The following is a 115,343-nucleotide window of genomic DNA, read 5'->3' as shown; positions in this document are numbered from 1 at the left end:
GTACTGCAGCAGTTTTTTCTCCAGAGACTCGCGTTCGCGGGCGGCCCAGGCGACCAGGTCAACGCCGCTGACCGCCGGTTCGATCACCAGCGGCAGGGCGTGTTCGGGGCTGAGCAGGCGCTCGGTGACCAGTCGCTGTTCCGAGACGTTCATGGCTTTGCGACGCACGGCGCCTAGGGCGCGGGGCGATGGGGGCACGATAGACATAACGGCATCCGACTCGGTTAAAGGGGCATGGAACGACGTTTGGCTTGCAGCATCTGGCTGCGTCCGGTCTGCGCCTGGGCCTGCTGGCGCTCACGCTGGAACGCCTGGTCCCAGGCGTCGACGCGCGCAGCCAGCGCCGGCAGCGGCTCTTCCAGCTGCTGGCGGGTGTCTTCCAGCAGGCGCGTCCACAGGTGTTGCAGGCGCAAGGCACGGTCCTGGTCGAAGTATTCGCCGCGGTACTTGAGGGTCGCTTCCAGGCCATCGGTGCCGTGCACCAGGTCCAGCACCAGGTGAAAATCCCCCGGCGCCTGCGCCACTTCCAGCGTGTCCAACTGCGCACCGGCGATGCTGGCGGGTGTGACGCGGGACGGTTGATAGTTGAGCTTGACCTGGAACAGCGGCGAGTGGCCGGGCAGGCGTTGCGGCGCCAGGGCCGAAACCACCAGGTCGAACGGCAGGCCCTGGTGGGCATACGCCAGACGCGCTTCATCGCGGACCCGCTCAAGAAAACCGGCCAGCGTCGGCTCACCGTGCAGGTCGCAGCGCAGGGTCAGTTGGTTGACGAAGAAACCGATCACGTCTTGGTGCTCCGCCAGGGGGCGGCCGCTGACGTCGGTGCCGAGCAGGAACCGTTGCTGGCCGCCCAGTTGCTTGAGCACCAGTTGGTAGTGGGCCAGCAACAGCATGAACAGGGTCATGCCGCGCTCGCGGGCCAATGCCGAGAGTTGTTCGCAGGTGGCCTGGGGCACGTTGAAGTGCAGGCTGTGTTCACCCTGGGCCTGGCCGCTGCCGCCCAGTTCGAGGCTTTGCGGCAGGCCGGCCAGGTGGGCGCGCCAGAAGTCCTGCTCGGTGGCGATCCGCTGTTCGCTCCAGTGGGTCGCTTCCCACTGGGCGAAATCGAGGTATTGCACCGGTTGTTGGGCGTTTGCTACACCGGCCAACTCCGCCAGCAGCACTTGCGCCGAACGCCCGTCAAAGGCGATGTGGTGCAGGGTCAGCAGCAGGTCGTGTTGCTGCGCGTCACGGCTCAGCAGTTGGGCGCGCAGCAGCGGCCCCTCGGTGAGATTGACCGGGGTGGTGTGTTCGCGTGCCAGGGCGTCGCGCAGCGCTTGCCGTTGCTGCGCCTCACTCTGCCCTTGCAGGTCGTGCCAGTCCAATGCGACCGGCGTGGCGGGCTGCACCTGTTGCTGCGGGCCGTCGATGCCATCGCGGTAGACCGTGCGCAATACGCTGTGTCGGTTGACCAAGGCGCTCAAGCGCTCGGCCAGCACCTCGATTTCAAGTGGACCTCGCAGGCTCAGGTGCAGCACCAGGTTGTGCCGGGTGTCGTCCGGGTTGAGTTGGCGCAGGAACCACAAGCGGCGCTGGGCGAAGGATTGGCGATGTTCGCTGGCGTTGTCGCGCGCCGTCGAGGGTCGCTCGGCCGCTGGCGGCTCACTGAGGAAATCCAGCAGGGCCTTGGCCCATTGCGCCAGGGTCTGCTCGCCGAACAGGTCCTGGGTGTCGAGGTTCCAACCCAGGTCCCGGTGCAGGCGTGCGGCGAAATCGGCGACGCTGATGGAGTCCAGTCCCTGGCCTACCAGGCTCTGTTGGAAATCCACGGCCAGGTACGGATTGACCTCGTGCAAGGTCTGCGCGAGCCATTGGCGGCAGGCGCTTTGGGCCTCGTGTTTCGACGCCTGGACCAGGGCCTTGAGCTGGCCTGCATCAAGGGTTTCACGCGGGGAAGGCGCCGGCCCGCCGCTCTGGGCGATGATGCTCAACGTGCCCGCCGCCAGTTGCTTGCGTGCGCCCTGGCGGGCGATCTTGCCGCTGGTGGTCATCGGGATGGTGCCGGCTTCCACCAGCACGATCTGGTCGATGCCACAGTCGGCGGCTTCACGCACGGCGTTCTGCATCGACGCGAACAGCGCCGGATGCCGCGCCGGGTCGACGAACTTGCGCTGCGGCTCGGCGACGATCACCAGTTTCTCGCGGCCCAGGACCGGGTCCATTTCCGAGAACGCGGCGATGCGCCCGGTGCGGATGCCGGGCTCGGCATCGGTGATGGCGAACTCGATGTCGTGGGGGTAGAGGTTGCGCCCGTTGAGGATCAACAGGTCCTTGAGCCGTCCGCAGATCACCACCTGGCCTTTGTGCATGAAACCCAGGTCGCCGGAGCGCAGGTAGTGCTCGGAGGAACCGACGATCTGTGCTTCAAAGGCTTCGCGGGTGGCCTCGGGGTTTTTCCAATAGGACTCGGCGTTGCTCGGGCCCTTGAGCCAGACTTCGCCGATGCGATCAGCGGCGCAACGCTCGTGGGTCTGCGGGTCGACGATGGCGATGCTGTGCAAGGCCTGCGGGAAGCCACAGGCGACGAATTCGACGGCGGCGGCATCGGCGTTCGCCAGGGCCGCGCGGCCGGTTTCCAGCACAGCCTTGTCCAGGCGCAACACCACCGGCAGCACATCCGCCGGGGTGGCGCTGACACACAGCGTCGCTTCGGCCTGGCCATAACCGGGGCTGATCGCCAGCGGGTTCAGCCCGCAAGCGGCAAAGCGCTGGGCGAAGGCATCCAGAGTGCCGGGGTGGATCGGCTCGGCGCCGTTGATGGCGTGTTTCCAGGCGCTCAGGTCGAGTTGGGCGATCAGGTTGTCGCTGACCACCCGGTTGCACAGGGCGTAGGCGAAATTGGGGGCGAAACTCACGGTGCCACGGTAGCGACTCAAGGCCTGCAACCAGGTGGACGGTGCGTTGACGAAGGTCTGCGAAGCCATCAGGTAGCAGGGCATGCCACTGTAGAGCGGCGCCAGGAGGCCGCCGATCAGGCCCATGTCGTGGTACAGCGGCAGCCAGTTGACCATGGCGCCGTGCTCATCGAAACCGTAGGCCTGGCGCATCAGCTCGACGTTGGCGATCAGGTTGCGCTGACGCACCTCGACGCCTTTGGGCGAGCCGGTGGAGCCTGAGGTGTATTGCAGGAAGGCCACGGTCGAACCGTCGATGGCCGGGCGTTGCCACTGGCTGGCGGCTGGCGTGCCCAGGTGCTGGACCGTCAGCACGTCGACCCGGCCTTGCACCAGTTCTCGCAAGCCTTCGCAATGCTCCGCCGGGGCCAGGATCAGCGCCGGCTCGGCGTCCATCACCACGTTTCGCACGCGTTCGAGGTGACGCGGTTTACGTGACGGCGGCGGGAACAGCGGCACCGCGATCATGCCTGCGTACAGGCAGGCACAGAATGCGCGGGCGTAGTCGAGGCTGCTGGGCTGCATCAGCAACACCCGGTCACCCGGCGCGTAGCGTGCCTGCAACGCGGCGGCCAGGGACTGGGACTGCTCGTGCAATTGGGAAAAGGTCAGGGTTTCGCCGATCTCTACGCCGTCCGGCAAAAAGTGCAGGGCTGCACGCTCTGGAAAATGCCGGGCGTTGGTCTCCAGCACTTCGATCCACTGTTTGAATGAAAACATCTGCAATTCACGCCATGGCCACGATGACCTTGCGGTCACCGGTATAAGGATTGCGACCGTGTGCCACCAGTCGGTTATCGAGCATCAGAACGTCGCCGGGCTGCCAGGGGAAGCTGATGGCGGTCTGGCGATAGACTTCGCGCACGGTGTCGAGCATGGCGTCGGGGATGGCCGAGCCATCGCCGAAATAGACATGGCGCGGCAGGTTCTCTTCACCCACCGCCGCCAGCAGGCTGGCGCGCACGCTCGGCTCGATGGCCGACACATGGAACAGGTGCGCCTGGTTGAACCAGACCCATTCGCCGGTATCGGGGTGCTGTTGCACCGCCGCGCAGCGCTGGCGGGTGCGCAGGTCGCCGTCGGCTTTCCATTCCCACTCGATGTCGTTGTCCTGGCAGTAACGCTCGACCTGGGCCCGGTCCTGGGTGTTGAAGACCTTCTCCCAGGGCAGGTCCAGGGCGCCGCTGTAGTTGCGCACGTAAAGCAGCTCGCGGCGGGCGAACAGCTCACGGATTTCGTCGGGCATGCGCTGGTAGATCAGGCGGCTGTCGGCGATCGGCGTTTCGCCGCCGGTCTCGCTGGCCTTGATGCAGTGGAACCAGATGCGCGAAGGCCAGGGCCGGGTATAGGCCTGTTCGTTGTGCAGGGGGATGAACTGGTGGGCCGGGTATTCAGTGGAGCTGTAGACCCCGGCAAAGACTTTACTGCGGGGCGTGGAGCCGAATTCGTAGCTGGCCAGCGGTGCGCCGAAGCTGGCGGCGAAGCGCTTGAAATCGATCGGGGTGGGCACGCCGAATCCGCGAAACAGGACACCGCCAACGGTCGCCAGCAGGTGGGGCAGGCGTTCGCGAATCGAAGCTTCCAGGTCGTGGATCGACTGCCCTGGTGTGGCCTGTACCAGCACGGGTAACGCCGTTGCGCTGCCATCCGTGCAAGCCAATGGAACAGGCTCGGAACGCCCGTTCAGGTGTTCGATTGAGGTCATCCTTGCGCATCCTCTTATAGCTTTTTCGACCCGTCACGACCGGAACAGCAAGGCAGTGGTCGCAGATGTAGGACGGGTCTGTAAATGTATGCAAAACAATACAGGACGGCATATTAGGTACAAATGAGAGAGATTATCAATACTATTTATTTAAATAATTTTTTGGATTAGACTCCGCTCCGCTGGCACCGAACAGCCTTCAGCCAGCTCGAAGAAAACCAAAAATATCTGTCGCAGGGGAGCGGGGCGTGAATTTCAAAAAGACTACAATTGCGTTGGCTGTGGGGTCGGCGTTGGGCCTGAGCAGCGGTGCGTGGGCGGCTGAAGAGGCCGGCAAGATGGAGATCGCTCCGATCACCGTCACCGGTGAAAAGATTGACCGTACCCTGGACCAGACCCAGTCCAGCGTGGTGGTCATGACTGACAAGACCCTGCGTGAACACGGCGACAAAGACCTGGTGGATGTGTTTGCCCGCACGCCAGGCGTCTACAGCCAGGCTGGCAACGAAAACTGGGGCATTCGTGGCGTGCCGGTATCCGGTTTCGATGACCAGGGCCCGGCGGCCCTGAACGGTGCGGTGTCGGTGTATGTCGACGGTGCCGTACAGCCGAACCGCGCGCTGACCTTGAGCCCGGTTCCGCTGTGGGACGCCGAGCAGGTCGAAGTCTTCCTCGGCCCGCAATCCACCACCCAGGGCCGCAACTCCCTGGCCGGTGCGGTGGTGATCCGCACCAAGAATCCAACCTTCGAACCAAGCTTCTCGGCGCAAACCAACGTTGGTAACTACGGTGAGCATGGGGCCGCGGTTGCCGGTGGCGGCGCCATCGTCGACGACAAGATCGCCGGTCGTATCGCCGTGGACTATTCCGACGGTGACGGCTACATCCGCAACACCACGCTCGACAAGGATGCCAACCCGCACCGTACCAGCAACGCCCGCGGCAAATTGCTGATCCTGCCCAATGACGACACCGACGTCCTGCTGACCTACGCCCACAACGAACACCGCCAGGGTGATCGCTCGACCATGCGTGGTTCCGACGGCAAGCCCAGCTATTACGACATTTCATCCAACACCGAAGCCTTCGACAACCTCAAGCAGGACACCGTCAGCGCCAAGGTGGATCATCGTCTGAACGATGCCTGGTCGTTGACGAGCATGACCGCCAACACCAGCTCGGACTACAGCAACCGCCTGGACTTCGATCAGAATGCCGTGGACAACGAGGTCGTTCTGCGTAAACAGGACGGTAACCTGTTCAGCCAGGAGTTGCGTCTGAATTACGACTCGGACACGGTGAAGAGTTTCATCGGTGCCTATTACGGCCACAACACCAACAAGTTCCATGACCGGCTGTTGTTCGACAACGTGCTGGCTCGCACGGTCAAGGGTGATACCAAGATTGAAAACAAGGCGGTGTTCGGTGAAGTCAACTGGACGTTCGCGCCGCGCTGGACATTGATCACCGGCCTGCGTTACGACCACGAGACGAACGATACCGACATCGAGGCAGACGGCCGTTTCGTTCCCGAGAAAATCAAAAAGTCGTTTGATGCCGTGTTGCCGAAACTCGGTATCGACTACGAGCTGGCAACGGATCAGTACCTTGGCTTCATGGTGCAGAAGGGTTATCGCGGCGGCGGTGTCAACCTGCGCTCCGGTAGCGGTCACCAAGCCTACGACCCGGAATACACCACCAACTACGAGCTGTCCTATCGCGGTTCGTTCTTCGACAAGAGCCTGCGTGCCCGCGCCAACCTGTACTACACCGACTGGAAAGATCAGCAGGTCAGCGTTCGGCAGCCCGGCAGCACCGTCATTGATATCTACAACGCCGGTCGCAGTGACATCAAGGGGCTGGAAGTCTTCGTCGAGAAAGACATCACCGAGCAGTTGACCCTGAATTTCGGCGGCGCCGTTACCGATAGCAAATACAAGGACTTCGTTGCTGACAATGGCCAGGACAGGAGCGGCGAGTCGTTCCTCTATTCGCCGAAATACAAGGCGTCGGTGGGCGGTGTCTATCGCTTCGATGATCGCCTGATGTTCGGCACGGACATTGTCTATCAGAGCACTGCGCCCTCGGAGTACGAGTTCGACTCCAACGGCAAGGTCAGTGGGGAGCGTAAGAGCGACGCTTATGTGCTGGTCAACTTCAATACCGAGTACAAAGTCACCAAGAATGTCGCTGTGTCTGCCTACGTCAAGAATGCGTTCGACAAGGAATACATCACCAACAACCGCGACGACACCATCATCGACGTCGGCGCACCGCGCACGGTGGGGATGATCCTGCGCTACGACATGTAAAACCGAAGGCGCGGGGAGGCAATCTCCCCGCGCTCGAGGGTGCAGGTCAGCGATGTGTTTCCAGGCTGCAGTTCCCTTCCAAACCCAGCCTCCATGGAGGAAATCATGAGTGCTTTTTCGAATGTCACAGCGGGTGGCGCGCAACAGCTACGCCTGTTGCATACCGGTCTGTCGAGCCCTTACTGCCTCGATCCGACGCCGCTTCTGGAACGCCAGCAACAGCAGGAATCCAACGCCCGCAGTTATCCACGGCGCATTCCGCTGGTGCTCGAAAGGGCCCATGGCATTTATGTTCAGGACAGCCGCGGGCAAGTGTTCGTCGACTGCCTGGCAGGGGCTGGCACCCTGGCCCTGGGGCACAATCATCCGGTGATCATCGAAGCCATCACCCAGGTCATGGCCGCGGGCGTGCCGATGCACACCCTGGACCTCATGACGCCGGTCAAGGACGCGTTCGTCCAGGAAATTTTCGGTTGCTTGCCTGCCGAGTTCGCTCGCAACGCACGCATCCAGTTTTGCGGCCCAAGCGGGGCCGATGCGGTGGAGGCGGCCCTCAAGCTGACCCGCACCGCGACTGGCCGGCACTCGGTGCTGGCGTTCGAAGGGGCCTACCACGGGATGACCCTGGGCACGCTGGCCATCAGCGGCAACCTGTCGCCGAAGAATGCCCTCGGTGCGTTGATGCCGGGTGTACAGCGCCTGCCGTTCCCCCACGACTACCGTTGCCCGTTCGGTGTGGCCGGCGACCAGGCGGTCACCTTGAACGTGCGTTACCTCGAACACTTGCTCAACGACCCGGAGAGCGGCGTGACCGCGCCGGCGGCGATGATCCTGGAACCGATCCAGGGCGAGGGCGGGGTGATTGCCGCGCCGGATCGCTGGTTGCAGGAACTGCGCCGACTGACCCAGGCCCATGGCATCCCGTTGATCGTCGACGAGATCCAGTGCGGCATCGCCCGTAGCGGCCGGATGTTCGGTTTCGAGCAGTCGGGCATCACCCCGGATGTCATCACGTTGTCCAAGGCCATTGGCGGTGGCTTGCCGTTGTCGGTCATGGTCTACAACGATTCGCTGGACGTCTGGCAGCCGGGCGCTCACGCCGGCACCTTCCGCGGCAATCAGCTGGCGATGGCGGCGGGCACCGCGACCTTGCGCTTTATCCGCGATGAAGGCCTGGTCAAGCACGCCGAAACGGTGGGTGCGCAACTGCGCAAACAGCTTGAGGCGTTGCAGAGCGAATTCGCCTGGGTGGGCGATGTTCGCGGCCGTGGCCTGATGCTTGGCATGGAAATCGTCGATCCCCAGGGGGCGCCGGATGCCCAGGGCCATCCACCGGTGGACACGGCCAGGGCCAAGGCCTTCCAGCAGGCTTGCCTGCGACACGGCTTGATCGTCGAACTCGGTGGGCGGCACGGTGCGACAGTGCGCTTGCTGCCACCGTTGATCATCACCGAGCAGGAGGTCGACTTCGTGGCGAAGATCCTGTTCCAGGCAGCGAGCAGCCTCAACGAGCGTTCAGCGCGTTGATTGAGCGTTTTCGCTGCTTGCTCGCGAAAGCGTTGGGTCAGTTAGAAGTGATGTTGGATGGGATGACGCCTTCGCGAGCGAGCCCGCTCCCACAGGGGTTGGGTGGGGATTGCACGTGATGTGTTCGCCGACATTACCTGTGGGAGCGGGCTTGCCCGCGAAAGCGGTGGGTCAGCTTGAAGTGATGCTGGATGGGATGACGCTTTCGCGAGCGAGCCCATTCCCACGGGGTATTGGGGCCTGTCGATTGCAATCGGCGGGCCTTTTTTCATTGGGCAGGGAGTGACCATGCAGAAGATTTTCGCCGCGATGGCACCCGCCTGGGTGTTGCTGGGCTTGCTGGGTTTAAGCGCGTGCGGCGACCGGCAAGCACCGGCCAAACCGGCTGCGGCGGTGCCGCAAGTGAAGACGCTGACGGTGCAGCCTCGGGCGTTCGCCATGACCACGGACTTGCCCGGGCGCATCGAGCCGGTGCGCATCGCCGAGGTGCGCGCGCGGGTGGCCGGGGTGGTGCTGACCCGGCATTTCCAGGAAGGCAGCGACGTCAAGGCCGGCCAGTTGCTGTTCAGCATCGACCCGGCGCCGCTCAAGGCTGCGCTGATGCGCACCGAGGGTGCCTTGGCGCGGGCCGAGGCCGATGTCTATCGGGCCAACGCCCAGGTGCAGCGTTTCAAGCAACTGGTGGCGATCAACGCCGTCAGCCCGCAAGCCTTCGACGAAGCCATGTCCGACCTCAAGAGCGCCCAGGCCAATCGCCTGGCGGCCCAGGCCGACGTGGCCAGTGCGCGGCTCAACCTTGGTTACTGCCAGGTGCGTGCGCCGATCAGCGGGCGCATCGGTCGGGCTCTGGTCAGCGAAGGTTCGCTGGTAGGGCAGGACGAGGCGACGCAAATGGCGCGAATCCAGCAACTGGACCCGATCTACGCTGACTTCACCCAGTCCGCCGACCAGGTGGTGGCCTTGCAGCAGGCACTGGCCAGCGGGCGCCTGAGCCTCGATGGCAACGGTACGGCGCAGGTGACGGTGCAAGTGGGCAATCCTCCCCAGTTACGCCGTGGCACCTTGATGTTTTCCGACATCTCCGTGGACCGGAGCACCGGCCAGGTAACCTTGCGCGGTGAGTTTCCCAACCCGGACAACCTCCTGCTGCCCGGCATGTACGTGCGGGTGATCGCGCCGGCCGGTGTCGACCGGCAAGCGTTGTTCGTGCCGCAGCAGGCCGTGCAGCGCGGCGCCGACGGTCAGGCCCGGTTGATGCTGGTGGACGACAGTGGCGTGGTCCGTGAGCGGGTGGTCAGCACCGGCGCCATGCTCGGTTCCGACTGGCAGATCACCCAGGGCCTGGTGGCCGGCGAGCAGGTGGTGATCGAGCGGGCCGACAAGCTCAGCGCGGGGACGCAGGTCCACGTTGTCACTCTGGCCGGGCAGCAAGCTCGCCACTGACCGACCTTGGGAAGCACACCATGCCGGATTTTTTCATCAACCGTCCGAACTTCGCCTGGGTCATCGCACTGCTGATCGCCCTGGCGGGTGCGCTGACCCTGGGGCGTCTGCCGGTCAACCAGTACCCGGACGTGGCGCCGCCGCAAATCAACGTCAGTGTCGATTACCCAGGGGCGTCGGCACAGATCGTCAGCCAGAACGTCACCAGCCTGATCGAAGAAGAGCTCAACGGCCTCAAAGGCCTGCTTTACTACGAGTCCAACAGTGCCAACGGCGGTGCCGAAACCACCATTACCTTCAAGCCGGGCACCGACCCGGACATGGCCCAGGTCGACGTGCAGAATCGCCTGCAACGGGTGGTCGGTCGCTTGCCCCAGGCGGTGATCGAGCAAGGCCTGGAGGTGGAGCAGGCGCGCTCCAACTTCCTATTGGTGTATGCCTTGTCCTACACCGACGACCAGCAGGACTCCGTCGGGTTGGCGAACTATGCCGCTCGCGCGATCAACAATGAAATCCGTCGGGTGGCCGGGGTCGGGCGGGTGCAGATGTACACCGCCGAGCGGGCGATGCGGATCTGGGTCGATCCGGCGCGCCTGGTGGGTTATGACCTGTCGATGAGCGATGTGGGCAGGGCCATCGCCGGGCAGAACATCCAGGTGCCGGCCGGCAGCATGGGCGAGCGGCCGGGGCCGGCGGACCAGCACATTACCGCCACCGTCATGGTGCAAGGGCAGTTGGACTCGGTGGAGGCTTTCGGCAACATCGTGCTGCGGGCCAATGACGACGGCTCCAGCGTGCGGATTCGCGACGTGGCGCGGGTTGAACTGGGGCGCAAGGACTACCGCTTCGACGCGCGGCTGAACGGCAAGCCGGCGGCGGCCATGTCGGTGCAACTGGCACCGGGCGCCAACGCGCTGGAAACCGCGGAGGCGATCAAGCTGCGGCTGGATCAACTGTCGAGCACCTTGCCGGCGAACATGGCCCTGAGCGTGCCCTACGACACCTCGTATTTTGTCGAGGTGGCGATCAAGCAAGTCCTCTACACGCTGATCGAAGCCATGGTCCTGGTGTTCCTGGTGATGCTGCTGTTCCTGCAGAAACTGCGCTATATGCTGATCCCGGCGGTGGTGGTGCCGGTCTGTCTGCTGGGCACGATGGCGGTCATGGCGCCGCTGGGCTTCTCGATCAACATGATGACGCTGTTCGGCATGGTGCTGGCGATCGGGATCCTGGTGGACGACGCCATTGTCGTGGTGGAGAACGTCGAGCGGCTGATCAGCGAGGAACACCTGTCGCCCAAGGCGGCGACCCGCAAGGCCATGCAGCAGATCAGCGGGGCGATTGTCGGCATCACCCTGGTGCTGTCGGCGGTGTTCCTGCCCCTGGCATTCATGGGCGGTTCGGTGGGGGTGATCTACCAGCAGTTCGCGATGACCCTGTCGGTGTCGATCCTGTTCTCCGGTTTTCTCGCGCTGAGCCTGACGCCGGCCTTGTGCGCGACCCTGCTCAAGCCGGTTGATCCGACGCGCCCGGTGCGCGTGCCGCGTTGGGCCCAGGGCTTCAATCGCCACTTCCAGGCCCTGGCCCGGCGCTATGACCGGCTGGGCGAACGCTGGTTGCGCCGCCGTGCCCGCAGCCTGTGCCTGTACCTGGCGTTGCTGCTGGTGCTGGCCTTCGCCTATGCCCGGTTGCCGTCCTCGTTCCTGCCCGAGGAAGACCAGGGCTACATCGTGACCGATATCCAGCTGCCGCCCGCCGCCTCGGCCTCGCGCACGGACGTGACGGTCCAGGCGTGGGAAAAATATGCCCTGGCCCAACCGGCCACCGATCAGGTGCTGGCGATCATGGGCTTCAGCTTTTCCGGGGAAGGGGCCAACGCAGCGTTGTCCTACGTCACCCTCAAGGACTGGTCGTTGCGCGGCAGTGGCCAGACCAGCGAAGAGGTGGCCCGGCGGGCGAACGCCGCCTTCGAGGACGTGGCCGATGGCACGCTGTACAGCGTCGTGCCGCCGCCGGTGGACGGCCTCGGCACCTCCAGCGGCTTCGATTTGCGCTTGCAGGACCTCGCAGGGCAGGGGCACGAGGCTCTGCTGGCGGCGCGTAACCAATTGCTCGAGGCGGCCAAGGCCTCGCCCGTGATCGCACACTTGAGGGAGGATGGCCTGGCGGATGCGCCGCAAATCAAGGTCAGCATCGACCGCGAGAAGGCCGAGGCCCTGGGCGTGGGTTTCGAGGTGATCAGCGCGGCGTTGTCTTCGGCGCTGGGGTCGGAGCAGGTCAACGAATTCGTCAACCAGGGCCGCATGCAACGGGTGATCATCCAGGCCGACGGGGCCAGTCGGCAGACCCCGCAAGCGCTGCTGCGCCTGCAGGTGCCCAATCGCCAAGGCCGTCTGGTGCCGCTGGAAGCCTTCAGTCGGTTCGAGTGGCAGGTCGGGCCGTTGCAGATCGGTCGCTACAACGGCTCGGCATCGCTGCGTTTTTCCGGGGATGCCGCGCCGGGCTACAGCACCGGCCAGGCAATGGCCGCGTTGCAGGCGATTGCCCGGCAGTTGCCGGCCGGCTTCAGTCTTGAGTGGGCAGGGCTGTCGTTGCAAGAGCAGCAGGCCAGCGATCAGGTGCCGCTGTTGGTGGGCCTGTCGTTGACGATGGTGTTGCTGGTGTTGGTTGCACTCTATGAGAGCTGGGCGATCCCGTTCGCGGTGCTGCTGATCGTGCCGGTGGGTGTGCTCGGTGCGGTACTGGCGGTGACGGTGATGGGCTTGCCCAACGATGTCTACTTCAAGGTCGGCTTGATCACCATCATCGGCTTGTCCGCGAAGAACGCGATCCTCATCGTCGAGTTCGCCAGGGCGTTGCACGCCGAAGGGGCAAACCTGACGCAGGCCGCGGCACAGGCGGCGCGCTTGCGGTTCCGGCCGATTGTCATGACCTCGCTGGCGTTCATCCTGGGCGTGCTGCCCCTGGCGCTTGCCAGCGATGCCGGTGCGGCCAGCCAGCGCGCGATCGGCACCGGGGTGATCGGCGGAATGCTGGCCGCGACCGTGCTCGGGGTGCTGTGGGTGCCGGTGTTCTATGTCGCGGTGCTGTCCCTGGTGGAACGCATGAGGGGCCGGCGCGCGGTGGTGCCTGAATCCGCCTCCGGGGAGGGGGCTTGCACCCGGCACAAGACTCAGATGTGACGTACCGCCACTCATCAACTAAATGCCAGGTTATTGATCTTGATCAAGGCAAATTCAAATTCTGCACTTGGCGCTTAGATAAACGCTGTACGGTAGGATATTAGGGGTGATGGCTATTTGATATTGGGTTAATATCACCCCACGATCAGCGTGTACAAAATCCCTTCTTACAACAGCGCCGCGCGTCAACTAATCGAGTATGGAATGAGGCTTGAACGAATATGCTCAGGAATGCACCGCTACGTCTGAAACTTTTATTGATTCTTTTACTGCCGTTATTAGGATTCCTGACCCTGGCCGGTATTTTTGTCGGCGATAACTACCGGACGCTGCGCGACATGGACGCGACGGTGACCGCCAGCGCCACCGCCCAGAAACTGAGCCTGCTCATCACCACCCTCCAGCGCGAACGCGGCGCCAGCGGGGTTTTCCTCGGTAGCGGCGGTAAATCCATGGGTGACCGGCTGGCCCAGATGCGCCGGGATGCCGACACATCGGTCGCGGTGATTCGTGAATTGCCGGTGTCGAGGAACAATCAACTCACCAAAGTCATTAGTGCCTTGGATGAGTTGTCCAGTGTGCGTGCACAAGTCGACAAGTTAAATATCAGCAGCACCGAATCCGGTGTTCGCTACACCGACATTATTCAAGTATTGATCGGTTATACCCACTCCCTGGAAGCGACCATCAATAACGCGACCATTGTTCATGCGCTCGGCGCACTCAATCAATTCATCGAAATGAAAGAACGGGCCGGGCGCGAGCGCGTCGTGCTCGGCCTGGTGTTCGCCCAGGACCGCTTCGACGAAGGGCTGTTGTCACGGTTCAGCCGCAACTGGGGTGAATTTACCGCCTACCTGGACGCTTTCCGTCGCAAGGCCCCACCCGTCTTGTTGCAGCAGTTCGATGATCAGATGCGCGAGCCGGCGGCCGTCGATGTTGCCCGGTTGCAGCGCCTGGCATTCGAGGTGCCGCTGGGCCAGTCGCTGGGCATCAAGCCGCAAGACTGGTTTGAAACCGCGACCCAACGGATCGACCTGATGGGCCAGATGGAAGAAGCCCTCGGTCAGAGTGTCAGCCGCCTGGCCATGCACGAGCGCGATAGCGCCAGCCGTGCCCTGTGGCTGACGCTCGGTGCCGTGGTCGTTGCGTTGTTGGCGGTGGCGGTGCTGTCGTACCTGATCATCCGCATGATCGACCTGGCGGTGCGCGACGTGAATCAAGTCCTCAATGACCTGGCGGAGCGTGATCTCACTGCCAGGGCAAGTCACGAAGGCAAGGACGAGTTCGGCCAGATCTCCCGCAACCTCAACCGCATGGCCCAGGAGATCAGCGGGGTGGTGCAGGAAATCGGCAACGCCACGGCACAAGTGGCGACGGCGGCGGAAGAGTCTTCCACGGTGACGATCCAGACCAGCCAGAGTGTCGAGCAACAACGCCAGGGCACTGAACTGGTCGCCACGGCGATCAACCAGATGAGCGCAACGGTGCGAGAGGTGGCCCAAAGCACCAACGATGCGGCGCACATGTCACAGCAGGTGAACATCAGCACCGCTCAGGGCCGGGTCGAGATCGAAAGCACCATCGGGCTGATCCGCCAGTTGTCCGGCCAGGCCGAGGAGACTGCAGCGATCATCGGGGACCTCAAGGAGGAAAGCGATGCCATTTCCTCGGTGCTGGATGTGATTCGTGGCATTGCCGAGCAGACCAACCTGTTGGCCCTCAATGCGGCGATCGAGGCTGCGCGTGCCGGCGATCACGGTCGCGGGTTCGCGGTGGTGGCCTCGGAAGTGCGTACCCTGGCGCAAAAGACGCAAGAGTCCACGGGCAGCATCCAGCAGATGATCAGCAACTTGCAGGCCGGTTCGGACCGCGCGGCGCTGTCCATGCAGCAGACCCTGGGCAAGGCTCAGGATGGCGCGAGCAAGGTCGAGCGGGCGGGTGAGTTGCTGGTGGAAATTGCCGAGGGCGTGGCGACCATCAGCGACCGTAACATCCAGATCGCTTCGGCGGCGGAAGAACAGAGTGCGGTGTCCGAAGACATCAATCGCAATGTCAACGAGATCAATGACCTGGTGATCCAGGTCAGCGCCGGGGCCGAGCAGACGGCAATCACCAGCCAGGAACTGGCGCGCCTGGCGGAGTACCAGCAGCAGTTGGTCAGTCGTTTCAAGGTGGCCTGAAGGGGGGCGGCTGCGGATCGAACTTCGATCCGCAGCCGCTCGTTCGATTCAGACCTGATTGGTCGGCATCACGAACAACTCGGCAATGTTGACGTTGCGGGGGGCCGAGACCGCGAACAGGACCGTGTCGGCAATGTCTTCCGGCGACAGGAACTGCAACTGCCCCGAGAAGCCGGCAATCATCTGCACATACTCTTCGCTGGTCGTGTGCTGCGTCAGTTCCGTGGCCGTCGCACCGGGCTGGATGCTGGTCACGCGGATATTGTGCTTGTGCCCGACCTCCATGCGCAGGCCTTCGGTAAAGGCGCTCACGGCGAACTTGGTGGCTGAGTACACGGCGAAACCCTGGCCGAATACCTTGCGACCGGCGACCGATGACGTGTTGATGATGTGGCCGGAATGCTGCTCGATCATCTGTGGAAGTACCGCCGCCGACACGTTCAATACGCCCTTGATGTTGACGTCCACCATGCGATCCCACTCGTCGGTCTTGAATTCATCGACGCTCGACAACGGCATCAGCCCGGCGTTGTTGAAGGCCACGTCGATCCTGCCGTAGGTGTCGAGCAGTTTCCTCACGCCAGCGTCGACGGAGGCCTTGTCGGCGACGTCCATTTCCAGGACGACGGCCTGGCCACCTTGTTGTTCAATCTCAGCGTGCAACGCGTGAAGGCGATCGGCCCGGCGCGCCGCAAGACCCACCCTCGCGCCCGCGGCGGCGAGTTTCTTCGCGGTGGCTTCGCCAATGCCGCTCGATGCACCGGTAATCAGTACGACTTGTCCAGTCAGTGCGTTCATGACCCATCCTCTTGTGCTCATCGTGAGGATTCACGACGAGATTTACGGTTGAGTCGCCATGGTATACATCGGATACTAGGTTGCAATTACGCACCTTAAGGGTACTAGATATGCTCGACGATACTGCAAAGCCCGAATGCACCCCGCAACGGCTGGAGCAAACCCGCCTGGTCCTGGACCAGATCGCCAACAAATGGTCGATCATGATCATGACCCGGCTGGCCGACGGGCCCGTCCGTTTCAATGAACTGCGCAGACTGCTGGGGAACATCACCCACAAATCGCTGACCGAGGCCCTCAGGCGCCTCGAACGCCACAAGTTGATCCGCCGCGAGGTGATCTGCTCCTCGCCCGTGGCCGTTCAATACGAAGTGACCGACCTTGGCCGGACACTCGAAACCCCCGTGACGGCCCTGGTACGCTGGGCTGAAGACCACGCCGGGGAGATGCTGGATGTGCAGAGCAGTGAGGAGGTTGAGGGCTAGCTGTCCCGAGCGTTCGGTGGTTGGAGTTGTCTGATTCTGGCGCCTGGTTTTCGAAAAACTCCAATGATCTGGCGCAGCATGATCTCACTGCCATAATCGTCCGCAGCCAGGAGTACCGGCAGCCGTTAGGTCGGTCAGTTCAAGGTGGTTTGGTGGGGAAGCCGGTTTCGGAGAATCAGGAACCAGGCGACAGCATCCGATCCACGATGGTGTAGATCGCTTTTTCCAGCGCCTGGTTTTCAAGCATGGTTTCAGCCACTTTTTTCGATATGTTGCCGAATTCAGGGTGCTCCAGAATGCTCTCGCCAAACTCCCAGCGCAGGATTTCCTGCACCGTGATGACCGGCGCCGCTGCGTGAAAGCCTTCAGTGTCTTTAAGGTCCCTAAGGCGATTTTGCAGGTGAGTTCGCAGCACTTCGAGCTCTTTTGCGTCTTTCCTTGATGTGGCGGCAGGAGCGGAATTGGCTGCGTTCGATACCACTCGCTCCTTGGGCTTGGCCAGCGCGGCCAGGACCTGTGACAGCCGAGTCGAATCGATCTTACTCATCGGTAGTCTCGAAACTGTTGCGGTAGGCGCCAAGGAACGCGGCGGGTTCAGTCAGATTGGAGGTGGAGGGCGGAGTGCTTGAGAGGCTTGCCAGTACTCGTTCCATGTCAGCCTTCAGTGCCGGATTGGAGCAATCGATCAGGCCTTGAGCCAACCGCGTGGCGGCGTTCTGCGGGCGCTCATCCAGCAGCTCCAGATAGGCACTGGAAAATTCCCGCAGGCTCATATCTTGCGACGTGTCCTGGAGGGTGAGGAAAGTACTGCGGGCTTCGTCCAACTTCGCAAGCTGAAGGCCAAGTAAACCCAGTTGGAAGCGAGCGATGTCCATCCCAGGGTCGAGTTCGAGTGCTTCAATCATTTCCGCATATGCACGCTCCATCAGGCCCAGTTCGGCATGTTCGGCGGCGCGAAAATAATGCACGGCGGCATTATTTGGTTCCAGTTCAAGGGCGGTGTTCAGATAACTCAATGCCGCGTGGTGGTCACCGTTCTGGCTGGCGTTGATAGCCAAGTGCAAATATTCCGGCGCGTCCAGCATGTAGAGGCTCCCTGTGAGCGATGACTTAGTGTTGGTCTGGATGACGGTCTGGGATTTTGTTCTGGTGTGTTCTCAACCAGTTTTCCATCAAAACGCGACCGGTGATGTCGCTGTCAGGGCGGGTCCGGTCAAGTACCTGGCCGATCAGTTGAACTGCCTTTTCGGGTTGGCCTGCGTCCTGGAGCAAGAGCGCTTCGGCATACTGCACCGACAGACCCAGCGGATTGAGTTTGAGGGCTCGGCGTATGCTTTTCTGGGCGCGTTCTTTCATTCCATCCAGGATGTCGACGATGGCCAGTCCTCCATGGGTCTCGCCAAAATTGCGGTCCAGCACATAGGAGGCATCAAGCGCCTGGCGAGCTTGAACGCTGTCCCGACGCAGAATGTAGATCCAGGCCAGTAGATGCCAGGTGCCGATATGGTCCGGCATGAAGCGGACAGCCATTTTCAGGTGTTCTTCGGCCTGGTCGAACTCCAGTTCGTTGAACTCCAGTCGTGCCAGGCCGGACCATGCCCGGCCGCATTCCGGATGTTGCTTGATCGTATGAAGCCACGCGTTGCGTGATGCGACGATGTTGTTTTGCTCGAAGTGGACCGAGGCGCAGGCAATCAGTGCATCGAGTTGATCGGGATCTTCGGCCAGCGTTTCGTGCGCCGTGATCAATGCCGGCGAGTAGTTGTCGTTCTCATATTGCAACAGCGCGAGCAGGCCGCGCGTGTTGGTGTTCTCCGGTTCCAGTTGCCGGGCCCTGGTCACCAGACGCTCGGCTTCTTCCGTTTCTTCCAACTGGTGTAGTGCACGTGCATGCATCACCAGCAGATGGGCAGGGCTTTGGGGGTCCTTGCTCAGCCGGGAGAGCAGGGTGTGGGTCGCCCCGTAGTCGCCGCTGTGAAAGTGGCCAAGGGCAGTATTGAAAAGAACGGCCGCGTGATGGATGCCTCCTTCGATTGCCTTGTCGCCGAACGCCGCGGCCGCGGCATATCGTCCTGCCTGCAATGATGCATGCGCTGCCAGTGCGTAAGTATGGGGTTGCTCGATACCCTGCGCTTGCATGTGCGCGATCAGTTGCTGGCCAGCGGCAATGTCGCCCAAGTCAATGGCCAATGACAGCGCATCCGCCAAAAGCGACAAATTACCGGGATCCTGCACCAGGTAAGAGAGCAGGCGCGCCAAGCGATTCTGTTCAGCGGGCGTGTGGTCAGCGGTCATGAATGGGCACTTTGTCGGCGATTGGAAAAGGAGTGAAGCGGTTCCGTCGGCTGATTATTGCCTCGGGAGTTGCGGTCTGTCATGCGTTAACAGCCGATTTACGTCGCTCATAAAATATTTTTCGTTCGCCCTAAACTTTATTAAAAAAACGAGCATAAGCCCTGACAGTAGCGCTGCTTGGCGGTTGGGCCAGCAGCAATGTTTTTAGCCGCGCGGACGGCTCAGCTTCGTCGGGGAGTTCAGGAAATCATGGTCGCCATCGTCGCCGGTAATGGATTAGGGCTGTTCAATGCCTCGTTGAATTCACTCGGAGGCAGCGGTGTTGGTGGCCAGGGCACTCTGGGCCAGGCCGGGGGGCAGGCGCTGGTCAATGTCAGTAATGGCAACCTGGTGTTGCGCTTCACCGACGAGCAGTTGTCCGGCTTGGGTCAGGATTTGCTACATACCCGCACCTATAACACCCAGGGCGGTCTGAGCGACGGTGATGCCGACGGCTGGCGTTGGGATGGCGAGCGCAGACTGTCGTTGAGCGGTTCAGTGAACACCTCAGGCAGCCAAGTGACCCGCACGACAGGTGATGGCCATCAGACGGTTTATCAATGGAACGGCACTCGATACCAATCAACCGAAGGTGATGGCGCTCATGACACAGTCAGTTGGGATGCTGGTAACGGCCAGATGGTCTGGACGGATGGTTCGAGGCGTCTTGTCGAGCGCTACGACAGTAATGGCAAGCTGTTGTCGGTTACCGATGCCAACGGCACTCAGATCAGCTATGGCTATGACGCCAACGGGCGCCTGAACTCGGTCAAGGACAGCTCTGGCCAGGAATTGGTACTGACCTACAACGCGTCCGGCAAGCTCGATCGCCTGGATACCCTTAGCGCGTCTGGCGGTGCGCTGACTCGCCAGGTGTACTACGGTTATGACGCCCAGGGTCGGTTGATCAATGTCAGTACTGATCTGAGTCCTGAGGACAACAGCATCGTCGACGGTAACGTCTATCGAACCGACTATACCTATGACGCGGACAGTTTCCGCATTGCCAGTGTCGCGCAAAGCGATGGCACATCGACCAGCTTCACGTACCAGTTGCTCGATGGCGAGTATCGGGTCAAGACCGTATCCGATGGGTCCGGCATTACCACGTTCACCTATGACACCGCTAATAACCGCACTGATGTGGTCAATGGCACGGGCCAGCAGTGGAGCTACTTCTACGATGCCGATGATCGGTTGATCGAAGTGCAAACCCCCGCGGTGGATGGCCAACGGCTGTCCACGCGTTATGCCTATGACTTGGACGGCAATGTCATCAAGGTTACGGATGGGCGTGGCAACGCCATCACCTACCAGTACGACGCGAACGGTAATGCTCTGCTGGAGCGCGATGGGGCGGGTACTACCGTCGTTCGTACTTACAGTGCCGACAACCAGTTGCTCAACGAGATTCGCTACAGCGCCTCGGCAATCCTGAACAGTTCTACCGGGCTCTGGACCGAGCCGCCGGCCAGCACCGCGCAAGTTACTCGATTGGCCTACGACAGTAACAATCGGGTGCGCTTCATGGTCGATGGACGAGGCCAGGTCGTGGAATATCGCTACAACGCCCAGGGGTTGAGAAACCAGGAGATCAGCTACGGTGACGCGCTGTTCTCGTTGAGCGGGCTCTCGCCCCAGGCCGAATTGACAGAATCGCAACTGGTCACCTGGGTCGGGGCGCGTGACCGGACCCGCTCGACCTTGACCGAGCTGAGTTACGATTTGCGCGGTAACTTGAGCCGTCGAGTGACTTACAGTGTGGTCAATGCAGCAGGCGTTGGCACGCAGGAAAGCAGTACCAGCGTCACCGAGTACGTTTACAGCCAGTATGGCCAGCTGTTGCAGACGCTCGTGGCGCGCGGGGCGGACCGCAGTCAGAAAACCATCCTGAGCTCTGTCGTTTACGATGGCCTGGGTCGCGTGGTCAGTCAGACCGATTCGGCCGGAACACGAACAACCGTCTACAACGGCATTAATCGTACGGTGGCGGTCACCAACAGCGCGGGAATGACCGTTGCCCAGGCCTACGACAGCAAGGGGCGGCTGATCAGCCTGACGCAAACAGCAACTGGCCAGGTAGTGCGTACCACTTCGTATGTCTATGATAATGCTGGTCGCCAGGTCATGGTCCAGGATGCGACCGGCGCGCGCAGTTATACGTTCTACGACGAGGCCGGGCGAGTCAGTGCGCTGGTCGATGGTGTCGGAGCGGTGGTGGAGTACAGCTACAATGCTGGCGGCCAGCGCGTCCAGGAAAAACGCTATGCGACCCTTGTCGATACCTCGGGTTGGTACGACGGTACGGCAGTGCTCAAAAAACGGGTGGGCGATGTTCGTCCGGCGAGTACCTCAGCGGATCGCCTGTTGACGTTTTCATACGACACGGCGGGTCGACTGATGACCTCGGCCGACGGGGTGGGAACGCTGACGACGTTTACCTATGACGGTCGTGGGCAGTTGATCAAGCAGCAGACCGGCGATCGAATCACTCGGTTTTTCTATGACGCCACTGGGCACCAGAACGGTCAACTGGACGCTGAAGGCTATCTGCGCGAAAACCGCTATGACGCAGCAGGGCGGTTGACGCAAAGCATTCGCTACGCGAGCGTGGCACCGGCGGCCAGTCGGCTTGGCGGCAGCCTTGACCAGTTGCGTCAGCCATCCGCTGATGATCTGTCGACCTGGTATTACTACGACACGGCCGGCCGCCAGATCGCGAGTGTCGATGAGAAACAGTTCGTCACTGAAACGGTGTACGACGAAGCGAGCAATACACAGAAGACGATTAGTTATGGTACGGCCTTTACCGCGACGATATCGGACGCAACGGTATTCGCAACGATCAAGGCCGTGGTGGCTACGGGGGTAGCACAGACAACGACCACGACCTTTGATGGCCAGGGGCGCGTTGCTCGGCGCGTCGCTACCGATGGTACGGTCACCGCGTATGAGTACGATACGGCCGGGCGATTGGTACGTGAAGTCCAGGCCCAGGGAGCCACCGAGGAGCGTAGCGTCCGTACTCAGTACGATGCCTTCGGACAAACCATTGGCAAGCTATTGGGTGAAGCGTCGGCGCGCATCACCGCGGGCATGAGCGATACCCAGGTCGCTGCGATTTATACGCAGTACGGCCTGACCTACCGCTACGATGCTGCTGGCAGAGTAGCAAGTGCCAGTGACGCATCGGGCAACCGGACCTTGTCCTACTATGATGCGGCAGGACGCCTGACTGACGTGGTCAACGCGTTGGGTGAGGTCAGTGAGACGGTGTACAGCGCGTTTGGCGAAGCCCGCGAACGAACGGATTTCACCGCGCGACTGGCGGCTTCGGACGTTGCCGCTCTCTCAGGCGGGGTTCTGGACGCACCCTTGAAAACCCTGGTGCAAGCGATCCGCAACGCGACCAATGACAATCGGCGCGTGTATGAATATGACAACCGAGGCCTGCTGGCTTCCAGCACCGATGCGCTGGGCTATGTCACTTCTTATGGGTACAACGCCTTCGGTAATCAAACCTCCGTGACTCGGTCCCTTTCCGCGAACAACACGGTTATCAGCAACACCACCTATAACAAGCGTGGCGAGCAGACAGGCCGCATCGACGATGTCGGTGGCTTGGCCCGCAGCAGTGCCACGGTCTACGATGCCTTTGGCCGAGTGATCGGCCAGACCGATGGTCGAGGCCAGACCAGCACGACCACCTATGCCAGCAATGGTCGGGTGATTACCCTCAAGAACCCGCTCAATCAAGGGCAAACCAGCGAGTACGACGCCTTTGGTCGAGTGCTCAGGCAAACGGATGCCCTGGGCAAGATCACGACTTACGGCTACAACGACAGCGCGCGAAGCTTGACGGTAACCACCCCAGATGGGGTCAGTGTCGTGACTGTAAAGGATCGTCATGGTCAGACATTGACGATCACCGATGGTACCGGAGCGGTGACACGCCATAGCTACAACAAGGACGGTCAGCTTCTTACACGTCAGGATGGCCTGAACCAGGTCACCACCAATGCCTACGATACGGCTGGGCGCCTGCTGACGGTAACGGACGCCCTGGGACGGGTCACCCGCTATGGCTACGATGCGGTCAATCGCGTACTGACCCGAACCGATGCCACCAATGGCGTGACCCGCTATAGCTTCGATGGCCAAGGACGCCAGGTGCGGGTGGTAGACGCGGAAGGAAAGGCCGAGCAGCGTATTACCGATTATGCCTACGACCGTAAAGGTCAGTTGTTGAGGGTGACCCAAGACCCTGGCGGCCTGAATATCACCACCAGCTACAGTTATGACGGCGTTGGCCAGCAAGTTCAGGTCATGCGCGGCACCGGTGCCAGCCCCAACCAACAGGTCACCCTGTATGCATTCGACAAGCTGGGCCGACGCATCAGTGAGCGTCAGGACCCGAGCGGGCTGAACCTGACAACCCAATACCGCTACGACGGTAACGATCAAGTCACACGCAAAATCGATGCGACGGGGAACAGCACCTGGTACGTCTACGATGCCGCCGGCCGCCTGAGCGCCACCGTCGATGCCCTCGGCTACGTCAGCGAGAATAAATACGATGCCAATGGACGGGTGATCGAGACGGTGCGTCGTGCCAGCCCGATACAGATACCTACGATCGGCGGCAACGATGGCCGGACCCTTACGCTGGGCGGCAACACGAGCAGACTGAATTCGGTGGAAAAAATCCCCATCGATCCGGCCAAGACCTACACCGTCCGTGTCAGGCTTCGTCAACTGACAGGGGAGGGCCAGGTTTATGCCGGTGTATTGACTCATGACAGCGCGGGCAAGTGGCTTTCCAACGCAGCCGGCAGCTCCTATGCCTATAGTGCGGTAGCGGGTGTAAAGCTGACGCCGGAAATGGGTTGGCAGACGTTTGAGGGAACCATCAGCGGCACCAACCCGATCAATGCGAGCGCCAGCCCCAACAAGTTCTTTGAGGGTAGTGTCGGTGCACTGCCCCTGCTGCTGTACAACTACGGTGTCGACACCAGTGGCGAGGGGAGCCGCCTGGTCGAGGTGGATTCGCTGGAGTTGATCGACACCGCGACCGGCCAGGTTCTCAACGCCAATGGAAATGCGAGGGCCGGCCAGACGAACTGGTACTCGGCCGGTCTTGTCGGGGCAAATGGCCCAAGCGATGCCCTCGGCGCCGAGCAGTTGCAAACGCTGCTGCGCCAGGACAGCAACGATCGTCGCACCCAGTTCGTTTACGACGCTATGGGCCGTCAGCGTTATGTGATCGATGCCCAGGGTGCGGTTACCGAAAACAGGTACGACGCCAATGGCCGTCTCACCGAAACCGTGCAATACGCCAAAGGCATACAACTGCCGGCGGACGGCAGCAGCGACGGCCGGACGCTTACCTTGAGCGGTGATACCCGTTCAATGACCGCTATAGCGAAAGTGGCTATCGATCCAGCCAAGACCTACACCGTGCGTATCAAGGTGCGCCAGGTGACAGGGGAAGGGCTTATTTATGCCGGTGTAGTGACTCATGACAGCACCGGCAAAGAGATCTCCAATCCATACGGTGGCTCCTACGCCTATAACGCCGCGGCAGGTGTGAAACTGACCCCAGAGATGGGTTGGCGTACCTTCGAGGGCACCATCAGTGGCACTAATCCGATCAATGCGAGCGCCAGCCCCAACAAGTTTTTCGAGGGCAGTGTCAGCGCGGTGCCTTTGCTCTTGTACAACTATGGCGCCAACGGCAGCGGTGATCCGAGCCGGCAGATCGAAGTGGATTCACTGGAACTGGTCGACACGGCCACCGGCCAGGTGCTCAATGCCAATTCGAGCGTCGGTGCAGGCCTAGCGAATTGGGCCTCGGCTGGACTTGTCGGCGCAAACAACGCAAGCGATACCCTCAGTGCCGAGCGCCTGCAAACGCTGTTGCGCCCGGACAGCAGCAATGACCGTAGCACCCGGTACACCTACGATGCCGCCGGCCAACGGAAAACCGTTACTGACGCTGCCGGCAAGGTAGAGACGTACACCTATGATGCGGTGGGCAACCGCAAGACGCTGACCAACAAGAACGGCGACGTCTGGACCTACAACTACGACGCGCTCAATCGGCTGGTGGAGGAGATTACCCCGGCGGTCACTGTAGCCAGCATCACCGAGGCCGGCGTGGTCACGGCCGCGTCTCGCTATCTGGTGACCAGCACCACTTACGATGCTTTGGGTAATGTGACCCGTCGTACCGAAGGTCGCCTGCGGGCCGGCGTAACGGCCGACCCGGCATTGGACGAGGTGAGTGAGGCACGTACCACGGCCTATGCCTACGATGCCGTTGGACGGCAGATTCGGATCACCAGCCCCGGTTGGTACAACAAGCTCAACGGTCGCTACCAGCAGAGTTCGGACGGTACCGCCAACACATTCCAGATCACCACCGAGGTGACCTACGACTCGGTTGGCAATGCCGTGCGCAACCGCGTTCGAGTGAACAACACGGGTGTTGCAACGACCGATTTTGTCGACACCTATAAGGTTTATGACGTGTTGGGTCGAGTCAGCCATGACGTCGACGCACTCAAGGGCGTCACTTCCTATGACTATGATGCGCTCGGTCAGAACATCCGCACCGTGCGTTACGCGAACGCACTGACGTTGGCTGCGCCAGCCAGGGGTTATTACCTCGGGACTGATATGACCGGCACCAACCTCGTGCCCGACGCGACTCAGGATCGCACCCTGATCACCCGATACGACGCCCTCGGGCGTAAGACGGCGGTGCAGAAGAACCTGGTCGGCCTCTACACCTTCACTGGCAACGTCGCTACCTCGACCCAGAATACCCTGGCACCCACCACGCTCTATAGCTACGACGCTTTCGGTCAGTTGGTACGCGAGACCCAGACCGCGCGTAACGCCAGCGGTGCCACCGTGCAAACCGGCGCCAGCAGCGTGTATTTCTATAATAAAGGCGGCCAGCGCATCGGCACGGTGGATGCCCTGGGCTACTACAGCCGCATGGAGTATGACGCCCTCGGCCAGTTGACCCGGCAGATCGACTACGCCAACAAACTCACCAGTTGGACCGAGAACGCGCTTCCGGCCGCACCGACGGCCAGCGCCACTGATCGCCGCGTTCGTTTCACTTACGACGCCATGGGGCGCCAGAGCCAGACCACCATTGAGGGCGCGCGTTTCTGGCAACAGAGCATTAACGCCAGCACTGGCGCGGTCAGCGCCACCCTGGTGACTGCCGATCTGCTGCTTAGCCGTAGCACTTATGATGGTGTAGGCAACGTCAAGACTGTTACCGACGCCCAGGGCAACGTGGTCAGCACCGACTACAACACCCTTGGTCAGGTGCTCAAAGTTACCGAGCCCGCACGGGCTACTGCCAAGAACGGCGCTGTCGACCCCTTTGCCAGCGCTACCGTCACTGCGTCGCCAACCACGACCTACCTGCTCAATGCGTTCGGGCAGCAGATCCGTGAGATTCGGGCTGCAGGCACTGATGGCGCAGGTACCGTGCAGGCCGGCCTGGGTCAGATTACCCGTACCCGTTACGACGCTGTCGGGCATGAGATCCAGGAAATTGACGCGGCCGGTTCGTCGCAGAATTACAAGGTCGATATCGCCGGCCGACGGGTTGAGGAAAGCCGACAGATTAATGTCACGATGAATGCATGGATGACGGCATTTGGCGTACCGATGCCGATGAATCACACCATTCGCCGTACCTTTGAATACGACATGCTCGGTCAGCAGATCGCCACGGTGGATTGGTATACGGAAGGCCTGAGCACCCAAGCGTCCGCTCGTGAAGGCGCGTTGTATAACCGCTTCGGCGAAGTGACCCGTAAGCAGGTCAACGGCGCCGTCGTGGAAATCTTCAATTATGATCAGATCGGTCGACTTGAGTCCTACGGCAACGCAACCAGTGTGACCGCGTTCCAGTATGACCTTTCCGAAAAAGTCAGCCGAAGCACGGTGTTGGGTGACTGGAGCATCACCACCGATGACCGCATCACCTACATGCGCAACGACTTGCTCGGTCGCACTGTCGAACAACACTTGCCGGCGTTCGAAGCCAATCTGAGCACTGACACCCTCAACAGCGCGACACTGACCTTGAGCACGCCGATCATCCGGCAGACCGTGGACCGTTGGGGCAACGTCCTCAGCCGCACTGACGCCCGCGGCTACGTCACCAGTTATAGCTATAACCACGCCAACCAGGTGCTTACCGAAACGCTGCCGGTGACCGACATCCTGCGCGAGAACGGCACCAGCTACCGGGCCAGCCTGATCCATGAGAAGCGCTACGATGCCCTTGGCCGGCTGATTCAGGAGGCCGACCTTGTAGGGCCATACACCGGCATGGCCAGCAATACCCTATTGCGCACCCGCCAGCACGTCTACAACCAGGTGGGCCAGCTGACTCGCGATGTCGACGCGCTGGGCAACTCGCGGCAGTACCGGTACGACATCCATGGCAACCGTGTCGCCACCCAGGATGCCTTGGGTACGGTGTTGGTCGACGGTTACGATGCCATGGATCGGCAGATCAACCACGGCGTTATTCGTAGTGGCGCTCAAGTCACTTTATTGACCAATAAGTACGACCAGGCCGGGCGTCTGTATGCCGAGATCAGCGGTACTGTAGAAACGGCGGAGACGTTAAAGAACGTGGAGGATGGCCGTCAAGGCAATTCCTATATGTCAGGGGTAGCGGGGACAACCCGGTACACGGTTTATAACGAGCGTGGCGATATCACCCACAGCATGAACGAATCCGGGGTGATGTTTAGCTATGCGTACGATGCCCTCAAACGCAAGACGCTCGAACAGGATGAGATGGGAAGCACCAAAACTTGGACATATTCAACTGGGGACGTTTCTCGGCTGGTTGGGTATAAGGATTGGGGCGGACATACCTACACCTATACTTACAATGCTTTTGGTGAGGTGGAGAAAGAGCAGATTGCTGATGGCCCTGACAAAACTTATCAATACTTTGCCAATGGTCTGACCAAGTTAGTAACCGAGGGGCCCATAAATAACTCGGCTGCTACTGGATCGGAATATGATTTGGCTGGGAATAAAGTACGTGAATTCAACTCCGCCAGGATGAAGACGGATACGTATACCTTCAATTCCGTCTATGAAATGCTCTACAAATATGATGCGTTGGGTAGGCTGACTGGGGTAAGCGCGCCTGCCGGTACTGACTTTGCGGGTGGCAATACCGCCCGTCTCGATTATAGCTATGACGAGGTGGGCAATCGGCGCCGTGTCGCAATGGATACTACCAACCAGGCCGGCGCACGCACGGTGATTGACAACTGGTTTAAATATGACCTGGAAGGGCGGGTGCTGGTTGAAGACGGCTTCGTCAACAGTGGAGGGGTTGTGGCTGCAGGAGTTGTTGCCGGTAAAGGGAAGGGCAAGGCCTACACCTATAACGCAGCAGGCAGTCGCACATCCGCCGAGGAATATGTAAAAGCTATTGATTTTTTCGGTACCCCTGCTTACGAATATGTTCTGAACAATTACACCTATAACGACTTGGGTGCCCAGCTCTCGATTACTAAACGGGCTTCGGTTCGAAATCAGTCGGCCAGTCCCGATACTTCTTTTACCTCGTTACTCGGCGAGGCCAGTCAGATATTCAGTGCTCAGTATGACGTACGCAATAACCGCATCTCCCAAGAGGATGTCAATGGCAGTGAGCGCACCCGTACCACCTACACCTATCGTGGAGATGGGCAGCTCAATAATCAGTTGGTAGCCCGCTGGAACGGTAGCATTTGGACTGCCTCTCAAAACACGTTCTTCAATGAAACACGAAAGATCGATGCTGATGGTGTGGAAAGTGATTCTCTTGTCGGATATAACGCTGCCGGACGTTCTGTTCACTATCGCTATACCGTCTACGACAAGAACGGTAATCGGACCATGTGGGGGGAGAATTTCACGGCTCTTACAGGGTTTGATACATGGAAGGAAAGCACGATCCAGGCAACTGTTAATAGGGGAAGCAATGGCCTGACGACCATGTCCTACAGCGCTCGCGGCGAACTGCTTATGGCGTATGCGAGTGGGAAAGCGACTTTTAGTCGATATTTTACTTCGGACCGAAATGGTCATCTGACTGTGCGCACGGATGGTTACGATTTCTCTTCCCAGCGTTATATTCTCCATAATGGCAACGTGCTAGCAAGTATCGGTAATAACAGTGCTGTGGAGATTTACGACACCATCGCATCTGTCTCACTCGATGAAGTGCCGCGCACGCCTGGTAGCTACGTGATCGTGGACGGCGATACCCTCCAAGGCATCGCCCAGAAAACCTGGGGCGATTCGAGCATGTGGTACCTAATTGCCGATGCCAATGGATTAAGTGTCGACGATGTTTTGGAGCGTGGCACAAGCCTGGTCATTCCCAACATCGCCGGTAGCAATGCCAACAACGCCGATACCTTCAAGGCCTATGATCAGAGTGAAGTGACTGGTGATCTTACGCCAGTGCCGATCTATCAGCCGCCAAAACCGAAGAAAAAGAAGAGTAAAGGGCTTGCCAGCGTCGTCATGGTGGTGGTGGCTGTAGTAGCAACGGTGTTCACGGCAGGCGCGGCGTTGGTGGCAGTGGGGGCTGCTGGAGGTGCGACTATTGCTGGTGCCGGGGTCGCCGCGCTCAGCGGTGCGGCAGGGTGGGCTGGTTTTGGAGCCGCGGTAGTGGGTGGTATGGCCGGTAGCGCTGCCGCCCAACTCGCTGGTAATGCCATGGGAGTGACAGACGGTTTTTCCTGGGGACAAGTCGCCATGGGGGGACTCGCCGCAGGTATTGGCGCTGGAGTTGGTAATCTGGTCTCGGGCGGGCAGACCGTCCAGGAACTGGCAAAGGTGGGTAGCTATGGCAAAATCGCTACTGCCGCTGTACTGAACTCTTTTGGCAACTACGGAGCCAGCAAAATTGTCGGCCTGGACACCAGCTTCAGCTGGCGTTCAATCGCTACGTCAGCGTTGGCTTCCGTAGCCACCGCTCGGATCAGCAAAGGGTTGGGCCTGACTACCGATAACTTCAAATCCAACTTCATGAACGGGATCATTGGTGCTCAGGTCGGTTCCAGTGTTCAGGCCTTGATTGGAAAAGGCGGCAAGCTGGATTATGTAGACGTAGCGGCAGATGCCTTTGGTAACGCGATAGGGAATGGTTTGATTGAAGCGTCGTTGGGGGGCGATTTCTTTGGCCCTGAGTCGGGCGCGATGAGTAAGCGGCAGGGAATCGTCGCTGATGCTTTTGAGCGAGCGGCTCGGATTAGCTATGCAGAAAAGTATGATGCTGCGTTGAAGGAAGTGGCTGATGAGAATTCTCGTGTAGAGCGAGCCTCTAAAGATCTCGCTGATCCCGCCAAACTGGAGGAGTTGAAGAAGAATGGACTGGATGCATCGGCGCTCCGGAAAGCATACATATCGGATCTGATGGCTGATGACGTTTATCTAAACTATGATTCTGATGATCCGATTAATAAACTTAGAGTCGAGAGTATGCGAAAGAATCTAAGCAGGTTTGGAATACATCGTCTTGATGCTAATGAGGTTCGAGTTGTTGGGCTGAGTCCAGATGACTTTGTAAATAAAAAATCAGATTTTTTTGCTGCTCTTTACAAAGATGAGAGTGAGGGGGGTTATTATCTTGCCAATCGAGGCACAGAAAGTGGTGCAGACGCCTGGACTGACGCGGTTAATAACTTTGGGTATGTAGATGGGCAGTTCGAAACTGCGGTATCGTTGGCGGTAGGTGTTTACGAGGCGCTTGAAGGAAATGTGACATTTGTCGGACATTCACTTGGTGGTGGATTGGCCTCAGTACAAGCTACCTCGGTTGGAGGACGAGCAATTACGTTCAATGCGGCGGGTGTGCATCCCCGTGTTGCAACAATGCTTAAGCTAGATATTTTGCCTGCAAAAGCTAATGTGATGGCATATCATGTTGCGGGGGATCTGGTTTCCATTGCACAAGACAGTTTAGGGTATGACGTAGCGGCCGCTCTGCTGGGTACACTACCCGTCGCTGGCATAGAGGCAGGACGGCTGCTCTCAGGTAATAAATTCGCTTCGAATATCGGCTTTGCCTACGCTCCGGAAGCTTTAGGTCGACGAATTGAGCTACCTTCTGTACAGAGCGGAAGGCCTATGTCGCGTTCGGAGCGGCTCAATCCATTAAATCAGTTGCAGCAACATAAAAATGGATCTGTACTACGGTCTTTGGAATATTTGATTGGTGCTTCAGCGCGATGAGTATTTCGAGAGTGAAATCAAGAATTATTCTATTAGTGTGGTTTGTTTTTATGAATATAGGAGTTGCTCAGGCTTCCTTACGGCTTGGTGGCAATACGACGTCTCAGGTTTTCGGGGATGCTGCGGTTGTCGCTCTGATTGACGCCGCAATGGAGGGTCGTGTCGGTGATGTGAATCGACTGGCTGCCCAAGGAGTCAACGTAGATGAAGTGGGGAGTGATGGAACGACTCCACTCATTTGGGCACTTAACGCTCGTAACGCTAAAGGTGTCGAAGCATTATTGAAAGCTGGGGCAAATCCCAACCTAGTGTCTGAAAAGCTTGGTGGTCTCTCGGCCATGGCCCTTCTTGCGGGGGGAAATAGTTTGGAGCTATTGGAACTAATACTTCGTTACGGAGGTGATGCTAAAGGGACTGGGCTCAAAAGGAGCATGAAACCTTTGGATCGCGCTGCGCGAGAAGGACGATTGCAGAACGTCATGCTAATCGTCGCCGCCGGAGCAGACGTTAATGACCATGATGAATATGGTAAGTCGGCGGCCATTGCTGCTGCTGCGTTGGCAAATTTTGAGGTGATCGCTTGGCTGTTGGAGCATGGCTACACCTATGACCTGCGCAAGTTGGCAATAAGTGTTGAAGTACGTCAGGTACCACCAGACTCCGAAGCACAGCGTTGGAAAAATACTGTCATAGATATGCTGAAGGTGAGGGGAGTTAAATTTCCTGCCTTTATCAAAAAAACATCCTGAGGATATAGGGGCCAGACCTTAAGGGAGCCCCACAAATCTGCTCCAACGATTGGTGCCTGTTTGATGGATCCCCTCTCGGAAGGCAGACGTTCCCCGTTTCGTTCCCCCCATCCCTTTTGGCAAGAAACGAGAGTTAGCGCAGGCGGAAGAAGGCTCGCGGGCGCGTACCTTATAGGAAGTGCGCGAAGTCCTTTGAATTAGTGCTGACCCTCCGGTAAGCCAAGCAACCCTACCATTTGTCCCCGCCTCGTAACATCCTGTTGCATCCACTGACACTAAATCGCTACCATGGCGAAATCATGGCGATCTGCCATTCAGGCTATGGCGCGCCCAGAGTGCACCTTGGATCAAGCTCAGTTGGGGTTATGGATGACGCAGGATTTCATGCTCTACGCGCTCAAAGAAGCGCTTCTGACCTCCGCAATGGTGGCTGCTCCGCTACTTCTGGCCATCCTGATCGTCGGCCTTCTGGTCAGCATTCTGCAAGTCGCGACCCAGATCCAGGAAATGACCCTGACCTTCATCCCCAAGCTGATCGTGACGGTCGTCATGTTGCTGGTCTTCGGTGGCTGGATGCTGACGGTCCTCAAACAATTCGCACTCAGTGCATTAACTCAGGCCGCTAGCTTCTAGCAGCGTTTTTGGTGTGAGTTTGTGCTGACATCTTTCCTCCTCAATGCGCTTCTCGTATCGGTCAGGTTGATTCCGCTCGTGGTGGTTTCGCCGATCCTGTTTTTTTCGCGCATTCCATTGACTGTCCGGTTGATCCTGGCACTGGCGTTGTCCGCCGTGTTGGTCGGCAGCATGACGCTCACTCAGGCGCCTGTTTTCACGCTGCCCGTGGTGTTGGGCGAGTTGCTGCTGGGTGTGTTGATGGCCTTCGGTTTTCATGCCGCTCATGCCGGTGTCGATATGGCTGGCAAGTTGATTGACACTCAAATCGGTTTGAATGCGGCCGGGGTGTTTGATCCGGGTACCTCGAACATGGCGGGCTTGTTGGCCGAGCTGTTGGGCTGGTCGTTGGCTGCGTTATTTGTCGTGCTCAATCTGCATCACGATTTGCTCCGGGTCTTCGCTCAGTTGCTGGTGGCCGTTCCGCCCGGCAGCGTGTCGTTGACCACGTTGTCCTTTTCTCTGGCGACGGTCATGACGCAGCAGTTCTTGCTGGCGTTCATGATTGTCGTGCCGGTGATTCTCGGGCTGTGGCTGATCGATGTGGCGTTTGCGTTTTTGTCCCGTTCCATGCCCCAGGCCAATGTCTATTTCCTGTCCTTGCCCCTCAAGTTGGGCGTGGGCATGTTCATTTTTATCCTGACCTTACCGATGATCGTCCAGCGTTTGCCGCTGCTGATTGAAAGCGCCTTGCGGTTTGCCCTGTCACCGGCGGGTGTGCAATGAGCGATCAACAGGACAAGAGCGAAGAGGCTACACCCTACAAGCTCGAAGAGGCGCGCAAGAAAGGGCAGGTGCCGCGTAGCCCCGATCTGTTGTCCTTCATCATGTTGTTGACCTTCCTGATGGTCTTTTCAGCCATCGCGTACCCGTTGGCGAGTGTCATTGCTGCTCACACCCATTGGTGGCTGGGCAACGCCGGGCAACTGGGGCAAGGCTTTGGTTACCTGGGCGAGCAGGGCGGCTACAGCCTGCGGCAGGTGGTGTACGGGTTGTTGCCGTTGATTGGCGCGCTGGTGCTGATGGCGATCCTGACGAACCTGTTGTTCAGCGGCCCGGTGTTTTCAATGACGGCATTGAAGCCTGACTTCAAGCGGCTGCATCCGATCCAGGGTCTCAAGAAACTGTTTTCGCGACGCATGTTCGTCGAACTGATCAAGGTGCTGGTCAAGGGCGCACTGTTCTCGCTGGTCTTGTATTACCTGTTCCAAAGCGTGCTGCCGCAATTGTTGGGCATGGCGACGATATCGCCCCTGGCGTTGCCGCAGGCCAGCAAACAATTGCTGATGCAGTTGGGTTTTACCGTGCTGGCGGTGATGGCGGCTGCGGCGCTGTTTGATATCTGGTATTCGCGGCGCGAGTTTGGGCGGCAGATGCGTATGAGTCGTCGGGAAACGAAGGACGAACATCGCCGCCGCGAAGGCGATCCTGAAGTGCGCGCCAAGCGCAAAGGCATCCAGCAGGCGCTGTTGAAGAAGGCCGCTGCGCTGGGTCAGGTCAAGGATGCCGACGTTATCATCACTAACCCGACTCATTACGCGGTGGCTTTGCAATACCGACCGTCCAGCATGCTCGCGCCCAAGGTGCTGGCCATGGGACGCGGCCTGCATGCCCGACGTATCTGCCATGTTGCCAGGAAACACCAGGTACCGATTTTGCGTCGTCCGCCCTTGGCGCGGGCGCTGCATGCCTTGGCACGGGTCGATTCGGCGATTCCGGATTCGACGCAGGCCGACGTGGCGCGTATTTATCGCTGGGTCATCGCACTGCCAGGCAATAAGGTGCTTGCGCCATGAAGCCACTCTTGTCACGCCTGCTTTCCGAGGGCAGCGATCTGCTGCTGGCTGTGGCGGTTATCGGCATTTTGCTGGTGTTGTTCACGCCGATCTCCACCTGGCTGTTGGACTTGCTGCTGCTGACCAACTTTGCCGTTGCGTTGATGGTGTTGCTGGTGACCTTCGACATCGATAAGCCGTTGAGCTTCTCGACCTTTCCGTCGCTGTTGCTGATGACCACCTTGTTTCGCCTGGCCCTGAATATCTCCGCGACGCGGCTGATCCTCACCGATGGTGATGCGGGGCTGGTCATCGCCGCTGTGGGCACCCATGTCGTGGGCGGCAACTACGTGATTGGCTTCGTGGTTTTCCTGATTCTGGTGGTGGTGCAGTACGTCGTGGTCACCAGTGGTGCCCAGCGTGTGGCCGAAGTAGCTGCCCGGTTTACCCTGGACTCCTTGCCGGGTAAGCAGATGAGCATCGACGCCGACTTGAACATGGGCATCATCGACCAGGAAGAGGCCAAGCGCCGACGTAGCCAGTTGGAGCGCGAATCGAACTTCTACGGCGCCATGGATGGCGCATCCAAGTTCGTCAAGGGCGATGCGATTGCGGGCATTGTGATCATCGCGATCAACATCATTGGCGGCCTGTCGGTCGGCATCCTGCAAAAAGGGCAGAGCTGGGGTGATGCGTTGCACCACTACACCTTGTTGACCGTGGGCGACGGCATCGTCACGCAGATCCCTTCACTGATCATTGCGGTGGCAGCTGGCATCATTATTACCCGGGCCGCCACCGATGCACGGCTGGGACCCGAGCTGGGACGGCAAGTGTCGGCTTATCCAAAGACTTTGGCGGTGGTGGCGCTGGTGACGCTGTTCCTGGCGATGATGCCGGGGTTGCCGCTGATTCCGCTGTTGATGTTGTTTTTCGCTTTCTTCGCGGCGGCTTGGTTTTCCTACCGAAAGTTGCGACGCAAGGCCAACAAAGATAATGACTCGCAAAAATCGGACCTGCTGACGGGGCAAGACAACGAGTCCAATGACGTCTACGCGTTGATGAGTACCGATCCGTTCGAGTTGCGTTTAAGTGCGGACTTGGCCGTGCATGTTCTTGCCGCCACCAGCACGCTGAGCCTGCGCATCGACAACCTGCGTAAGCAATTTGCCAGGGATTACGGTTTCGCATTACCGCAGCTCAATGTGCATGCCGACAAGAAGCTGGCCAATGGTACCTATCAGGTTTGTGTACAGGGCGCGGCGATCGCCACCGGCGAGCTGGAGTTCGACAAGTTGCTGGCGATCAATCCGGGCGGTGTGACGCTGGCGCTGGAAGGACGAGCCACCAAGGAACCTACCTACGGGCTCAAGGCGCTATGGATTGAAGTCGCGCAACGGGGCCAGGCGCGAACGGCAGGCTACACCCTGGTTGAGCCTGACACGGTGTTGCTGACTCATCTGTCCGAGCTGGCGCGCCGTTATGCGCCGGAGTTCCTGACGCGCGCCGAGACCGAGCGATTGATCGAGAAAAAGCGCGCGAGCCTGGGCAGCCTGGTGGATGAGTTGGTGCCCCAGGTCCTCAGTTATTCGGATATCCAGCGGGTCCTGCAGTTTCTGCTGCGTGAGCAAGTGTCCATCCGCAATCTTGAAACCATTCTCGAAGTGCTGGTGGATGCAGGGCGCACCAACAAGAACGCCGAAGATCTCGTGGAGCGAGTCCGCGAGCGCCTGGGCGCGGCGCTGTATGAGCGTCTGGTCGATAAAAACGGCGAGCTCAACGTCTTCACGATTGCACCGCAGTTGGAGGGTTACATGCTCGCCGCTGCCCGCCCACGCGAAGGCTTGCAGGCGGCGTTGTTGCCGGCTCAGGAGCTGGAGCGGTTTGTCACCACTCTGGCGAGAGAGGCCGAACGGCAACTCAGTGGCAACAAGCAGCCGGTGCTGTTGTGTGCGGCACCGTTACGCCGGCTCCTGCGTGCGTTCATGTCGCGAGCCGTGCCGCACATGGCGGTGTTGTCGGTCAATGAAGTCGGGCAGCACGCCCGCGTTACCTCGGCAGGCATGATTGATTTGCCCGGTTTCCCCAGCCTGGAGTCCCAATGAGTGATCTGATCATGCAACTGGCTGGCGTCATTCAGCGTGATGTCGACAGTCTCAAAGGCGTGTCGCAGAACGTCGCCAACGCCAACACCTATGGCTACAAGGCCGAGCGCACGTTCAACGTCATGGGCACGGATGCGACTGGCATTGGCGTGCAGGGTGGGCTCGATGACATCCAGGCACAGACTTCGATCAATGCCGATGGCGGTGCGCTGCAATTTACGGGACGGGTGACCGACTTGTCGCTGTCGGGGGACGCCTGGTTTGCCATGAAGACACCGGACGGGGTCGTGCTCAGCCGAGATGGACGCTTTCAGGTCGACAACGCCGGCTATCTGGTCAGCAAGGCGGGTTATCCGGTTCTGGCCGAGGGTGGGCCATTGCAGGTGTCGGGCGGGGTGTTGAAGGTCGACGCTGGCGGCCAGGTCAGTGTTGATGATCGGCCGATAGGACGCCTGGATATTGTGCGCGTCGATCAACCCCGGCAGCTGCTTCCCATCGGTGCAGGGCTCTATGTGGCTACATCAAAAGTGATTCCCGCCAGGGATTACGTGGTGCATCAAGGATTGCTGGAGCGTTCGAATGCAGCCATGAGCACCGACATGGTGAAAATGATGGAAGTGTCACGGCATGTCGAAACCATGCAGCGAGCGTTATCGGCCTACGACGGCATGCTCAATAGCGGTATTAACCAAATCGGCAAGAACTGATCAGGGAATGTTGTTGTGATTGACTCATTAAGTATCGCCAGCTCTGGCCTGGCAGCGAACCAGGCGTGGATCGACAGCATTTCCAACAATGTCGCCAACATGCAGACCATTGGCTACAAACGTAGTCAGGTGGATTTCCATGACATGGTTCGTGAAGTCGGCACGCGCGATGACGGTGGCGGCATGACCGAGAGCTTGCTGACCGGCGCGGGTATCCAGGCTTCGCAGCCGAGCCAGGTCTTCAGCCCGGGGACCGTAAGGGAAAGCGGCAATGCATTGGACCTGGCCATTCAGGGCGATGGCTTTTTCGAGGTGGCGTTGCCTACCGGCGAACTGGCCTATACCCGTGCCGGACGTTTTCATCTGGACAGCGAAGGTCAATTGGCAATGCCGGACGGGCAGACGCTGACTGCTGATCTGCGCGTACCGCCGGATGCGCGCAACTTGGTGATCAAACAGAACGGCGAGGTTCAGGCGACGATCACCGAAACGGGAGAGGTCATCAATGTCGGACAGGTGCAGTTGGCCAAATTCGCCAGCGCCGAAGCATTGAGCAAACTCAGCGACGGCCTCTATCGACCGACCCAGGCCAGCGGTGAAGCCATCTATGCAGAGCCGGGACGGGACGGGCAGGGGGTGCTGCTGCAGGGTTATGTCGAAATGTCGAACGTCAACCTGATCGACGAAATGAGCGGTTTGGTGCTGGCTCAACGGGCTTACCAGATGAATGCGCGATTGCTGCAGGCCAGTGATCAGATTCTGGAAACCATCAATAACCTGCGCCGTTGATCATGATGATTATTCGTTGCCTGGCCGGGCTCGGGCTGTGGTTCGCAAGTGGTTGCTATGCCTATTCGGCGTCGGGCACGGGTTGTGACGTGGCTGCAGGCCATGCAATGACGGCGGCTCTGCAGGTGCTCCAGGCTCAACTGGCGGCGCCCGATACCGAACTTCAGTTCACACCCATGGGGGAGCTGCCGGCAATGGAGCATCCACAGCTCAGGCTGTCGAGCCAAGGGATTCGCAGCCGGGTCCCGGTTTCATTTTCAGGCACCGTCTGCGGCCATGATCGACCCAGTGTGGTGACCGTGTGGTTCAAGGTTCAGGCCTGGAGGCAAGCGTGGGTCTATGGCCGCAATGGACGTGCCGAACAGGCCGTCGCCGATGTCCAGCCGCGTCTTGAACGAGTGGACCTGGCGGCGGCGCAACTTGCTCCGGGCGACCTGCCCACTGAAGTGGCAGGGCAGTGGCTGAATCAGTCGGTCAATGCCGGCATGCCTGTGCTCAAGCGTCATCTGAAGGCTGAGCCGCTGGTGTATCGCGACGCTCCGGTGACCGTGGTGGTCTACGGGCCGGGCTTGATGTTGCGTACCGAAGGCAGGGCGCTGCGTCCTGGTGTCCTGGGAGAACGTGTCCCGGTGATTCTGAACGGTGCCGAGTCGAGCCTGCTGGCGGTGGTCGCTGGCAAAGGAGAGGTTCATGTGGATAGATGACATCCGCGGCGCGTTGCTGGCAATGCTGCTGTTACCGGGGGTGGTTTGTGCCCAGAGCCTGATCGATCCCGATGGCTATAGGTCCCTGACTGGTGACCGTCGTGGCTACCATCTGGGCGATACCCTGACGGTCCTGGTGATGGAGTCCACCTCGGCCCAGAGTGCGGCCGGTACAGGAGCCGACAGCAACACCGACATATCCGCGCGCACGGGCCTGGACAGCAATACCCATCAGGCCAGCCTGGGTCTGAAAGGCGACACCAATGGCTCGGGGCAAACCAATCGCAGCGGACAGATCCGCACCAATGTCTCGGTACGGATCATTGAACAACTGCCCGAAGGCCTGCTGCGTGTCAGTGGAGAGCAGCGGGTGACGGTCAATGACGAGAAACAACAGGTGAGAATCACCGGGCTGGTCAGGCCAGATGACATCGCTTACAACAACACGGTGCTCTCCTATCGCCTGGCGGACGCACAGATCGACATCGTCGGGGATGGTGTAGTGACCGATGCGCAGAAGCAGAACATCGTTTTCCGGGTGCTCAAGTGGATGCGTATCTTATGAAAACCGTTGCTCGACTGCTGTCGGGGCTGTTGCTTGCCCTATGGCTGCAACCTGCATGGTCGGATGTCCGGATCAAGGAACTGACCCGCATCCAGGGTGTGCGCGACTACTCCATCATCGGCTATGGCCTGGTGGTGGGCCTGGCCGGGACAGGTGATACCGACCGTAACCGGGCCACGCGACAGTCGTTGGTCAACACGTTGAAGAACTTCAGCGTGAACGTCGCCGATGGAGATCTCAATACCCGCAACACCGCGGCTGTAATGGTCACGGGCAGCCTGCGTTCGTTCAGCGAATCGGGGGACAAACTGGACGTCGAGGTTTCTTCGCTGGGTGACGCTCGCAGTCTGCTTGGGGGCACCTTGTTGATGACACCTCTGTACGGTCCTGACGAGAAGTTGTATGCCCTTGCCCAAGGGCCAATGTCGGTGGGTGGGTACGTCTTTGAAGCCAATGCCAACTCCGTCCAGAAGAATCATCCAACGGTGGGCCGCATCCCACGGGGCGCCAGTGTCGAGCGCTCGGCTTTTGCAGACAACGGTGAGGTTTCGAAAAGCCTCGTGTTGATTCTCAATGAACCGGACTACACCACTGCCCAGCGCATCGCCGATGCCTTGACTCGGGAGTTGGGCGTGCCCGGTGTGCGGGTGGTGCACGCGGCCAAGGTCGAGGTGCCTGTTGCAGCGGGGATGAGCATGCCTCGACTGATCGCACGGGTGCAGGACATTGCCGTCGCACCGGATTATGCCGCTCGCGTCGTCGTCAATGAGCGCACCGGTACGGTGGTGGCGGGTGCCAACGTTCAATTGGGAGAGGTGAGTATTTCCCAGGGCTCGTTGAGTGTTGTGATCAGCACCAAGTACCAGGTTTCGCAGCCGTCCTGGGTCGCACGTACTGGGCCGGGCGTGGGTACCGTGGTCGTGCCTGACACCGAACTGACCGTAAATGAAGAAGAGCATGGCCCCGTGAAGTTAGCCGAAGGGGCGACGGTGGGCGATCTGGTGAAAGCGCTCAATCAGGTTCGATTGAGTACACGAGAAGTGATCACTGTGTTGCAAGCCATTAAACAGGCGGGCGCTTTGCACGCCGAACTTATCGTTCAATAAGGAAGATTGATGTCAGCTGATATGAGTCTTGCAATAGAAACGGTGCGCTTTGCCATGGACCTGGAGCAAATGCAGGCCAAGGTGGCGGCCCACAATATTGCCATGGCCAACGTTCCGGGAAGCAAGGCCATGCGCCTCAACCGTTTCGAGCCGATGGCTGCCTTGCATGGCTTGCGCAACGATCCGGAGCTGCTTGGCCAGGCGTTGCGTGCGATGCAAGACAGTGAATTAACGCCGTACCTACAAAGCTATACGCCGCTGTCGCCTCTGGCCCTGGACGGCGAAGTTGCACAGATGTCCGCCGCGAGCGGCCGCTATCAGGCCCTGGCTGACGGCGTCTCTCGGCAGTTCGCACTGATGCAGTTGGCGATCAAGGGAGGCCGCTGAGAGTGCCTCTGGACAACATCAGCGAAACCGTTCGCGCAAGCATGGCTTATGAGCGTTCCAGGGTGGAGGTCGCCAGTTACAACCTGGCGATCGCCAACGTGGCGATCGCTCCAGGCCAGCGCTCTCCGTTGCTCGGCGTATCGCCTCCGGCCAGCTTTGCCAGCCAGATGGGTTTGCCACAACCAATGGTTCACGCTCAGGCACGCAGCGACACCCGGCTGGTTCACGACCCTGCCCACCCGCTGGCTGACCATAACGGCATGGTGCACTACCCGAACATCGAGGCCGCCAGGGAGATGGCCACCCTGGTATCGGCAACCCGCGCCTATGAAGCCAACATTCGTGCTTACAACAGCTTGCGTGAAATGACGCTCAAAGCCTTTGAGATTGGAAAGTGACATGACCGCCGCCATCGCGCCTATTGCGTTAACCAAGGATCTTTCGCCGACCGCCGCCTTGACGGACGGCCCGATGGGTCCCCAGGCCACTGATTTCGCAGGTTTGTTGAAAACTGGCGCAACTCGATTGAACGAGCAGACCGGACAAGCCAGCGAGTTGCTCTCGGCATATGCCTTGGGCGAAAACATTGCGCCCCATGACCTGGTCATGGCGATGGAGCAAGCGAAATTGTCGCTTCAGTTGGCCGTAGAAGTGCGCAATCGCCTGGTAGATGCCTACCAGGAACTCTCTCGGTTGCAGATCTAAGTTATGGAGAATCAACCGGTGTCCTCGTTCCTTGCTGGTCGTACCCGCGTCTTTCTCGCCGGTGCTTTGTTGGTCATCGGCTTGCTGGCCGTGTCGGCGTGGTGGGTAATCCGACCGCAGTACGTGGCGTTGTACAGGAATGCCGATGAAGCTTCCCAGGCGCAGATCCTGGCCACATTGAGCCAGCGTCATGTGCCTTATCGGATCAATACACAGCAAGGCGCGATTGAAGTGCTGGCCGATCATGCAGCGTCTGCCCGAATGTACCTGGCGGAGGCGGGGATTCCGACCCGTGGCGGTACCGGGTTCGAACTGTTCGATAAAGCTGACTACGGCATGTCGGAGTTCAGTCAGAAAATCAATTACCAGCGGGCCATGGAAGGCGAACTGGCTCGCACGATCATGAGCCTCTCGGAAGTCGATTATGCGCGTGTTCATCTGACGTTCAAGAAAACCAGCCTCTACCAACAGGCAGAGGAGCCTCCAAAGGCCTCGGTGATCGTGCGCGTGCGTTCTGCGGGAACATTGATGCCGCAACGCGTCAGGGGCATCCAACAGTTGGTGTCGTCGGCGGTGGAGGGCATGACGCTCGAACGTGTGTCGGTGCTCAACGAATATGGCCAGGTACTCAGTGCCTCCGATGGCGCTGCGGCCGCACCCGAACATCTGCAGTTGACCTCTCAGGTCGAGCAGGCTCTTAAATTGAAGGCTGAGGAACTGCTCGCGCGCCCGCTCGGTCATCGGGGTGTCGATGTGTCTGTGCGCGTGCTGATGAACTTCGATCGGGTCAAGTCAGTCAGTGAGCAACCGCTCACCAATAAGATACGCCGCGAAAAACGCACGGAGTCCACTGAGAACTCCAGTGGTGAGTCGACGAGCAAGCGCCTGCAGAATAATCGGGAAATCGATTACGAGGTGGGCAAGGCGCGTGCAGAGACGGAGCATGCGACAGGCACGATCGAGCGTATCACCGTCGGCGTGGTGCTCAGTACGCCGGTAACGGATACCCAGATGAAGGATATCCAGGCCTTGCTAGAGGCCGCGTTGGGGCTGGACCTAAAACGCGGTGATCGCCTGGTCATGGTGTATATCCCCGATATGCCTGTGCCACAGACCACTTCGGTGGCGCCGATTGCCGCACAACCGATGCCGGCCAGCCGTGCCGAGGTGCCTGCGCCGGTCAACGAAAGCGGGGCGCTGCCATGGCCTCGCTGGTTTGCCGGCGCGCTGATGGCCGTTCTGGCGATCGCTCTGTTGTTGCTCTGGGCAAAAGGGCGTCGCAAGGTCGTGGTTGCCCCGATGACGGTGCCTAGACTGACATCGGTAGAGCGCGAGCAATTGCTGGTCGACTTGCGCCGCTGGCTGCTGGAGGGGCGTTAACGTGGAGTTTTCTGCGCTTCGCAAAGCGGCTATCCGCTTGGCCTGCTCCCATGCCGAGGACCGTGACTGGATTCTTGCGCGGCTGGAAACTGACGAGCGTCGACAGGTTGAGGTGCTACTGGAGGAGATCAATCTGCTGGGCCTGGCCAACGATCCCGCGATTGTTGCTGCCCTGATGGATGAGATGGCAGCAACGCCGTCCGCTGCGCGCACGATGCCCGACCATTCGCGTCTCAAGGCGTGCCTCTCGAGAGCAACGCATCCGTTCTGGAGCGCACTGGTACTTCAGCTGGAAACGCCGGCGGTGCGTCGTGAAGTGCTGGGCAGCCAGGCCAATAGTGCCGATATCCGTCGATGGGATGGCAAGTTCGCCCGGCAGGTCCTGCCGGTTGAGTTGATGAAAAGCTTGAAAGCCCGGATGGACGCGCAGGAGGCTGGCCATGAGTAACTCTAAGCCGCCGGTGTCATCCACGGTGTTGCGTCAACCTTTCCAGAATCAGGGAGCACGGCGCCTGCCGGGGCTCGGCGGGGATGTTCAACCTGCGAGGCTCGCCAGTGAGGCCCGCCAACCCGATGTAAAAGCGATGCTGCGCGAAACCTTCGCGCAGGAGCTCGCAGAGATGGAGCGGGAACGTCGCGAAGAAGGAGCACTGGAAGCCAGCAAACAGGCTCGTGCGCAATTGACTGAAGCGTTGGCCCGACAAGAACAGCAATGGCTGAAGACAGAGGCCTCCCTGCGCACCGCGCTCGAAGCGGAACGCCTGCAGATCGCGCGACTGGTTGAAGCGCTGGAAGCGCAACAAGAACAGTTGTTGTCGTCCATGGAGCCCTTGGTTGGACGTTTCGCGCTCGCCGTGGTTGAGCGCCTGTTGGGCACGCATGCCGAGACACGTCCATTGATTGCCGATCTGGCGAAGCAGGCAATCGAAACCTACCAACTGACAGCGCCACTGCGCATTCGCGTGGCTCGCGCGGACTACGAGACCTTGCTTCGACTGGCTCCGGACGACCCGCTGATAAGGTCGTTCCTGGTCGATCCTCAGGCGTCGGCGGGCAGCTGTCTGATCGATTTTGAGGGGGGGCAACTGGACGCCGCTGTGCAGACACAATTGGCGAATGTCGCATCGGTGTTGACCGCGAAAGGAGATGGCCGTGTGGCAGGGGCTTGAGCACCGACTGCTGACGCGGCTTGATCAGGCTCGGCTGTGTCGACGGATGGGACGTTTGAGCTCGATTCAGGGGCTGGTGCTTCACGCCACTGGACTGGACGTGCGACTGGGCGAGTTGGTGGACATTCACCCGGCTCGTGGAGGCGAAGTTGTCGTCGCGGAGGTGGTCGGCTTACGCAGTGACTCCACCCTGTTGATGCCTTACGGTCCGGTGGATGGGTTGTGCCTTGCCAGTGGAGTCCACGCACGTGGAGCCCCTTATACGGTTCCTGTCGGAGAGAGTCTGTTGGGGCGTGTACTCGACGCGACTTGCGAGCCGTTGGATGACATGCCAGCCCCCGAAGGTCTCAAGCGCATGCCCCGGTTCGTGGCGCCGATCAATCCTTTGCATCGTTCGCCGATCAACACCACGTTAGTCACAGGGGTGAAGGCAGTCGATGTTTTCACACCGTTGGGACGTGGCCAACGAATCGGGATTTTTGCCGGCAGCGGCGTGGGGAAAAGCACGTTGCTCGGGATGATGAGCCAATACGCAGAGGCTGATGTGATCGTGATCGCGTTGATTGGCGAGCGCGGCCGCGAAGTCGGGGATTTCATTCGCGACAGCCTGGGGCCGACAGGTTTGCAGAAGGCCGTGGTAATCGCGGCTGCGGCCGAGCAACCTGCGGTGCTGCGACGTCAGGCGGCTTATACAGCAACAACCATCGCCGAATGGTTTCGTGCTCAAGGCAAGCACGTGCTGCTGATCATGGACTCGATCACCCGCTTTGCCCTTGCGCAACGTGAGATCGGTCTCTCAACGGGTGAGCCCATGGGGAGCCGAGGCTATACGCCTTCGGTATTTGGCCTGCTGCCTCCTCTGATGGAACGTGCCGGAGCGCTGAGCGGGCAAGGCTCCATCACCGGGGTGTATACCGTACTGGTCGAAGGCGACGATATGAATGAGCCAGTGGCTGATCACATGCGCGCCATTCTCGATGGGCATATTGTTTTGAGTCGCAATGTCGCTGCCCGCGGTCATTGGCCGGCCATTGATGTTTTGCACAGTATCAGTCGGCTGACCGGCGCGTTGCATAGCCAGGAACAGAAAGGCCAGGTCGAGCGTCTTCGCTCGGCACTGGGCTGCTACCAGAACAGCGTGGACCTGATTGAATTGGGCGCGTATGAAAAGGGTTCACAGCCTCTGCTGGATACCATGATTGAGTTGAAACCTGCGTTCGATGGACTGTTGCAGCAAACCCCTCAGGAACATTTTCCGGCATCACACACCTGGCAAGCGATTGCCCAGTTGGTCCAGCGCCTGGACAAGGGGGTAGGTTATGCACGATGAATGGCGCAAGTCCCGGCAGTTGGACGCGGCGTCTCGTTTGCGTGTCATGCAGCGGGAAAAGGCGGAACTGGTCTACAACCGCAGTCGCCATGATCTGGTGAAAGCCCAGCGTCTATTAGGTGAGGAACAGCTTCGCTACGACGCGCTGCAGGCTGGCTTTGAGGCATTGGGGCGCATAGGAACTCCGCTTGATCCTTCCCAGCACGAACAACGGTTACTGGCGCACACCGCGGCGTTCCAGCGACTTGCGGCTGCGTATCAGCCTGTCGTTGAAGCGCGGCAGACCTCGCGCTCAGCCATGGCGCAACTGCTCAAATGCAAAGTGAACGAAGACTTGATCGCCAAGGCAAAGGAACGGCTCGAGGTGCTGTTGGACAAGGCTGTACTCGAATACGAAAGCGTTGACATTTTTGATGCACAACAAGCGCTGGGAGCGGGCCATGGCCGTTAAGGTAGAAGCATCGTTGTGGACCATGACGGCTGACCATCGTGCTCCCGTACGCGAAACAAAGGCCAGGGACTTCGAGCGCAAACTTGGCTTGAGTGATCATGCATCCACGCCAAACGACAGCACAGGGTGGCAGCGTGATGTACAGGCATCCCCGCAGCAGCACCCGCACTCTGTCGTGCCCGATGCGGACCTGACCCGCATTCTGCGCCCCCGCCCAGCCGATGCATCAGACCCCAGGAGCGCTTGCGCGCTTGAGTTGTATGCATTGGGGGCTCGGGCCGGACACCATCTTTCATACCGGCCCGATGCATTCCTGGCTGGTCCGGACATTCGGAGTGTTGCAACGGTTGACGCGATGCAAGGCTATTCGGTGCCTTTGAGTGCCGTACCGTTCCCGTCGACGACTTCACTCATGTCCATAGCGGTGGCAACGGCAGGCCCCGTTGCCCTTTGGGACGTTGCCGTTGGATCGCAGCAGCAGGGCCTTGAAGGGACTAGCCAGGTGCAGTTCTTGAGTTATCTGACCCGGAAATGGCCGGACCGGCACTTTCAGTTCCTGCCCCGGGATAAGGGCATTGAGTTGGTAGTTCGGGACTACCGGCTCACATCGCTAGAGCACGACGAATTGGTTGAAGAGTTATCACGGCGGGCGGCATCGATGTCGGAGCGCCCGCAGCAGATCTGGCTCAATGGCCGGGAAGTCTGGCGGGCAGCGAGTCTTTCAAACGAAGGTGAACACCATGGCCGTTGAAGCGATTGGTAATGAGCTTAGTACCACCACTTCCGAGTTGGCCCAGAGCCGATTGGGGCAGGAAGATTTCATCAAGCTGTTTTTGACCGAGCTGACATTCCAAGACCCGCTGGAGCCGATCAACAACCGTGAGTTCCTGGCACAGATGGCACAGTTCGCCAACCTTGAACAGACCCGGATTACCAACGAAAACACTGAAAACCTCGTGTCCATGAATGCCACTTCACAGTCCCTGGGCCTGTTGGGGCGCCAGGTTGAGGTCAGTATCACCAGTGGTGGGTCGGTGATCGGCTCGGTGACGGCGATTGCATTTTCATCGACGGGGCCGGTGCTTTCCGTCAAACGAACCGACGGTACGGTCCTCACGGACGTGCGGTTGTCACAAATCAAACTGGTCAGGCAGGGGGCGTGATGCTGCAAGCTTTCTTTAACGGAATGAGTGGCCTGTTTTCCTTCTCCAAGGGCTTGGATAACGTTTCCAACAACGTGTCGAACATGAACACGCCTGGCTACAGAGGCAGCGATACCTTTTATCGCGCCGTCAATGGACAGGATGGTCAGAGTTTCGGTTCGGGGATTGCGGGTACCGAGGTTCGTATCAAGCCGGGCGAGAACCGTCAGACCGGCAATAACACCAATGTGGCGATCAACGGTGCGGGCTATTTCGTTCTACGCGATGAGCAGGGGGCATTGTCGTATACCCGCGCCGGGCAATTCGAGGTCGACAAGGATGGCTATCTGGTCGACACCATCAGTCAGCGTCGTGTCGCGGGTATAGATTCGGCAGGAAACCTGCTGGATATCAATATCCAAGGCCAGCGCACGCTGCCGCCAAAGGCGACCACCCGGGTCGAAATGGTCGGTGCATTGGCGCGTAGCGGCCCTACGGAGGCGTCCCACCAGATCAGTTCGATACAAGTGTTCGATGCGACGGGCGCCAGTCATGCCTTGACTGTCAAATTCGTGCCGCAAGTGACACCGGTCAATAGCTGGAGTGCCACGGTATCGGATGCGAGCGGTGCCCAATTGGTGACCGGCACTATCGCCTTTGGAACCGACGGTAGCCCCGTTGCAGGTTTCAACAGCTTGTCTGTTCCCCTGTCTGTCAATGGCGTGGTTCAAAACATCCTGCTGGATTTCGGAACGCCGGGCAGCTTTAACCTGGCGACCCAGGTCGCCAGCGGCCCGAGTCATACACTGGGCGCGCGGGTGGTCGACGGGAGTGCGGTCGCTGGCCTTAATACGTTCACCTTTGATGAGCGGGGCATTCTCAACTTCAGCTACGCCAATGGCGAAAAACGCAGCGCAAATCAACTGGCGTTGGCGGATTTTGCGGATGAAAGTGCCCTTATTGCAGGTGCCAATTCGCTTTACCACACGCCGTCCTCCATGCAGGCAGAGTTTGGTCGGGCAGGGGAGAAGCAGTTCGGTCGTATCCAGGGGGGCTACCTGGAACTGTCGAACGTCGATCTTGCCCAGGAGTTCGGGGACATCCTGATCATTCAACGAGGGTATCAGGCCAGTTCGAGAGTGATGACCGTCTCCAATGAGATGCTTGAGCAATTGTACAACGGAACGCGGGGAGGCTGAACGATGAGGATGTTGGGATGGGTCGGCGTCACTCGGCTGCGGATGGCCTGCGACCGTTTACCGCCTGTGGCCAGGCACTGGTACGAGCAGTGGTGTATTCGTGACGAGCGCCAGGCGTGCGAAGTGAGTTGCTCGACCTTGAGCGACTCAAGCGGGTTGACACCCGCTTTGGTCTGGCAGCGTGCCAGATCAACGAATGGCTCGATCAGCCTGGCGGGAGATTGGCGCTCGATCATATTCGGTTCTTTCATCCAGGAAACGCCCGACGATGAAATGTCCAGGTATTTGCTGGGCGAAGCGCAGTTGGCGTTGGTCAACCATGTGCTTGAGACTATTGGGCAATCTCCCGTCACCCTCTTGACCGACGAACCGTCCTGTCCCTTTTCCACTGTGCTCAATGCTCAGGTTCTGTTGCAACTGCGCATGGGCTCATCGACGCTTTATCTGTCGCTGGATGCAGCGCTGTTCAATGCCGCCCTTGAGCCGTCGGCTCCCCGCAAGCCTTTGATCGAACGCAAGCAAGCGTTGGGCAGCGCCCGAGTGAAGCTGTCCGTGCGCCTTCCCTTGGCCAGTCTCTCCATTGGGGAGATGAGAGACCTGCGCCCGGGAGATACCTTGCGCGCTGGCGCATTGTTAGCCGATCCGGTTTCGTTACAACTGGCCGAAGGCCCCGTAGTGGCCGGCGGATACCTGGCCAGGCAGCACGATCATCTGGCCGTGCAGTTGATTTCCCATGAATAAGTCAGGAGTTTTGGTGTGACCGCAACAGTAGATGCAATTGAATTGGAAGAGGCCGCGGCCGTGGTCAATGCCGGACAGTCGCCGTTGATCAAACGGGACATGAATCTGATCAAGCACGTGGTTGTAGAACTGGTGGTTCAGATCGGCAACGCGTCGATGAGTGTGGATGAATTGTTCGCGCTCAAGGCCGGTGATGTCGTCAGGTTGTTGGAGCAGGTTCACGAGCCTGCGTCGCTGTGCCTCGATGGCAAACCTGTTGCGCGAGGCAACCTGGTGGCGGTGGATGATAATTTTGGCATTCAGTTGACGGAAATATTGTGACACCTGAAACCGTAGCCCAACCTATGGGATTGCCGTTGCGGCAGGACGATCCACTGTCGTTCATTCTGATGATCAAGGTGATGTTGATCACGGCATTGTTACTGGCAGTAGTTTACCTCGTCATGCGCTGGTACGCGCGACGTCATGTGACCCCTCTAGGCACTTCACTCAGTCCGGTCGACTTGCAATGCGTACGTGCGTTGCGATTGTCAACCAAGACCAAGGTGTACCTGCTCAAGACAGAAACCTCGCAGGTTCTGGTCACTGAGTCCTCCAACGGCGCCACAGTGACCATCCTGTCGCCACATTCCCCAACTTCCCCGTTGGATGCTCGCTCTTGAAGTATTCGTCATGACTCGCCGGTTGCTGTTTATCGTGCTCAGTTGCTTTTCCTGTGTCGCGACCGCGGCAGATGATTTCTCTGAATGGGGAAGCTTGCACATCAACCAGATCCAATCACCGGTCAGCGTCGTGGCGTTGCTGACGGCGCTGTCGTTCCTGCCCTTCCTGATCATCGCCCTGACCACATTTACCCGCAACATCGTGGTGTTGTCGCTAACCCGGCAAGCATTGGGATTGCAGCAGACGCCACCGAATATCGTCTTGATCGTGCTGTCGATGTTCCTGACGCTGTTTGCCATGGCGCCAACCCTGGAAAAAGCCTATGACGCAGGCATCAAACCGTTCCTGGCGAACAAGGTGGGCCTCGATGGCGCAGCGCTGCAAGGCTGGACGCCGATACGTGATTTCATGATCAGGCAAACCCATGAAGAAGACCTGCGGCTGATCTATGAATTGGCCAAGGCTCCGCTGCCACAGGAGCCAGAGGGGTTGTCCCCGGTAAAGCTGGTGCCGGCCTTCATGCTGAGTGAGCTGAAGCTGGCCTTTCAGATCGGCTTCATGATTTTCCTGCCATTCCTGATCATCGATCTGGTCGTAGCGTCCATCCTGATGTCCCTGGGGATGATCATGGTGCCGCCCATTACCATCTCCTTGCCTTTGAAAATCATGCTGTTTCTGTTGATCGACGGCTGGGGCCTGATTGCCCAGACGTTGATGCGCAATCTCGGGTAGGCCACGGGTGGAACCTGTCGTGGCCAGGGATGGCATCAACAGTGACGGCGATCATGAGCAAGTCTTGTGGCGCGATTGGCTGGACAGCAAGGCAGAAGTAGCCAGGAGCCGGCTGTTCTTTTTCTACGGCCAATGGCTGCGGATGGTTGTCGGACTTTTGTATTCCCGTTATCCGCACCCCCTGGCGGAGTGGGGGGATTATGTGAATCTGGCTTCGATTGGCTTGCTGCAAGCCATTGATCGGTTCAATCCCGAGCTCGGTACCCGCTTCCAGTCTTATGCCGAGCCCTATGTGAAGGGTAACGTGCTCAAGGGGCTGTCTTGTTATGTGAGCGATCAGCGTCGTTACTACCGAGAACGGCTGGAGAGTATTTCAGGGGCGCAGGAAGAGGGGCGTATTGAGCCCGATCTGGAGCAGGTGGCGAACGTCGCTATCGGCTTGGCGTTCGGGTTGTTCCTGGAGTCCGGGATCGTTGACCAGGAGCCGGGGAACAACAATCCGCTCAGCCTTTACGAAGCGGAGCGTGAGAGCGATGCGCTGAACGAGTGCGTGAAGCTGCTTTCGGCGAATGAACGGCAAGTCATCCAGGGGCATTACCACCAGCATCTGAGTTTCACGCAAATCAGTGAACTCATGGGCATCTCGAAATCGCGCATTTCACAATTACACGCTCAGGCACTGAGAAACATTCGGTTGAACCATGAACGGTTGATGGCGGGAGGCAACTGGTAATGTCGATGGAGCGAAAAGTGTTCTCGAAAAGAACTTCAGGCGCCTTGGCTACCTTGCATTGACCGCTACCGCCATTGCCTAATACACCTCGGTCAACGGCGTGGGAGCATCGCCGGAGATTGTGAAACAACCACTACAAAAAGAGCAATCAATTGACGTTACAGCACAGAACACCGCCTCTCGAACCTGCTGAGTTATCGATCTCGAGCTCATCGCAATCGTTCGACACCGTAACAGGGGCGATGAAAAAAACTCAGGCGTACGGGCTCGTTAATCTGCTGCCATTGCTGATTGGCGCGTTGGCTTTCTTCCTGATCATCGGTCCGCGTGTGCTGGACCCGCAGAACATCGCCTGGTTGGGGGACGGTGATCCGGCAACTCACTATCTGGGCTGGTTGTTTTTCAGGCACTCGCCCTGGTCGTTCCCCATTGGCCTGAATCCAGCCTATGGGCTCGAACTGAGCAACAGCATTATCTTTTCGGATTCCAATCCGCTTTTCGCTTTCCTGTTCAAGCCGTTTTCGTCGATTCTTCCCGAGACTTTTCAGTATTTTGGTCTCTGGCTGCTGACTTGTTTCTTGCTACAGGCCTGGTTTGCCTGGCAACTGGTGGGCCTGGTCACGCCCAATATTGCTATCCGTGCCCTCGGTGCGGCGCTGTTCGTTGTTGTCCCGCCCATGATCATGCGTATGACCGTACACCTGTCTCTGGGTGGGCATTTTCTGGTCCTTGCGGCGCTGTACCTGAATCTCCATCCGGCATTGCCCAGGAGACGCCTGGCCTGGGGCATGTTGTTGGCGGCGGCTGCGCTGGTCCATGCGTATATCCTGGCAATGATTGCGGTCATCTGGCTGGCCGACCTGGCCGCCAAATGCTTTAAGCGCAGCCTGACCATCGGTATGGCGATCGTCGAGCTGGGTGTGCTGTTTTGCGTAGTGACCCTGTGTTGCTGGCAGGCCGGGTATTTCACAGTGGAGCGTGCCGGGATCATTTCCGGCGGGTTTGGTCTGTTCCGTGCAAACATCCTGACCTTGGTCAATCCGCAGAACTGGTCCCATGCCTTGAAAAATCTTCCGGCGGCGTTGGGCGACAGCGATGGTTTCGCGTTTCTCGGGTTGGGCCTGATGATGCTGGCGATCTGTGCCTTCGCCGGATGGTTACGCGGCAGCACAGGCCTGGGAGCTGCGCTGCGTAAGCGGCCCTTGCTCGGACTGGCGCTGTTCGGGCTGGCCTTGTTTTCATTTTCAAATCACATCGCGATCGGCTCGTTCGAGCTTGTGTACCCGCTGCCCCCGGAAGTGATTTCCATTGCAAACATCTTCCGTGCATCGGGACGAATGTTCTGGCCGGTTTATTACGCAGTGATCTTTGCCATTGTTTTCTTGGTCATTCGCGCCAATACACCCGGCGTCGCAATAGCCTTGCTAGGAACGGCGTTGCTGATTCAGGTTGTCGACACCCATGGTGGTTGGTCGGACGCCAGGAAGAAGTTTATGGCCAAGCCGTCATCTGAATGGGCGACGCCCTTTGTCGACCCGTTCTGGAAAAACGCTGCATCCCATTACCAAAAGGTGCGGTGGATTGTGCCGCAGAACCTTTCTCTACATTGGATTTCGGTTTCTGCCTATGCCGGGCTCCATCACCTGTCAACGGATGCTGTTTATCTGGGACGAATGAGTACGGAGCAGTGGCGACTGTCTGATGCAAAGGCGTCCCTGGCCCTGGCTTCGGGCAAGTACGACCCCGACTCGCTGTATCTGATGGATCAGCGAGCAATGTTGCGCGCTGTGGGGAACGTTGACACATCGTCCGATCTTTTCGCCCGGATTGACGGTTTTACCGTGCTCGCGCCGGGCTGGAAACAGTGTGGCAGTTGCCCCCAGTTGGCCAACGAGCAGACGCCGATAAATGCTGTTCCCTCCCTGGAGCCCGGACAGACCGTGTCATTTAACCTAGGTGATTCCGGTGCAGCTTATATGGCTAAAGGCTGGGCTGATCCGGAGCAGTGGGGGACCTGGTCCGAGGGGAGCGAGGCGCAAATGGTATTTCGAGCATCGGCATCCGTGCGCTCCATCCGTCTGGGCGTCTCGGCGTTTCTTGCGTCCGGTCATGCACAGCAGAAAGTTACGATCCTTATCAATGGCATAGAGGCTTCCACCTACACCCTTGAAAAAGCGGACGGCAATGTACTCGATATACCGGTGACATCCCTGATGCACCAGCGCGCCGCAGAACAAGGATTCTCAAGAATGCAGCTGTTGCTTGCCGATGCGATCAGCCCACAGCAACTTGGCTTGAATGATGATGCCCGGGTGTTGGCGATAGGCTTGAGGTCCTTGAGCGTCGAGTAGTGTGGAGTGGCGGCTATCCTGGTCCGGCCCGGGCCCTGGAAAAATCAGCTCGCCGACGCCTGGACGCCCCAGCGGCACCCGCTATGCTTCGGCGATGGCCTCTGGCCATTTACCCTGAACACTCCATCGATTTCATGGCGACAGACGAGACGTCAGCTTGTCATCGCCTTTGCTGAGACAACCCATGAATAAATACAAGAAAGTGGCGGCAATTGCCTGGGGCGTTTGGTTGGGTTGCGTTGGGCAGGCCGGGGCGTTTCAGCTCTCGCCGAGCGGTACCGAGGCCGAGCGGGAGATGGCCAAGAAGTATGGGGTTTCCTATAAGGCGTCGGTGCCTCTCATGAGTTTCGCGCTGCACAGCTTCGGCGATTCCGCCCATGAGGCCTTGACGCAGAAAATCTATGGGTGTGACGGGGATTGGCAGTATTGCAACAACCCCAACCTCGAAGATGCCGGTGCGTATGTCATTGCCGGTGTTCGCTGGAACGACGATCCGGTGTTCATGCCCAGCGCCGAAGATGCCAAGACCAAGGGGTGCGATGGTCGTTATTCGGTGGGGTTCATTTCCCAGACCCGGTGTTGGGTGAACCTTTTCGAAGAGGCAGAGGACAAGAGCGCCGTGGACCCGATGGCCTTCATGGGCACGGGAAACTACATCGCACGTTCGCATTTCGGCGACCTGCAGTTTCTGCATGCAATGGCTTCCCAGGAGGGCGATCCCGCAGAGAAGACCAAACGGGAGATCATGATGTGGGCAGAGTTCGCCTGGGGGGTTGCGGATGGTACTTACCCCATCAATACCTACTTGAAGGACATCAGGATCGACGGCTGGGACCAGCATTTCAATAATGGGCAGACCGTGCAGGACCTGTTTGCCGTCGGCCGCCCCTGGCTGCGTACCAACGTGGACAAGGTGGCCTTGGGCAGCCTGTTGCACCTGGTGGAAGACAGTTTTGCCGGTGGCCATGTCCAGCGCCGGGAGGAAATTCTCGGCGACAAGTGCATGGACGGTACCCAGGCGGTCCTGGCCCGCATCGAGGAGTTCCATTCCTACGCCAGGCAGAACCACACCAAGCACAAGGACGCCGACGCCAGTGCGGTGGCCAGGCTCATGCTGATGAAACATGAGCCTGACGTGGTGGACGCCGGCAAGAAGCTGCGAGGGTTTGCCGTCGATGGCAAGAAATGGGCGGACGTCAGGCCCTATCTGGATGAGTGTGTGTTTGCCCTGGCGAAGCAGACCAGTCCGGCGTCGGCGGGGGATCAGTACAAGTAGACCCTCGCACCTTCAGTCCAGGTCTTCAGCCCGATGCCGCTCCGGCACCTGGCTGGCCTCATCACCCCAGGTCCGGTTGACACGTTGTCCACGCAGGACGGCGGGGCGGTTGGCGATGGCTTCGGCCCAGCGTTGCACGTGGGTGTAGCGCTGGGCGTCGAGGAATTCGGCGGCCGAATAGACGTTGTTGCGCACCAGTTGGCCGTACCACGGCCAGACCGCGATGTCGGCGATGGTGTAGTGGTCGCCGGCCAGGTACGGGCTTTCGCCCAGGCGGCGGTCGAGGACGTCGAGTTGGCGCTTGGTTTCCATGGTGAAGCGATTGATCGGGTACTCGAGTTTTTCCGGTGCGTAGGCGTAGAAGTGCCCGAAGCCGCCACCCAGGTAAGGTGCCGAACCCATCTGCCAGAACAGCCAGTTCAGCGTCTCGGTGCGCCCGGTCGGGTCGGTGGGCAGGAAGGCGCCGAATTTTTCCGCCAGGTACAACAGGATCGAGCCTGATTCGAACACGCGGATCGGCGGTTCCACGCTGCGGTCGAGCAGGGCCGGGATCTTCGAATTGGGGTTGATCTCGACGAAGCCGCTGGAGAACTGATCGCCTTCGCTGATGCGGATCAGCCAGGCGTCGTACTCGGCGCCCGTGTGCCCCAGGGCCAGCAGTTCCTCGAGCAGGATGGTGACCTTGACCCCATTGGGCGTGGCCAGGGAGTAGAGCTGCAGTGGCTGCTTGCCCGTCGGCAGGGTCTTTTCGTGGGTCGGCCCGGCGATCGGGCGGTTGATGCTGGCGAACTGGCCGCCAGATGGGGCTTCATGAGTCCAGACTTTGGGCGGAACATAGGACGCTTTGCTCATAGGGACTGACCTCCTGGGTGGTTGGCACGCGGGCGTGCCGATCCCCAGAGCTTACCGCTTTTCGCCCATGATTCGCGCCACTTCGCCAGATGCCTTGAGTTGTTCGAAGGCGCGCTGGGCCTTGGCGACGATGTCGTCCGGGGTGCTCAGGCTGAAGGCCAGGTAGACCCGATGGGGCTGTTCGTCGAGGGAATAGACCTCTTCCAGGCTGTTGAAGTCCACGTGGGTATCCTGGCTCATCAGGCGCGCGGCGTTCTCCGGCATCGGCAGCAACTGGATCTGATGGTTCAGCAGTTTCTGGAAGTTATCGTGATTGTCAGCCGACACCACCAGGCGGGTGAAGCCGCGCTGTTGCAGGTAGATCTGCTTGGCGTCGTTGCGTACCACCCCGATGCTGTACTGCTTGGCATCGTCGAGGACCTTGACGGCGATGCTGTCATCGCCGCGAAGCTTGTAGAGCTTGCTCGGCACCCGGAGGATCTCGCCCACCCATTTGAACGACTGCTCGCGAGCCGGCGTGCGGTCCAGGGGGAAAATCAGCACGTTGGGTTCGTGCAGCGCCTTTTCGTAGGCTCGGGCCCAGGGGTAGAGCAGCACGCTGTAGTCGTTGAGGGCCGCGCCCTTGAGGGTTTCTTCGGCGATCTGCGTGCCGGGCCCGGCCACCTTGTCTTCACGCAGGTAGGCGTACAGGGAATCTTCGGTCACGACTTCGATGGCCCCGGCCTGGCTTTTCAGGCTGAAGAGGGCGAGGAGCAGGCATAAGCAGAGTGTCAGGCGATTAGGCATACAGACCTCGTTGGCCGCGTGGTGTTAAAGAGCGACGCAATCGCGCCCCTGGTGTTTGGCCCGGTACAGCGCTTGGTCGGCACGCTGCAACAGTTGATCGAAGTGGTCCATGCTCTCGGGGTCCAACTCGGCGATGCCGATGCTCAGCGTGACGAAGCGCGAGACGCTGGAGCCGCTATGGGGCAGCTCACGCTCGGCCAGGCTGGCGCGCAGCCGATGGGCGGCTTCGCTGGCCTGCCGGGCGTCGACGTTGGGCAGCACCACGACGAATTCCTCGCCGCCCAGGCGAGCGGCCAGTTCACCCGAGCGGCCGAAGACGCTGCGCAGGGTTTCGGCGATCTGCTTCAAGCACTGGTCGCCTTGCATGTGCCCGTAGGTGTCGTTGTAGATCTTGAAGAAGTCGACGTCGCACATCAGCACCGCAAGTGGCGTCTTGTGGCGGATGGCCCGGCGGAATTCGACCTCCTTGAGTTCGTCGAAATAGCGTCGGTTGGCCAGGCCCGTCAGGGCGTCGTGACGCGACAGGGCTTCGAGCGCCTGGTTGGCGGCCTTGAGTTCGGCGGTCCGTGCCTCCACCAGTTGGGCCAATTGGTCGCGGCTGGCGGCGAGGGCCAGTTCATCGGAACGCTGGCGTTCCAGGTGGGCGTGGAGGTTGTCCTGGAGTTCGTTGACCTGGCATTCGAGCAGGCTCAGCTCGTCCTGGCGGTGCACCGCCCGTTGCAATCGCAGGTGGCGCTTGAGGGTCTGTGGCGCGACTTCGCCCAGGTGACGGGCGATATGGACCACGTGCACGGTCACCAGGCGGTTGAACATGGTCATGACCAACCCGGCCAGCAGCAACGACTGGATGACCTGGGTGATGACGATGCTGCGGGCTTCGTCCCAGAGGCGTTCCCACAGCAGGCGGTTATCGCCTTCGATGGTCAACTCGCCGACCTTTTCGTGCGCCCCGGCGTAGGGCTGTGCGACGAGTTGGCGATGCAGCACCGGCGCGGCACCGGAAGACTCGACGGTGTATCGGTTGAGTTCGATGATTTCCGGCGGTTGGCCCGGCCGCACGATGTTCAGTACCACGCGCCCCACTGGCGCGGCCGTCGCGACGCTGGCGATCTGCTGGTCGAGGGATTCACGGTCCATTTCCCAGATGGCGTGGGCCAGGGTGTTCTGGAACACCTGGTCGATCAGCACCAGCTCCGAGTTCATCTCCGCCAGGTTGTTCTCCCAGGCCAACCAGGTGCGCCAGGTGACCATCGCCAGGGTGAAGACCAGGCTGAACAACAGGGTCGCGAGCACCAGGCGGCGGCCGAGGGAACTGAATGCCCCGGTACGCGGTTGCGCGCTGGACACGGCCCTGAAGTTGCCGGTCATGTCATAGCCATTTGCGAACGATGGCATCGTAAACACCGTTGCGGCGGATCGCTTCCAGGCCGGCCCGGAACTTCTCGACCGTCTCGACCGGCGTGTTGCGGCTGAACGCCATGTTGAGGCCTTCGCTGCTCAAGTCGGGTAGCGCCAATGAGCGGATCAGCACTTTGTCCGGGTCTTCGCCGTTCTGGCGGGTCAGGTACAGGGCGTTGAGTTCGTTGGAAATCCACAGCTCCACGTGGTCGACCTTGAGCTTGCGGTAGTTGTGCTCGTATTTGGTGCTCGACTGCAGCTCCTCGCCGATGCGAAAACCTTTCGACACTAGGTATTGCTCGCCAACGTCCTGGTTGACCGTGGCGATCTGGTGACCATGGGCGTCGGCCAGCGAGTTGAGTTTCACCGGGCGGTCGGCCAGCGAGTAGATGTACCACTGGGTCGGCGCAATCGCGCCGACCCACTGGAACAGTGATTCACGCGTGGGGGTGCGCACGATGGAATAGATCAGGACGTTGCTTTCATTGAGCGCCAGCTCATACGCGCGGGCCCAGGGCATGGGATGGATCGGTGCGTCCATGCCGACTTCCTTGAGCACCGCCTCGACCACTTCGGTGCTCATGCCCGTCACCCGGCCATTTTCCGTCATGTTGTAGGGCGGCAGTTCCTCGGTGACGATGCGCAGCGGGGCCTCGGCCGCGCAAGCGTTCGCAGCCAGGGCCAGCAGGACACCACACAACAGGCGGTTAAGCGCAGAAAGCATCGATCATTACCCTAAGTAACCCGCAAGGCCTGGTCAGGCCCAAGCGTTATCACTTAACGCTCATCAGGCTATCGGCGGGTTTGGCAGCGGCTTGAGCGTAACGGGCCGCTGCCTGGGGGCTGCGCCTGACGATGGGCTCAACCGTCGAGCAGCGTCATGGTCGCGGCTGCATAGCGGTCGCCCGCCACCGCGCCCTCGGCGGTGAAGATCCCGTCCAGCCGTGCCAGCTCGTCAGCGCTCAAGGCAATCGAGCTCGCCGCCACGTTGCTTTCCAGGTACTTGCGTTGCTTGGTCCCCGGGATCGGGATCAGGTATTCGCCCTGAGCCAGGACCCAGGCCAGGGCCAATTGGGCGGCGCTGATGCCCTTGTCCGCGGCCAATGCCTTGACCCGTTCCACCAGGGCCAGGTTGTGGTTGAAGTTGTCCGCCTGGAAGCGTGGGTTGGTGCGGCGATAGTCATCGGCGGCAAAATCCTGCGCGGACGTCTGGGTGCCGGTCAAAAAGCCTCGGCCCAGCGGGCTGTACGCGACGAAGGCGATGCCCAGGCGCTGGCAGGTCTGGAGCACGCCATTGCGCTCCGGTTCCCGTGACCACAACGAGTACTCGCTTTGCACGGCCGCCAGCGGATGCACGGCATGGGCGCGCTGGATGGTGTCGGCGCTGGCTTCCGACAGGCCGATGTGGCGGACCTTGCCGGCCTTGACCAGCTCGGCCATGGCGCCGACGGATTCTTCCACCGGCACCTGCGGATCGATGCGGTGCTGGTAGTAGAGGTCCAGGTAATCCGTTTGCAGGCGCTGGAGGCTGCCGTCGATCGATTGCCTGATGTACTCGGGGCGGCCATTGACGCCACGGGCATGGGGATCGCTGCTGCGCACCAGGCCGAATTTGCTCGCCAGGTAAAGACCCTCGCGCTTGCCCCGCAGCACACGCCCCAGCAGCGCTTCGTTGGTGTGCGGCCCATACATGTCGGCGGTGTCGAACAAAGTCACGCCCAGCTCAACGGCGCGGTGGAGGGTGGCGATGGCTTCCTGCTCATCCACGCCCGTGGTGTAGAAATCGGACATGCCCATGCAGCCCAGGCCGATGGAGGAAACGTGGGGGCCGTGATGGCCGAGTTGACGGGTGTTCATGGTGAGGTTTCCCTGGTGTTGAATGACGAGTTCAGTGTCCAGTAAACGGTTGGGTGGATAAATCCGTGATTATTGGTTTAACTATTCGTCATTTCTAAACAGTGAGCCCGATGATGGATCGACTACAGGCCATGCAGGTGTTCCGGCGTATCGTCGAGCTGGGCGGCTTTGGCAAGGCGGCCGACGACCTCAAGCTGCCGCGCGCCACCGTCAGCCTGTTGATCCAGCAACTGGAAGCGCACCTCGGGGTGCAGTTGTTGCACCGCACCACCCGGCAGGTGCGCGCAACGCTCGACGGCGAGGCCTATTACCAGCGCAGCGGCCAGTTGCTGGACGACCTCGACGACCTGGAAAGTTCGTTGTCGGTGCAGCGCAGCCAACCCCATGGCACGTTGCGCGTGGACATGCCCATTGCCTTTGGCTGCGCCTGGATCGTGCCTCGGTTGCCGGCGTTCTATGCGCGCTACCCGGCGTTGCAACTGGACATCGGTTTCCATGACTGGCAGGTCCACCTGCAACGCGAAGGCGTGGATTGTGCAATCCGCGCCGGCAACATCGTCGACCAGGGCTTGGTGGCGCGGCCCATCGTGCGCCTGCCACAACTGACCTGTGCCAGCCCCGGCTACCTTGCCCGCGCGGGCACGCCCCAGGTGCCGGAGGATCTGGCGTCACACCGGGTCATCCGGTTCGCGTCCGGCAATGGGCGGTTCTTTCCGTTCGAATTCGAAGTGGCGGGGCAGGTGCACGAGAGGCAATTGCCTGGTGAGCTGACCGTCAACAATGCCGACGCCTATGTCGCGGCCTGCGAAGCTGGCTTCGGCTTGATCCAGGTGCCGCGCTACCACGTTCAGCGGCAGTTGGCCGAGGGCACGCTGGTCCAGGTGTTGGGTGAGTACCCGGTGCCGCTGTGGCCGATCTCTGCGGTGTACCCGCCCCATCGACAGCTGTCGCCACGGGTGCGGGTGTTTATCGACTGGGTGGTGGAGCTGTTGCAGGGTGTCGCCGATGAACAGGGTGCGGTGATGGAGAGGATCTAGTCGACGTCACGGCCGCGGCCAGGCATGAACATCGCCTGGCCACGCCGGCCATCAGACGATGTCGTCGATGAGGATGTGTCGCTCGCCACGGCTGCACTGCTCGATCCGTGCCTGCACCTTGTAGACCTGGCGCAGCATCGACTCGGTGATCACCTCATGGCTCGGGCCGCTGCCCTGGGTGGTGCCGTCGGCAATGACCAGCACCTGGTCGGCAAAGCGCAGCGCCTGGTTGAGGTCGTGGATGGCAATGAACACGATGACCTTGCGCTCGCGGGCCAGGGCGCGCATGAACTTCAGGACCTGGACTTGCCGGTGCATGTCCAGGGCACTGGTTGGCTCATCCATCAGCAGGATTTCCGGTTCACGCACCAGGGTTTGTGCAATCGACACCAATTGCTGCTGTCCGCCGCTGAGCTCGCCGAGGTTGCGAAAGGACAACCCGGTGATGCCGAGCGCGGCGAGGATGTCGTCTACCCGTCGCAGTTCATCGTCGTGGACGACCCAGCCTTGGGTCAGTTGTTTACGCGCCAGCAGCACCGACTCGTACACCGTCAAGCGAGCGCTGGCATTCAAGCCCTGGGGCATGTAGCTGATGCCTTGCGGTCCTTTTTCCGAGTCCTGCAGCACCACCTGACCGGGGCCGTCGATCAGGCCGGCCATCCGTTTGAACAAGGTGGATTTGCCCGCCGCGTTCGGGCCGACCACCGCCACGACCTGGCCGCCGACAAAGGCCGCGGTGGTGACGCCCTCGATGACGGTGCGCTGGCCGTAGCGGGCCCCCAGGTTGTCCAGTTGGAGCTTCACCATGTGTTTTTCTTCCCGCCCAGGATCAGTGATATGAAGAACGGCACGCCGATCAACGACGTGACCACGCCGATGGGAAAGATCGCGCCGGGAATCAGGGTCTTGCTGACCACCGAGCTGGCGGACAGGATCAATGCGCCGGTGAGCAGGGACGCCGGCAGGAAGAACCGTTGGTCTTCACCGATCAGCATCCGCGCGATGTGCGGCCCGACCAGCCCGATGAAGCCGATGGTGCCGACGAAGGCCACGGGGAACGAGGCGAGCAGGCTGACCATGATCAGCGTTTGAAAGCGCAGGCTGCGCACATTGACGCCGAAGCTTGCCGCCTTGTCGTCGCCCAGTCGCAACGCCGTCAGGGCCCAGGCGCGCCTGGCGAAGATCGGCAGGGTGACGAGGATCACCAGGCAAATGACCCCCAGTTTTGGCCAGGTGGCCTTGGTCAGGCTGCCCATCGTCCAGAACACCACGGCCGCCACCGCTTGCTCGGTGGCGAAAAACTGCACCAGCGCCAGCAGGGCATTGAAGGTGAAGACCAGGGCAATGCCCAGCAGCACGATGGTTTCGGCGGTGACGCCGCGGCGCATGCTCAAAAAGTGGATCAACAGGGCCGATAGCATCGCCATGATGAAGGCGTTCAGCGGCACCATGTACTGCGCCGCCAGGGGAAACAACGCGACGCCGAACGCCAGTCCCAACGCGGCGCCGAAACCGGCGGCCGCGGAAATACCCAGGGTGAACGGGCTGGCGAGGGGGTTGTTGAGGATCGTCTGCATCTGTGCGCCGGCCAGGGACAATGCCGCGCCGACCGCGACGGCCATCAAGGCCACCGGCAGGCGGATGTCCCACATCACCACCCGAACTTGCGGAGACGCGCTGTCCGGCGACAGCAGGGCACCGAGCACCTCTTCGAGGCTGTAGCGCGCCGGCCCGAGGGCCAGGTCCAGCAGCACGCTGCCCATCAGCAACACCACCAGCGCGCCGAGGATCAAGCGTTTGCGCAGCACCAGGCGTCGATAGGTTTCCCGCTGGACCTCCAGGGTCTCGTTCATCGAGCTCATGGCTGGGCCTGCGGGGCGTGCAGGCTGACGAAATAGCCCGGTTCGTACGGCACCGGCAGGAATCGCTCATGCAACTCGCGGAAGGCGGCATCCGGGTCAAGGTCGGCAAACAGGTCCGGGTGAAACCACTTGGCCAGTTGCTGGATCGCCACGAACTGATAGGGGCTGTTGTAGAACTGATGCCAGATGGCGTGGAACGCCTGGTTGTCCTGGGCCTTGATGCCCGCATAGGCCGGGCGTTGGGTATACCACGCCAGTTTGCGCCGCGCCTGGGCCATGTCCGCGCCGGGGCCGACGCCGACCCAATGGCCGCCAGGGGCGAAGGCTTCCCAGTTGGCGCTGGTGACCACCACCTGATCGGGGTTGGCGACAATCACCTGCTCGGCGTTCAACTGGCCGAACGTGGTGGGGATGATGCCTTTGGCAATGTTGTTGCCACCGGCCAGCTCGACGAACAGCCCGAAGTTCTCGTTGCCGAAGCTCAGGCAGCAGTCATCGGTGTAGCCGCCGATGCGCTCGATGAACACATTGGGACGGGCAGGGTGGCGGGCTTCAATCACATCGGTCACGCGCCGGATCTGTTGGTTGCGAAAATCGATGAACGCCTCGGCCTGCGCTTGCTTGCCAAACAATTGGCCGAACAGGCGCATGGTGGGCTCGGTGTTCTGCATCGGGTTATTGCGGAAGTCGACGTAGACCACGGGAATGCCCAGCGCGTCGAGTTTCTCGATGTAGCGGGCGTCCTCGGTGGCGTGTTGGGCTTCGATGTTGAGGATGATCACGTCCGGGCGTTGGGAGATGGCCTGCTCGATGTCGAAGGTGCCGTCCTCGAAGCCGCCAAAGGTCGGGATCCTGGCGATGGCGGGAAACTTGCGCAGGTAGGCGCCGTAGGTGTCCGGGTCGGACTGGATCAGGTCCTTGCGCCATCCGACGATGCGTTCGAGGGGGTTCTGGGTGTCCAGCGCCGCGACCAGGTACAACTGCCGCCCTTCGCCCAGGATCACCCGCCGGACCGGAAGGTGGACCTTGACCTTGCGCCCGAGCAGGTCGGTCACGGTGCTCAAGGCGGGCGCCGGGTCGGCGGCCAGGGCTTCGCGCGGTGCCAGTGAGCCTAGCGAGAGGCCCAGCAGACCTGTGAACAGCAACGCGGCGAGCGTTCGGGTGCGGCGAAAAACGGTAACCATGGTTTATGCCTTTACAGAAGCCAGGCCGGACAACGACGCCTGTCGTTGCGACGGACCGGACGTTTCAGAAATCAACGGTGGCCGACAGCAGCAGGGTGCGCGGCGCCCCCTGGGAAAACGCGCCGTAGGAGGCGACTCCCGACCAGTACTCGCGGTCGAACACGTTCTGCACGGTGGCGCGCAGGGTGGTCGGCCGTTGCGCGATGCGCGTGGTGTAGCGGGCACCGACGTCGAAGCGGGTCCAGGCATCCAGCGCCTGGGTGTTGGCCTGGTCGACGTACTGGCGACTGGTGTAGATCGCGCCGCTGGTCAGCGTCAGGCCTTCGATGCCGGGTGTGTCCCACTCCGCCCAGAGATTGGCCTGGACTCGCGGAACACCCACCGGTGTGTTGCCACGGTTGGCGGCGACGCGGCTTTTGGTCAGTTGGCCATCCAGCAGGGTCGTGCCGGCCAGCAGGCGCGTGCCCCGGGCGATCTCGCCGGCCAGGTTCAGCTCGACGCCCCGGTTGCGTTGTTCGCCCTGGACCGAGAACACCCCGGAGGCCAGTTCTCCGCTGGGCTTCTTGATCTGGAACAGCGCCAGCGTGGCCATGAAGCTGTCGTAGTCGAGCTTGAGCCCGACTTCCTGCTGCCGGGAAACGTAGGGCGAAAAAACCTCGCCTGCGTTCGAGGCGGCGGACGGCGCGATGTCGCCCTTGCTCAAGCCTTCGACGTAGTTGTAGTAGAGCGAGACATGCTCCCAGGGCTTGGCGACGACGCCGAACAGCGGCGTGTTGTTGCCTTGGTCGTAGTCGGCGGTGACCGCTCCCGTGGCGTTGTAGTTGTGCGACTCGATGGTTTGTCGGCGCAGGCCGGCGGTCACCTGCAGGCGCCCGTCGAGCACGGACAGGGTATCGGCGAGGGCGATGCCGGACAGTTCGCTCGCGGAAACCTTCGGCGTGCTCGGCTCGGCGATCGAAGGCTTGGGCCGGTCGATCGGGTGGTAGATGTTCGACAGCAGCGGCGCGCCGGAATTGATGCCCCGGGACAGCTCATCGCGGTAACGGCTCGCTTGCAGCACCGTGCTGTGGCTGACCGGCCCGGTGTCGAAGCCCAGTCGCGCGCCGATGTCGACGGTGTAGCGCTGGACTTTGAATTTGTAATAGCCGGGAATCGAGGAGGTATCGCCAGCGGCATTGATGAGGGTTGGAGTCTGGTCCGACAGACGTTCGACCGCCGATTGGCCGCCGCCGGCGTGGGCGAACACCGTCAACGCATCGCTGAGGTCATACTCGCCGCTCAGCAGCGCGGACCGGTCCCGGGTCTTGGACCGGCCCCAGTCTTGGCTGACACTGGTGCGTCCGTTGGCGGCGGACGGAATCTGTACGCCCGGCGCGATCAGGAAGGGCCGGGACGCGGCGTCGAGCTCTTCTTGCTGGTCGATCAGGTCCAGCGTGGTCCGTAGGCGTTCTCCCTGGTAGTCCAGGGAGAGGGCGACGATCCCCAGGTCCCGGGATTGCTGGTCGATGGCCGTGTCCCCTTGCTGGAGGCTGCTGTTGAGCCTGACGCCGAACCGGCGTTCCTCGCCGAACCGACGGCTGACGTCGAGGTGGCCGCCCAGTTGCGAGTTCATCGCGTAGCGGCTCGTGAAGCGGGTCAGGTCCTCGTCGAGCGGCCGCTTGGGCACCACATTGATCACGCCACCGACGGCGCTGTTGGGCGACATGCCGTAGAGCAGGGCGCCCGGGCCCTTGACCAGTTCGATGCGCTCGGCGTAGTCGGCGAACACCCGGTAGTTGGACGCCACACCGTAGACACCGTCGAATGCCAGCTCGCCGAGATTGCCTTCCCCTACCGGAAAACCACGGATGAAGAACGAGTCGACGATTCCGCCTGCCTGCCCGGTGGAGCGCACAGAAGAATCACGTTCGAGCACATCGCCAACGGTGACCGCCTGCTGGTCCTTGACCAGGGTCGAGGTGTAGCTGCTGATGCTGAAGGGGGCGTCCATCGCATCCTTGCTGCCCAACAGGCCGAGACGCGCACCGCGAGCGACCTGGCCGCCGGGGTAGGTTGGCGGCAGGCTGTCGACGGGCTTGCCCAGGGTCTCGATGTTGATGGGCGGCAGCGCTACTCGACGCAGCACCAGGGTATAGCTGCCATCGTCGCGCCTGATCATGTCCACGCCACTGTCGGCCAGCAGACGGCCCAGGGCTTGCTGGGTCGTATACGTGCCGGACAGCCCGGGGCTGAGCAAGCCTTCGGTGATTGCCGGCTGGAACGACAGGGCCACACCGGCTTGCGCGGCAAAACTCGACAAGGCGGGGCCGAGCGGGCCGGGCGCGATATTGTAGGCGCGGACTGCGACCGTATCGAGTCGAGTCGGCGGGGCGGCCAAGGCCAGCGACCCGCTGTCCGCGCCCAGGACCAGGCCGAGCAACACACTGCGAAAGACGGGCTTGGTCAGACGATCCGGACGCCGGGGCCGCGCAACAAGCATGGATGGATGACCCTATGGACGAGGAAAAATGGTTATTCCTTTCTTTGCCAGCCGAGGCGAAAAAAAGTATCACCCTCGCGATGATTTTTTTCGTCGGGTCAGGCGGGGGAAAGGGTCACCCAGTAGCCGCTCAGGTGGCCGCTGACCAGGATCGGGTAGGTTTGCACCAGCATGTTCAACGTGCGTTGCGTGTCACTGACCGGGAAGGCGCCGGAAATGCGCAGCCCGGCGATGGCCGGGTCGCAGCGCAGGAAGCCGCGGCGATAGCGCGCCAGCTCGCTGACGAAATCCGCCAGGCGCATCTTGTCGACCACCAGCATGCCTTGGGTCCAGGCGCTGGCGTTGCGATCGGTCGGGGTCAGTTGGCCAATGTCATGGCTGGAGAAATCGGTGCGCTGCCCGGCCGCGACGATCAACGGCGCCTGCTGGGTGCTTTGCGCCAACTCGACCCGCACGGCGCCGTCGAGCACCGCCAGGTGAGTGCGCGCCTGAAGCTCGCGGACGATGAACTGCGTGCCCAGGGCCTGCATCCGACCCTGGCCGGTGTCGACCCGGAACGGGCGGGCCAGGGCGGCGGTGTCCGGGGCGGTCTGCACCAGGATTTCCCCTTCGCGCAGCCTGACAAGGCGTTGCCGGGTGTCGAACAGCACGTCGATGGCCGAGTCGGTATTGAGGGTGATCCGGGAACCGTCCGCCAGGCTCAATTCGCGGCTCTCGCCGACGGCGGTGCGGTAGTCGGCCGACCATTGCTGCTGTTGCGCGAGTTTCCAGGTGCCCCACCCGGTGGGCACTGCCGCCAGCAGCAAGGCCAGCTTGCCGAGCGCCCGGCGACGGTCGGGGTGGCTGGGGCGGTCCAGCGTCGACATCGCCAGCGTCGCCGGTAACCCGCCGAGCTTGCTTTGTAGCAACTGCGCGCGGTTCCAGGCCCGATCCCGCTCGGGGCTGCTGACTTTCCAGCACTCCCATTCGGCGCGCTCGGTGTCGCTGAGCTCGCTTTCGCTCAAGCGCATCAGCCACTCGGCCGCCTCCTCGAGGACCTTGGGGTCCAGGGGCGGCTCATGGCGATGGGTCAGCATTCATTCCACCAGCATCAGGCACTGGATGAAGGCGTGCTTCATGTAGCGCTTGACGGTGATGAGCGAGATGTTCAACTGTTCGGCGATATCGTCGTACTTCAGGCCGCCGATCTGCGACAGCAGGAATGCCCGGCGGACCAGCGGGGCCAGGCTGTCGAGCATGGCGTCGATTTCGTGCAGGGTCTCCAGCACCATCCAGCGCAGCTCGGGCGATGGGACGTCCTGGACGGGCAGGTGCGCGAGGGCTTCCAGGTAGGCGCGTTCGAGGGCCTTGCGCTGGTACCAGTTGATCAGGATGCCCTTGGCCACGCAGCTCAGGTAGGCCCGTGGCTGTTCGATGGTGGTGACCTGGGACGCGAGGATGCGGGTAAAGGTGTCCTGGGCCAGGTCCGCTGCATCCATGGCGTTGCCGAGCTTTTTCTTCAGCGTGGCGTACAGCCAGCCGTGATGACCGGCATACAGCGCCTCGATCACGCGCAGATGGTTGTCGTTGTTCGCGGGCAGGGATTGGCTCATGGCTGCAGTTTTTTGCAATTGAGAAGTATTCCCAATGCTAATTGACAACCCGCCTGCGACGCAAGCGTGATTCCATCTGCGCCTTTCAGCGGCCGGGCAGGCGCCTGAGGGCGTGTACCAGGGCGTCGATTTCAGCGTGGGTGTTGTACGCGTGGACGGACGCGCGACTGACTTCTGGCAGGCCGCGCTGCTGCATGTCCAGCAACGTCGAGCCGGCCCGGGAGGTGCTGACGTTGATGCGTCTGGCTTGCTGCGCCAACCACTGCTGGAGCTGGGTCGCGTCGCTCTGGTGATGGGTGAACGTCACGATGCCTGACTTGAGCGCGCCCAGGTCCTGGACGGTTACCCCGGGGACCGTCGCCAATTGTGTGCGCAAGTGGCTGGCCAGTTGCTGGATGCGTTGCCACATCGGTTCGATACCCTGGGCGAGGGCGTACTCCACGGCGGCACCGAGGCCCAGCTTCGCCGCCACGTTGCATTCCCAGTTTTCGAAGCGTCTGGCGTCGTCGCGGATGGCGAAGGTTTCGGGTGTCAGCAGCGACGCGGCGTGAAGGTCGAGGAACGTCGGCTCAAGGGTCTGGCACAACGCGTGTTCGACGTACAGAAAGCCCATGCCCCGGGGGCCCCGCAGATACTTGCGGCTGGTGGCGGCGAGCATGTGGCAGCCGATCTTCTTCACGTCGATGGGCATCTGCCCGACGCCCTGGCAGGCGTCCAGCAGGAACAGCTTGCCGGCTGCCCGCGTCAATGCGCCGATCTGTTCGATGGGTTGGACCGGGCCGCCGTTGGTGGCGATCACCGGAAGCGACACCAGCGCCACGCGTTCATCGTCCAGAAGGGTCTTGAGCGCCGACAGGCAGACCTGGCCGTGCTCATCGTTGGGCAGGACCCGAAGCTCGATCCCGCGCTGGCGTTGCAGTTGCAGGTAGGGAATGTAGTTGCCGGCGTACTCGGTGGTGGACGTCAGCACCACGTCGCCCGGCCTCAATGGCAAGGAGTAGAAGGCCATGTCCCAGGCGCGGGTGGCGTTTTCGATCACGGCGATTTCATCGGCCCGGGCGTTGATCAGACGGCCAATGGCGCCATAGACGTTCTCCAGTGCTTGCGCCTGTTCTGCGGCGGCTTCGTAGCCTCCCAGGCAGGCCTCACGCTGCAAGTGGCCGGTGATGGCGTCGAGCACCGGCTGGGGCATCAGCGCTGCGCCGGCATTGTTGAAGTGGATCAGCTCCGCGGCACCGGGCGTGTCGGCGCGCAGTTGTTCAATGTCCAAAGCGAAACTCCTTGATCATTCCCCCGGCGGCGCGGGGCTGGCTTGCAGGCTGGCGGGCCAGTAGCGCAACGCGACGACCGGGATCAGCGCCAGCGCATACGCCAGGCAGACGAACAGGTAGGTGTACTGCAAACCATAGACCTGGCTGAGCAGGCCGCCCACGCAGATCCCCGCGATCGATGCAAACTGCGCGCTGCCCTGGGCGATCCCGAGCACATGGCCTTGCTGGCTGCTGTCGGCCGCTTTCGAAATCAGCGCCATCAGCACCGGTGTGGTGGCACCGAGCAGCACGCCCCAGATGAAATAGGCCACCACGAACACCAGGGCGTTGCGCGTGACGCCCGCCACGGCGGTCAGCGCGATACAACCCAGCACGACGTAGGTGATGCGTTGCAGGGTGTCCTGCTGGGAGCGGTGTTCGAAGTAGCGTGACCAGGCCGTGGCCGACAGGATGAAACCCAGGGCCAACAGGCCGTAACACAAGCCGACGACGGCGTTGCTGACCTCGAATACCGTGCTCACGTACAGGGAAAATGAGGTCTGCGGCAGCATCCGCGCCAGCAGCAGGATGCCCATCACGCACAGCAACGACAACAGCGGCGATCCCTGCCAGGGGCTGCTGCCGCGTCCGGTGGCCGCACTGGCGGTCTGAGCGGTTGGCTTTTTCACCGGCGGCACGTCCGGCAGGGTCACGGCAGCCACCACCGTACAGATTGCGCACAGTATCGCCGCGATCATGTTGATCCAGAAGAACGTGGCGTAATCGAGGATCAGGCCGCCGACCACCGCGCCGAGCAACGACCCCACGTTGGTCGATATCTGCAGGATCGCGAACAGCCGCGCACGGCGCGAAGGGGCTTCGATGCTGACGCCGTAGGCCTGCGCCGGGGCAATGTAGCCGGCGAAGGCGCCTTGCAGGAAGCGCAGCACCAGGATCACCCAGATGTCCCCGGCCAGCGCCAGGCCCAGTTGGGTCAAGGACAGCCCGGCAAGGGCGCGGATCATCATCAACTTGTGGCCATAGCGGTCGCCGATACGGCCCCAGAAGGCACTGGTCAGGATGATGCCCAGCATCGGCCCGACGTACACGGCGATGCTGGCGAAGCTGAAAACCGACTCCGAGGACGTCAGCCCACGCAGGTGGACCGGCCAGAACGGCCCGCTCATTTCCATCGCACCCATGGAGACGAGCTGGATCGCGAACAGAAGATAAATCAGGATTCTTACGTTCAAACCCTGGGTGACACCTGCGTGGGACATGACTCAGCCTCGGTGGTTAGGCGCTGGCAAGCGGGTTGGTCAGCGTGTGCTGCAAACGATAGTTGGAATACTGCAGCAAATGCATGCGCAGCAGCGATCGTGTTGGCCACGGGTCTTCAAGGAAGGCCTGGTGTTCGACTTCCCACAGCGGCGCCGCGACACGGTCGCGCACGGCCTCGAAGGCACTTTCGGTTTCCTCCCGCAGCACGGTCCACAGCCGGGTGTCGTCCAGCGCATATTCCGTGCTCAGCCACAGCGCGACTTCGTGCAGGTGGGTCAGGAACGCGGCGTCCAGCACGAACATGCGCACCGGCTCGATATCCTCCACGAACACCGTCGGCAAGATGCCGGGCTGGACATGGGGCTGCAAGGTATAGCCACGCGCTTCCAGCAGCGGCGCGTAGGTACGGCCGTCGCCAAAATCGCGGATCAGCAGACTACGCGCTTTGCCATCGGGGGAAAACAGCACCATGGTGTTTTGCTGGTGGGCCTCCAGCCCGATACCGTACATCAGGTAGATCGCCACCACCGGGTGCGTGACCACCCTGGCGTACTGGCGGAACCAGTCCTCCACATTGCGGGCGCTGGCGCGCAAGCCGTCGCGTTCGATCAGGTCGGTGAACAATGGACGAGCACTGCCGGGCAGGCGCGTGAACAACGACGCGACTGTGATGGGCAGGCAGTCGTCGTTGCGCTGGAAGGCCTGCCTGCTGGCGCGATAGACCACCGACAGGTGCCGACCGGGGGCGTCGTCCTGGGTGATCGCGTTGCGGTAGCGCACGCCGATCTCCTCCGGGAAGATTTCCAGGCGCTGGCCAAAGCCGTTTTCGGCGGCAAGGATCTGCGTGATCACCGTGCTGATGCGCGGGCCCATGTGGATCGACTTGGCTTGCAGGCTGCGCAGCTCACTGGTCATCCACACCGCGATGGGCAGTTTGATCAGCGGCGCGGCTTCTTGCTGCGCGGGCATCATGGTCCGATAGGACATGGTGGGCAGGGTGAGGATGTCCGGGCCGTCAGTGATCAGGATGCCTTGTTCAATTTCCGCGGCGAAATGCTTCAGCACATAAGCCTGCAAATGCCAGGCGTGGATCGGCAGCGGCAGCCACTGTTTTTCATCCAGGCCTCTGTCGTTGAGCGCCGTTTTCCATTGCTCCCAGTGCGCCGGGAAGTTCGCCGCGAACCAGCCCAGGTAATCGGTGACGTGGGGCATGCTCTCGCTGATGGCCATGTCGGCGCGCAATGCCGCGATACGCAGGGGCACCTGGGCATTGAACTCGGGCGACAGCTGCTCGACTTCTGCATCGCTGAGGCCCGGGCGGGATTTCCACGTGGGGTAATACGGGTGGCCTTCCAGTGAACCCCATTGGTCCAGCAGGATCGCCGCGTCCTGGGTGCTGGCGTGTTGGCGCAGATAGTCGGTCAGGCTGGCGAGGCCTCGACCCTGGCTGGCCTGGGCCAGCCGGGCGTTCCATTGCTGGCGATGCCGGCGGGCGTGGGCATCGTTCATCAGGCTGTTCTCCATGTCGGCCTTGAGCCCGGCCACGCCTTCGTCGGTGGGCGCGAAATCGAAGCTGTCCCGCAGCACGTCCAGCAGGTCCTGGTGGCTGTCGACCACCTGGCGCACACCTTCGTCGGTCACCAGCACCACCTCACCGTCGTGGATCAGGGTATCGGCCGGGGCCAGCGTGATGTGCGAAAAAAACAGATGTCCCCGGGCGTTCTTGAGCGGGTAGGTGGCCTGCGTGCCGTCGGCGCAAAACACCAGGGCGCGGCGATCCAGGATGTTCTCGGCAAACAGGCAACGCACCAGGCGGCGCATGGCGTTTTTGCGGGAGTAAGCGATCAGTGTCTTGAAGTCATCCATATCGGCTGTCTGCTCGTCGATGAGTAAAGAGGAGGTTGGGCTCATGCCGCGTGGGGCCAGTGACGGGGGAAGTAGTCCAGCGCCGAGTCGCGCAAGCCCTGCATGTAGGCCACGCTCCACTGCAGAACTTCCTCGATGTAGGGCACCTTCAGTTCGAAGCGCCTGGCCATTTCCACCAGCAGCACCAGGCCGTAGGCGACGTCTTCATTGAAGGCGCGGCTCTGGCGCTCGATCACGTAGCCGGCGCGGTTGTTATCGGCGGGCACCATCGGCGCGAGGATGTCGTTGTAGGCCTGGTTGGTGCGCAGGATCGACAACATGCTGCTGCGGTCACGGATCTGCTCGCCGTAGGCGTCGACGATTTCCTGTTTCAAGGACTTGACCGAAGACAGGTCCACGCCCAGGCGTTCGCTGATGACGGCGCAGAGCCGTTGGCTTTCCTCGTCCATGCGCTCCAGGAAGTAGGCCCCCAGTTCCGGGCACTCCGTCCACCAGCACAGCGGCTGCGGGAAGATCTTGCGATGCCACTGGCCGTAGGGCCCGATCAGCCCGTAGATCACCGAGCTGTGCATGATCGGATTGCCGGGCGTCAGGGTGATTTCCAGGTAGTTGTCGAGCAACGTCACGCATGGGCCGTACAAGCGGCTGAGCAGTTCGCCGAGCTGTTGGCGCGAGGCCTGCGATTCACGGGCGTGGGTCGCGACGTACAGCTGGCTTTTGCCACCGCCCATGCGGATCGACCGCCCGGGCTTGAGATCGAACGCCGTGTGCGGGACATCCTTCATGCCCCAGATCACCAGGTTGGGTCGCTGCGCCAGCGCGGCTTCGGCCAGCCAATCGAACCCGCAGAAGCCCGGGATGGCACCGATGTACACCGGTTTGTCCGTGCTCAGGTGCGCGGCGATGCTTTGCAGGGTTTGCGGGCGGGCGTGGGCCGGCACCGTGATGATCACGATGTCGGCGTCCTCGACCGCGGCCTTGGCGTCCGTGGTCACTCGGTCCAGTTGCGCGCTCAGCGTCGAGCCGTCCGGCATCAGCGCCTGTATCGGCGTCCGACGGAGGTGTTGCTCGACGACCTGCGCATTGCGGGTGAGCAGCGAGACCTGGACATCGGGCAGTTGCTTGAACAGGACTGCGTTCAGGTGGCCGGTCCTGCCACCGCCACAGATGGCGACTTTCAGCACATTCATTCAGAGGCGTTCCTGTGTGGGGTGAAGGTTACGCAACGCTCAGTTGCAGGGGCGCCGAGCTGGACTCCAGCCATTGGGTCTTGCCCAGCCAGGTGTCCAACTGCGCGCCAACGTTCGGGTCGAGCAAGCCACGCTCTTGCAGCCATTGTTCGTTGAAGACGGTGTGCAGGTATTTTTCGCCGCCATCGGCGATCGGCACCACGACGTTGCCGGTCAGCACGCCGGCGTGGATCAGCTCCAGGGCCTTGAAAATCGCACCACCGGTCGAACCGCCCACCAGCAGCGCCAGGTTGCGGGCGACGTAGCGTGCGGTTTCGAAGGCCTGGCTGTCGGTGACCTGCACGCCCAGGTCGATGCAGCTGTAGTCGAGCACCAGGCCGACGGTGTCGCCGGCCGGGGTACCCGTGCCGGACTGGTAGTACGGATAACCGGGATGGCCGAACACAATGGAACCGGCGGGCTCGACCCCGACGGTCACCGTCTCGGGGTCATGCACTTTCAGGCCGCGGGCGATGCCGGTCATCGAGCCACCGGTGCCGACACAGCCGACATAGGCACCGATCGTGCCGTGCGCCTGGGCAATGGTTTCGCGCACGAAGTCGCTGTAGCCACCGGCGTTGGCGGCGTTGTCCGACTGGTTCATGAACACGGCACCGGGAATCTGCGTCGCCAGTTCGGCGGCCATCCGCTGGCGCTCGACCACGGCGACTTCATCTTCGCGGTAGTTGCCGGCGACGAATCGAACATCGGCGCCCAAGGCTTTCATGACCGCGATTTTGTCCTGTGCCGCGTGATGATCGACCACGGCAATGAACTGCAGGCCGAACTCCACGGCCGCCATGGCCAGGCCGATGCCCGTGTTGCCGGAAGACGACTCCACGACCACGCCACCGGGCTTCAAGCGTCCTGACTTGAGGGCCGCCAGCACCATGTTCCTGGCCATGCGGTCTTTTATGCTGCCACCGGGGTTGTTCTTTTCGATCTTCAGCAGCAGCCGTGCATTGGTATCAGGCACATCGATGCCCAACATGGGCGTGTTGCCAATCAGTTCTGAAACTTTGCCAAGTATCATGAGTAAGACTCCCTTTTTAGCAGTCAGGTAAAAATGTGTAGTGGCCTTGCGTACAACAAGTGGCGGTAATACGCCGGGGCAGGGGATGGCGATGGAATTCATTTTCCAGCAGGTCCATCTGATAACCGGCGGTATTGGCGTAGATCAATAAGTCACCGGCCTGGGGCGAGGTTACAAAGTTGATCAGGCGATAAGTAATGACGTCATCGTCCAGGCAACTATGTCCGGCGATATAGGCGTGTGTCGGGGTGTGCGGTGGCGCGCTTGCACTGATCAGGATCGGGTCCACCAGGTATTCGGATGAAAACCATGTTTCACAGGCACTGAAACTGCTGCCCTCGACGAAAATAACGGTTTTGTCATTGGCCAGTTTTTTACAGCGAGTCACCCGGAACACTGAAATGGCGGCCTGGTCGACCAAACTTCGGCCGGGTTCCAGGGCCAAGGTCATGTTTTGCGATTGCAGATAATGGGCAATCGTTTGGCCGGGTAAACAATCGGACTCCAGGAACAATGCCAACCATTGGCTGGCGGTGAGTTGACTGCCGTAGGGGTAAAAAGCCTCGGGCACTGTGTGGTTGTAATAATGGCTGGGGTTATTGTCGTTGCGCAGGAAACTGTCATAGCGCTGCGGGTCGACATATCGGATGGGCAGGCCTCCACCGATGTCGATCATGACGGGGGCCAGCCCCATTTCCCGGGCGGCGTCGACATACGCCACCACTTCGCCAAACGCCTGGACGCGCGATTCATGGCCGTAGCCGCCGAGGTGGAAATGAAAACCTTCGAAGTGAAAATGCTGTCGTTCCTGCGCCAACTGTTGCAGGCACCCGAGCACATCGTCGGCGCCCATGCCAAAGCGGCTCGTCGGGCAGCTTTTTGGCCGGTAACGCAACAGGATTCTGGCTTTTCTTGACGCTGTTCTGGACGCCAGCAGCGTTGCCAGGTGGCCGATTTCTTCCCGTGAGTCCACACAGATGAGGGCGCCGACGTCCACCAGGGCTTGATGGAATACTGTCGTTTTCGCCGGTCCCGTTGCGCATAAATGCTGTCCTGGAATACCGGCCCGTAACGCGGCGTGCAACTCGTGAAGGCTCGAAACATCGACACCAATGCCCATCGCCGCTGCCGCCGCCAGCAGGCTCTGGGACTTGTTGGCCTTGGCGCCGTAAAACAGCGTGTGGGCGACGTTGTAGTGTTTCAGCACGCCCTGAAGCGCCGCCGCGTTGAGCTTGAATGCGTGGGGCCATACCAGGTTCAGCGGCGATCCATAGTGGTCGACCAGTGCTGAAAGTTTGCCTGGACAGTGCTGGATGAACTGCGCGATTAGCGGGTCGAGCAATGGCGCCAAGAGGGTCGGTTGATGCACTTCAGTTACATTGTTAAATGTTGGCGTCATTACAGTAGGCATAGTTAACCCCTGGCGTATAAATCAACACCCATCAAGTTTTCGATAACTTGGTGTTATCGAAGAATATGAACTTGCCGTTTTTCAGGCATGAACGATTTAAACGCCTGGCGGTGCGTGCCAAACGAAACCCGGCCTCACTATCGTGACGTCAGGTTTTATCAATACTTCACAAAGATATTGCATAGAAATCCATTCCATGAGGTTTTACCTGGGCGTGAAGAGGCCGTTATCGAGTCTGCGGCTTATTCTCGAACAGGGTCATTAGCTGACATTCAAATGACATCACTGCACTGCACTTCCTTGGGGAGTACGAAAACTTCCTTTGTTGTGTGAGAGATATCTTCGATGGCGAGAACCATATTGCTAACGCGAACGATTATCAAGTAAGGTTTTCAAATATTTTGAATATTTACTCGTTGGCTGAACGTGTGCAAACGCTTGTTTGCTCACGTTTGCAGGTGCCCATCCGTACTTGGAAGAGCGCCTTAATACCTTGATCAACAAGGAATTAACCGACGTTGTAAGGGGCTGTTGCAGGACCGCGATGGCCCCGCCCGAAATCGATGAAATTTCGCTTGAACCACGACAGTTGCATGCCTAGGAGAGCTTTATGACCACTGAACGTCCCGGTACCACCCCCACGCTTCCCATCAGCTACCTGTTCGTCCCGGGGAACCGCCCCGAGCGTTTCGCCAAGGCCGTCGCGGCGGCTCCGGACGCGATCATCCTCGACCTCGAGGACGCGGTTCATCCCGACAGCAAAGCCGCGGCCCGCGCCGCGATCTGGGCCTGGCAGGAGAGTTCGCCCAACGTTTCCTGCCAGCGCTACATCCGCCTGAACAGCGTTGGCAGTGAGTTCTTCCGCCAGGACCTCAAGTGGCTCGAAGACATGCGCTACCCGCAGCGCTGCTCGGGAATCTTCCTGCCCAAGGCGCAGTATGGCGAGGGGTTGTCCGAGGTGGTCGAGCGCTTGCTGGCGTGGAGGCCCGGGCTCAAGGTCGTCGCCATCATCGAGACCGCCAGGGGCTTGCATGAGGTCGAGTCGATCGCCGGCATCGCCGGGCTCTCGCGGCTGGCGTTCGGCTCCCTGGATTTTTCCCTGGACATCAACTGCAGCCAGGTGCCCGAGGCGTTTCTCTTCGCCCGCAATCGCATCGTGCTGGCGTCGCGAACCGCCGGCTTGCCGGCACCGGTCGACGGCGTGACCCCGGCGATCAGCGACCTGGCGGCGGTCAAGCACGAGGCGCACTACGCCAGGTCCCTGGGCTTTGGCGCCAAGCTCTGCATCCACCCCGGCCAGTTGCGTACGGTCCAGCAGGCATTCCTGCCCGATGCCCACCAGTTGGCGTGGGCGGACCGGGTGATGCAGGCCGTGGCCAGTGGCAGCCATGCCGTGCAGGTGGACGGCGAGATGGTGGATCTGCCCCTCATCGAGCATGCGCAACGGCTGCTGGACGTGGCCAGTCTCTACGGGGAACCCGCCAAGGCGGATGCCTGCTGAACCGGCCATCGATCAGGGGAAATGCCATGCAACAGGGTTATCAGATTTCGCTCCGACCGTTGTGCGAGGTGCTGCAATCGGAGCACGTCGATCCGGCCAACGTGGAGTCGGTCCGGCAGTCGATCGTCCGGGCCGGCCATTGGCTGGAACCGATCATTGTCGAGCGCTCCCGAGGCATCGTGATGGACGGCAACCACCGGCTGAACGCGGCGCTGCAGTTGGGGTTGAAGCGAGTGCCGTGCATCCAGCTCGACTATGCCGATCCTCGGGTGCGCGTGCGGCACTGGCAGACCGGCCAGGCGTTCGAGGTGGCGCGGATTTTCACCACCATCGAGCGCGGCGAACTGTTCCCGTACAAGACTACGCGGCACGCGTTCTACCCGGCCCTGCCGGTCATCGCGATCCCGCTGGAGCGCCTGTATGGGTAGGCGGCTCGCCGGGGCGGGCAGGGTGCGGAAAAAAATAACGCCCGTGGGGTGATACTTTTCCGCAGGTCGGCTGGCAATAGGAGTGATTACCATTTTCTCTTGCTGAAAAGGATCCTTACGTCATGTCTGTTGCACGTCGACCTTGCGGTGAATCCGCGCTTTCATTCGCGATTCGTTGCGCCACGCTGGGCATTGTTCTGGTCGCAGGGAGCGCCAACAGCTGGGCTGCAACCTCCACGTCGCCGGCCAGTGCCGACGCGAACGCCGACGCTTCGGCGCCGGCGGATGCCCAGGGCCTGACCCTCGATGAGATCAACATCACCGGTGCCTACAACGGCGCGACCGCGCTGCCGCCGGCGCTCGCGAGCGGGCAGGTGGCCCGTGGGGCACGCCTGGGCATGATGGGCAACAAGGACGTGATGGACACCCCCTTCAACGTGACCAGCTACACCGCCAAGACGTTGGCCGATCTGCAGACCGTGACCGTGGCCGACGCCTTGCAGAGGGATCCCTCGGTGCGCTCGACAGGGCAGACGGGCGGCATCGTCGATTCGTTCTTCATCCGTGGCTTTCCGATCGGCGAGGGCAACATCGGCGAGTTGGCCTACGACGGCGTCTACGGCGTGGCACCCAACTATCGGGTGTTTACCGAGTACGCCGAACGGGTTGAAGTCCTCAAGGGGCCGGGCGCCCTGATGTACGGGATTTCACCGAACAGTGGCATCGGCGGGGTGATCAATATCGTCCCCAAGCGCCCGCTGGACGAAGACCTGACGCGCTTGACCACCACCTACGAATCCGATTCCCAGGTCGGCGGTCATCTTGATCTCAGTCGCCGCTTCGGTTCCGAGAACCAGTTTGGCGTGCGCTTCAATGGCAGCCTGCGGGGCGGCGATACTGTCGTGGACGATCAGGAGCGTGAGCTGAACATCGGCGCCATTGCCCTCGATTACCGGGGCGAGCGGTTGCGCTTGAACCTCGATTTCATCAGCCAGAAAGAAAGCTTCGAAGGTGCCTCGCGGCCCTTCACGATCGCACCGGGCGTGGAGGTGCCGTCCGCGCCCAACGGCCGGACCAACCTGCCGCAGAAGTGGGGCTGGTCGGACACCCGTGAACAGTCGGCCCTGCTGGGCGGCGAGTATGACCTGAACGATTCGCTGACCGTGTTCGCTCATGCCGGCGGTGGCCGCTCGGACGTCGATCGGATGTCCGACCAGGTGCCCAGGATCCTCAACAGTGCCGGGGATACCAGCAACGTGCCGGGGCACTATAAGTTCAACGTCGATCGTTCGACCGCCGACGTCGGCTTGCGCGGCGTGTTCGCCACCGGCCCGGTCACCCACACCACCACGGTGATGGCGACCACCTACCAGGATGAATTGTCCCGGGGGATCACCAACGGTACGGCGATTACCTCGAACATCTACCATCCCGTGGATGCCCCCAAGCAGTACCTGCGTTCGCCCAAGGTCCAACGGGTGTCCGAATCGGAGCTGTCCGGCGTCGCCGTGACCGACACGCTGTCGGTGCTCGACGACCGGTTGCAACTGACCCTGGGCCTGCGCCGGCAAAACGTGGAGTCGCGCAATTACAGCAACGGCGCGGTCAGCTCCCGCTATGACGACAGCGCGACCAACCCGATGGTGGGCGTGGTGGTCAAGCCCTGGGACGACGTGTCCTTCTACTACAACTATGTCGAGGGCCTGAGCAAAGGCGATACCGCGCCGAGTGGGGCAAGCAACAGCGGCATGACGTTCGCCCCCTACGAGTCCAAGCAGCACGAACTCGGCGTCAAGTATGAGCACGGCACCTTCATGACCACCCTGGCGTTGTTCCAGATCGAGAAGCCGGGTGGCGAGTTGGGCGCGGATGGCGTGTTCTCGGTGCAGGCCGAGCAACGCAACCGCGGTGTCGAGCTGAGCATGTTCGGCGAAGTTGCCCCCGGCACCCGGCTGATGGGCGGCGTGACGCTGCTCGATGGCGAGTTGACGGAGTCGGCCACCGCCGCCAACCGGGGCAACAAACCCGTAGGCGTGCCGGACGTCCAGGCCAACCTCTGGGCCGAATGGGACACCCCATGGGTGCAAGGCTTTACCCTCACCGGCGGGGCGATCTATACCGACAAGCAGTACGTCAACCAGGCCAACACCCAGTCGCTGGATGCCTGGACCCGCTTCGATGCAGGAGCCCGCTACGCCACCAAAATCGAAGGCCGGCCGACGACGTTCCGGGCCACGGTGCAAAACGTGTTCGATCGCGAGTACTGGTCGGGCGTCGCCTCGTATGGTGCGTTTTCCGCCGGTTCGCCACGCACGTTGCAGTTGTCGGCCACGGTCGATTTCTAGACTGTGTACGAAATAGTTTGAAACGCAGGTTAGGCAAGGCAAAAACCGGCGAGGAAGCGCAGTTGACTGGTTGTCAATGAGCATTCCGAGCCGGTTTTTAACGCCGCATAACCAAGTTTCAGGCTATTTCGTACATAGCCTAGACGCACAACAACGGGTGGCCGCCGTACCGGGCCACCCCCGTTCGATCACCCTCTGAAAAGGACTTTTCATATGCAAGGCAATCCAGGCATGACGCCCTCCAATGCGCGCGCGCCATTGCGCCCGGCGGCAGAGCCGCAGGCCCACGATCCCGACCGGTGCGCCAACGAACCGATTCGCGACCTGCTGCGTTGTTATGGACTGCGCACCAGCCTGATCCGCTTCAAGGTGATCAACGCGTTGCTGGCGGCCGCCCAGGACGGCCGCACGATGGGCGTGCGCGGCGTGCATGCTTATTTGGCGAAAACGTCTGCCGACCTGTCGTTCGTCAGTGTGCGCGAAGTGCTCAGGCGACTTTGCGAAGAGGGACTCATCCTGTTCCAGGCAGACAAGACCTACTGCTTCACCGCCGAGGCTTGGGCGATGCTCGAACAGCACCTCGATGACGGACGGTGACCCGCAAGGGCAAGGATTCAAAAAAAGGGGGTAGGTGCGCGGCAGTTGCGAACCGCGCACCGGACGATCAACGCAAGGTGTAGCCGTTGTCCACGATCCAGTCCTGGCCATACACGCCGCGTGCACCCCGGCTCAACTGGAAGAGAATGACGTCGGCCACGGCTTGCGGCTCAAGAAACTGGCCCGTCAATAACCGCTGGTTGACCGTGTTGGCCACGGAGCCCAAGGCCTGTTCATCAAGGCCCAGGGTGCCCCAGATCGGCGTGGCGGTTGGCCCCGGTGAGACCATGTTGAGGCGCACGCCGTGGGGCGCCAGCTCTACCGCCAGGGTGCGCATCTGCGCGCGCAACGCGGCCTTGGAGGCAATGTACGCGGCCAACCCGGCAAAGGTGGCCTGTTCCAGGAAGGTCCCGATGAAGACCACCGATGCCTCAGGGGCCAGATGCTCGCGCAGGCTGCTCAAGGTGTTGAGCGCGCCCGCGCCATTGACTGCCCATTGACGGTCGAAGGCCGCCAGGTCCAGGCCATCGGCCAGTTGTGCGATGCCGGCGTTGGGTACCAGGCAATCCACCTGGCCCAGGGTGCCGACCCGTTGCGCCAGCCTGGCCTGGTCCGCGACCTGCGTGACGTCGCCAGGCAACCAGGACAGCAGGTCGCCGAAGCGCTCGACCAGTTCGCCGAGGCCGCCGATCTGGCGCGACATCGCCACCACCTTCGAACCGCTTTCCAGCAGGCGCCGGGTGACGGCCAGGCCGATGCCCGAACTGGCACCGGTGACTACGCTGAGGTTGGGCTTGAATTCATTGTGCATGGGGCTTCTTCCTAGGTTCGCCAAAAGGGGCGAGTGACCTGATCAGAAGTCGTGCCAATCGGTAACACTATATAAATCAATTAGTTGAAACTGATCGTGTCAATTTGACTCGCGCTGGCCAGGGTCAAAACAACCTTCACGTTGGTCGTTATGACTCGTATGGCGTGACTCATCCTGCTGCTGCGCAGATCGTCGCCCAAGGTCCCATCCGTGGGGCCTTGGCGCTAAAGGCATCAGAACAGCCGGGTGAACAACCAGTACAGGCTCCCGGACAACAGGATCGCGGCAGGCAGCGTCAGGACCCAGGCCATTACCAGGTTGCGGATCGTGCGCATTTGCAAGCCGGCCCCGTTGGCGACCATGGTCCCGGCCACGCCCGACGACAGGACGTGGGTGGTGGACACCGGTAGGCCGAACATGTCGGCGGCGCCGATGGTCAGCATCGCGACGGTTTCGGCCGAGGCGCCCTGGGCGTAGGTCAGGTGGCTCTTGCCGATTTTTTCACCCACCGTCACCACGATGCGTTTCCAGCCGACCATGGTGCCCAGGCCGAGGGCGATGGCCACGGCGATCTTCACCCACAGCGGGATGAAGCGCGTGGAATTGTCGATCTGCTGCTTGAACAGTTGCAGCTTGGCGCTGGTGTCGGCGTCGAAGTGGCCGACCTTGTTCTTGTCCATCAGGCGGATGGTTTCGCTGGTCAGGTACATGTCGTTGCGCACGTTGCCCACGGCCTCGGCTGGCACCCTGGCCAGCGAGCCGTAGCCCTTGACCTCGGCGCCGATACTGCCGGTCAGGGCAGCGAGGGCCGGAACCAGTTGCGGCGTCGCCTCCTTGGTGCCGACGTAGGTGGTCAGGATCGCGCGTGGATCTGCCGGTGCCGGCAGCGGCGAGTTCTTCACCAGGGCCTGTTGAGTGACTTCGGCCACGGCGGCGAATTGCAGCGCCTGGTCGGCGGGCATGGCGCGGTTCAGCGCGTAAGCCATGGGCAGGGTGCCGACCAGGATCAACATGATCAGGCCCATGCCTTTCTGCCCGTCGTTGGAACCGTGGGCGAAGGACACGCCAGTGCAGGTCAGGATCAGCATGCCGCGAATCCACCACGGCGGCGGCGTGTTGCCTTCGGGTGCCTTGTACAGCGCGCGATTCTTGACGAAGGCGCGCAGCGCCAGGAGCAGCAACGCGGCGCAGCCGAAACCCACCAGTGGCGACAGCAGCAACGCGTAGCCGATCTTGGTGGCCTGGGCCCAGTCCACGCCGCTGGTGCCGTCGCGGCCATGCATCAGCGCGTTGGCGACCCCGACACCAATGATCGAGCCAATCAGGGTGTGGGACGAGGAGGCCGGCAAGCCCAGCCACCAAGTGCCCAGGTTCCACAGGATGGCGGCGATCAACAGGGCGAAGATCATGGCGAAACCGGCGGAAGAGCCGACCTGCAGGATCAGTTCCACCGGCAGCAGCGCAATGATGCCGAAGGCCACGGCGCCGCTGGACAGCAGTACCCCGAGGAAGTTGAAGAAGCCCGACCAGGCCACGGCGAAATTCGGTGCCATGGAGTTGGTGTAGATGACCGTGGCGACGGCATTGGCGGTGTCATGGAAGCCGTTGACGAACTCGAAGCCCAGGGCGATCAGCAGGGCTACGCCCAACAGCAGAAATGGCGTCCAGGTGGTCACCACCGTGCCCAGTTCGTTCATGTCGTGCATCAGGCTGTAGGCGGTGAACAGCAGTCCGCTGCCCAGCACGGCGAAAAACACCACCAGGGTGATCACGCTCGGCTTGCGGTTGAGTTGCGGTCTTGAGCTGTGGGCGACTGAACTCGGTGAGTCCATGGCCAGGGTCGGGTTCGTCATGATGAAATCCGCTTCTAATAATAAGCTGTTGAGGGAAGGCTCGAGGTCGGGTGCCCGATCAGGTCCGGATCAATAGACCTGCGGCACGATGAGCTCCGGTGGCGTCGGGCTGCGGGTGTAATCTTCCTGTCGCACCCGTTGTGGCAACTCGATTGCTGGCACTTCCACCTCTTCGTAGGGCATCTGCCCCAGCAGGTGATGAATGCAATTGAGTCGGGCCTTTTTCTTGTCGTCGGCTTGCACCACCCACCACGGGGCCTCGGCGATGTGGGTGCGTTCGAGCATGATTTCCTTGGCCTTGGTATAGGCTTCCCAGCGCCGGCGGGACTCCAGGTCCATGGGGCTGAGCTTCCATTGCTTGAGCGGGTCGTGGAGGCGACTGAGAAAACGCAGGTGCTGTTCCTGGTCGGAAATCGAGAACCAGTACTTGATCAGCTGGATGCCCGAGCGGGCGAGCATCCGCTCGAATTCCGGCACGGTCCGAAAGAACTCTTCGTACTGGTCGGCGGTGCAGAACCCCATGACCTGCTCGACCCCGGCGCGGTTGTACCAACTGCGGTCGAACAGCACGATTTCGCCTGCTGCCGGCAGATGGGAGACGTAGCGCTGGAAGTACCATTGCGTCCGTTCACGGTCGTTGGGCGCGGGCAGGGCGGCGACCCGGCAGACCCGTGGGTTGAGTCGCTGGGTGATGCGCTTGATGACGCCACCCTTGCCGGCGGCATCGCGGCCTTCGAACAGGATCACCACCTTGTGCCCGGTCTTGACCACCCAGCTCTGCAGCTTCACCAGTTCGCCTTGCAGGCGAAACAGCTCGCTGAAGTAACGCCGGCGACTGTCCTTTTCGCTGCCCGGCGGCGTGTGCTCGTCGAAGAAGGCGTCCATGTCATGCCCGTCTTCGGATAACTCCAGTTCCAGCTCTTCGTCGGTGTGATCGAGCAGCTCGCGGTGGATGCGCTGGATCAAGATGTCCTGGCTAAGCATGGGGGGAACTCGCGTCGTGGAGAGGCGAATTCGACGCTAGTCGCAATTTGTTACATGTGCGTGACGGTCATCTGTGCTTCACGCGATCGCCATGGGCTAAACCGTTTATCTACGCTCGATGCCCGCACGTTCCACTGGAGATCGAAGAACACGCCGCGCTGTCATCCAGGTGTCATCGACCCTGTGGCAAGCTTTTTGGCAAACCCGCACCGGGTGATCCAACCGTTGGCAGATAAATGTGCAAGGAACACCGCGATGAAAGGCGACGCCCCCCTGTTTGCGGCCATTGACCTGGGTTCCAACGCGTTTCGCTTGATGATTGGCCAGACGGTCAAGCGCAACCGGCGCCTGGTGATTCAGGAAGTGAAGACCCTGCGTGAACCGGTCCGCCTGGCCGAAGGCTTGCAGGCCGGGGCGCTGGATGAGTTGGCACTGGATCGGGGATGGCAGGCGCTGGCACGGTTTGGCAAGAAACTGCGAGGTTTTGAAGCCGGCCGGGTGCGGGCGGTGGCGACCAGCGCGGTGCGCGAAGCGGCTAACGCGCAACTGTTCCTGGACAGCGCCCAACGCCACCTGGGCTTTCGGATCGACGTGCTGTCGGGGCAAGAAGAAGCCCGTCTCGTCTACGCCGGGGTCGCTCATACGGTGCCGGGTGTCGAGGACACGCGGCTGGTGGTGGACATCGGCGGTGGCTCATCCGAGCTGATCCTGGGGCGGGGCGACCAGCCATTGTTGACCGAGAGCCTTGCCATCGGCAGCGGTACCTTTGGCACGCGCTATTTCCGTGACGGACACATCACGGCCCCGGCGTTGCTGGAGGCCGAGCGCGTGGCCAGCCTGGCCTTTGAAAAAGTCGCGATGGGTTTTCGTGCCCAGGGTTGGCAACTGGCGATCGGTTCGTCCGGCACGGCGCGGATGCTGGCCAAGGTGCTCAAGGCCAATGGCCTGAACGACCTGGGACAAGGCGGCATCACTTACACCGGGTTGTTGCGCCTGTCGTTGCGCCTGCTGGAAGTCCGGCATGTCGAACAACTACGCCTGGCCGGCCTGCAAGCCCATCGCCTGGGCAGCTTGCCCGGCGGCCTGGCGATCATGCTGGCGGCCTTCAAGGCTTTCGGGATCACCCAGATGATCGCTTCCGAACCGGGTTTGCGCTTTGGCGTTCTCCATGACCTGATCCACAAGCGCTGATCCGGCGCTGTCACGCCCGTCTTCCCATACTGGCAGCGGCTCTATCCAGAGCGCTCGCCACCGTTGTTCCATCCAACCGCGAATGCACTGGGCTGTCGCCAGCGACGGCCTGGGCCCGAGTGATTGCGCGAACGGGGCTTTTCGCTCTTTCGATATGCATTCAGTGAAGGCACAATGCGCATCCTTTTTTGGCTCGCCTTGCCGGAGGCCGCGAAAATGATCAAGACGCCGTACTACCTCATCGACAAACAAAAGCTGCTGGCGAACATGCAGAAGATCGCCTACGTGCGCGAGCAGTCCGGGGCCAAGGCCTTGCTGGCACTCAAGTGCTTCGCCACCTGGTCGGTGTTCGACCTGATGCAGCAGTACATGGACGGCACCACGTCGTCGTCGCTCTACGAGCTCAAGCTCGGCCGCCAGAAGTTCGCGGGCGAGACCCACGCCTACAGCGTTGCCTGGGCCGACGACGAAATCGAAGAGATGCTCGCCAACTGCGACAAGATCATCTTCAACTCCATCGGCCAGTTGCAGCGCTACACCCAAGCCTCGGCCGGCAAGGTCCGTGGCCTGCGGGTCAATCCGCAAGTGAGCAGCTCGGACTACCTGCTGGCCGACCCGGCGCGACCGTTCAGCCGCCTGGGCGAATGGGATCCGGAGAAGATCGAGCAGGTCATCGAGCAGATCTCCGGCTTCATGTTCCACAACAACTGCGAGAACGGCGATTTCGGTCTATTCGACCAGATGCTCGGCACTATCGAGGAACGCTTCGGTCATCTGCTGCATAAGGTCGAGTGGGTCAGCCTCGGCGGCGGCATCCATTTCACCGGCGAGGGCTATGCCCTTGATGCCTTCTGCGCGCGGCTCAAAGCCTTCTCGCAGAAGTATGGCGTGCAGGTCTACCTGGAACCGGGCGAAGCGGCGATCACCCAGAGCGCTTCTTTGGAAGTCACCGTGCTCGACACACTCTACAACGGCAAGCACCTGGCCGTGGTGGACAGCTCCATCGAGGCGCACATGCTCGACCTGCTGATCTATCGCCTGAACGCCAAGCTGGCACCGAGCGAGGGCGAACACACCTACATGGTGTGCGGCAAGTCCTGCCTGGCCGGAGACATCTTCGGCGAGTATCAATTCGATCGTCCGCTGTCCATCGGCGATCGGCTGTCGTTCATCGACGCAGCGGGCTACACCATGGTCAAGAAGAACTGGTTCAACGGCCTGAAAATGCCGTCCATCGTAGTGAAACAACTCGACGGTAGTGTCGAGCTGGTTCGCGAATTTGTTTACGACGACTACCTGTCCAGCCTCTCTTGAGCGGACAGAAGGAGACTTGAAGAAATTGAAGAAGAACGTACTTATCATTGGTGCAGGAGGTGTCGCCAAGGTGGTGGCCCACAAGTGCGCGCAGCACAACGACGAACTCGGTCGTATTGCTATCGCGTCGCGCAACATCTCCAAATGCCAGGCCATCATCGACAGCGTCAAGGCCAAGGGTAGCCTCAAGCAACCCGCCGACATCAAGGCCTTTGCACTGAACGCCCTGGACGTCGAAGCGACCAAGGCGCTGATTCGCGAAACCGAGTCGCAGATCGTGATCAACGTCGGCTCCGCTTTTCTCAACATGTCGGTGCTGCGTGCCTGCATCGATACCGGCGTGGCCTATCTGGACACCGCCATCCACGAAGAACCGGGCAAGGTCTGCGAGACGCCGCCCTGGTATGGCAACTACGAGTGGAAGCATCTGCAAGAGTGCCAAGAGAAGAACATCACCGCCATTCTCGGCGTCGGCTTCGACCCGGGTGTGGTCAATGCCTATGCGGCCCTGGCGCAACAACAGTATTTCGACCGCATTGATTCGATCGACATCCTCGACGTCAATGCCGGCTCCCACGGCAAATATTTCGCCACCAATTTCGATCCGGAAATCAATTTCCGTGAGTTCACCGGACAGGTGTGGAGCTGGCAGGACAGCCAGTGGACCAGCAACACCATGTTCGAGGTCAAGCGCACCGACGACCTGCCGGTCGTAGGCTCGCAGAACCTGTACCTGACCGGCCACGACGAAGTGCACTCGCTGTCGAAGAACCTCGACGTGCCCAACGTGCGCTTCTGGATGAGCTTCGGCGAACACTACATCAACGTGTTCACGGTACTGCGTAACCTGGGCCTGCTCTCCGAGCAACCGGTCAAGACCGCCGAGGGCCTGGAAGTGGTGCCGCTGAAAGTGGTCAAGGCCGTGCTGCCTGACCCGAGTTCGCTGGCGCCTGGCTACACCGGCAAGACCTGCATCGGCGACCTGGTCAAGGGCGTCAAGGACGGCCAACCACGCGAAGTGTTCATCTATAACGTGGCCGACCACGAAGACGCCTTCGCGGAAACCGACAGCCAGGGCATTTCCTACACCGCCGGCGTGCCACCCGTGGCTGCCGCGCTGCTGGTCGCCCGTGGCCAGTGGGACGTGCAGCGCATGGTCAACGTCGAAGAGTTGCCGGCCGAGGCGTTCCTCGAAGCGTTGGACGTGATGGGCCTGCCAACGCGCATCAAGGATGAGCAGGGAGACCGTCCCTGGAACCAACAGGCCTGAACGGCTTAGGTAACCGGTAGGTAGCGTTTCGCGCTCCAGAAAAAATGCCCCGTGTCGCAAGATGCGGGGCATTTTTCGTTTTGCAGGGTCGTCGAGGGGCCGCGGTCATTCTGGCCCCTGGCCGCCAAACTCGGATACTCTCTCAGGCGCCGGGGGAATGAGCCCGGCGCCAAACATGCGTTTTCCCGCCAGCCGCCACAGGACATCCAGCGCTCACGTATGGTCAAGCACATCGATCCCGATCTGACGTTGCTGAAAATGCCGTCGCTCAAGGCCGTCAAGTCATTCGTGGCGGCCGCCAAATACCAAAGCTTCACTCGGGCGGCGGAGGCATTGTGCGTCACCCAGGCGGCCATCAGCCGACAGATCCGCGAGCTTGAGGCCTACCTTGAGGTCGATCTGTTCAAAAGGGTGGGGCGGGCGGTCGAGCTGACGGAAGCCGGGGTGATTTTCTTCGACGCGGCGCAGATGTCGTTCGTCAATATCTCCCAGGCGGCCGAGCGCATTCGTACCCACAATGCCGGCAAACGCGTCCTGACACTGTGCTGTTCCCCGGCGTTTTCCGCACTATGGCTGTCGGCGAGGCTGCCGACGTTTTTCAGCCAGAACCCGGACATCGACCTGAACCTGATCACCACGCAGAACTTCCTGTCCATGGAGCCCGGCATTCGCCCGGACATCTTCATTACCAAGATGGCCAAGATCCAGGATGGCTACCAGTGCTACCCACTGTTCCATGACGTGATCTATCCGGTCTGCACGCCCCAGTACAAGGCCGCGCACCCCGAGCTTTCAAGCCTGGAGGGGTTGCGCGACGGCGTCCTGCTGAACCTGAGCCCCTACGGGCGCTCCCAGGTCGCGGAGCACGTGGACTGGGGTGTCTGGCTGGCCTTCAACGACATCGACATCAACGACCGCCCGTTCGACAGCCCTCATGTGCTCAATGCCAATGACTACAACCTCATCATCACCATGGTGCTGACACACCAGGGGGTGGCGCTGGGGTGGAATCATCTGGTGGAGAAGTTGGTGGAGGACGGCACGTTGATTCGTCCGGTGAGTGAGGAGGTGGTGCTCAGGGAGAGTTTGCATTATCTGACCTTTCGCCAGGATCGGCAGAATGATGAGGCGTGTTGTCGGCTGCGCGATTGGATGCTTGCGCAGTTGGCTTGAGTCCTCCCTGTGGCGTGGCGCTCGCGGCCATATCTCAATCCCCTGTGGGAGCGGGCTTGCTGGTGCATGCAAAGGCTTCGTACACCCCAAATCCCTTGTGGGAGCGGGCTTGCCCGCGAAAGCGGTGTGTCTGTCATGAAAATGTTGGATGTGCCGCCGTCTTCGCGAGCAAGCCCGCTCCCACAGGTCTTGCTGGTGCATGCAAAGGCGGCATACACCCCAAAATCTCGTGTGGGGTCAGGGCACACCCAAACCCGCATTTTGCCCCCTTTTTTCCAAGCTCAACCCCCTAAAACCGACTGATTGATAACACTAGGTTATGCATTGCTCGGAATAAATGTTTCTTGTTGAGAAATGATTTTGACACGTACTCTTCACCCAAGCCGTAAGCGTTTATGAAGACGGTATGTTGAACAAGCGGGCCCTCGAACAGCTGTAACTAAGGGGCGTTGTTTTGTCAGGTAAGTTTCTAAAAATAAGATCGTGGTACGTCGTTTGGTGCCTGCCAAACGATTAGACATTGTTTCAGTGGATGCTTTTTCGCGTTGTATTCGTGCCGTGTCTGTATGAGCGAGTGCAGGGCGAAGAAGGGCTTTCGCAGATAACTGAAAGATGTGCGCTGGTCAGTTTAGGTTTTTATTTTCATTAATCGGTCCCGTTCACACGGGGAATTTATATCGTGCGCCGCCGGACTTGGCTCGAGGCGCTTGTTGATACTTCCGGCCATTTGAAATCGGAGAAACCGTCTTGAGATTCGAAGGTATTTATACACCGGCGGTGACGCCGCATACGCCCGATGGCGATATCGACTGGAATGTGTTCGATGACGTTCTGGAGTCGCTGGTCGAGGCGAAAGTACACGGCATTATTATTGGCGGCTCGACCGGCGAATATTATGCGCAGACCGCTGAAGAGCGTCTGGAACTGGCCGCCCGGGCCAAGGATGTCATCGGCTCGCGGGTTCAACTGATCATCGGCACCGGCGCCATCCGTACCGAAGACGCGGTGTTGTTCGCCAAGGATGCCAAGGCCATCAAGGCTGACGCGATCCTGGTCACCACGCCGCCCTATGCGCTGCCGACCGACCAGGAGAACGCGATCCACGCGTTGACCATCGACCGTGCGGCAAACCTGCCGATCATGCTTTACAACTACCCAGGCCGCATGTGCGTGCAAATGAACGAGGATTATCTCGCTCGCGTGGGTAAGTCGAAGAATGTCGTCGCCATCAAGGAAAGTTCCGGTGATATGGGCCGGGTTCACTTGTTGGCGCGGGAGTTTCCGCATATCGCGTTGTCGTGTGGCTGGGACGATCAGGCCCTGGAGTTCTTTGCCTGGGGTGCGCGCAGTTGGGTGTGTGCCGGTTCAAACTTCCTGCCCAGGGAACATGTCGCGTTGTATGAAGCCTGTGTGCTGGAAAAGAACTTCGATAAAGGTCGCCAGATCATGTCGGCAATGATGCCGCTGATGAATGCACTGGACGGTGGAAAGTTCGTGCAGTCAATCAAGTTCGGCTGCGAATTGAATGGATTGAAAGTAGGTGATGTGCGTGCGCCACTGCGTCCGTTGAATGCGGGTGATAAACGAAGTCTGCAAACCGTTATCGCCAACGTGAAACGCACCGTCGCACACATTACCTCGGGAGCCAACCATGCGTGATCTGCTTACTGCGGCTGAATATGCCGCTATCGCCAAATCCATTTCATTTCCGTCCAATGCGTTTATCGACGGGGCTTTCAAACCGGCGATTGGCGGCAAGACATTTGCCACCCATAACCCCGCCACCGGCGCATTCCTCGCGGACATCGCCGCCTGCACCGTCGAGGATGTCGACTACGCGGTGAGCAAGGCCCGGGAAGCGTTCGAGGACGGGCGCTGGAGGCTGTTGGCGCCGGGCGAACGCAAGGCCGTGCTGTTGAAGTTCGCCAAGTTGCTGGAGGACAACCGTCACGAATTGGCGGTGCTGGAAAGCCTGGACAGCGGCAAGCCTGTGCGCGAGTGCCAATGCGTGGATGTGCCGGACACGATTCACACCCTGCGCTGGCACGCTGAAGTCATCGACAAGCTTTACGACCATACCGCCCCGGTGGGCAACGATGCCCTGACCATGGTCGTGCGCGAGCCGATCGGGGTGGTGGGGTGTGTGCTGCCCTGGAACTTCCCGCTGCTGATGCTCGCCTGGAAAATCGGCCCGGCGCTGGCCGCCGGCTGCTCGGTGATTGTCAAGCCGGCCGAGCAGACCACGCTCACCACGTTGCGCGTCGCCGAGTTGGCGTTTGAAGCGGGCGTCCCAGCCGGTGTGCTGAACATCGTGACGGGCACCGGCAAGGACGTTGGCGAACCCATCGGCCTGCACAAAGACGTCGATATGGTCAGCTTCACCGGTTCCACCGCCACCGGCCGCCGCTTCCTGCATTACGCCGCCGACTCCAACCTCAAGCGCGTGGTGCTGGAATGCGGCGGCAAGAACCCCGCCGTGGTGATGGATGACGCCGAGGACCTGGACCTGGTGGCCGAGCAAGTGGTCAACGGCGCCTTCTGGAACATGGGCGAGAACTGCTCGGCAACGTCGCGCCTGCTGGTACATGCATCGGTCAAGGATGAACTGCTCCAACGCATGGGCGCCTACCTCAATGAGTGGAAGATGGGCGATCCCCTCGACCCGCACAACCGCGTGGGGGCCTTGGTCAGCAGTGATCATTTCGAGAAAGTGAAGTCGTACCTCGACTACGCGAACGGCGACAAGCTCGCCGTCGTGTACGGCGGCGACACCCAGGATGGCGCCTTCGTGCAGCCGACCGTGATCGACGGCGTCGACCGTGACAGCCGCTTGTTCCAGGAAGAAATCTTCGGCCCGGTGTTGTCCGTGACCTCGTTCACGTCGATCTGCGAAGCCATCGCCCTGGCCAACGACACGGCCTACGGCCTGGCGGCGTCGGTGTACACCGGCAGCCTGCGCAAGGCGATCAAGCTGTCGCGGGAGATTCGCGCCGGCATCGTCACCGTCAATTGCTTCGGTGAAGGTGACGCCTCGACGCCGTTCGGCGGCTACAAGGAGTCGGGGTTCGGTGGTCGGGACAAATCGGTCTTCGCCCATGACCAGTACACCGAGATCAAGACCATCTGGATCGATGTGTCCGATCGGTCGGTTGACGAGACCGTAAAATGAGCGCCCATACCATCAAGCGTCTACCGGTAGACACCGGCGTCTCGGGTTGGGAGGCCATTTCGACGCGCTCGACGCCCGTGCGCATGCTTGATGGGCAGGTGACCGCCGATTGGGTGATCATCGGCGCCGGTTTTGCCGGCCTTTCCGCCGCGCGCAGGCTGTCGCAGCTGCGCCCGGGCGAGCGCATCGTGGTGCTGGATGCGCACGAAGTGGCGAAGGGGCCCGCCGGCCGGAACTCAGGCTTCATGATCGACGTGCCGCATAACCTGTCGTCGGGCGAGTACTCCGTGGCTGGTGAGTCGGCCACCGCCCTGGAGATTGCGCAAAATCGGTTTGCGATCGATTTTGCCTCCCAGGCCGCGCATGAATACGGCATGAGTGCGCACACGTTCGATCCTTCCGGCAAGATCAACGCGGCGGCCACCGAGCGCGGGCTCAAGCTCAATGACAACTACGCCAAGTCGCTGCATGGTATTGGCGAGCGGTATGAGTTGTTCGATGCCGCGCAGATGCGCGAAATCACTGGTTCGACTTACTACCACGGCGGGTTGTACACCCCCGGCGCGGTCATGATCCAGCCGGCGCAATACATCCGCGACCTGGCGGCCGGGCTGGCGGACAAGGTGACGCTGCTGGAGCGCTCGCCAGTCATCGAGTTGTCCAGGACCGGCGGCGACTGGGTCGCTCGCTCGCATCGCGGTACCGTCACTGCGCCCAAGGTGATTCTGGCGGTCAACGGCCATATCGAGGATTTCGGCCACTTCAAGGGCCGCCTGTTGCACGTGTTCACCTACGCGTCGATGACGGCCGGCTACCGGGATGAGCAGTTCGACAAGACGTTGCCCGGCAGGGACCGGTGGGCGTTGCTGCCGGCCGATCCCATGGGCGCCACGCTGCGCAAGATAACCTCGGACGGTTTGTCGCGAATCGTCATCCGGACCAAATTCACCTACGACCCTAGCATCCAGGTAACCCCCAAGCGGGTCGCGGCCGTTGCGCAAGAGCAGCGGCACTCGCTGGACCTGCGCTTCCCTGAATTGAAGGACACGCCGTTCGAATTCAGTTGGGCGGGGCGGCTCTGCCTGAGTCGCAACAGCGCACCGGCGTTTGGCGAAATTGAACCGAACCTCTACAGCGCTTGCTGTGAGAACGGCCTGGGCACCGTCAAGAGCACCCTGGCCGGGGTCATGGCCGCTGAGTTGGCCACGGGCACCGACTCGAAGTTCCTTGAGAGTTTCAGTCATGCCCCGGGGCCGAGCAGGCTGCCGCCCAGGTTGTTGACGCAATGGGGGGTGCGCTCGGTCATTCGTTGGCAGGCATTCAAAGCGGGAAAAGAAGGTTGAAGCAGTTGTAAAAAAAGAAGCGGCTTTCAAAAGCCGGAGCCAGTTCCATAAACGTAGAACGGGGAAACGCCATGAACAAGATCTGGAAGACAGTCTGCGCCGTCGCCATCGCCGGCATGATGAGTCTGCAAGCTCACGCTGAAGAAAAGACCATCACCATGGGGACGATGAACTGGGAGGACCTGACGCCCATCACCGGTATCACCAAGAAGGTGCTCGAAGACTCCGGCTACACCGTGAAAGTCGTCGAGTTTTCCGAGTGGGGCATTGCCTACGCGGCGTTGACCAAGGGTGACGTCCAGGTGCTGGCGTCCCAGACCGACTATGCAGCCTCCGACTACTGGAACAAGAACAAGAACAAGCTCGAAAAACTGTCGCCGGTGTCCTTCGGCCTTTACCAGGGGCTGGCCGTACCGAGCTACGTCGACATCGATTCGATCGACCAGTTGAACGCCAACGCGGACAAGTTTGGCGGCAAGATCATCGGCATCGAACCCGGTTCGGGCCTGATGAGCGACGCCACCAACGTGGTCAAGGCCTACGACCTCAAGCTCAAGTTGATCGAGGGCAGCACCTCGGCCATGACCGCCGCACTGAAGTCGGCTGTCGACCGCAAGGAATGGGTTGCGGTGACCGTCTGGGATCCGTCCTGGATGACCAAGAAATTCGACCTGAAATTCCTCAAGGATCCAAAAGCGATCTTCCCACCGCTGCAAGGCTACTACTGGATTGGCCACAAAGGCTTTGCCGAAGCCAACCCACGTGCGCGTGAACTGATGGCCAGTGTCTATGTGCCGATTGCCGACATCACCTCGATGAACGCCGAGGTCAAGGACGGCAAGACCATGGAGCAGGCCGTGAAGGGTTGGACCGACAGCCACAGCGATCTGTTGAAGCGTTGGGGAAACATCAAGAACTGATACGCCTTGCGTGCTTGCCACTGCCGCCCTTTGATTAATGAGAGAAGCCGGTACGAACCGGCTCGATGGGTTACGAAATGACAACGGCCAAAATAGACACTCACGAAGTGCTGGTGGATTGCCAGTCGGTCTGGAAAATCTTCGGTAAGAGCGCGCCCGCGGCGATCGATGCGGTCGCCCAGCGCGGGCTCACCAAGACCCAGATACTGCAAGAATACAGCTGCGTAGTCGGCGTCTCGGATGTCAGTCTCCAGGTTCGGCGTGGAGAGATCTTCTGCATCATGGGGTTGTCTGGCAGTGGTAAATCCACGCTGATCAGGCTGCTCAACAAACTCATCACCCCCAGCGCGGGCAAGGTCCTGGTCAAGGGCAAGGACCTGTCTGCGTTGTCACCCAAGGCGTTGCGCGAGGTGAGGGCGCGGCACATCGGCATGGTCTTCCAGAGCGTGGCCCTGTTGCCGAACCGCACCGTGCTGGAAAACACCGCCTTTGGCCTGGAGGTCCAGGGCGTCGGCAAGGCCGAGCGCTACAAGGTGGCCGAGCGGGCGCTGGCGAAGGTGGGGTTGAGTGAGTGGGCTTCGCGCTATCCGACCGAACTGTCCGGCGGGATGCAGCAGCGGGTCGGCCTGGCCCGGGCGATCACCGCCGACCCGGAAGTGATCCTCATGGACGAGCCGTTCAGCGCGCTCGACCCGCTGATTCGCCGCCAGTTGCAGGACGAGTTCCGCCAACTGACCAAGGACCTGGGCAAGTCGGCGGTCTTCATCACCCACGACCTGGACGAGGCGATACGCATCGGCGACCGCATCGCGATCATGAAGGACGGTGTGATCATCCAGGTCGGCACGGCCGAAGAGATTGTCTTGAACCCGGCCGATGACTACGTGGCCGAGTTTGTCGCCGGCATTTCCCGGCTGCACCTGGTCAAGGCGCATTCGGTGATGACGCCGGTGGAGCCGTTCAAGGCGGCCAATCCCGGTTGTGATATCGCTAAGCTGGCCAAGACCACGCCGGACGCGGACATCGATGAGTTGATCGGCCTGACCATGAAGTCCGAGCGCGATGCCCTGGCGGTGGTCGATAACGGCGTGGTGGTTGGCGTCATTACACCCCGTGACTTGCTGCGTGGCGTGCAGGGTACTGCTAACGAGTTCATTGCACCGTCGGCCGTCGATGCGCTGGAGGCGGCGACATGAGTACGCCTGATTTCTCCAGCCAGTTCGACGCGGCCATCGACGCCACCCTGGAGTGGTTGTCGGAGCATGGCGAGTTTCTTTTCGACGCTGCCAACGGGGCACTGACCAGTGTCTACAAAGGTGTGCTGTGGTGCATCGCGTACCCGCCGTCCTGGGTTGTCGCGCTGATCGTGGCCCTGGTCGGCTGGCGAATGATCGGTGCGCGTTTTGCGCTGCTGGCAGGCCTGGCGCTGATGTTCTGCGCCTTGATCGGCCTGTGGCCGGAAACGGTCAGCACCCTGGCCCTGGTGCTCACCGCGACGGTGCTGGCCTTGCTGGTGGCCATCCCCCTTGGGGTTGTCGCCGGCCTGACCCCGGCGTTCGATCGCGTGGTGGACCCTTGCCTTGACCTGGTGCAGACCATGCCGCCGTACATCTACCTGTTGCCGGCGATTGCGCTGCTCGGCTACGGGCCGGCCACGGCGCTGCTGGCGACGTTCATCGTCGCGGTGCCGCCGGCCATGCGGTTGACCTCGCTGGGCATCCGCATGACGCCCAACGAGTTCATCGAACTGGGCAATGCCAGCGGCGTCACCGGCCTGCAGATGTTCTTCAAGATCCGCTTGCCGTTCGCCATGCCCAGCATCATGGCCGGGGTCAACCAGAGCCTGATGATGGCGTTCGGCATGGTGGTCATCGCCGGCATCGTCGGTTCGGGCGGGTTGGGCGAAGCCATCTACGGCGCGGTGCGCACGTTGGACATCGCCAAATCCATCAACGCCGCCATCGCCATCGTGATCCTCACCATGATTCTCGATCGTCTCGCGCAGGCCGCCGCCCGTACGCGAGTGGGAGACAGCCAATGAGTATGTCGGACATGCGTTTTTCACCGGGCCAATTCCTTGCGCCCGGCGTGGATTGGCTGAACGCCAACCTGCACGGTCTGTTTGTCGCCATCAGCCAGGTCGTCGAAGCGGTACTGGGCTTTGTCGAGCATGCGCTGCTGGCACCGCACCCCTATGTGCTCATCGGCATCGTCGTGGCCGCAGCGTTCTTTTTCGCCAATCGGCGGGTGGCGCTGTTTGCCGCGTTGATGTTGGCGTTCTGCCTGTTTTCCGGCCTGTGGGTGGCGTCCATGCAAACCATCGCGCTGGTCTCGGTGGCGGTGCTGATCTCGGTGTCGGTGGCGTTCCCGTTGGGCGTCCTGGCCGCTCGGGTGAAGAAAGTCGAGGACGCTTTCCTGCCGATCCTGAACATCATGCAGACCGTGCCGCCCTGGGTGTACCTGATCCCGGCGGTGATGCTGTTCAGCCTCGGGCGTGTACCGGCGATCATCGCGACGATTGTCTACGGCATCCCGCCGATGCTCAGGCTCACCACCCTGGCCTTCAAGCAACTGCCCAAGGACCTGCTCGAACTGGGCCAGGCATCGGGGGCTTCGCCTCGGGACATCCTGTTCAAGATCGAACTGCCCACGGCGGCGCCAACCCTGTTGGTTGGCCTGAACCAATGCATCCTCATGTCCCTGGCCATGGTGGTCCTGGCGGGGTTGGTGGGGGCCGGTGGCCTGGGGGCCGAAGTGACCCGGGGCCTGTCCCGGATGGAGATGGGCCTGGGGCTGCGGGCTGGCCTGGCCATCGTCGCGGTCGCCTTGCTGATGGACCGACTGTCACGCGGGGCGTTGCAGCGTCACGCGCCGGCCAAACTGGTTTAGGAGGAGCCCTGCATGAGACGCAGTTTTTTCTGTATCGATTCCCACGCCTGCGGCAACCCCGTGCGCGTGGTGGCCGGAGGCGGGCCGCTGTTGCCCGCCGTTTCCATGGCCGAGCGCCGGGAGATATTTGTCCGCGATCACGATTGGGTGCGCACGGCGTTGATGTTCGAGCCCCGGGGCCACGACATCATGTCCGGCGTCATCATTTATCCCTCGGTGCGGGACGATTGCGACTTCGGCGCGCTGTTCATCGAAGTCAGTGGCTGCCTGCCGATGTGCGGTGCCGGCACCCTCGGGCTGTCGACGGTGGTCATCGAAGAGGGCCTGATCGTTCCTCGCGTACCGGGCACCCTGGCCATCGAAACGCCGGCGGGTCGGGTCGATGTGGCGTATACGCTGGAGGGCGAGACGGTCGATGCGATTCGGTTGTTCAACGTCGCCAGTTACCTGCACAGCGCTGATGTATCGGTCGAGGTCCCCGGTGTCGGCGTGCTCACGGTGGACATCGCCTATGGCGGCAACTTCTACGCGGTGGTCGAACCCCAGGCGAACTGGGCAGGCTTCGACGGGTTGAATGCCGCGGATATCGTCGGCCTGAGCCAGAAACTTCGCGATGCCCTGGCGGACATCTGCGACCCTGTCCACCCCGAGAACAGCCGGATCCGCGGCGTCCACCACATCATCTGGTGCGATGCGCCGCACAACGCCACAGCCGATGGTCGCTGCGCGGTGTTCTACGGCGATAAAGCCATCGACCGCTCGCCCGGCGGCACCGGCACTTCGGCCAGGATGGCCCAGCTGTTCGGCAAGGGCCGCTTGAAGGTCGGTGACACGTTCCGCAACGAAAGCCTGATCGGCACGGTATTCGAAGGGAAGGTCGAAGCGGCCGTCGCTGTCGGCGCCTTCGCCGGCATCCGGCCGAGCATCAGTGGCTGGGCGCAGATCATTGGCCATAACACGATCTTCGTCGACGACAAGGATCCGCTGGCCCATGGGTTTCAGTTGGCCTGAGGACGAAAAGGCCGAGGTTGGGTGTCGGTTTGTGCTTTCGATGCCCAGCCGTTAGACGCCGTTTTTTTCTTGCTTGTGCAGCATCTCCAGTGTTCGCACATCGACACTCACCGTGCTGTCCAGCGCCCGCGCATACACGGAGCCCGCTTCGGCAGCGGCGCGGAACAGCGTCATGCACGACGCGAACTTCATGGCATCGAGCTCCCCCAGCAGTCGCTGGACCGGCACTGACGAGTCCAGCACGGTGCGAGTCGCCCGTTCCAGACGCGGTCCCAGCAGGGGGTGCCGCAGGTAATCGCGCGCTTCTTCAATGTCCCGCAGCCCATAGTAGGCGGCGTTTTCACTGCGACCCAGGCCGCGCAGTTGGGGAAAGATGAACCATATCCAGTGGCTTTGCTTGCGCCCGCGCTCAAGCTCAGCCATGGCGGTTTCAAAGGTGGAGGTTTGGGCCTGGACGAAACGTTCCAGTGATTCAGTCATGGGATGCCCCCCGCAGGCAAGTTAATCCCGGTCAGTTAAGCGGATCCCTGAAGAACACACAAACCGTGGCGAGGGAGCTTGCTCCCGCTGGGCTGCGAAGCGGCCCTCCTATCTACCCTGACACCTCGCGATATCAATCGTGTCCAACAGGGGCCGCTTCGCGTCCCAGCGGGAGCCAGCTCCCTCGCCACCAGGCATTGCTCGGCCGTGCAGGCCTTGGTTACAGCCGCTCAGCCTCGAGGCCCGTCAGCGCAGCTCCAACGCCTCATGAAACTTCGCCTGGGACTTGCCCGCACGCTTGGCCCGATAAAGGGCTTCATCAGCCTGGGCCAGGGCTTCGCTGAACGCGCCGCCGGTCCATAGGGCGCCGCCGATGCTGCAGCCGATCTGGAGCGTTTCTCCGGCCAGCAGCATCGGTTCGGCCAGTTTGGCAACGATGCGCTGGGCGGCGCCCTGGATGTTGGTCAGGGTTTCTCCCGAGCGCAGGCGCAGCAGGAGGACGAACTCATCGCCGCCATGGCGCACGGCGATGTCGCCGTCGCGCACCGTTGTGAGGAGGCGATTGCCGACTTCCTGCAGCAGCGCGTCGCCCATGGCATGGCCGAAGCGATCGTTGACGGGCTTGAACCCGTCGAGGTCCAGGCATAGCACGCCGAAATCAGGCCGCTCGCCGCTTTCGCTGGCCACTGCCTCGACGTATTTGTCCAGCGCCGCCCGGTTGGGCAAGCCGGTGACGGTATCGCGGTAGGCCATGCCTTCGGCCACGGCCAGTTGGCTTCTTTTTCGGGTCAGGCTGTCGACGAGGTGGCGGATCGCGAGGCTCAACGTCTCGACCTCACGGCTGCCCTTGAGCAGCGGGATGCGCACGTCAGCGCCTTGGGACAGGCGCGCGGCCGCATCGGCGATCTGGTTCACCGGCCCGGTGATGATGCCTGCCACGAACCAGCCAACCAACGCGAATACCACCGAAAGCACGATGCCCCAGATCAGGATCTCATCGCGCAACTGATGCGCTTCGGCAAAGGCTGCGTCGGCCGGCTGTCGGGTAATGACCGTCCAGCCCAGGCCACGGTAGTCGTCAACGCCGGTGCTCTGGGCGAAACCGGCCAGGTAGAGGTTGCCGTCCTGCCAGCGCGCCACCGACCAGTTTTGTCCGCTGCCGTCGTCGAGCTGGATGCCCAGGGGCTTGCCGATCATCGCCTTGGGACCCAGCAGCACGGTGCCGTCCTTGCTGACCACCAGGAACTCCAGGCCAGGTAAGCGCTTCTGCAACGGCTCGAACAGGGATCGGCCAACCTCGGCGGCCCACTTCCAGGACAGGTGGGTCGCCAGCACGCCCATGAACTGGCCGGCGTTGTCACGGACCGGCATGCTGATGTCGACGAACTTCATCGCTTCGCCGGAAGGGTTGGGCAGCAGCTTGGCCAGCATGACCGCGTCGTGGACGTCGCCGATGAAGGTTGTGTCCTTGCCTTGGAGGAAGACCGGGCGCGCCGAAATGTCCGCGCCTTCCAGCAGTTTGTCGGTGGAGGCCACCACCGTGCCGTGCGCGTCGGTCAGGCCGATCCACGAGTAGCTGGGAAACTGGTCGCTGAGGTGGTTGAGCAGCGACCGGGCCTCGCCGGTGTTCGCCGGGTCGCGCAGGGCTTGCAGCTGGCTCAGGACCGTGAGCGACTTGGAGCGACTGCTCATGTCGCGGTCCAGGCGATCGATCATCGAGTAGGCGTACTCGCTCAACTGCAGCCCGTTGTGCTCCTTGAGCCTGGAGATGGAGGACTCGCCGATAGCGGCGCCGAACAGGCAACTGAGGACCAGCACAACCGAGGCCACTGCGATGGCGAAGCGCGCCCGGAGGCTGTTGAAAGGAAGGAAATGCATCGTTTGTCGCCATGGATTGAGTCGCAAAGCCAGGGTCCTTGGCGTTTTATTTCGCTTATCGTCGCAGAATTCCTTGATCTAGGGTACTGGGTGGTCGGTTGTAGACCTTTGAGGGCCGCTACCAGCCTTTCACGCCGCTCATGTCCGGCAGTTTGTGGGCGATGCCTTTGTGGCAGTCGATGCAGGTGGCTTCGCCATTGGCCAGTGACGTCGAGTGCATGGCGGCGGCTCGCTTGCCCTGGCGGGTGAAATCCATGAATTCGAAGTTGTGGCAGTTGCGGCACTCACGTGAATCGTTGGCCTTGAGCCTGTCCCATTCGTGTTCGGCCAGCTCGCGGCGCATGGCGAGGAATTTGTCGCGGGTGTCGATGGTGCCGAAGAGCTTGCCCCAGACCTCTTTGGACGCCTGCATCTTGCGTGCGATCTTGTGCGTCCATTCGTGGGGAACGTGGCAATCCGGGCAACTGGCGCGTACGCCTGAGCGATTGGTGTAGTGGATCGTGTCCTTGAGTTCGACGAAGACGTTGTCGCGCATTTCATGGCAGGAGACGCAGAACGTCTCGGTGTTGGTGGCCTCCAGCGCGGTGTTGAAACCGCCCCAGAAGATGATCCCGGCGACAAACCCTCCCAGCGTCAGGAAACCCAGGCTGTAGTACAGGCTGGGGCGACGCAGGACACCCCAGTAATCCTTGAGCAGGGCGAACAGTGCTTTCATGTTGCCTCCTCAGGGCTTGCGGGTGGCCGCGTTGGCGTCGTCTTGCAGGATCTTGTCGATGGTCTCGAACGTGTTGCCCACCAGCGGCTTGGCATCGGTCTGCGGCACGTGGCACTGGTTGCAGAAGTACCGGCGCGGTGAAACGGCCGCCAGGGCCTGGCCGTCGCGGTCCATGTAGTGGGTGATGCTGATCATGGTTGCCTGGGTCCGTGCGCTGTTGGCGCGGCTGTGGCAGGTCAGGCATTTGTTGCCGTTCTTGTCGATCTGGTAACCGCGAATGGTGTGGGGGATGGTCGGCGGTTGGTCGGGGTAATTGCGTTCGCGCTTGAGGTCTTTGTTTTCTTCCTCGGCGATGGGAGGCGCCGGCAGGCTTTGGGAGAGGGTGCCACCGGGACGGCGGCCGTCCATCGCGGGTGCGTCCAAGGGGTAATCGACGTCGGCGGCGATCGCGATCCCCATGATCGCGAGCAGGAGCAACGGCAGGGTGCGAAAAAGCATGACGGTTCTCCTCAGGCCACGCTGATCAACTCGATGCGTATCGCGCATTTTTTATAGTCGGTCTGCTTGGAGATCGGGTCGGTGGCATCGAGCGTGACTTTGTTGATCAGCTTGTTGGCATCGAAAAACGGCACGAAGACCAACCCCTGGGGCGGTTTGTTGCGACCGCGGGTTTCGATGCGGGCGCGGATCTCGCCGCGACGGCTGACCAGCTTCACTTCGCTGCCGCGACGCGCCTTCAGGGCCTTGGCGTCGTCGGGGTGCATGTAGACCAATGCATCCGGCACGGCCTTGTGCAGCTCTTCGACACGCTGGGTCATGCTGCCGGTGTGCCAATGTTCAAGGACGCGGCCGGTGGACAGCCAGAACGGGTAGTCGGCGTCCGGGGCTTCGGCGGGCGGCTCGTAGGGCAGGGCGAAGATGATCGCTTTCTTGTCCGGGTAGCCGTAGAACTGCACCCCACTGCCTTTCTCCACATAAGGGTCGAGCCCTTCGCGGTAGCGCCAGCGGGTTTCCTTGCCCTCGACCACCGGCCAGCGCAGCCCACGTTCGCTGTGGTAGCGGTCGAAGGTCGCCAGGTCATGCCCGTGGCCGCGACCGAACTGGGCGTACTCCTCGAACAGCCCTTTCTGCGGGTAGAAACCAAAGGCCTTGGCTTCATCGTTCTTGTAGCCGGCCTCCATCTGTTCGACGGGAAACTGGTCGACCTGGCCATTCCTGAACAGCACTTCGAAGAGGGTCTTGCCCTTGAGTTCGGGGGCCTGGGCCAGTAGTTCGGCGGGCCAGGTTTCATCGGTGGTGAAGCGCTTGGAAAATTCCATCAGTTGCCACAGGTCCGAGCGGGCATCGCCCGGCGCGCTTACCAACTGGTGCCAGAACTGGGTGCGCCGTTCGGCGTTGCCGAAGGCACCTTCCTTTTCCACCCACATGGCGCTGGGCAGGATCAGGTCGGCGGCCTGGGCGGAAACGGTCGGGTAGACGTCGGAAACGATCATGAAATTGTCCGGGTTGCGCCATCCCGGCAGCACTTCCTGCATGATGTTCGGCCCGGCCTGCATGTTGTTGCTGGCCTGGGTCCAGCAGACATTGAGCACACTGTCCTTGAGCATGCGGCTTTGTTCCACCGCGTGGAAACCGGGCTTTTCCTGGAGGGTGCCGGCGGGCAGCTTCCAGATTCTTTCGGCGGTGGCGCGGTGCTTGGGGTTGGTCACCACCAGGTCGGCAGGCAAGCGATGGGAGAATGTACCCACCTCCCGTGCCGTACCGCAGGCCGATGGCTGGCCCGTCAGCGAGAAGGGACTGTTGCCCGGTTCGCTGATCTTGCCGGTGAGCAAATGGATGTTGTAGATCAGGTTGTTGGCCCACACCCCGCGCGTGTGCTGGTTGAAGCCCATGGTCCAGAACGATACGACCTTGCGCTTGGGGTCGGCATACAGCTCGGCAAGGCTTTTCAGGCGCTCGGCGGGAACCCCGGTTTCCCTGGCGGTGCGCTCCAGCGTGTAGGGCTTGACGAAGGCGGCGTACTGCTCGAAGGAGATGTCCGTCCAGGTGTTGGCCTTGGTGGCGTTGGCGGCTTTCTGCTCCCTTGGATCGTCGGGCCGCAGGCCGTAGCCGATGTCATCCGCGCCCTTGGCGAAACGGGTGTGTTTGCTGATGAAGTCCTGATTGACGGCGCCGCTTTCGATGATGTGGTTGGCGATGTAGTTGAGGATCATCAGGTCGGTTTGCGGCTTGAACACCATGGGAATATCGGCGAGTTCGAAGCTGCGGTGCTCGAAGGTGGACAGCACCGCGACTTTCACGGTCGGCTGGCTGAGGCGCCGGTCGGTGACCCGACTCCAGAGTATCGGGTGCATCTCGGCCATGTTCGAGCCCCAGAGCACGAAGGCGTCGGTGGCTTCGATGTCGTCGTAGCACCCCATCGGCTCGTCCGCGCCAAACGTACGCATGAAGCCCATCACCGCCGAGGCCATGCAGTGACGAGCGTTGGGGTCGATGTTGTTGGAGCGCAAGCCTGCCTTCATCAGCTTGTTGGCGGCGTAGCCCTCCCATACCGTCCATTGCCCGGAACCGAACATGCCGACCGAGCCGGGACCTTTGTCTTTCAGGGCCTGCTTGAATTTCAACGCCATGATGTCGAAGGCCTTCTCCCAACTGATCGGTTGGAATTCGCCTTGTTTGTCGTACTGGCCGTTCTTCATGCGCAGCAGCGGCTGGGTCAGGCGGTCGGAGCCATACATGATTTTCGACAGGAAATAGCCCTTCACACAGTTCAGCCCGCGATTGACCTCGGCCTTGATGTCGCCGTGGGTGGCGACCACCCGGTTGTCCCGGGTCGCGACCATGACGCTGCAACCGGTGCCGCAGAACCGGCAGGGCGCCTTGTTCCAGTCCAGGGTGACCATGTCGGCTTCGGTCACCAGGTTGCTGGCCGACGTCATGATCGGAAGACCGGCAGCGGCGGCGGCAATGGCGGCGGCCTGGGACTTGACGAACGCTCGGCGGGTGAGGCTCATTCGGGGTCACCTTCGGGTTCGAGGAGCTCGTGATAGATCAGCGCGGCATTGAGAACGCCTGGCAGGCAGTTGATCTGTTGAATGCGCTGCAGAATCTGGTCTTCATCCACGGCCTCCAGCACTACCACCAGTTTTCCGGCAGCACTTTGCTGATGAATTTCCAGGCCTTCGAGCAAGCACAGGTTTGCCTTGACCGCTTCGAACAACGAGGGCCGGGCGAGTACGACAAGACTGGCAATGTGCAGGGCTTCGTCCATGAACGGGCTCCAGCGCGTTGAGCAAAAGTCATCCGTCAGTTAGGCGGACCGGGCGGGCCGTAGAGCATCTGGAAAAACCAGACGAGAAACCCGTAGCCGCCGACGATGGCGACCGATAACAACGGAAAGAGACAGACAACAAGGAACAGGAACAGCCGAGTTTCCTTGCGGCGTTCGGGTTTGCGATCTTCAGCCAATGACATGGGCAATCTCCAGCCGACCTGGATTGATACTAGCCCATGATGTTTGTGTGGTTTATTGGGTCGGTATTATCCGACCAGCGGTCAAGAGGCTGTGGAGCCGGCCGCAATTTCGATACCTGGCCCAAAAAACTGTGGGAGTAAACCTGCTCGCGAAAGCGGTCGATCAGCCAGCAAACCAGCCAGCTGAACCAACGCCTTCGCGAGCAGGCTCACGCCCACCAAGGGGACTTTGGTGTTCGGTGTCGGCTTACAACCAGTAACGCAGGCCGAGCATCAGGGACTGGGCCTTGTACTCGGTTTTCACATCACCCTGGGGCAGGTTCTGGATGTCGCCGAAATGGGCTTCACGCGTCTTGAAGTAGCGGTAGTCCAGGGACATGGACCAGTGCTCGGCGAGTTCGAAACCGACCCCGGCACCGAGCTGGTAGGCCGGGACCGTGTCGCGGTGGCTGTTGCCGAACTGGACGCCACCGGCTTCCAGGCCGCTGATGGTCAACACCGCATAGCCCAGGCCGCCGCCGACGTAAGGCGTGACCCGGTTCAACGGCGCTGGCAGGTTCGAGACGTCGTACCAGAGGTTGGCCATCAGGCTGCTGGCTTCCTCTTTCCCTTCGCCGTCGATGCTGCCGCCGCCTTCATAGACCCGGTGATTGAACTGGGTCAGGGTGTTCTTGCGGTAGCTCAGTTCCAGTTCGGGTCGCAGCCCGATCGGCAAGCCCCAGCCCAGCGCCAACCCGGTGGCGTAGCCGGAATGCAGCGGTTGGTTGTATTGCATCTCGACGAAATCGAGGTCGTTCTGGTTGAGGTCCTGGTCGGCGACCCAGTTCAGGCCACCCATGGCACTGACATAAGGGCCAAGCGTGTCAGCGAAACTGGACGCGGGGGCGATCAGGCCCAGGCCGATGATGCCCATGACGAAAGAGTGAGTGGTTTGCTTTAGGTTCATGCTCGATCCGAAGTGTTCTGTGGTTGAAAAATCAACGAAGCGTGTCCGGGGACCGGCGCACGGCCCCCGGCGTACTCATACAAGGTGCAGGTGCGCTGCGGTTTTCTCGGCCGGGCTTCGGGAGGTGTTCGTCCGCTGCTCAGCCAGGGAGCAGAGGTTGTCCAGCGCCTTGGTCATCGCCGCCGTCAGTGCTTTGCGCAGCAGCCCCCGGTAGAGAAAGCTCAATGGACCGGAGATCCTCGCGCTATGGATGACATGGGTCTCTTCGGATGAAAGCCTGCGCATCCGATGATCGAACTCAAGGTCGATCCACAGCAGCTTCGCGGTGTTGCGGTAGCTCTCGTGCAGGCTCACGGCCTCCAGTTTCAGGGGCATGTTCAACCCGTTCTTGAGAACACATTTGCCGTGCGTCCCGGCCTGGAATGGACCCTCGAGTTCGCAGTGGCGAACGTCGGTGTCCCACAGCGGCGCTTGGGAGAAATCGCTCCAGATCTTCCAGATCTCGGAAGGCGGCGATTTGACTACGATTTGCACGTTTACATCGTTCACGGCGTCACCTTGGTTGGGGGCTCGATGAGGTTCAGGGAAGCGGTCATTCAACATTCTCAGGCGGCGGGCGCGGACTGGCTCAGCACCTGGGCGGTGATGCTGGCCTGACCGATTTTTTCGCCACGGTTGAACAGGTCGATGTAGATGCGGTTGGTCTTGAACGACCGCAACTGCGCATCGAACCCGGGTTGTGGCGCCAGCGACAGCGGACTGTTGCGCGCAATGGGCCGCTCCAGGGTGAAGCTCAAGGCCAGCAGGTTCATGGGGGTCTTGAGCGGGATATGCAGGTGACTGTGGGCAATCTGCATGTAGCACTGGCGGGCCACTTCGAGGAAATACACCATCGAATGGTGGTGCGGATCGCCCTCATGGAAGAAGTGCCGGTCCGGTAGTTCCACCGTGTCCACGCTCAAGCCCTGGGCGATCCCGCTCATCTCACTGACGATGACGTTTTCTGCGCGAGCCTTGTGCAGCAGCGCCTTGTCGCGGCAGGGCGCGGCGGTGAACGCCACGGCCGGCGAGGTCTCGAACGCCGAGCTGTGGGCCATTTCGAGCACGCAGGTGCACATCAACTGGCCGCCCTGCATGACTTTGGCGGTGAACGCCTGCGCATCCTGGCCCTGTTCCAGGTGCAATTGAATCGGCGTTTCTTTTTGCACGTACTGCTGGAACTTGATGCTCAGGCGTTTGATGTAGGCGGCGCGGCCACCCGGCGGCGTGGCGAGTTCGAGCAATTGCAGCACGCCTTCGATCAACAGGATGCCGGGGACGTGGTCCAGCGGGTGATCGAAGAAGTAAGGGTGGGCCTCGTTGACCACCAGCTGCGCCTGCAAGGCATGCGGACCTCGCCGGACGTCGGCGATCACGATATTTTCCTCGCGACGCGGCCGCAGCGCCGGACGCTGGGCGTCAGCCCCCCGGTGCAGGGCGAAGAGGCCTTCCATGGCGCGGACCCGGACCCGTAGCCCGGTCAGCAGCGTGCTGGTGAGCATGTCGCTGAGCTGCAACACATCGACACCGTCGTGCTGCGGCTCGCGCACCAGGTTGACCGGCCGCACGGGTGGGATGAGTTGCTGCAGTTCGTGGGACGCTGAATGGGCGAACCGCAGCATGAACGGCAATTTGATGGGGGCGGTCGTGGCGTCTGCGCCCTGGTGCCATTCGCGAAGTTTTTCGGTGAACAACCACATCACTGTCTTGCCGGCGTCGCGCACCTCGATCACGGTGTGGCTCGCCTTGCGCAACATCACCGCCAACAGGGTTTCGATACCCGTGGCTTCAGCCAGGAAACCGGTCATGTCCCGCAGCGAATCCTGTGCAGGCGCTGGATCAGGTTGCAGCTCGCAGACCTCGACATGGGGGTATTGATCGCGCGGCTTGCCGGCCAGGCGGCAGGCTTCGTCCAGCGAACGGGCAGCGTGGGCCAGCACGGCCGCGCGAATCACCAGCAAGGGTTTTTCGCGGGCGTCTGCCTGATGACGGCGCAGGGCAAATACACCCAGCCCTTCACCTTGCAAGACCGGGGAGCGCTGGGCCCGTTCAACCTCGATCTCGCCGCTGATAAAGCGTCCGGCCCCGAGCAGCAGCGTGGTGATGCCGTCGTTGAACCATTGCGGGGAAGCCAGCAGGGTTTGCCAGAACAGGCCCGTGGTGCCCACCAGGGTCTGATGGAAACCCCTGAAGTCAAAGATCTGCGCCGGGTACCCGGACAGCATGTTCGGCAGCATGGTTGCCACGTCCGTGACCTCAACACCCGGTGGCGTCCCTTCGGCATGGCCGTAGAAATGATGGGCGCTGCTGTACGCGTTGCTGAAACGCTCGCCGCCCATGTTGCAGCACATGACCATCGCCGTGTCGGGCGAGCCGGCGACACCCGGCAGGCGGCGCAGCAGGTGATTGACGCGGTCGGTGATCAACAACTTGAACGGATCGACATGGGCCAATGGCTTGGGGCCCATGCCGAAACCGTCGATGTCGATGAGCTGGTCTTGGGCAAGGAATTTTCCCTGCAGCAACGGTTGCTCGGGCGTCACGGTGTAATCCACGAAACGCCCGTAGGGGAACACCACCGAAGGGGCCGCCGGCTGGTCGAACTGTTGCTGGAAGGCGTGCAAGGAACTGTGGCTGCCCAGCGCGGCTTCGGCTTCGACAATCGCAAGGTCCAGCATCAGCACGCCGGGAGCAACCCGAGGGGCGGCGAGCGCGTGGCCGGGCACGTACTCATCCACCACCAGGTGAGCGTTGGCCCCGCCAAAGCCGAAGCTGGAAATGCCGACGCGGATCGCCGAGGAGCGCTCCGCCAGCGGCTGCACCTGCCCGGTGGCAAGCCGCAGGCACGTCTCGTCGACCTTGGCACTGGGGCGGTAGCCAGGTTGGGGAGGAATGCCTTTGTGGCGCAGGATCATCAAGGCCTTGGCCAGCGAAGGACCCCCGGCGGCCGCCAGCGGGTGGCCAATGACCGACTTGATCGAGCCGATGGTGATTTTCCGGTCGTCGGGGCGGTGGCCTGCGAAGAAACTGTTCAGCGAAGCCAGCTCGGTGGCATCACCCAGCGGGGTGCCGGTGCCGTGGGTTTCGATGTAGTCGACGTCGCTCGGGTCGAGGTCCGCGTAGGCGCGCTGGTAAGCGGTGAACTGCGCCTGTTTTCCGGGCGCGAACACTGAGCCTTCGGCGCCGTCGGCGGACAATCCCAGGGCCCGCAGGACCCCCAACGGTTGGCGCTGGGCAAGCAAGGCCTGGGCGACGGGCTCGACCAGAAAGGCTACCGCGCACTCGCCCGGCACGATGCCGTCGGCATCCTGGCCGAAGGCTTCCATTTGGGCGCGGGCAGAGAAGGCCGTCAGTTGAGAGAAGCCGAGGAACAATGCCGGCGGCAATACCGTGTTGAGTGCCATGACGATGGCGTTGTCGGCCTGTCCACTGTTGACCAGCGCCTGGGCCATGTCGATGGCGTAGGGAAACGAACTGCAAGCGGTGTCGACTGACAGCGCCGGGCCGCCCAGGCCAACCGCCGCGGCGAGTTCCGCCACCTGTTCGCCCGGCGTATAGCCTTGCTCTGCAGCGGCTTTGGCGGCTATGCCGCTGACGAAGAAGCTCTCGTCGCTCCAAGACGTCGCCACCACCAGGGCCGTGCGCTCGCAGGTCAGGGCCGAACCTTGAGCGGCGAGTTGGCCGAGCAGTGTCTGGAGGACTTTCTGGCCGATAGCGACTTGTCGCCCTTCATGTCGCGAAGGGGTTTCGGGGGCATCGGTCAGGCAAAAGGCGCTGTCCAGGTAGACGCGATTGCGTTCCCCCGGTTTTGCCGAATAGATCGACGCCTTGTCCAGTTCCCAACGGGCCGGCATCGATTCGATGGGCGCTATCTGCCCCTGGGACAGCAGGTGCCAGAGCGCGTCGATGGACGACGCCCCAGGAAATTCACCGGCCATCGCACTGAAGCAGAAATCGCCTGCTGTGGTCACTGCGCCACTCATACCTTGTCTCCTGATCGCCAAAATGCTGGGTGATCGGCTCGATCACCCGGATTCCATTCCTGTATTGCGCAGCGTGTTTCAGCCCAGCCTTGCCAGCAGTGACAGGGCGTCCTGGGGCGTGCGACGGGACATCAGCGCTTCGCCGGCAAACTCACTGGCCGAGCAGTGTTGGGCCATGGATTGGCAGAGCGTTTCGCGGCTGAAGCCATTGAGGCCCAATTGGGCGAACGGTGTCTGGACATCGATCGACTGCGCCGTGTCCGCGACCAGCGGCGACAGTGTGTCGAGCAGCAGGTTGTGGGCCGGCGCCGGCGTCTCGGCCGTGACCGCCGCCGGGGCGGGTTCACAGGCCTCGGGCCCTGGGCCGGCAAGGGCGGCATCGATCAGGGCGATGGTCGCCTGCGGGTACTTGGCGTTGGCCAACTCGGAGCTGTTGGCCTTGAGCTGTGGCCACGTGGCGACCACGGATTCGAGGAAGTCCAGTTGCACCAGCGAGTCGAGGCCCAGGCCTTCGTAGCTTTGGTTCAGGTCGATCTGCTCGGCCGAAAAACCGGTGATGGTCGCCAGTTGCGCCAGTACCCAGGCTTGCACATCCACCGCGGGCGCTTGTGGGTCGGCTTCAAGGCGAGCCAGCAGGGCCGTCGGGGTGGGCGCATCGAACAACTGCGAGGTTTGCGCCTGCTTTTCCGGGAAGTGCTGGGCGAGGGATTCGAAGATGTCCACCAGCCCCAGGGAGTCGATGCCCAGGCTCTCGAAACTTTGATCGAAGTCGATCTGCTCCTGCTTGAAGCCGGTGGCCGAGGCAATCTCGGCGCGCAGCCATTGGGCGTAGTCGAGTGCCGCAGGTGCTTCGACGACGGGTGCCGCGGCCAGGATCGGCGCCGTGGCGTGGACCGTTTCGAGCACCGCAACCGGCTTGTTCACCGGGGCGTCGATGCCTTGGGCATAGACCCCTTCGATGACTTGCTTGTGCGCGCTGAAGTAATGCGCGGTGACGGACTCGGCCTGCTCCAGCAGGCGCATCAGGATCGATTCCTTGGCGACATTGGATTCGCACAGTGAATCGATGATCTTTTCCGAAAGGGAAAAATAGCTGTGGGCTATTTTTCCATTGGACACGATGAATTCCTGCACAACATCGTTAAGTTGCAAGCGCATGAGGTTCTCCTAACCGAAGTCGGTAGACGTTTCTGTCAATAAGAAAAATCAAAAAGTCATGGCCCAGGGCCGGGCCTTGGGTGAATCCACCCATCAAACGGGCAGTAGTCGACAGGGCGACTTAAAGTTGGAGTTCTACTGCGTCAACCTCGGACGGTGTTGTTCTTGTGGCACCCTTGAGTAACCCGGACCTCAGGTTCAGATACGCCACCAGGGTCATGGCGTCGGCGCCCTGGAAGGCAATGTAGCCATCAGGACGAATCAGCATCAGCGTGCCCTCGCTGGCGTGGTAGCGCTTGTGCAGCCGCCAGTCAGGGTCGAGCAACGTCGAATGCCAGGCGGGCAATCCGGCGCTGCTGAGGGCGTCGATCACGCAATAGGCCTTGATGCCCGGGTAGTCTTTTTCCACGGTCTGGGCCAGGGTGTAATAGCCCGGCAGCAGCGGTGAAAACTGATCGGCCCCGGTGAACACCAGCAGCGTGAAAGTGCCGTGGAACAGGTCGATCAAGCGTTTTGCCGGCAGCCCTTGCAGTTGCCACAGCTCGACATCCGGCGCCAATTGCCCCGCGCGCGGCGCCGCGCTCTGGAACTCGGGCTTCTGGCCTTTGCGGTACCAGTTCTTGCGCTGTTTCTTCGTCAGCGACTCCTGGATGTAATCGCTTTTAGCGTAGTGGTATTGGTGACCGGAAATCATCGACGGCAGCTTGCGCTGGACCTTCTTGCGGTTGCTCAACAGCGGCAGGACATTGTCCCGCAGCCAGACCAGCGCGCGTTGGCGGACGGTGATCAGGCCGGTCAGGCGGTGGGCGGTGTTCTCGACTTCGAGGGCGACCGGGTAGCGCTCGTCGTTGTAGCTGTCGAGCAGGGTGGGCTCCGCCAGCCCCTGGTCGACGTAGGCCATTTTCCACGCCAGGTTATAGGCCTCGGAAACCCCCAGGTTCATCCATTGCCCGCCGATCGGGCTGCCGATGTGCGCGGAGTCGCCCACCAGGAATACCGAACCCTGCTGCATGGTCTGCACGCGGCGATGCTGGAACGAGGCGATAGTGGTCGACGAGATGTTGGACAGCGTCATCTTCTGCCCGCGTCCTTCGCACAACCGCTGGAAGTTTTCCAGGCTCAGGGAAGGGCGCTCGCCTTCCGGCGGCAGGTTGTAGGGCATCTCGATGAACAGGCGATAGCGAGACTGGGCACTGATCGGCGCGACCGCCACGTAGCCGTCCTGCGCGCCGAGGAAGAAGGCGCCTTCGTCCTTGCTGCCGGACCACTCGATGTCGGCGTCGGCCAGCATGAAGAAGCGGTCGTAGGACGAACCTTCGAACGTCATGTCCAGGCGTTTGCGGATGTTGCTGCGTGCGCCGTCGCAGGCGGCCACCCAGCGGGTGGTCAGCGTTTCTTCGTGGCCGTCGGCGTGCCGCAGGGTCATGTTCACGGCGTCGGGCTGGTTTTGCAGGTCCACCAGCTCGGTGTTCCACTCGACCTGCGCGCCCAGTTCATTGAGCCGCTCCAGCAGCAGTTTCTCGGTCTGCGGCTGCGGCAGGCTCAGCAGCAACGGGTACGTCGCATCCAGGTAGGAGAAGTTGTAGTTCAACACCCGCTTGGCGTTCGACTGCACCGAAAACTGGTTGATGGTGAACCCATCCCTGACGGCTTGATCGGCGATGCCCAGGTCGCGGAAGATTTCCAGGGTGCGCGAATGGATCGCCATGGCCTTGGTCGCGGTGGAAGGGCCGGCGTTCTTTTCGATGATGCGAAAGCCAACCCCCCACTTTTTCAGCATGATCGCCAGAGACAGGCCAATCGGGCCGGCGCCTACGATCATGACGGTGGGGGCGCTGCCAGGGCGCTTGAAATACGTGGGGGCCAACGTGCTCAGAGTGTTCATCGGTCAGTACCAATTTCTGTAGAAGGGAGAGTGAGCGATGCCGAGCAGGGCATCGTCGCCAGATGAGTCGCCGTAGGCATAAATGTAGAAGTCATCGAGGTTGCTCAAGCAGCCCTTGAGCCGTGTGACTTTCTCTCTCTCAACGCAATTGGTGCCGCAAATGCTGCCCGTCAGTTTGTTTTTCGCTGTGGCCAGGCGAGTGCCGCAGACGTAGTCGAAACCCACCGCCTGGCCCCAGGGGATCAGGTAATTCTCGGGCGAGTTACTGACCAGCGCGGTGACGTGGCCCATGGACTGGTGCCATTGCAACCGGCGCAGGGCCTCGGGGCGCAGCCACAGTGGCAACAGTTCGGTGATGAAGTACTTGGCGTGCTCGCGCTCATCGTCCACGGACAGGCCGCCCAGATAACAGGCGATGAAGGCCAGCCGGGCTTGCATCAATGGGGTGATCCCGACGACCACGCTGAGCATTTTCGGCAACAGGGGAATGATCCTGAGCCAGAACGACCGGGTGCCGGCGATGTAGCGCATGTAGCGCCAGAACGTGTGCCGGTCGGTCAACGTGCCGTCGAAATCGAAGACGGCCAGTACCGGTTGGGTGTTGTCAGCTTGCATGAGCCACTTCCTTGAGCGCGATGATTTCGATGGTCCTGGGCAGCTTGAAGCCCGACAGGTAGCGCGAAAGCAGGGTGGCGATCGCGTTCTGGGTCAGGTCGGCACTGCCTTCCACGCACAGATGCAAGACGTTCACTTCCTTGTTGTCCGGGACGATGTAGGCCTTGGCGCGCGTTACGCCAGGGTGTTTCAGGGCGATGGATTCGATTTCCGTCAGGTCGACCATTTGCGCCTTGATCTTCGAGATCCGCAGGCGCTGGCAATAAAAGAACACATGGCCGTCTTCGTTCTGCCACACCAGGTCTCCGGTGTGGAACCAGCCATCACGCCAGAACCGGGCGTTGGCGTCATCGGCATCCAGGTAACCGTCGATCACCATCGAACCGCGGATCAGCAGTTCCCCGATGCGTCCGCGGGCAACGTCACGGCCCTCGGCGTCGACGACTCGCAGGTCCACACCGCTGATCGCGCGTCCCATGGCACCGCGGTGGACTTGGCCAATCGAGCTCTGGACGATCACCGGCATGCTTTCGGTCAAGCCATAGCCCTGCAGCACTGCGTTGCAGCCGAGCAACTTGCCCAGCTTCTCGGCTTCGTCGGCCGGCAGGTGGCTGCCGCCGGAATAGACCATCAATTTCGGGTGCATCGGCAACAGCGCGCCCTTGCGCTTGGCCAGGCGCGTGTTGAAGTAGCGGATGACGTCGGGCACCAGGCAGGCGAAGCTGACCTGATGTTCGGACAGGACTTCAGCCAGGTCGCGGTTAAGCAGCGTGTTGGTCATCAGCAGGGTGGCGCCGATGCTCAACGGAAACACCATCATCACGGACAACCCGAAAATGGCGTAGAGCGGCAGCGTCACCAGATGGACCGACCCGACGCCTTGCAGATGGAATTGCTCGTGCAGCCCGTCGCTCGATTGCGTCAGGTCGAGATAGCGGTGGGCCACGGCCAGGGGCTTGCCCAGGCCCCGATAAGTGAACTGCACCGAGACCACCGGGTTGTCCTCGGGCAACATCAGGGGTTCGGCCTCGTGCGGCACCTGAGCGACGGCAGTCGCATGGGCTGGCAGCGCCGCCGCCGGCTCGTCCCCCACCTCCAGCACCAAGGTATGGCGGATGCCGGAGTCCGGGTGGAACAGCTCGCTGTGCTGCACCGCCAGCGCGGCAGTCGTGACCACCAGCGTTGGCCCGGCCAGGCCGATGACGTTGGACATCTCGAACGGCGTCAGCTTGTGGTTGAGGATGACCGGCACCGCGCCGCGACCGATGATCGCCAGGTAATAAGCGATGAACGCCACGCTATTGGGCAGCACTAACGCAACGTTATCGCCGGGGACAACATCGAGCGCTTTAAGCACACCATTACAGCCCTGTGCCATGTTTCGCAATTGACGGTAAGTGACGGTCTGTTCTTCCGCGTCCAGATACTTGATGGCTATCTGATCGGGGAAAGATTCCGAAAAACCGACAAAACGATGCAGAAAACCTTCTTTACTGGAAAGGCTTTTCATATACCAACCTCTTTCAATCCTTGGATGTATGGCGTGTCTGAAAAGTGCTACAGAGGCAGGCTATAGTTGTTTTATGTCAATCAAGCATCTAGGTAGTTATTGTTTCGATACCAGTTCAGCGTATCG

General features: G+C 61.1%; 94 protein-coding genes (2 of these 94 running past the window's edge). 52 read left to right on the top strand and 42 right to left on the bottom strand.

Going from position 1 to position 115,343, the window contains the following annotated elements; translation table 11 throughout:
* The 3 genes in view from VM99_00960 to VM99_00950 are tightly spaced (at most 17 nt apart) and all read right to left on the bottom strand, a layout consistent with a single transcriptional unit that may run on beyond the window.
* Nucleotides 1–207 carry the beginning of a taurine catabolism dioxygenase TauD gene (locus tag VM99_00960; protein AKJ96691.1) on the bottom strand. Its footprint begins 840 nt before the window's first position, so the window shows 207 of its 1,047 coding nt (coding positions 1–207); its start codon is at nt 205–207; its stop codon lies beyond the left edge, outside the window.
* A gap of 17 nt (nt 208–224) precedes the next feature.
* The gene (locus VM99_00955; GenBank protein AKJ96690.1) at nt 225–3,653 is read right to left on the bottom strand and encodes a peptide synthase; all 3,429 of its coding nucleotides are present in this window, start codon (nt 3,651–3,653) and stop codon (nt 225–227) included.
* Nucleotides 3,654–3,660: 7 nt separating this feature from the next.
* Nucleotides 3,661–4,593, bottom strand: a complete 933-nt coding sequence (locus tag VM99_00950) for a SyrP (protein AKK01656.1) — start codon at nt 4,591–4,593, stop codon at nt 3,661–3,663.
* 293 nt (nt 4,594–4,886) lie between these two features.
* On the opposite strand from VM99_00950, the gene VM99_00945 reads away from it, so the two are divergent.
* The 5 genes from VM99_00945 (at nt 4,887) to VM99_00925 (ending at nt 15,285) form a co-directional block, all read left to right on the top strand.
* The gene (locus tag VM99_00945) at nt 4,887–6,950 is read left to right on the top strand and encodes an energy transducer TonB (GenBank protein ID AKJ96689.1); all 2,064 of its coding nucleotides are present in this window, start codon (nt 4,887–4,889) and stop codon (nt 6,948–6,950) included.
* Between the two features lie 153 nt (nt 6,951–7,103).
* Complete coding sequence (locus VM99_00940; protein ID AKK01655.1) at nt 7,104–8,477, top strand: 2,4-diaminobutyrate 4-aminotransferase; 1,374 nt, start codon at nt 7,104–7,106, stop codon at nt 8,475–8,477.
* A 288-nt stretch (nt 8,478–8,765) separates the two neighbouring features.
* Nucleotides 8,766–9,920, top strand: coding sequence for an RND transporter (locus tag VM99_00935; GenBank protein AKJ96688.1), 1,155 nt, complete (start codon nt 8,766–8,768; stop codon nt 9,918–9,920).
* Between the two features lie 20 nt (nt 9,921–9,940).
* Nucleotides 9,941–13,102: an acriflavine resistance protein B gene (locus tag VM99_00930; protein AKJ96687.1), complete on the top strand. Its 3,162-nt coding sequence runs from the start codon at nt 9,941–9,943 to the stop codon at nt 13,100–13,102.
* Between the two features lie 221 nt (nt 13,103–13,323).
* The gene (locus VM99_00925; GenBank protein ID AKJ96686.1) at nt 13,324–15,285 is read left to right on the top strand and encodes a chemotaxis protein; all 1,962 of its coding nucleotides are present in this window, start codon (nt 13,324–13,326) and stop codon (nt 15,283–15,285) included.
* Between the two features lie 48 nt (nt 15,286–15,333).
* Here the strand turns inward: VM99_00925 and VM99_00920 are convergent, their stop codons facing one another.
* A complete protein-coding gene (locus VM99_00920; GenBank protein AKJ96685.1) occupies nt 15,334–16,083 on the bottom strand; it encodes an oxidoreductase in 750 nt (249 codons plus the stop codon).
* Between the two features lie 110 nt (nt 16,084–16,193).
* On the opposite strand from VM99_00920, the gene VM99_00915 reads away from it, so the two are divergent.
* Nucleotides 16,194–16,568: a hypothetical protein gene (locus VM99_00915; GenBank protein AKJ96684.1), complete on the top strand. Its 375-nt coding sequence runs from the start codon at nt 16,194–16,196 to the stop codon at nt 16,566–16,568.
* A 175-nt stretch (nt 16,569–16,743) separates the two neighbouring features.
* Here VM99_00915 and VM99_00910 read toward each other — a convergent pair whose 3' ends face one another.
* Genes VM99_00910 through VM99_00900 form a run of 3 tightly spaced genes read right to left on the bottom strand, consistent with a single transcriptional unit; the run spans nt 16,744 to nt 18,863 of the window.
* Nucleotides 16,744–17,115, bottom strand: a complete 372-nt coding sequence (locus VM99_00910) for a hypothetical protein (GenBank protein ID AKJ96683.1) — start codon at nt 17,113–17,115, stop codon at nt 16,744–16,746.
* The gene (locus VM99_00905; GenBank protein ID AKJ96682.1) at nt 17,108–17,653 is read right to left on the bottom strand and encodes a hypothetical protein; all 546 of its coding nucleotides are present in this window, start codon (nt 17,651–17,653) and stop codon (nt 17,108–17,110) included. Before VM99_00905 ends, VM99_00910 begins: the two co-directional genes overlap by 8 nt.
* A gap of 25 nt (nt 17,654–17,678) precedes the next feature.
* The gene (locus tag VM99_00900; GenBank protein ID AKJ96681.1) at nt 17,679–18,863 is read right to left on the bottom strand and encodes a hypothetical protein; all 1,185 of its coding nucleotides are present in this window, start codon (nt 18,861–18,863) and stop codon (nt 17,679–17,681) included.
* Nucleotides 18,864–19,112: 249 nt separating this feature from the next.
* Between VM99_00900 and VM99_00895 the strand changes: the two genes are divergently transcribed.
* The 29 genes from VM99_00895 (at nt 19,113) to VM99_00755 (ending at nt 54,618) form a co-directional block, all read left to right on the top strand.
* Entirely contained in the window at nt 19,113–31,187 is a 12,075-nt protein-coding gene (locus VM99_00895; GenBank protein AKJ96680.1) for a hypothetical protein, read from the top strand.
* 50 nt (nt 31,188–31,237) lie between these two features.
* Nucleotides 31,238–31,936, top strand: coding sequence for a hypothetical protein (locus VM99_00890; GenBank protein ID AKJ96679.1), 699 nt, complete (start codon nt 31,238–31,240; stop codon nt 31,934–31,936).
* A 369-nt stretch (nt 31,937–32,305) separates the two neighbouring features.
* Nucleotides 32,306–32,569 (top strand): export protein FliQ, encoded by a 264-nt coding sequence (locus VM99_00885; GenBank protein AKK01654.1) that lies wholly within the window; start codon nt 32,306–32,308, stop codon nt 32,567–32,569.
* A gap of 21 nt (nt 32,570–32,590) precedes the next feature.
* A complete protein-coding gene (locus VM99_00880) occupies nt 32,591–33,334 on the top strand; it encodes a flagellar biosynthesis protein (protein AKJ96678.1) in 744 nt (247 codons plus the stop codon).
* Complete coding sequence (locus tag VM99_00875; protein AKJ96677.1) at nt 33,331–34,404, top strand: flagellar biosynthesis protein; 1,074 nt, start codon at nt 33,331–33,333, stop codon at nt 34,402–34,404. Before VM99_00880 ends, VM99_00875 begins: the two co-directional genes overlap by 4 nt.
* A complete protein-coding gene (locus VM99_00870) occupies nt 34,401–36,488 on the top strand; it encodes a flagellar biosynthesis protein FlhA (protein AKJ96676.1) in 2,088 nt (695 codons plus the stop codon). The genes VM99_00875 and VM99_00870 overlap by 4 nt, the downstream gene beginning before the upstream one ends.
* Nucleotides 36,485–37,195, top strand: coding sequence for a flagellar basal body rod protein FlgG (locus VM99_00865; protein AKJ96675.1), 711 nt, complete (start codon nt 36,485–36,487; stop codon nt 37,193–37,195). Before VM99_00870 ends, VM99_00865 begins: the two co-directional genes overlap by 4 nt.
* Before the next feature lie 15 nt (nt 37,196–37,210).
* On the top strand, nt 37,211–37,984 hold the full coding sequence (locus VM99_00860; GenBank protein AKJ96674.1) for a flagellar basal body rod protein FlgG: 774 nt from the start codon (nt 37,211–37,213) through the stop codon (nt 37,982–37,984).
* A 194-nt stretch (nt 37,985–38,178) separates the two neighbouring features.
* A complete protein-coding gene (locus VM99_00855) occupies nt 38,179–38,688 on the top strand; it encodes a flagellar basal body P-ring biosynthesis protein FlgA (protein ID AKK01653.1) in 510 nt (169 codons plus the stop codon).
* Nucleotides 38,675–39,253 carry a flagellar L-ring protein FlgH gene (locus VM99_00850; protein ID AKJ96673.1) on the top strand — a complete coding sequence of 193 codons (579 nt, stop codon included), beginning with the start codon at nt 38,675–38,677 and terminating at the stop codon, nt 39,251–39,253. Before VM99_00855 ends, VM99_00850 begins: the two co-directional genes overlap by 14 nt.
* A 14-nt stretch (nt 39,254–39,267) precedes the next feature.
* Nucleotides 39,268–40,359, top strand: a complete 1,092-nt coding sequence (locus VM99_00845; protein AKK01652.1) for a flagellar P-ring protein FlgI — start codon at nt 39,268–39,270, stop codon at nt 40,357–40,359.
* Nucleotides 40,360–40,368: 9 nt separating this feature from the next.
* The gene (locus VM99_00840; GenBank protein AKJ96672.1) at nt 40,369–40,746 is read left to right on the top strand and encodes a flagellar basal-body rod protein FlgB; all 378 of its coding nucleotides are present in this window, start codon (nt 40,369–40,371) and stop codon (nt 40,744–40,746) included.
* Nucleotides 40,747–40,748: 2 nt separating this feature from the next.
* Nucleotides 40,749–41,144 carry a flagellar basal-body rod protein FlgC gene (locus VM99_00835; protein AKJ96671.1) on the top strand — a complete coding sequence of 132 codons (396 nt, stop codon included), beginning with the start codon at nt 40,749–40,751 and terminating at the stop codon, nt 41,142–41,144.
* Between the two features lies 1 nt (nt 41,145).
* Entirely contained in the window at nt 41,146–41,451 is a 306-nt protein-coding gene (locus VM99_00830; protein ID AKJ96670.1) for a flagellar hook-basal body protein FliE, read from the top strand.
* 3 nt (nt 41,452–41,454) lie between these two features.
* Nucleotides 41,455–42,831 (top strand): flagellar M-ring protein FliF, encoded by a 1,377-nt coding sequence (locus tag VM99_00825; protein ID AKJ96669.1) that lies wholly within the window; start codon nt 41,455–41,457, stop codon nt 42,829–42,831.
* A gap of 1 nt (nt 42,832) precedes the next feature.
* Nucleotides 42,833–43,279, top strand: coding sequence for a hypothetical protein (locus VM99_00820; GenBank protein AKJ96668.1), 447 nt, complete (start codon nt 42,833–42,835; stop codon nt 43,277–43,279).
* Entirely contained in the window at nt 43,272–44,000 is a 729-nt protein-coding gene (locus tag VM99_00815) for a flagellar assembly protein FliH (protein AKJ96667.1), read from the top strand. Before VM99_00820 ends, VM99_00815 begins: the two co-directional genes overlap by 8 nt.
* The gene (fliI, locus tag VM99_00810) at nt 43,978–45,330 is read left to right on the top strand and encodes an ATP synthase (GenBank protein AKJ96666.1); all 1,353 of its coding nucleotides are present in this window, start codon (nt 43,978–43,980) and stop codon (nt 45,328–45,330) included. The genes VM99_00815 and fliI overlap by 23 nt, the downstream gene beginning before the upstream one ends.
* Nucleotides 45,320–45,781: a hypothetical protein gene (locus tag VM99_00805; GenBank protein ID AKJ96665.1), complete on the top strand. Its 462-nt coding sequence runs from the start codon at nt 45,320–45,322 to the stop codon at nt 45,779–45,781. The genes fliI and VM99_00805 overlap by 11 nt, the downstream gene beginning before the upstream one ends.
* Nucleotides 45,771–46,532, top strand: a complete 762-nt coding sequence (locus VM99_00800) for a hypothetical protein (protein ID AKJ96664.1) — start codon at nt 45,771–45,773, stop codon at nt 46,530–46,532. The genes VM99_00805 and VM99_00800 overlap by 11 nt, the downstream gene beginning before the upstream one ends.
* Nucleotides 46,522–46,944 (top strand): flagellar hook capping protein, encoded by a 423-nt coding sequence (locus VM99_00795; protein ID AKJ96663.1) that lies wholly within the window; start codon nt 46,522–46,524, stop codon nt 46,942–46,944. The genes VM99_00800 and VM99_00795 overlap by 11 nt, the downstream gene beginning before the upstream one ends.
* Nucleotides 46,944–48,122 carry a flagellar hook protein FlgE gene (locus VM99_00790; protein ID AKJ96662.1) on the top strand — a complete coding sequence of 393 codons (1,179 nt, stop codon included), beginning with the start codon at nt 46,944–46,946 and terminating at the stop codon, nt 48,120–48,122. Before VM99_00795 ends, VM99_00790 begins: the two co-directional genes overlap by 1 nt.
* Nucleotides 48,123–48,125: 3 nt before the next feature.
* Entirely contained in the window at nt 48,126–48,863 is a 738-nt protein-coding gene (locus tag VM99_00785) for a flagellar motor switch protein FliM (GenBank protein AKJ96661.1), read from the top strand.
* Nucleotides 48,864–48,899: 36 nt separating this feature from the next.
* Complete coding sequence (locus VM99_00780; GenBank protein ID AKK01651.1) at nt 48,900–49,184, top strand: flagellar motor switch protein FliN; 285 nt, start codon at nt 48,900–48,902, stop codon at nt 49,182–49,184.
* Entirely contained in the window at nt 49,181–49,525 is a 345-nt protein-coding gene (locus VM99_00775; protein AKJ96660.1) for a hypothetical protein, read from the top strand. The genes VM99_00780 and VM99_00775 overlap by 4 nt, the downstream gene beginning before the upstream one ends.
* A gap of 10 nt (nt 49,526–49,535) precedes the next feature.
* Nucleotides 49,536–50,258: a flagellar biosynthesis protein flip gene (locus VM99_00770; protein ID AKJ96659.1), complete on the top strand. Its 723-nt coding sequence runs from the start codon at nt 49,536–49,538 to the stop codon at nt 50,256–50,258.
* Between the two features lie 7 nt (nt 50,259–50,265).
* The gene (locus tag VM99_00765) at nt 50,266–50,991 is read left to right on the top strand and encodes an RNA polymerase sigma factor (GenBank protein ID AKJ96658.1); all 726 of its coding nucleotides are present in this window, start codon (nt 50,266–50,268) and stop codon (nt 50,989–50,991) included.
* 242 nt (nt 50,992–51,233) lie between these two features.
* Nucleotides 51,234–53,342 (top strand): membrane protein, encoded by a 2,109-nt coding sequence (locus VM99_00760; protein AKJ96657.1) that lies wholly within the window; start codon nt 51,234–51,236, stop codon nt 53,340–53,342.
* 184 nt (nt 53,343–53,526) lie between these two features.
* The gene (locus VM99_00755) at nt 53,527–54,618 is read left to right on the top strand and encodes a hypothetical protein (GenBank protein ID AKJ96656.1); all 1,092 of its coding nucleotides are present in this window, start codon (nt 53,527–53,529) and stop codon (nt 54,616–54,618) included.
* 12 nt (nt 54,619–54,630) lie between these two features.
* On the opposite strand, the gene VM99_00750 is transcribed toward VM99_00755, so the two are convergent.
* The 5 genes from VM99_00750 to VM99_00730 form a co-directional block, all read right to left on the bottom strand.
* Nucleotides 54,631–55,470 carry an S-transferase gene (locus VM99_00750; protein ID AKJ96655.1) on the bottom strand — a complete coding sequence of 280 codons (840 nt, stop codon included), beginning with the start codon at nt 55,468–55,470 and terminating at the stop codon, nt 54,631–54,633.
* 51 nt (nt 55,471–55,521) lie between these two features.
* Nucleotides 55,522–56,256, bottom strand: a complete 735-nt coding sequence (locus VM99_00745) for an ABC transporter substrate-binding protein (protein ID AKJ96654.1) — start codon at nt 56,254–56,256, stop codon at nt 55,522–55,524.
* A 24-nt stretch (nt 56,257–56,280) separates the two neighbouring features.
* Nucleotides 56,281–57,624 carry a diguanylate cyclase gene (locus VM99_00740; protein ID AKJ96653.1) on the bottom strand — a complete coding sequence of 448 codons (1,344 nt, stop codon included), beginning with the start codon at nt 57,622–57,624 and terminating at the stop codon, nt 56,281–56,283.
* 1 nt (nt 57,625) lies between these two features.
* Nucleotides 57,626–58,378: an amino acid ABC transporter substrate-binding protein gene (locus VM99_00735; GenBank protein ID AKJ96652.1), complete on the bottom strand. Its 753-nt coding sequence runs from the start codon at nt 58,376–58,378 to the stop codon at nt 57,626–57,628.
* A 137-nt stretch (nt 58,379–58,515) separates the two neighbouring features.
* Nucleotides 58,516–59,511, bottom strand: a complete 996-nt coding sequence (locus VM99_00730; protein ID AKJ96651.1) for an aldo/keto reductase — start codon at nt 59,509–59,511, stop codon at nt 58,516–58,518.
* A gap of 113 nt (nt 59,512–59,624) precedes the next feature.
* Between VM99_00730 and VM99_00725 the strand changes: the two genes are divergently transcribed.
* Entirely contained in the window at nt 59,625–60,548 is a 924-nt protein-coding gene (locus tag VM99_00725; protein AKJ96650.1) for a transcriptional regulator, read from the top strand.
* A gap of 51 nt (nt 60,549–60,599) precedes the next feature.
* Here the strand turns inward: VM99_00725 and VM99_00720 are convergent, their stop codons facing one another.
* The 12 genes from VM99_00720 to VM99_00665 form a co-directional block, all read right to left on the bottom strand.
* Nucleotides 60,600–61,355, bottom strand: a complete 756-nt coding sequence (locus VM99_00720) for a ferrichrome ABC transporter (GenBank protein ID AKJ96649.1) — start codon at nt 61,353–61,355, stop codon at nt 60,600–60,602.
* Entirely contained in the window at nt 61,349–62,410 is a 1,062-nt protein-coding gene (locus VM99_00715; protein ID AKJ96648.1) for an iron-siderophore ABC transporter permease, read from the bottom strand. The genes VM99_00720 and VM99_00715 overlap by 7 nt, the downstream gene beginning before the upstream one ends.
* Complete coding sequence (locus tag VM99_00710; protein ID AKJ96647.1) at nt 62,407–63,594, bottom strand: ABC transporter substrate-binding protein; 1,188 nt, start codon at nt 63,592–63,594, stop codon at nt 62,407–62,409. Before VM99_00710 ends, VM99_00715 begins: the two co-directional genes overlap by 4 nt.
* Before the next feature lie 64 nt (nt 63,595–63,658).
* Nucleotides 63,659–66,073: an energy transducer TonB gene (locus tag VM99_00705; protein ID AKJ96646.1), complete on the bottom strand. Its 2,415-nt coding sequence runs from the start codon at nt 66,071–66,073 to the stop codon at nt 63,659–63,661.
* A gap of 98 nt (nt 66,074–66,171) precedes the next feature.
* On the bottom strand, nt 66,172–67,149 hold the full coding sequence (locus tag VM99_00700) for a histidine kinase (GenBank protein AKJ96645.1): 978 nt from the start codon (nt 67,147–67,149) through the stop codon (nt 66,172–66,174).
* The gene (locus VM99_00695) at nt 67,150–67,665 is read right to left on the bottom strand and encodes an RNA polymerase sigma factor (protein ID AKJ96644.1); all 516 of its coding nucleotides are present in this window, start codon (nt 67,663–67,665) and stop codon (nt 67,150–67,152) included.
* 85 nt (nt 67,666–67,750) lie between these two features.
* Nucleotides 67,751–68,935: an aminotransferase class V gene (locus VM99_00690; protein ID AKJ96643.1), complete on the bottom strand. Its 1,185-nt coding sequence runs from the start codon at nt 68,933–68,935 to the stop codon at nt 67,751–67,753.
* A gap of 15 nt (nt 68,936–68,950) precedes the next feature.
* Entirely contained in the window at nt 68,951–70,195 is a 1,245-nt protein-coding gene (locus VM99_00685; GenBank protein AKJ96642.1) for an MFS transporter, read from the bottom strand.
* 16 nt (nt 70,196–70,211) lie between these two features.
* On the bottom strand, nt 70,212–72,062 hold the full coding sequence (locus VM99_00680) for a hypothetical protein (protein AKJ96641.1): 1,851 nt from the start codon (nt 72,060–72,062) through the stop codon (nt 70,212–70,214).
* 41 nt (nt 72,063–72,103) lie between these two features.
* Nucleotides 72,104–73,252 carry a hypothetical protein gene (locus VM99_00675; protein ID AKJ96640.1) on the bottom strand — a complete coding sequence of 383 codons (1,149 nt, stop codon included), beginning with the start codon at nt 73,250–73,252 and terminating at the stop codon, nt 72,104–72,106.
* A gap of 28 nt (nt 73,253–73,280) precedes the next feature.
* Nucleotides 73,281–74,324 (bottom strand): cysteine synthase, encoded by a 1,044-nt coding sequence (locus tag VM99_00670; protein AKJ96639.1) that lies wholly within the window; start codon nt 74,322–74,324, stop codon nt 73,281–73,283.
* A 16-nt stretch (nt 74,325–74,340) separates the two neighbouring features.
* Complete coding sequence (locus tag VM99_00665) at nt 74,341–75,735, bottom strand: decarboxylase (protein AKJ96638.1); 1,395 nt, start codon at nt 75,733–75,735, stop codon at nt 74,341–74,343.
* Between the two features lie 610 nt (nt 75,736–76,345).
* Here VM99_00665 and VM99_00660 point away from each other — a divergent pair.
* The 4 genes from VM99_00660 to VM99_00645 all read left to right on the top strand — a co-directional run bounded on the left by VM99_00660 (nt 76,346) and on the right by VM99_00645 (nt 80,606).
* Complete coding sequence (locus VM99_00660; GenBank protein AKJ96637.1) at nt 76,346–77,236, top strand: host specificity protein; 891 nt, start codon at nt 76,346–76,348, stop codon at nt 77,234–77,236.
* A gap of 26 nt (nt 77,237–77,262) precedes the next feature.
* Entirely contained in the window at nt 77,263–77,664 is a 402-nt protein-coding gene (locus tag VM99_00655; GenBank protein ID AKJ96636.1) for a transcriptional regulator, read from the top strand.
* A gap of 122 nt (nt 77,665–77,786) precedes the next feature.
* Complete coding sequence (locus VM99_00650; protein ID AKJ96635.1) at nt 77,787–80,009, top strand: energy transducer TonB; 2,223 nt, start codon at nt 77,787–77,789, stop codon at nt 80,007–80,009.
* Nucleotides 80,010–80,222: 213 nt separating this feature from the next.
* Nucleotides 80,223–80,606 (top strand): fe2+ zn2+ uptake regulation protein, encoded by a 384-nt coding sequence (locus VM99_00645; protein AKJ96634.1) that lies wholly within the window; start codon nt 80,223–80,225, stop codon nt 80,604–80,606.
* 67 nt (nt 80,607–80,673) lie between these two features.
* On the opposite strand, the gene VM99_00640 is transcribed toward VM99_00645, so the two are convergent.
* From VM99_00640 to VM99_00630, 3 genes are all read right to left on the bottom strand, one after another.
* The gene (locus tag VM99_00640; protein AKJ96633.1) at nt 80,674–81,417 is read right to left on the bottom strand and encodes a short-chain dehydrogenase; all 744 of its coding nucleotides are present in this window, start codon (nt 81,415–81,417) and stop codon (nt 80,674–80,676) included.
* Between the two features lie 233 nt (nt 81,418–81,650).
* The gene (locus VM99_00635; protein AKJ96632.1) at nt 81,651–83,270 is read right to left on the bottom strand and encodes a nuclease PIN; all 1,620 of its coding nucleotides are present in this window, start codon (nt 83,268–83,270) and stop codon (nt 81,651–81,653) included.
* 69 nt (nt 83,271–83,339) lie between these two features.
* The gene (locus VM99_00630) at nt 83,340–84,254 is read right to left on the bottom strand and encodes a polyphosphate kinase (GenBank protein ID AKJ96631.1); all 915 of its coding nucleotides are present in this window, start codon (nt 84,252–84,254) and stop codon (nt 83,340–83,342) included.
* A 255-nt stretch (nt 84,255–84,509) separates the two neighbouring features.
* Between VM99_00630 and VM99_00625 the strand changes: the two genes are divergently transcribed.
* The 12 genes from VM99_00625 (at nt 84,510) to VM99_00570 (ending at nt 98,534) form a co-directional block, all read left to right on the top strand.
* Nucleotides 84,510–85,445 carry a phosphatase gene (locus VM99_00625; GenBank protein ID AKJ96630.1) on the top strand — a complete coding sequence of 312 codons (936 nt, stop codon included), beginning with the start codon at nt 84,510–84,512 and terminating at the stop codon, nt 85,443–85,445.
* A 216-nt stretch (nt 85,446–85,661) separates the two neighbouring features.
* Complete coding sequence (locus VM99_00620) at nt 85,662–86,759, top strand: carboxynorspermidine decarboxylase (GenBank protein ID AKK01650.1); 1,098 nt, start codon at nt 85,662–85,664, stop codon at nt 86,757–86,759.
* A 25-nt stretch (nt 86,760–86,784) separates the two neighbouring features.
* Complete coding sequence (locus VM99_00615; protein AKK01649.1) at nt 86,785–88,029, top strand: saccharopine dehydrogenase; 1,245 nt, start codon at nt 86,785–86,787, stop codon at nt 88,027–88,029.
* A gap of 219 nt (nt 88,030–88,248) precedes the next feature.
* Nucleotides 88,249–89,202, top strand: a complete 954-nt coding sequence (locus tag VM99_00610; GenBank protein ID AKJ96629.1) for a LysR family transcriptional regulator — start codon at nt 88,249–88,251, stop codon at nt 89,200–89,202.
* A 747-nt stretch (nt 89,203–89,949) separates the two neighbouring features.
* Nucleotides 89,950–90,861 (top strand): dihydrodipicolinate synthetase, encoded by a 912-nt coding sequence (locus tag VM99_00605; GenBank protein ID AKJ96628.1) that lies wholly within the window; start codon nt 89,950–89,952, stop codon nt 90,859–90,861.
* Entirely contained in the window at nt 90,854–92,371 is a 1,518-nt protein-coding gene (locus tag VM99_00600; GenBank protein AKJ96627.1) for an aldehyde dehydrogenase, read from the top strand. The genes VM99_00605 and VM99_00600 overlap by 8 nt, the downstream gene beginning before the upstream one ends.
* Nucleotides 92,368–93,714, top strand: a complete 1,347-nt coding sequence (locus VM99_00595) for an oxidoreductase (protein AKJ96626.1) — start codon at nt 92,368–92,370, stop codon at nt 93,712–93,714. Before VM99_00600 ends, VM99_00595 begins: the two co-directional genes overlap by 4 nt.
* Nucleotides 93,715–93,785: 71 nt before the next feature.
* Nucleotides 93,786–94,634 carry a glycine/betaine ABC transporter gene (locus tag VM99_00590; GenBank protein ID AKJ96625.1) on the top strand — a complete coding sequence of 283 codons (849 nt, stop codon included), beginning with the start codon at nt 93,786–93,788 and terminating at the stop codon, nt 94,632–94,634.
* 77 nt (nt 94,635–94,711) lie between these two features.
* Nucleotides 94,712–95,830 (top strand): glycine/betaine ABC transporter, encoded by a 1,119-nt coding sequence (locus VM99_00585; protein AKK01648.1) that lies wholly within the window; start codon nt 94,712–94,714, stop codon nt 95,828–95,830.
* Nucleotides 95,827–96,675: an ABC transporter permease gene (locus VM99_00580; protein AKJ96624.1), complete on the top strand. Its 849-nt coding sequence runs from the start codon at nt 95,827–95,829 to the stop codon at nt 96,673–96,675. Before VM99_00585 ends, VM99_00580 begins: the two co-directional genes overlap by 4 nt.
* Nucleotides 96,672–97,523, top strand: a complete 852-nt coding sequence (locus tag VM99_00575; GenBank protein ID AKJ96623.1) for an ABC transporter permease — start codon at nt 96,672–96,674, stop codon at nt 97,521–97,523. Before VM99_00580 ends, VM99_00575 begins: the two co-directional genes overlap by 4 nt.
* Nucleotides 97,524–97,535: 12 nt before the next feature.
* Entirely contained in the window at nt 97,536–98,534 is a 999-nt protein-coding gene (locus VM99_00570) for a hydroxyproline-2-epimerase (protein ID AKJ96622.1), read from the top strand.
* A 51-nt stretch (nt 98,535–98,585) separates the two neighbouring features.
* On the opposite strand, the gene VM99_00565 is transcribed toward VM99_00570, so the two are convergent.
* The 15 genes from VM99_00565 to VM99_00495 all read right to left on the bottom strand — a co-directional run.
* Nucleotides 98,586–99,014: a calpastatin gene (locus tag VM99_00565; protein ID AKJ96621.1), complete on the bottom strand. Its 429-nt coding sequence runs from the start codon at nt 99,012–99,014 to the stop codon at nt 98,586–98,588.
* A gap of 246 nt (nt 99,015–99,260) precedes the next feature.
* Complete coding sequence (locus VM99_00560; GenBank protein AKJ96620.1) at nt 99,261–100,892, bottom strand: diguanylate cyclase; 1,632 nt, start codon at nt 100,890–100,892, stop codon at nt 99,261–99,263.
* A 118-nt stretch (nt 100,893–101,010) separates the two neighbouring features.
* On the bottom strand, nt 101,011–101,607 hold the full coding sequence (locus VM99_00555) for a cytochrome C (GenBank protein AKJ96619.1): 597 nt from the start codon (nt 101,605–101,607) through the stop codon (nt 101,011–101,013).
* Nucleotides 101,608–101,616: 9 nt separating this feature from the next.
* Nucleotides 101,617–102,105 carry a cytochrome C gene (locus VM99_00550; GenBank protein ID AKJ96618.1) on the bottom strand — a complete coding sequence of 163 codons (489 nt, stop codon included), beginning with the start codon at nt 102,103–102,105 and terminating at the stop codon, nt 101,617–101,619.
* An 11-nt stretch (nt 102,106–102,116) separates the two neighbouring features.
* Nucleotides 102,117–104,621: a nitrate reductase gene (locus tag VM99_00545; GenBank protein AKJ96617.1), complete on the bottom strand. Its 2,505-nt coding sequence runs from the start codon at nt 104,619–104,621 to the stop codon at nt 102,117–102,119.
* Nucleotides 104,618–104,878 carry a glutamate synthase gene (locus VM99_00540; protein ID AKJ96616.1) on the bottom strand — a complete coding sequence of 87 codons (261 nt, stop codon included), beginning with the start codon at nt 104,876–104,878 and terminating at the stop codon, nt 104,618–104,620. The genes VM99_00545 and VM99_00540 overlap by 4 nt, the downstream gene beginning before the upstream one ends.
* Nucleotides 104,879–104,913: 35 nt before the next feature.
* On the bottom strand, nt 104,914–105,081 hold the full coding sequence (locus VM99_00535) for a nitrate reductase (GenBank protein ID AKJ96615.1): 168 nt from the start codon (nt 105,079–105,081) through the stop codon (nt 104,914–104,916).
* 247 nt (nt 105,082–105,328) lie between these two features.
* On the bottom strand, nt 105,329–106,027 hold the full coding sequence (locus VM99_00530) for a porin (protein ID AKJ96614.1): 699 nt from the start codon (nt 106,025–106,027) through the stop codon (nt 105,329–105,331).
* A gap of 75 nt (nt 106,028–106,102) precedes the next feature.
* Nucleotides 106,103–106,576 carry a polyketide cyclase gene (locus VM99_00525; GenBank protein AKK01647.1) on the bottom strand — a complete coding sequence of 158 codons (474 nt, stop codon included), beginning with the start codon at nt 106,574–106,576 and terminating at the stop codon, nt 106,103–106,105.
* Nucleotides 106,577–106,632: 56 nt separating this feature from the next.
* Nucleotides 106,633–110,049 (bottom strand): polyketide synthase, encoded by a 3,417-nt coding sequence (locus VM99_00520; GenBank protein ID AKJ96613.1) that lies wholly within the window; start codon nt 110,047–110,049, stop codon nt 106,633–106,635.
* A 78-nt stretch (nt 110,050–110,127) separates the two neighbouring features.
* Nucleotides 110,128–111,207, bottom strand: a complete 1,080-nt coding sequence (locus VM99_00515; protein ID AKJ96612.1) for a polyketide synthase — start codon at nt 111,205–111,207, stop codon at nt 110,128–110,130.
* Nucleotides 111,208–111,328: 121 nt separating this feature from the next.
* A complete protein-coding gene (locus VM99_00510; GenBank protein AKJ96611.1) occupies nt 111,329–113,092 on the bottom strand; it encodes an FAD-binding monooxygenase in 1,764 nt (587 codons plus the stop codon).
* A gap of 3 nt (nt 113,093–113,095) precedes the next feature.
* On the bottom strand, nt 113,096–113,707 hold the full coding sequence (locus VM99_00505; protein ID AKJ96610.1) for a haloacid dehalogenase: 612 nt from the start codon (nt 113,705–113,707) through the stop codon (nt 113,096–113,098).
* Nucleotides 113,697–115,217, bottom strand: coding sequence for an AMP-dependent synthetase (locus tag VM99_00500; GenBank protein AKJ96609.1), 1,521 nt, complete (start codon nt 115,215–115,217; stop codon nt 113,697–113,699). Before VM99_00500 ends, VM99_00505 begins: the two co-directional genes overlap by 11 nt.
* A gap of 80 nt (nt 115,218–115,297) precedes the next feature.
* Nucleotides 115,298–115,343 carry the end of an oxidoreductase gene (locus VM99_00495; GenBank protein ID AKJ96608.1) on the bottom strand. It continues 968 nt past the right edge of the window, so 46 of the gene's 1,014 nt are visible here — the last part of the coding sequence; the start codon falls outside the window, past its right edge; its stop codon occupies nt 115,298–115,300.

The organism is Pseudomonas chlororaphis, assembly GCA_001023535.1.
Lineage (GTDB): Bacteria > Pseudomonadota > Gammaproteobacteria > Pseudomonadales > Pseudomonadaceae > Aquipseudomonas > Aquipseudomonas chlororaphis_E.
Note: the sequence above shows the minus strand (reverse complement) of the source record. Positions and strands in the feature narration are given on the sequence as shown.

Coding starts and splice junctions, on each gene's coding strand:
- VM99_00790 (AKJ96662.1), top strand. CDS start 46,944: ATGCTGCAAGCTTTCTTTAACGGAATGAGTGGCCTGTTTTCCTTCTCC.
- VM99_00770 (AKJ96659.1), top strand. CDS start 49,536: ATGACTCGCCGGTTGCTGTTTATCGTGCTCAGTTGCTTTTCCTGTGTC.
- VM99_00550 (AKJ96618.1), bottom strand. CDS start 102,105: ATGCTTTTTCGCACCCTGCCGTTGCTCCTGCTCGCGATCATGGGGATC.
- VM99_00645 (AKJ96634.1), top strand. CDS start 80,223: ATGCAAGGCAATCCAGGCATGACGCCCTCCAATGCGCGCGCGCCATTG.
- VM99_00630 (AKJ96631.1), bottom strand. CDS start 84,254: ATGCTTAGCCAGGACATCTTGATCCAGCGCATCCACCGCGAGCTGCTC.
- VM99_00920 (AKJ96685.1), bottom strand. CDS start 16,083: ATGAACGCACTGACTGGACAAGTCGTACTGATTACCGGTGCATCGAGC.
- VM99_00785 (AKJ96661.1), top strand. CDS start 48,126: ATGAGGATGTTGGGATGGGTCGGCGTCACTCGGCTGCGGATGGCCTGC.
- VM99_00900 (AKJ96681.1), bottom strand. CDS start 18,863: ATGACCGCTGACCACACGCCCGCTGAACAGAATCGCTTGGCGCGCCTG.
- VM99_00655 (AKJ96636.1), top strand. CDS start 77,263: ATGCAACAGGGTTATCAGATTTCGCTCCGACCGTTGTGCGAGGTGCTG.
- VM99_00740 (AKJ96653.1), bottom strand. CDS start 57,624: ATGACCGGCAACTTCAGGGCCGTGTCCAGCGCGCAACCGCGTACCGGG.
- VM99_00850 (AKJ96673.1), top strand. CDS start 38,675: ATGTGGATAGATGACATCCGCGGCGCGTTGCTGGCAATGCTGCTGTTA.
- VM99_00565 (AKJ96621.1), bottom strand. CDS start 99,014: ATGACTGAATCACTGGAACGTTTCGTCCAGGCCCAAACCTCCACCTTT.
- VM99_00755 (AKJ96656.1), top strand. CDS start 53,527: ATGAATAAATACAAGAAAGTGGCGGCAATTGCCTGGGGCGTTTGGTTG.
- VM99_00650 (AKJ96635.1), top strand. CDS start 77,787: ATGTCTGTTGCACGTCGACCTTGCGGTGAATCCGCGCTTTCATTCGCG.
- VM99_00585 (AKK01648.1), top strand. CDS start 94,712: ATGACAACGGCCAAAATAGACACTCACGAAGTGCTGGTGGATTGCCAG.
- VM99_00855 (AKK01653.1), top strand. CDS start 38,179: ATGGAGCATCCACAGCTCAGGCTGTCGAGCCAAGGGATTCGCAGCCGG.
- VM99_00640 (AKJ96633.1), bottom strand. CDS start 81,417: ATGCACAATGAATTCAAGCCCAACCTCAGCGTAGTCACCGGTGCCAGT.
- VM99_00580 (AKJ96624.1), top strand. CDS start 95,827: ATGAGTACGCCTGATTTCTCCAGCCAGTTCGACGCGGCCATCGACGCC.
- VM99_00760 (AKJ96657.1), top strand. CDS start 51,234: ATGAAAAAAACTCAGGCGTACGGGCTCGTTAATCTGCTGCCATTGCTG.
- VM99_00660 (AKJ96637.1), top strand. CDS start 76,346: ATGACCACTGAACGTCCCGGTACCACCCCCACGCTTCCCATCAGCTAC.
- VM99_00685 (AKJ96642.1), bottom strand. CDS start 70,195: ATGTCCCACGCAGGTGTCACCCAGGGTTTGAACGTAAGAATCCTGATT.
- VM99_00515 (AKJ96612.1), bottom strand. CDS start 111,207: ATGCGCTTGCAACTTAACGATGTTGTGCAGGAATTCATCGTGTCCAAT.
- VM99_00700 (AKJ96645.1), bottom strand. CDS start 67,149: ATGCTGACCCATCGCCATGAGCCGCCCCTGGACCCCAAGGTCCTCGAG.
- VM99_00540 (AKJ96616.1), bottom strand. CDS start 104,878: ATGGACGAAGCCCTGCACATTGCCAGTCTTGTCGTACTCGCCCGGCCC.
- VM99_00875 (AKJ96677.1), top strand. CDS start 33,331: ATGAGCGATCAACAGGACAAGAGCGAAGAGGCTACACCCTACAAGCTC.
- VM99_00680 (AKJ96641.1), bottom strand. CDS start 72,062: ATGGATGACTTCAAGACACTGATCGCTTACTCCCGCAAAAACGCCATG.
- VM99_00530 (AKJ96614.1), bottom strand. CDS start 106,027: ATGAACCTAAAGCAAACCACTCACTCTTTCGTCATGGGCATCATCGGC.
- VM99_00840 (AKJ96672.1), top strand. CDS start 40,369: ATGTCAGCTGATATGAGTCTTGCAATAGAAACGGTGCGCTTTGCCATG.
- VM99_00815 (AKJ96667.1), top strand. CDS start 43,272: ATGAGTAACTCTAAGCCGCCGGTGTCATCCACGGTGTTGCGTCAACCT.
- VM99_00545 (AKJ96617.1), bottom strand. CDS start 104,621: ATGAGCCTCACCCGCCGAGCGTTCGTCAAGTCCCAGGCCGCCGCCATT.
- VM99_00595 (AKJ96626.1), top strand. CDS start 92,368: ATGAGCGCCCATACCATCAAGCGTCTACCGGTAGACACCGGCGTCTCG.
- VM99_00575 (AKJ96623.1), top strand. CDS start 96,672: ATGAGTATGTCGGACATGCGTTTTTCACCGGGCCAATTCCTTGCGCCC.
- VM99_00910 (AKJ96683.1), bottom strand. CDS start 17,115: ATGAGTAAGATCGATTCGACTCGGCTGTCACAGGTCCTGGCCGCGCTG.
- VM99_00800 (AKJ96664.1), top strand. CDS start 45,771: ATGGCCGTTAAGGTAGAAGCATCGTTGTGGACCATGACGGCTGACCAT.
- VM99_00705 (AKJ96646.1), bottom strand. CDS start 66,073: ATGCTTGTTGCGCGGCCCCGGCGTCCGGATCGTCTGACCAAGCCCGTC.
- VM99_00795 (AKJ96663.1), top strand. CDS start 46,522: ATGGCCGTTGAAGCGATTGGTAATGAGCTTAGTACCACCACTTCCGAG.
- VM99_00830 (AKJ96670.1), top strand. CDS start 41,146: ATGACCGCCGCCATCGCGCCTATTGCGTTAACCAAGGATCTTTCGCCG.
- VM99_00535 (AKJ96615.1), bottom strand. CDS start 105,081: ATGTCATTGGCTGAAGATCGCAAACCCGAACGCCGCAAGGAAACTCGG.
- VM99_00825 (AKJ96669.1), top strand. CDS start 41,455: ATGGAGAATCAACCGGTGTCCTCGTTCCTTGCTGGTCGTACCCGCGTC.
- VM99_00500 (AKJ96609.1), bottom strand. CDS start 115,217: ATGAAAAGCCTTTCCAGTAAAGAAGGTTTTCTGCATCGTTTTGTCGGT.
- VM99_00735 (AKJ96652.1), bottom strand. CDS start 58,378: ATGCTTTCTGCGCTTAACCGCCTGTTGTGTGGTGTCCTGCTGGCCCTG.
- VM99_00725 (AKJ96650.1), top strand. CDS start 59,625: ATGGATCGACTACAGGCCATGCAGGTGTTCCGGCGTATCGTCGAGCTG.
- VM99_00505 (AKJ96610.1), bottom strand. CDS start 113,707: ATGCAAGCTGACAACACCCAACCGGTACTGGCCGTCTTCGATTTCGAC.
- VM99_00925 (AKJ96686.1), top strand. CDS start 13,324: ATGCTCAGGAATGCACCGCTACGTCTGAAACTTTTATTGATTCTTTTA.
- VM99_00750 (AKJ96655.1), bottom strand. CDS start 55,470: ATGAGCAAAGCGTCCTATGTTCCGCCCAAAGTCTGGACTCATGAAGCC.
- VM99_00870 (AKJ96676.1), top strand. CDS start 34,401: ATGAAGCCACTCTTGTCACGCCTGCTTTCCGAGGGCAGCGATCTGCTG.
- VM99_00955 (AKJ96690.1), bottom strand. CDS start 3,653: ATGTTTTCATTCAAACAGTGGATCGAAGTGCTGGAGACCAACGCCCGG.
- VM99_00720 (AKJ96649.1), bottom strand. CDS start 61,355: ATGGTGAAGCTCCAACTGGACAACCTGGGGGCCCGCTACGGCCAGCGC.
- VM99_00610 (AKJ96629.1), top strand. CDS start 88,249: ATGGTCAAGCACATCGATCCCGATCTGACGTTGCTGAAAATGCCGTCG.
- VM99_00695 (AKJ96644.1), bottom strand. CDS start 67,665: ATGAGCCAATCCCTGCCCGCGAACAACGACAACCATCTGCGCGTGATC.
- VM99_00905 (AKJ96682.1), bottom strand. CDS start 17,653: ATGCTGGACGCGCCGGAATATTTGCACTTGGCTATCAACGCCAGCCAG.
- VM99_00625 (AKJ96630.1), top strand. CDS start 84,510: ATGAAAGGCGACGCCCCCCTGTTTGCGGCCATTGACCTGGGTTCCAAC.
- VM99_00635 (AKJ96632.1), bottom strand. CDS start 83,270: ATGACGAACCCGACCCTGGCCATGGACTCACCGAGTTCAGTCGCCCAC.
- VM99_00570 (AKJ96622.1), top strand. CDS start 97,536: ATGAGACGCAGTTTTTTCTGTATCGATTCCCACGCCTGCGGCAACCCC.
- VM99_00805 (AKJ96665.1), top strand. CDS start 45,320: ATGCACGATGAATGGCGCAAGTCCCGGCAGTTGGACGCGGCGTCTCGT.
- VM99_00600 (AKJ96627.1), top strand. CDS start 90,854: ATGCGTGATCTGCTTACTGCGGCTGAATATGCCGCTATCGCCAAATCC.
- VM99_00715 (AKJ96648.1), bottom strand. CDS start 62,410: ATGAGCTCGATGAACGAGACCCTGGAGGTCCAGCGGGAAACCTATCGA.
- VM99_00665 (AKJ96638.1), bottom strand. CDS start 75,735: ATGCCTACTGTAATGACGCCAACATTTAACAATGTAACTGAAGTGCAT.
- VM99_00865 (AKJ96675.1), top strand. CDS start 36,485: ATGAGTGATCTGATCATGCAACTGGCTGGCGTCATTCAGCGTGATGTC.
- VM99_00885 (AKK01654.1), top strand. CDS start 32,306: ATGACGCAGGATTTCATGCTCTACGCGCTCAAAGAAGCGCTTCTGACC.
- fliI (AKJ96666.1), top strand. CDS start 43,978: ATGGCCGTGTGGCAGGGGCTTGAGCACCGACTGCTGACGCGGCTTGAT.
- VM99_00710 (AKJ96647.1), bottom strand. CDS start 63,594: ATGGTTACCGTTTTTCGCCGCACCCGAACGCTCGCCGCGTTGCTGTTC.
- VM99_00890 (AKJ96679.1), top strand. CDS start 31,238: ATGAATATAGGAGTTGCTCAGGCTTCCTTACGGCTTGGTGGCAATACG.
- VM99_00730 (AKJ96651.1), bottom strand. CDS start 59,511: ATGAACACCCGTCAACTCGGCCATCACGGCCCCCACGTTTCCTCCATC.
- VM99_00675 (AKJ96640.1), bottom strand. CDS start 73,252: ATGAATGTGCTGAAAGTCGCCATCTGTGGCGGTGGCAGGACCGGCCAC.
- VM99_00560 (AKJ96620.1), bottom strand. CDS start 100,892: ATGCATTTCCTTCCTTTCAACAGCCTCCGGGCGCGCTTCGCCATCGCA.
- VM99_00555 (AKJ96619.1), bottom strand. CDS start 101,607: ATGAAAGCACTGTTCGCCCTGCTCAAGGATTACTGGGGTGTCCTGCGT.
- VM99_00590 (AKJ96625.1), top strand. CDS start 93,786: ATGAACAAGATCTGGAAGACAGTCTGCGCCGTCGCCATCGCCGGCATG.
- VM99_00895 (AKJ96680.1), top strand. CDS start 19,113: ATGGTCGCCATCGTCGCCGGTAATGGATTAGGGCTGTTCAATGCCTCG.
- VM99_00670 (AKJ96639.1), bottom strand. CDS start 74,324: ATGATACTTGGCAAAGTTTCAGAACTGATTGGCAACACGCCCATGTTG.
- VM99_00930 (AKJ96687.1), top strand. CDS start 9,941: ATGCCGGATTTTTTCATCAACCGTCCGAACTTCGCCTGGGTCATCGCA.
- VM99_00510 (AKJ96611.1), bottom strand. CDS start 113,092: ATGAACACTCTGAGCACGTTGGCCCCCACGTATTTCAAGCGCCCTGGC.
- VM99_00915 (AKJ96684.1), top strand. CDS start 16,194: ATGCTCGACGATACTGCAAAGCCCGAATGCACCCCGCAACGGCTGGAG.
- VM99_00620 (AKK01650.1), top strand. CDS start 85,662: ATGATCAAGACGCCGTACTACCTCATCGACAAACAAAAGCTGCTGGCG.
- VM99_00520 (AKJ96613.1), bottom strand. CDS start 110,049: ATGAGTGGCGCAGTGACCACAGCAGGCGATTTCTGCTTCAGTGCGATG.
- VM99_00935 (AKJ96688.1), top strand. CDS start 8,766: ATGCAGAAGATTTTCGCCGCGATGGCACCCGCCTGGGTGTTGCTGGGC.
- VM99_00745 (AKJ96654.1), bottom strand. CDS start 56,256: ATGCCTAATCGCCTGACACTCTGCTTATGCCTGCTCCTCGCCCTCTTC.